At 33.0% G+C, this 115,343-nt stretch carries 94 protein-coding genes, 1 tRNA gene and 1 pseudogene (2 of these 96 cut by a window edge); 61 read left to right on the top strand and 35 right to left on the bottom strand.

The features are described from left to right. Window positions 1–22 carry the 3' portion of a serine hydrolase gene (locus tag JE46_RS00485; protein WP_051872767.1) on the top strand. 1,436 nt of this gene lie to the left of the window's left edge, so the window shows 22 of its 1,458 coding nt (coding positions 1,437–1,458); the start codon falls outside the window, past its left edge; its stop codon occupies window positions 20–22. Between the two features lie 936 nt (window positions 23–958). Here the strand turns inward: JE46_RS00485 and JE46_RS00490 are convergent. Next, window positions 959–1,630, bottom strand: a complete 672-nt coding sequence (locus JE46_RS00490) for a TetR/AcrR family transcriptional regulator (RefSeq protein WP_031453286.1) — start codon at window positions 1,628–1,630, stop codon at window positions 959–961. A gap of 148 nt (window positions 1,631–1,778) precedes the next feature. Here JE46_RS00490 and JE46_RS00495 point away from each other — a divergent pair, with 148 nt between their 5' ends. Both JE46_RS00495 and JE46_RS00500 read left to right on the top strand, forming a co-directional pair. Beyond that, the gene (locus tag JE46_RS00495) at window positions 1,779–2,672 is read left to right on the top strand and encodes a bestrophin family protein (RefSeq protein ID WP_031453287.1); all 894 of its coding nucleotides are present in this window, start codon (window positions 1,779–1,781) and stop codon (window positions 2,670–2,672) included. Window positions 2,673–2,691: 19 nt separating this feature from the next. Next, entirely contained in the window at window positions 2,692–3,336 is a 645-nt protein-coding gene (locus JE46_RS00500; protein WP_031453288.1) for a carbonic anhydrase family protein, read from the top strand. A gap of 730 nt (window positions 3,337–4,066) precedes the next feature. On the opposite strand, the gene JE46_RS00505 is transcribed toward JE46_RS00500, so the two are convergent. Together JE46_RS00505 and JE46_RS00510 are read right to left on the bottom strand one after the other, a co-directional pair. Further along, window positions 4,067–4,795 carry a LytR/AlgR family response regulator transcription factor gene (locus JE46_RS00505; protein ID WP_031453289.1) on the bottom strand — a complete coding sequence of 243 codons (729 nt, stop codon included), beginning with the start codon at window positions 4,793–4,795 and terminating at the stop codon, window positions 4,067–4,069. Window positions 4,796–4,805: 10 nt separating this feature from the next. After that, window positions 4,806–5,135: a hypothetical protein gene (locus JE46_RS00510; protein ID WP_031453290.1), complete on the bottom strand. Its 330-nt coding sequence runs from the start codon at window positions 5,133–5,135 to the stop codon at window positions 4,806–4,808. Window positions 5,136–5,593: 458 nt separating this feature from the next. Between JE46_RS00510 and JE46_RS00515 the strand changes: the two genes are divergently transcribed. After that, window positions 5,594–6,031 (top strand): adenylyltransferase/cytidyltransferase family protein, encoded by a 438-nt coding sequence (locus JE46_RS00515; RefSeq protein ID WP_031453291.1) that lies wholly within the window; start codon window positions 5,594–5,596, stop codon window positions 6,029–6,031. A 249-nt stretch (window positions 6,032–6,280) separates the two neighbouring features. Here JE46_RS00515 and JE46_RS00520 read toward each other — a convergent pair whose 3' ends face one another. Together JE46_RS00520 and JE46_RS00525 are read right to left on the bottom strand one after the other, a co-directional pair. After that, window positions 6,281–7,495 carry a sensor histidine kinase gene (locus tag JE46_RS00520; protein WP_031453292.1) on the bottom strand — a complete coding sequence of 405 codons (1,215 nt, stop codon included), beginning with the start codon at window positions 7,493–7,495 and terminating at the stop codon, window positions 6,281–6,283. A gap of 263 nt (window positions 7,496–7,758) precedes the next feature. Continuing rightward, window positions 7,759–8,151 carry a response regulator transcription factor gene (locus JE46_RS00525; protein WP_031453293.1) on the bottom strand — a complete coding sequence of 131 codons (393 nt, stop codon included), beginning with the start codon at window positions 8,149–8,151 and terminating at the stop codon, window positions 7,759–7,761. A 1,634-nt stretch (window positions 8,152–9,785) separates the two neighbouring features. Here JE46_RS00525 and JE46_RS00530 point away from each other — a divergent pair. The 20 genes from JE46_RS00530 (at window position 9,786) to JE46_RS00625 (ending at window position 35,180) form a co-directional block, all read left to right on the top strand. Continuing rightward, window positions 9,786–10,199 carry a response regulator gene (locus tag JE46_RS00530; protein ID WP_031453294.1) on the top strand — a complete coding sequence of 138 codons (414 nt, stop codon included), beginning with the start codon at window positions 9,786–9,788 and terminating at the stop codon, window positions 10,197–10,199. A gap of 9 nt (window positions 10,200–10,208) precedes the next feature. Next, window positions 10,209–10,748, top strand: a complete 540-nt coding sequence (locus JE46_RS00535) for a heme NO-binding domain-containing protein (RefSeq protein WP_031453295.1) — start codon at window positions 10,209–10,211, stop codon at window positions 10,746–10,748. Window positions 10,749–10,753: 5 nt separating this feature from the next. Then, entirely contained in the window at window positions 10,754–12,670 is a 1,917-nt protein-coding gene (locus JE46_RS00540; protein ID WP_051872768.1) for a PAS domain S-box protein, read from the top strand. 4 nt (window positions 12,671–12,674) lie between these two features. Continuing rightward, the gene (locus JE46_RS00545; RefSeq protein WP_031453297.1) at window positions 12,675–13,808 is read left to right on the top strand and encodes an FIST signal transduction protein; all 1,134 of its coding nucleotides are present in this window, start codon (window positions 12,675–12,677) and stop codon (window positions 13,806–13,808) included. Continuing rightward, a complete protein-coding gene (locus tag JE46_RS00550) occupies window positions 13,808–14,857 on the top strand; it encodes a sensor histidine kinase (protein ID WP_031453298.1) in 1,050 nt (349 codons plus the stop codon). The genes JE46_RS00545 and JE46_RS00550 overlap by 1 nt, the downstream gene beginning before the upstream one ends. 744 nt (window positions 14,858–15,601) lie before the next feature. Then, window positions 15,602–17,686: an LruC domain-containing protein gene (locus JE46_RS00555; RefSeq protein WP_055726137.1), complete on the top strand. Its 2,085-nt coding sequence runs from the start codon at window positions 15,602–15,604 to the stop codon at window positions 17,684–17,686. Window positions 17,687–18,013: 327 nt separating this feature from the next. Further along, complete coding sequence (locus JE46_RS00560) at window positions 18,014–18,331, top strand: hypothetical protein (protein WP_031453300.1); 318 nt, start codon at window positions 18,014–18,016, stop codon at window positions 18,329–18,331. A gap of 902 nt (window positions 18,332–19,233) precedes the next feature. Continuing rightward, a complete protein-coding gene (locus JE46_RS00565) occupies window positions 19,234–20,580 on the top strand; it encodes a UDP-glucose dehydrogenase family protein (protein ID WP_031453301.1) in 1,347 nt (448 codons plus the stop codon). Window positions 20,581–20,583: 3 nt separating this feature from the next. Then, entirely contained in the window at window positions 20,584–21,522 is a 939-nt protein-coding gene (locus JE46_RS00570; RefSeq protein WP_031453302.1) for a UDP-glucuronic acid decarboxylase family protein, read from the top strand. A 48-nt stretch (window positions 21,523–21,570) separates the two neighbouring features. Beyond that, window positions 21,571–21,957: a response regulator gene (locus JE46_RS00575; RefSeq protein ID WP_031453303.1), complete on the top strand. Its 387-nt coding sequence runs from the start codon at window positions 21,571–21,573 to the stop codon at window positions 21,955–21,957. 47 nt (window positions 21,958–22,004) lie between these two features. Further along, on the top strand, window positions 22,005–23,204 hold the full coding sequence (locus tag JE46_RS24655) for a sugar transferase (protein ID WP_035136354.1): 1,200 nt from the start codon (window positions 22,005–22,007) through the stop codon (window positions 23,202–23,204). A 28-nt stretch (window positions 23,205–23,232) separates the two neighbouring features. Next, window positions 23,233–23,982, top strand: a complete 750-nt coding sequence (locus JE46_RS00585) for a TolC family protein (protein ID WP_031453305.1) — start codon at window positions 23,233–23,235, stop codon at window positions 23,980–23,982. A 4-nt stretch (window positions 23,983–23,986) separates the two neighbouring features. Further along, window positions 23,987–26,365 (top strand): exopolysaccharide transport family protein, encoded by a 2,379-nt coding sequence (locus JE46_RS00590; RefSeq protein ID WP_157505836.1) that lies wholly within the window; start codon window positions 23,987–23,989, stop codon window positions 26,363–26,365. Between the two features lie 15 nt (window positions 26,366–26,380). After that, on the top strand, window positions 26,381–27,769 hold the full coding sequence (locus tag JE46_RS00595) for an MATE family efflux transporter (protein WP_031453307.1): 1,389 nt from the start codon (window positions 26,381–26,383) through the stop codon (window positions 27,767–27,769). Beyond that, on the top strand, window positions 27,769–29,250 hold the full coding sequence (locus tag JE46_RS00600) for an O-antigen ligase family protein (protein WP_051872770.1): 1,482 nt from the start codon (window positions 27,769–27,771) through the stop codon (window positions 29,248–29,250). Before JE46_RS00595 ends, JE46_RS00600 begins: the two co-directional genes overlap by 1 nt. Before the next feature lie 67 nt (window positions 29,251–29,317). Continuing rightward, window positions 29,318–30,256, top strand: a complete 939-nt coding sequence (locus JE46_RS00605; protein ID WP_031453309.1) for a phosphoribosyltransferase family protein — start codon at window positions 29,318–29,320, stop codon at window positions 30,254–30,256. A 50-nt stretch (window positions 30,257–30,306) separates the two neighbouring features. Then, the gene (locus tag JE46_RS00610) at window positions 30,307–31,503 is read left to right on the top strand and encodes a glycosyltransferase (protein ID WP_031453310.1); all 1,197 of its coding nucleotides are present in this window, start codon (window positions 30,307–30,309) and stop codon (window positions 31,501–31,503) included. A 109-nt stretch (window positions 31,504–31,612) separates the two neighbouring features. Further along, window positions 31,613–32,776 (top strand): glycosyltransferase family 4 protein, encoded by a 1,164-nt coding sequence (locus JE46_RS00615; protein WP_031453311.1) that lies wholly within the window; start codon window positions 31,613–31,615, stop codon window positions 32,774–32,776. Between the two features lie 3 nt (window positions 32,777–32,779). Then, window positions 32,780–33,979: a glycosyltransferase gene (locus tag JE46_RS00620; RefSeq protein WP_031453312.1), complete on the top strand. Its 1,200-nt coding sequence runs from the start codon at window positions 32,780–32,782 to the stop codon at window positions 33,977–33,979. 10 nt (window positions 33,980–33,989) lie between these two features. Next, entirely contained in the window at window positions 33,990–35,180 is a 1,191-nt protein-coding gene (locus tag JE46_RS00625) for a glycosyltransferase family 2 protein (RefSeq protein WP_031453313.1), read from the top strand. 132 nt (window positions 35,181–35,312) lie between these two features. On the opposite strand, the gene JE46_RS00630 is transcribed toward JE46_RS00625, so the two are convergent. From JE46_RS00630 to JE46_RS00655, 6 genes are all read right to left on the bottom strand, one after another. Continuing rightward, window positions 35,313–35,385, bottom strand: a tRNA-Met gene (locus tag JE46_RS00630). A gap of 136 nt (window positions 35,386–35,521) precedes the next feature. Then, window positions 35,522–36,637, bottom strand: a complete 1,116-nt coding sequence (locus tag JE46_RS00635) for a PepSY-associated TM helix domain-containing protein (protein ID WP_031453314.1) — start codon at window positions 36,635–36,637, stop codon at window positions 35,522–35,524. Between the two features lie 453 nt (window positions 36,638–37,090). Continuing rightward, the gene (locus JE46_RS00640) at window positions 37,091–38,050 is read right to left on the bottom strand and encodes an HTTM domain-containing protein (protein WP_031453315.1); all 960 of its coding nucleotides are present in this window, start codon (window positions 38,048–38,050) and stop codon (window positions 37,091–37,093) included. 8 nt (window positions 38,051–38,058) lie between these two features. Beyond that, window positions 38,059–38,631, bottom strand: a complete 573-nt coding sequence (locus JE46_RS00645) for a hypothetical protein (protein ID WP_031453316.1) — start codon at window positions 38,629–38,631, stop codon at window positions 38,059–38,061. A gap of 75 nt (window positions 38,632–38,706) precedes the next feature. Beyond that, entirely contained in the window at window positions 38,707–39,354 is a 648-nt protein-coding gene (locus JE46_RS00650; protein ID WP_157505838.1) for a hypothetical protein, read from the bottom strand. A gap of 397 nt (window positions 39,355–39,751) precedes the next feature. Then, a complete protein-coding gene (locus JE46_RS00655; protein WP_031453318.1) occupies window positions 39,752–40,807 on the bottom strand; it encodes a glycoside hydrolase family 130 protein in 1,056 nt (351 codons plus the stop codon). A gap of 466 nt (window positions 40,808–41,273) precedes the next feature. On the opposite strand from JE46_RS00655, the gene katG reads away from it, so the two are divergent. From katG to JE46_RS00675, 4 genes are all read left to right on the top strand, one after another. Next, complete coding sequence (gene katG, locus JE46_RS00660) at window positions 41,274–43,547, top strand: catalase/peroxidase HPI (RefSeq protein ID WP_031453319.1); 2,274 nt, start codon at window positions 41,274–41,276, stop codon at window positions 43,545–43,547. Window positions 43,548–43,982: 435 nt separating this feature from the next. Beyond that, window positions 43,983–45,017 (top strand): LacI family DNA-binding transcriptional regulator, encoded by a 1,035-nt coding sequence (locus tag JE46_RS00665; RefSeq protein WP_031453320.1) that lies wholly within the window; start codon window positions 43,983–43,985, stop codon window positions 45,015–45,017. A gap of 307 nt (window positions 45,018–45,324) precedes the next feature. Next, window positions 45,325–47,616 (top strand): GH92 family glycosyl hydrolase, encoded by a 2,292-nt coding sequence (locus JE46_RS00670; RefSeq protein WP_394332074.1) that lies wholly within the window; start codon window positions 45,325–45,327, stop codon window positions 47,614–47,616. 38 nt (window positions 47,617–47,654) lie between these two features. Beyond that, a complete protein-coding gene (locus JE46_RS00675) occupies window positions 47,655–49,085 on the top strand; it encodes a glycoside hydrolase family 125 protein (RefSeq protein ID WP_031453322.1) in 1,431 nt (476 codons plus the stop codon). A 97-nt stretch (window positions 49,086–49,182) separates the two neighbouring features. On the opposite strand, the gene JE46_RS00680 is transcribed toward JE46_RS00675, so the two are convergent. Further along, window positions 49,183–49,563 (bottom strand): hypothetical protein, encoded by a 381-nt coding sequence (locus JE46_RS00680; protein WP_051872772.1) that lies wholly within the window; start codon window positions 49,561–49,563, stop codon window positions 49,183–49,185. A gap of 425 nt (window positions 49,564–49,988) precedes the next feature. Here JE46_RS00680 and JE46_RS00685 point away from each other — a divergent pair, with 425 nt between their 5' ends. From JE46_RS00685 to JE46_RS00720, 8 genes are all read left to right on the top strand, one after another. Then, a complete protein-coding gene (locus JE46_RS00685; protein ID WP_031453324.1) occupies window positions 49,989–50,237 on the top strand; it encodes a hypothetical protein in 249 nt (82 codons plus the stop codon). 530 nt (window positions 50,238–50,767) lie between these two features. Next, window positions 50,768–51,331 carry an RNA polymerase sigma-70 factor gene (locus JE46_RS00690; RefSeq protein ID WP_031453325.1) on the top strand — a complete coding sequence of 188 codons (564 nt, stop codon included), beginning with the start codon at window positions 50,768–50,770 and terminating at the stop codon, window positions 51,329–51,331. Between the two features lie 134 nt (window positions 51,332–51,465). Then, window positions 51,466–52,608, top strand: a complete 1,143-nt coding sequence (locus JE46_RS00695; protein WP_236010704.1) for a FecR family protein — start codon at window positions 51,466–51,468, stop codon at window positions 52,606–52,608. Window positions 52,609–52,740: 132 nt separating this feature from the next. Beyond that, the gene (locus JE46_RS00700; protein ID WP_031453327.1) at window positions 52,741–56,379 is read left to right on the top strand and encodes a SusC/RagA family TonB-linked outer membrane protein; all 3,639 of its coding nucleotides are present in this window, start codon (window positions 52,741–52,743) and stop codon (window positions 56,377–56,379) included. A gap of 4 nt (window positions 56,380–56,383) precedes the next feature. After that, window positions 56,384–57,808, top strand: coding sequence for a RagB/SusD family nutrient uptake outer membrane protein (locus tag JE46_RS00705; RefSeq protein WP_031453328.1), 1,425 nt, complete (start codon window positions 56,384–56,386; stop codon window positions 57,806–57,808). Window positions 57,809–57,813: 5 nt separating this feature from the next. Further along, window positions 57,814–60,255, top strand: a complete 2,442-nt coding sequence (locus JE46_RS00710; RefSeq protein ID WP_031453329.1) for a zinc-dependent metalloprotease — start codon at window positions 57,814–57,816, stop codon at window positions 60,253–60,255. Further along, window positions 60,252–60,773 carry a DUF3347 domain-containing protein gene (locus JE46_RS00715; protein WP_031453330.1) on the top strand — a complete coding sequence of 174 codons (522 nt, stop codon included), beginning with the start codon at window positions 60,252–60,254 and terminating at the stop codon, window positions 60,771–60,773. Before JE46_RS00710 ends, JE46_RS00715 begins: the two co-directional genes overlap by 4 nt. 310 nt (window positions 60,774–61,083) lie before the next feature. Further along, complete coding sequence (locus JE46_RS00720) at window positions 61,084–62,043, top strand: YheT family hydrolase (RefSeq protein ID WP_031453331.1); 960 nt, start codon at window positions 61,084–61,086, stop codon at window positions 62,041–62,043. Window positions 62,044–62,136: 93 nt separating this feature from the next. Here JE46_RS00720 and JE46_RS00725 read toward each other — a convergent pair whose 3' ends face one another. The 6 genes from JE46_RS00725 to JE46_RS00750 all read right to left on the bottom strand — a co-directional run bounded on the left by JE46_RS00725 (window position 62,137) and on the right by JE46_RS00750 (window position 73,786). After that, on the bottom strand, window positions 62,137–63,198 hold the full coding sequence (locus JE46_RS00725) for a glycosyltransferase family 9 protein (protein WP_031453332.1): 1,062 nt from the start codon (window positions 63,196–63,198) through the stop codon (window positions 62,137–62,139). Between the two features lie 147 nt (window positions 63,199–63,345). Continuing rightward, entirely contained in the window at window positions 63,346–70,464 is a 7,119-nt protein-coding gene (gene sov / locus JE46_RS00730) for a T9SS outer membrane translocon Sov/SprA (RefSeq protein WP_031453333.1), read from the bottom strand. 518 nt (window positions 70,465–70,982) lie between these two features. After that, the gene (locus tag JE46_RS00735; protein WP_031453334.1) at window positions 70,983–72,164 is read right to left on the bottom strand and encodes a DUF3570 domain-containing protein; all 1,182 of its coding nucleotides are present in this window, start codon (window positions 72,162–72,164) and stop codon (window positions 70,983–70,985) included. Window positions 72,165–72,181: 17 nt separating this feature from the next. Further along, a complete protein-coding gene (locus JE46_RS00740) occupies window positions 72,182–72,415 on the bottom strand; it encodes a DUF4266 domain-containing protein (protein WP_031453335.1) in 234 nt (77 codons plus the stop codon). Next, window positions 72,412–73,305 carry an FAD:protein FMN transferase gene (locus JE46_RS00745; protein ID WP_236010706.1) on the bottom strand — a complete coding sequence of 298 codons (894 nt, stop codon included), beginning with the start codon at window positions 73,303–73,305 and terminating at the stop codon, window positions 72,412–72,414. Before JE46_RS00745 ends, JE46_RS00740 begins: the two co-directional genes overlap by 4 nt. A 40-nt stretch (window positions 73,306–73,345) precedes the next feature. Next, window positions 73,346–73,786: a thioredoxin family protein gene (locus tag JE46_RS00750; protein WP_031453337.1), complete on the bottom strand. Its 441-nt coding sequence runs from the start codon at window positions 73,784–73,786 to the stop codon at window positions 73,346–73,348. Window positions 73,787–74,189: 403 nt separating this feature from the next. On the opposite strand from JE46_RS00750, the gene JE46_RS00755 reads away from it, so the two are divergent. The 3 genes from JE46_RS00755 to JE46_RS00765 all read left to right on the top strand — a co-directional run bounded on the left by JE46_RS00755 (window position 74,190) and on the right by JE46_RS00765 (window position 76,829). Further along, window positions 74,190–74,939 (top strand): phosphatase PAP2 family protein, encoded by a 750-nt coding sequence (locus JE46_RS00755; protein WP_031453338.1) that lies wholly within the window; start codon window positions 74,190–74,192, stop codon window positions 74,937–74,939. Window positions 74,940–75,268: 329 nt separating this feature from the next. After that, entirely contained in the window at window positions 75,269–76,147 is an 879-nt protein-coding gene (locus tag JE46_RS00760; RefSeq protein WP_031453339.1) for a helix-turn-helix domain-containing protein, read from the top strand. A gap of 85 nt (window positions 76,148–76,232) precedes the next feature. Continuing rightward, window positions 76,233–76,829 (top strand): DapH/DapD/GlmU-related protein, encoded by a 597-nt coding sequence (locus JE46_RS00765; RefSeq protein WP_051872773.1) that lies wholly within the window; start codon window positions 76,233–76,235, stop codon window positions 76,827–76,829. On the opposite strand, the gene JE46_RS24430 is transcribed toward JE46_RS00765, so the two are convergent. Further along, window positions 76,810–77,049 carry a hypothetical protein gene (locus JE46_RS24430; RefSeq protein WP_236010707.1) on the bottom strand — a complete coding sequence of 80 codons (240 nt, stop codon included), beginning with the start codon at window positions 77,047–77,049 and terminating at the stop codon, window positions 76,810–76,812. The genes JE46_RS00765 and JE46_RS24430 overlap by 20 nt on opposite strands. Between JE46_RS24430 and JE46_RS24700 the strand changes: the two are divergent. Together JE46_RS24700 and JE46_RS00775 are read left to right on the top strand one after the other, a co-directional pair. Then, window positions 76,979–77,319, top strand: a pseudogene (locus JE46_RS24700) (cyclophilin-like fold protein). The gene JE46_RS24430 and the pseudogene JE46_RS24700 overlap by 71 nt on opposite strands. A 12-nt stretch (window positions 77,320–77,331) precedes the next feature. Further along, window positions 77,332–78,378, top strand: a complete 1,047-nt coding sequence (locus JE46_RS00775; protein ID WP_031453342.1) for an alpha/beta hydrolase — start codon at window positions 77,332–77,334, stop codon at window positions 78,376–78,378. Between the two features lie 175 nt (window positions 78,379–78,553). On the opposite strand, the gene JE46_RS00780 is transcribed toward JE46_RS00775, so the two are convergent. Further along, complete coding sequence (locus tag JE46_RS00780) at window positions 78,554–79,300, bottom strand: NUDIX hydrolase (RefSeq protein ID WP_031453343.1); 747 nt, start codon at window positions 79,298–79,300, stop codon at window positions 78,554–78,556. 396 nt (window positions 79,301–79,696) lie between these two features. On the opposite strand from JE46_RS00780, the gene JE46_RS00785 reads away from it, so the two are divergent. The 4 genes from JE46_RS00785 (at window position 79,697) to JE46_RS00800 (ending at window position 87,949) form a co-directional block, all read left to right on the top strand. Beyond that, entirely contained in the window at window positions 79,697–81,952 is a 2,256-nt protein-coding gene (locus JE46_RS00785) for a TonB-dependent receptor (protein ID WP_031453344.1), read from the top strand. An 11-nt stretch (window positions 81,953–81,963) separates the two neighbouring features. After that, on the top strand, window positions 81,964–84,276 hold the full coding sequence (locus JE46_RS00790; protein ID WP_031453345.1) for a glycoside hydrolase family 3 protein: 2,313 nt from the start codon (window positions 81,964–81,966) through the stop codon (window positions 84,274–84,276). Between the two features lie 207 nt (window positions 84,277–84,483). Next, a complete protein-coding gene (locus JE46_RS00795) occupies window positions 84,484–85,374 on the top strand; it encodes an alpha/beta hydrolase (RefSeq protein WP_031453346.1) in 891 nt (296 codons plus the stop codon). Window positions 85,375–85,498: 124 nt separating this feature from the next. Continuing rightward, window positions 85,499–87,949, top strand: coding sequence for a beta-glucosidase (locus JE46_RS00800; RefSeq protein WP_031453347.1), 2,451 nt, complete (start codon window positions 85,499–85,501; stop codon window positions 87,947–87,949). Window positions 87,950–88,107: 158 nt separating this feature from the next. On the opposite strand, the gene JE46_RS00805 is transcribed toward JE46_RS00800, so the two are convergent. Then, window positions 88,108–88,317 carry a hypothetical protein gene (locus JE46_RS00805; RefSeq protein ID WP_031453348.1) on the bottom strand — a complete coding sequence of 70 codons (210 nt, stop codon included), beginning with the start codon at window positions 88,315–88,317 and terminating at the stop codon, window positions 88,108–88,110. A 271-nt stretch (window positions 88,318–88,588) separates the two neighbouring features. On the opposite strand from JE46_RS00805, the gene JE46_RS00810 reads away from it, so the two are divergent. From JE46_RS00810 to JE46_RS00840, 6 genes are all read left to right on the top strand, one after another. Next, window positions 88,589–88,966, top strand: coding sequence for a hypothetical protein (locus JE46_RS00810; protein WP_236010708.1), 378 nt, complete (start codon window positions 88,589–88,591; stop codon window positions 88,964–88,966). Window positions 88,967–89,480: 514 nt separating this feature from the next. Beyond that, window positions 89,481–90,095: an SCO family protein gene (locus tag JE46_RS00820; protein WP_031453351.1), complete on the top strand. Its 615-nt coding sequence runs from the start codon at window positions 89,481–89,483 to the stop codon at window positions 90,093–90,095. Window positions 90,096–90,104: 9 nt separating this feature from the next. Then, window positions 90,105–90,476: a hypothetical protein gene (locus JE46_RS00825; protein ID WP_051872774.1), complete on the top strand. Its 372-nt coding sequence runs from the start codon at window positions 90,105–90,107 to the stop codon at window positions 90,474–90,476. A 36-nt stretch (window positions 90,477–90,512) separates the two neighbouring features. Next, window positions 90,513–91,379, top strand: coding sequence for a helix-turn-helix domain-containing protein (locus JE46_RS00830; RefSeq protein ID WP_031453353.1), 867 nt, complete (start codon window positions 90,513–90,515; stop codon window positions 91,377–91,379). Window positions 91,380–91,389: 10 nt separating this feature from the next. Further along, window positions 91,390–92,055: a superoxide dismutase gene (locus tag JE46_RS00835; protein ID WP_031453354.1), complete on the top strand. Its 666-nt coding sequence runs from the start codon at window positions 91,390–91,392 to the stop codon at window positions 92,053–92,055. A 19-nt stretch (window positions 92,056–92,074) separates the two neighbouring features. Then, window positions 92,075–92,383, top strand: coding sequence for a YHS domain-containing protein (locus JE46_RS00840; RefSeq protein ID WP_031453355.1), 309 nt, complete (start codon window positions 92,075–92,077; stop codon window positions 92,381–92,383). A gap of 107 nt (window positions 92,384–92,490) precedes the next feature. Here the strand turns inward: JE46_RS00840 and JE46_RS00845 are convergent, their stop codons facing one another. Then, on the bottom strand, window positions 92,491–93,243 hold the full coding sequence (locus tag JE46_RS00845) for a carbonic anhydrase family protein (RefSeq protein WP_031453356.1): 753 nt from the start codon (window positions 93,241–93,243) through the stop codon (window positions 92,491–92,493). 349 nt (window positions 93,244–93,592) lie between these two features. Between JE46_RS00845 and JE46_RS00850 the strand changes: the two genes are divergently transcribed. From JE46_RS00850 to JE46_RS00870, 5 genes are all read left to right on the top strand, one after another. Then, a complete protein-coding gene (locus tag JE46_RS00850; protein WP_031453357.1) occupies window positions 93,593–95,035 on the top strand; it encodes a c-type cytochrome in 1,443 nt (480 codons plus the stop codon). A 13-nt stretch (window positions 95,036–95,048) separates the two neighbouring features. Beyond that, the gene (locus JE46_RS00855) at window positions 95,049–96,395 is read left to right on the top strand and encodes a c-type cytochrome (protein WP_031453358.1); all 1,347 of its coding nucleotides are present in this window, start codon (window positions 95,049–95,051) and stop codon (window positions 96,393–96,395) included. Between the two features lie 439 nt (window positions 96,396–96,834). Further along, window positions 96,835–97,377: a cysteine hydrolase family protein gene (locus JE46_RS00860; RefSeq protein WP_031453359.1), complete on the top strand. Its 543-nt coding sequence runs from the start codon at window positions 96,835–96,837 to the stop codon at window positions 97,375–97,377. Window positions 97,378–97,552: 175 nt separating this feature from the next. Then, the gene (locus JE46_RS00865; RefSeq protein ID WP_031453360.1) at window positions 97,553–98,425 is read left to right on the top strand and encodes a helix-turn-helix domain-containing protein; all 873 of its coding nucleotides are present in this window, start codon (window positions 97,553–97,555) and stop codon (window positions 98,423–98,425) included. Between the two features lie 125 nt (window positions 98,426–98,550). After that, complete coding sequence (locus JE46_RS00870) at window positions 98,551–99,912, top strand: MATE family efflux transporter (RefSeq protein ID WP_031453361.1); 1,362 nt, start codon at window positions 98,551–98,553, stop codon at window positions 99,910–99,912. Window positions 99,913–100,008: 96 nt separating this feature from the next. On the opposite strand, the gene JE46_RS00875 is transcribed toward JE46_RS00870, so the two are convergent. Next, the gene (locus tag JE46_RS00875) at window positions 100,009–100,905 is read right to left on the bottom strand and encodes an SDR family oxidoreductase (RefSeq protein WP_031453362.1); all 897 of its coding nucleotides are present in this window, start codon (window positions 100,903–100,905) and stop codon (window positions 100,009–100,011) included. A 116-nt stretch (window positions 100,906–101,021) separates the two neighbouring features. Between JE46_RS00875 and JE46_RS00880 the strand changes: the two genes are divergently transcribed. Beyond that, a complete protein-coding gene (locus JE46_RS00880; protein WP_031453363.1) occupies window positions 101,022–101,354 on the top strand; it encodes a winged helix-turn-helix transcriptional regulator in 333 nt (110 codons plus the stop codon). A gap of 137 nt (window positions 101,355–101,491) precedes the next feature. Here the strand turns inward: JE46_RS00880 and JE46_RS00885 are convergent, their stop codons facing one another. The 3 genes from JE46_RS00885 to JE46_RS00900 form a co-directional block, all read right to left on the bottom strand. Further along, entirely contained in the window at window positions 101,492–101,836 is a 345-nt protein-coding gene (locus JE46_RS00885) for a hypothetical protein (protein WP_031453364.1), read from the bottom strand. A gap of 89 nt (window positions 101,837–101,925) precedes the next feature. Beyond that, window positions 101,926–102,591 (bottom strand): hypothetical protein, encoded by a 666-nt coding sequence (locus JE46_RS00890; RefSeq protein ID WP_157505842.1) that lies wholly within the window; start codon window positions 102,589–102,591, stop codon window positions 101,926–101,928. A gap of 154 nt (window positions 102,592–102,745) precedes the next feature. Next, complete coding sequence (locus JE46_RS00900) at window positions 102,746–103,621, bottom strand: helix-turn-helix domain-containing protein (RefSeq protein WP_031453367.1); 876 nt, start codon at window positions 103,619–103,621, stop codon at window positions 102,746–102,748. Between the two features lie 620 nt (window positions 103,622–104,241). On the opposite strand from JE46_RS00900, the gene JE46_RS00905 reads away from it, so the two are divergent. The 3 genes from JE46_RS00905 (at window position 104,242) to nhaA (ending at window position 109,235) form a co-directional block, all read left to right on the top strand. Continuing rightward, complete coding sequence (locus tag JE46_RS00905; protein WP_031453368.1) at window positions 104,242–106,422, top strand: HAD-IIB family hydrolase; 2,181 nt, start codon at window positions 104,242–104,244, stop codon at window positions 106,420–106,422. A gap of 7 nt (window positions 106,423–106,429) precedes the next feature. Further along, complete coding sequence (locus JE46_RS00910; RefSeq protein WP_031453369.1) at window positions 106,430–107,941, top strand: glycoside hydrolase family protein; 1,512 nt, start codon at window positions 106,430–106,432, stop codon at window positions 107,939–107,941. Between the two features lie 100 nt (window positions 107,942–108,041). Next, complete coding sequence (nhaA, locus tag JE46_RS00915; protein WP_031453370.1) at window positions 108,042–109,235, top strand: Na+/H+ antiporter NhaA; 1,194 nt, start codon at window positions 108,042–108,044, stop codon at window positions 109,233–109,235. Here nhaA and JE46_RS00920 read toward each other — a convergent pair. The 3 genes from JE46_RS00920 to JE46_RS24705 all read right to left on the bottom strand — a co-directional run bounded on the left by JE46_RS00920 (window position 109,232) and on the right by JE46_RS24705 (window position 111,101). Beyond that, a complete protein-coding gene (locus JE46_RS00920) occupies window positions 109,232–110,542 on the bottom strand; it encodes a DUF389 domain-containing protein (RefSeq protein ID WP_031453371.1) in 1,311 nt (436 codons plus the stop codon). The two genes, nhaA and JE46_RS00920, sit on opposite strands and share 4 nt — an antisense overlap. Before the next feature lie 135 nt (window positions 110,543–110,677). Further along, complete coding sequence (locus tag JE46_RS24435) at window positions 110,678–110,821, bottom strand: CBS domain-containing protein (RefSeq protein WP_317041399.1); 144 nt, start codon at window positions 110,819–110,821, stop codon at window positions 110,678–110,680. Further along, window positions 110,802–111,101 (bottom strand): CBS domain-containing protein, encoded by a 300-nt coding sequence (locus JE46_RS24705; RefSeq protein WP_394332075.1) that lies wholly within the window; start codon window positions 111,099–111,101, stop codon window positions 110,802–110,804. The genes JE46_RS24435 and JE46_RS24705 overlap by 20 nt, the downstream gene beginning before the upstream one ends. Before the next feature lie 17 nt (window positions 111,102–111,118). On the opposite strand from JE46_RS24705, the gene JE46_RS00925 reads away from it, so the two are divergent. After that, on the top strand, window positions 111,119–111,784 hold the full coding sequence (locus JE46_RS00925; protein ID WP_031453372.1) for an IS6 family transposase: 666 nt from the start codon (window positions 111,119–111,121) through the stop codon (window positions 111,782–111,784). On the opposite strand, the gene JE46_RS00930 is transcribed toward JE46_RS00925, so the two are convergent. The 6 genes from JE46_RS00930 to JE46_RS00950 all read right to left on the bottom strand — a co-directional run. Then, window positions 111,756–112,133, bottom strand: coding sequence for a hypothetical protein (locus JE46_RS00930; protein ID WP_031453373.1), 378 nt, complete (start codon window positions 112,131–112,133; stop codon window positions 111,756–111,758). The two genes, JE46_RS00925 and JE46_RS00930, sit on opposite strands and share 29 nt — an antisense overlap. A gap of 12 nt (window positions 112,134–112,145) precedes the next feature. Beyond that, window positions 112,146–112,700: a helix-turn-helix domain-containing protein gene (locus JE46_RS00935; protein ID WP_236010798.1), complete on the bottom strand. Its 555-nt coding sequence runs from the start codon at window positions 112,698–112,700 to the stop codon at window positions 112,146–112,148. A gap of 521 nt (window positions 112,701–113,221) precedes the next feature. Further along, window positions 113,222–113,545, bottom strand: a complete 324-nt coding sequence (locus JE46_RS24660; RefSeq protein ID WP_083480825.1) for a helix-turn-helix domain-containing protein — start codon at window positions 113,543–113,545, stop codon at window positions 113,222–113,224. After that, complete coding sequence (locus JE46_RS00940; RefSeq protein ID WP_051872777.1) at window positions 113,520–114,218, bottom strand: competence protein CoiA family protein; 699 nt, start codon at window positions 114,216–114,218, stop codon at window positions 113,520–113,522. Before JE46_RS00940 ends, JE46_RS24660 begins: the two co-directional genes overlap by 26 nt. Before the next feature lie 162 nt (window positions 114,219–114,380). Continuing rightward, window positions 114,381–115,025: a hypothetical protein gene (locus tag JE46_RS00945; RefSeq protein WP_157505844.1), complete on the bottom strand. Its 645-nt coding sequence runs from the start codon at window positions 115,023–115,025 to the stop codon at window positions 114,381–114,383. Window positions 115,026–115,116: 91 nt separating this feature from the next. Next, a protein-coding gene (locus JE46_RS00950) for a hypothetical protein (protein ID WP_031453376.1) crosses the window boundary here: on the bottom strand, window positions 115,117–115,343 show its 3' portion. Its footprint extends 64 nt past the window's final position; only the last 227 of its 291 coding nucleotides appear in the window; its start codon lies off the right edge, out of view — the gene reads right to left on this strand; it ends in the stop codon at window positions 115,117–115,119.

Here is a 115,343-nt window from a genome sequence, read left to right on the forward strand (position 1 = left end):
GCTACTAAATAACTACCGCTAACACTTGTTATAATAGATTTGGGCATTAAGTCATATATTTTTCTGCATAATCAGGAATTTCACTTTGAAGTATGTTGTGTTTTCCGATGGACGGATATTGCTCTTAAGTTAGTAATAGCAGTGATTGCCGTCAACAATATTTGAATGTAAATGAAAGAAAACCTGAAAAAATTGCTCAATGGATTAGCAAGTTTGTAGATATAAGGGACACTATGGTAAACAGTGTCGGAATAATGGTAGAGATAATACACAATCACTATCCTGAAAATTGTAACGGATGTAAAAATGCTTGTCAGCGCTATAGGGTTCTTTCTCTTGCATAGGTACAGCATTCCTATCCATAAACCCAGTCCCAAACAGACCACCATTTCCACAATAAAATAGGCAACGTGCACGATGTTGTAAGTCGCACTATAATCAGGCTCTTTGGAATGGAGTAATGCGAGGAAGTCCAGAATTTCAATCAGTAGATAAAAAGAATACAGACCAAATAAGATTGAGCTTGTAAGGACAAGCTTTGAGGATGATTTGGACAGAGAATCAAGACGATTTTCTTGAATTATTTTTTCCATATACTCTATACGTTTATTTATAAAAATGTAATAGTAAGGAACTACAAGTTAGTCAATTTTGTAAATTGATCATGTTTATTAATTGTTAAAGAATTCTCTAGGTATGAGATCCAGATATGGTAATTGTGAATTATACTAAAATCAAAAAATACCGCCTTATATTGCAAATTTGAAATATTGGAAGCAATTGAAATTGAGTTACGTTTCAATAATTTGTGCAAATTCGTATCAAGTAGAAAACCTGATTTGCACGAATGATAAAAAGTGCAATTTTTCTGTTTGACTACTAAAATGTCTGGTAGCAGGGAACGTTTTTTATCATGACCTAATTTAAAATACTAAGGTAAAAGCATTTTAAGGCTTATTTAATCTAAAACTTTAAACAACAAATCTTCAATAAATTGTGCTGTAAATTCTGTGTTTGTTTTTGAAGAAACATCGGTAAGTTTTGGTAAATTAACACTAAAGTACTGCTGGTGATGTGAAGTTTCAATTAGGGTAGTACTGAGTGATCTTGGATATTTATATTTTGAATTATACTCTGAAATGACTTCTGCTATTTTTGAGCACAAATCTTTATAAGGCTTAAAAACCTCATTTTTATTGATTTCCGTAACTTCTTTTACTAAATATACTTTACTGCTTTCTGCAATAACAATTTGATTAAGTAGCTTTTTATTATAATCAAATTGATTTGTACTTTCTGCAAATTCGTGAGTAAGTAAATTCACGATTATTTTTAATCTTTCTTTTTTATCAAATACGTTTTCTAATTTAAAAGTCACTAAAAATTCCATATAGCTCCAATACCAATTAAGAATGTAAAGCAAAAGTCGGTGTTTGTTTTCAAAATATCGGTAAATGGTGGCTTCTGTACTGTGTATTTCTACGGCCAGTTTTTTAAATGTAAATTGTTCAAAACCAAGTTCATAAATAAGGTCAATGGATTTTTTTACCATCAATTTACCTAATTCGCTGCTTTCAGGATTACGCAAGAAGATTTTATCGTTTATATCAAATTTTACTTGAAATTCCATATCAATTACTGTTTAAGCAAATATAGTGAAACATTTAATGTTTAAAAGTAAATATATCTTAAAAAATATTTAACAATTATTTATAATAGTATTACTATCATTTGAAATAGTTTTGTTATTTTTACATAAAAAACCAAATCTAAAGTTTATGCTAACCAATACTAAAATCCCCGTTTCCTATCTTTTCAAAAAGGTCAAGTATGAAATTCTCTTTGTATTAATTATTGGTTTATTGGTTCATTATCTTACGACTCAATTCGAAAATATTATTCCGATAATGCCTATAACGATACCTGCATTTATAGGAACGGCAATTTCTGTGATTCTTTCTTTTAAACTCAATCAGTCTTATGATCGTTGGTGGGAAGCAAGAAAGATATGGGGAAGCATAGTTAACGATAGCCGTAGTTTTGTACTGCAATTACAATCCTTTGTAGCCAAAGAAAATCAAGCCGAAATCAGAGAAATGGCCTTTAGGCATATTGCATGGTGTTATAGTCTGGGGCAGGGCTTACGCGGACTGGATCCTGTTGAAAACATGGAAAACTTTATCACGGGGAAAGATATACAGGAAATAGAAAAACAAAGCAATAAACCTTTAGCACTTTTGCAGTTGAATACACTTCAAATAGCGGCATTGAAAGAAAAAAAATCAATTGATATTTTTTCGCAAGTTCAATTAAATAATACTTTGGTTAATTTTTCAAACTACATGGGAATGGCTGAACGTATAAAAAGCACTGTTTTCCCTATAACCTATCGTATTTTTTTACATTTCTTTATCTACATCTTTATTGTTACACTATCAATTGCGTTAAGGGATATAGAAAGCTATTTTGAAATTCCATTGTTATTAGTTATTTCGACTACATTTTTTCTCTTGGAAAAATCTGCCACACATCTGCAGGACCCCTTTAGAAATCGTCCGACAGATACACCAGTTACAGCAATTGCCAGAACGATTGAAATAAATATTAAGGATTTATTAAAAGAAAAGGATATCCCTAAACCACATCAGCCAGAAAAATTTTATTTATCATAACTTTGTAAAATCAATCAAAATGAAAACGTTAACAAAAGAAATGCAAGCTGCTATTACGCCCTCTTCAGCTTTAGAATTGTTGAAGGAAGGAAACCAAAGGTTTGTAAGCAACTTAAAAATAAATCGTAATCTTTTGCAACAGGCAAATGAAACTTCAGAAGGACAACATCCTTTTGCTGTTATTTTGAGTTGTATAGACAGTAGAACTTCTGCAGAATTAATTTTTGACCAGGGACTTGGAGATGTTTTTAGCGTACGTATTGCCGGAAATATTATCAATGAGGACATTTTAGGCAGTATGGAATTTGGCTGTAAAGTGGCAGGTTCAAAAATTATTGTAGTATTAGGCCATACAAAATGCGGGGCTGTAAAAGGTGCTTGTGATCATGTCGAAATGGGCAATTTAACAGCACTGCTTACAAAGATAAGACCAGCAGTTGATGATGAAACTGAAACAAAAGAAAACCGAAATTCAGGCAATCCTGAATTTGTTGAAAATGTATCGAAAATCAATGTTAAACGAACTGTTAAATCAATCATGGAGCGTAGTCCGATCCTAAAAGAAATGATTGAAAAAGGAGAGATTGGAATTGTTGGCGGATCTCATGATATTGCATCAGGAGAAGTAACCTTTTATCCTGAAACTATGATTTTTGGATCTTAAAAATAGAGCATTATTATTATCTTTTAGTCAGCTTCAAAGATAAGATGAATAATAATTAAAAGCTCTAAAAAAAGTGTATTTGTTTTCTTATCAAAACATAATTAAAAACAAGGGCTGTCTGATAAAGACAGCCCTAATAGTAAGGAATTAATTTATTTTTTAGATTCTTCAATAGAAGCTTTTCTAAACTCTTTTCATAGTTTTTCAATCTCTAAATTACGGCTGCAACTAAAATTAACTGGGCTTGAAGAGGAAAGTAAAGATGTAGAGGAGTTTTTAAATAATGGTGTAGAGAATCTCTTAAAACTTAATGAATGTTACAATATTTGAAACTGGATAGAGTCAAGATACTTAATAGGTTCTGTTTTTTCTGAAAAATTTATAATTTCAAAAAATGAGTTTCGAACCGCTAGGGCTAATGAAGTAGTTCGTCTGATCTACAGTATTAACATGCTGACAGACTAAATAAAAAAGGGACAAAGAAGAAATTTTCCTCTTTGTCCCAAGTAGTAGCGGGAAGCATTCAAATATCTAACCAGTTTTATGAAGATTATTATAGTATTATTGCATGTGCTTCTTAATTTTAATTTTGGGATATTATGATAACTAGTTTGAAGAATAAAAAGTGAACACTCACTTTGAAGTATCAAACTATTAAAAGAATAGATTGACATATAATAAAGATTTGATAATGAATTTACTGTTTAAGTTGTTGTAAATCAATATGTTTTTAAAGCATATTAAGTCGCTTCATAAGCTCTGGTCTATTTGATCTACTCACCGGAATTACATCTTTTGCAATTAAAACACTATTATCTTCGATATCAATTATTTTTTTTATATTAATTATATAAGTTCGATGAACTTTTAAAAAAGAAGATACTGGAAGCTTATCTTCTATTTTTTTTAAAGTAGAATGTACGGTATAATTTTTATTTTCGGTTTTTATCAGAATATAATCTCCTTTAGCTTCAATTAAATTGATAGATGAAATGTTTATTTTTATAAGTCTTCGATGTATGTTTACATAAAAATCAGTAGTAGTATCACTAGGCTGGATTAAATTAGTATCTGACATTCCATTGGAAGAAGGGAGTATTAGTTTTTTGGCTTCTATTTTATTAATTGCTTTTAAAAAGCGTTCTTCAGTAATTGGTTTTACCAAATAATCGACAATACATTTATATTCAAAAGCTTCGATGGCGAAATTTCTATCTGAGGTGATTAAAATAACTAAAGGAGGATTTTTAATGGTCTGGATAAAGTCAAAACCTGTAAATCCAGGCATATGAATATCTAAAAAAATAATGTCTATTGGAATAGTACTTTGATTAAGAAACTTTAAAGCTTCCATTGCATTTTGAAATTCATCTATAAAATTTAAAGCAGGATGTTTTGTAATCATCTGACCTATAATTGCTCTTGCAAATGCTTCATCATCTATTAAAATACAATTCATTTAGGTAAGTTTATAATGAATCGACAAAATCTTGCATTGTACTAAGTATTTCATCAAACTCTACTTTTAATACTTCTTTAAAAGCTACAGATTGTTTTTTTAAGCTAATTTCAAACTCTTCAGCAAGATAATAACTTTTTTCCATTCCCATAATGCTTATTTTATGTTTTATCTTATGAATAATTTCTGCAGTACCTGTAAAACAATTATTTTCAATTTTACTATGATATTCGTTTATTTCTAAAGGTAGCTCTTTTTTTAGGGTACTAATGATTAATTGCTTAAAAGCCATATCATCTCCCGAAAGATTATTTATATAGTTAAGATTTGGCTGTTCCATTAGTATTAAGAATTAAGAAAAATGGGATTATTTTATTTAATTACTATCTATTCAAATTTGATTATAAAAAAAAGAGATTTTTTTATTTATACAAATTCAAATTACATACGTGTCATGTATGGCTCTTAGTAAAAGTAGTAATTTTTTTTCAAAATCGATATTGTATATCTTTAATTTTCCTCTATTTTATGATAAAATACGGGGTAAATTCTCTTTTTAAAAATTATTTAAGCATAGAATTTGATTTCCAAATTGCTATTTGTATTGTACTACATTCTAAACTGTGATAGTAATATATCTATAGAAAACTACCACTGGCCTACATACTAATTCCATTTATCTAAAAACATAATGAGACATTTGTAATAGAAATATATTTGTATCAGAATTAAAACTTAAATCAAAGATTACAAGAGTTTTATGATTATTTTTTTAAAATAACTTAACAAATTTTAACAATGAAATCAGGAAAGAAAAAAATTGGAATTACATTTAGTTCATTCGACTTATTGCATGCGGGGCATGTTCGTATGCTTGAAGAAGCAAAAATGCATTGTGATTACTTGATTGTTGGATTACAGACCGATCCCACTATAGACCGACCAGAAAAAAACAAACCTATACAGACAGTAGTAGAGCGTTATATCCAGTTAAAAGCCTGCAAGTTTGTAGATGAAATTATTCCATATACAACGGAAATGGACCTGGAAGATATTCTTCAGGCACTACCTATTGATGTTCGTATTTTAGGAGATGAATATAAAAATGTTGATTTTACAGGTCGAAAATATTGCGAAAAAATGGAAATTCAGTTGGTTTTTAACAAGCGTAATCATCGATTTTCAAGTAGCGGGCTTAGAAAAGAAGTGTATCTATGCGAAGCTATAAAATTGTAATAAAATTTCGAATTGGTAAATGAATGATTTTAAAAGCTGGGATTAATAGGAAGATTTTTTTTTGATTCTTTAACAGTTCGATTAAGAGTTTGTAAATTCTCGATATGCTAAACTTATAAAGCACTAGCTAGCTAAGTGCATAATCTTAATTTTAAGCCATGAGTGAGAATCATAAAAATATGACTGAATTTTTAAATGGAAAGAAGTTCAATTGTTTTCTATACAGACTAATAAATAAAGATATATGTATTAAATCTTACTTTCTTTTGGCAAAACAAAACAAAAACAAACGCCTTCTTCATTATTTTCTCTGCTTTTAAGAAAAATACTCCCCTTTGTTCGGTCTAATATTGCTCTAATTGTGGCTAAACCAATGCCGGAATTCTTAGTAGATTTTGAATTTACAGTTTCAAACAATTCAAAAACTTTTTCCCAATATTCTTGTGGTATACCTGGACCATCGTCCTCATATATAAAAGAATAGCTGGTTTCGTTTTCTGTAAATGTCAACCAAACCCTGCATTCTTTTTTATTGGTATGTTTTATTGTATTCGATAAAAGATTTTGAATAATTTGTACAAAACCTATTTTGGAATGTCTTATAACTGCATCACAATTAATGCAATTTACATGAATTAGAGTATGTAAAGCACCATTATTCAGTATATATTGAACTATATTTTCTACGTTAAAATCTTCAAAATAAATTTCATCATTACTAACCTTCGTATATTCTAAAATTCCATTAATTAGAAAGTCCATATATTCATTACGAGAATAAATTAAATCAATCCATTCTTCGAGTTCAGTATCCTTAATAAGTGTTTTATAATCTTCTTTTATAAACATGATTAGGGAGTTTATACCACTAATCGGAACTTTTAAATCATGAGTAAGTCGATGAGCAAACTGATTCAACTGTGTATTTTTTCTAAAAATTTCATTGTTTAATTCTTCCAAAAATCTATTTTTTTTTCGGAGTTCAAGTTGTGAAATCACTTGATTTGCGAGTGCCTTTAAGGATTCCTTCTGGCTTTCTGTAAGATCTTCTCTTGGTTTTGTATCAATAACACAAAGAGTTCCTAAAGCATAACCATCCTTAGTATTTAAAGGGGCACCAGCATAAAATATTACATGAGGATCATTAGTACTCAATGGATTGTCAAAAAACCTTTCATCTTTAGTTGCATCCGGAATAATAAACAATTCATTAGGGGTATTAATTGCATGCGCACAAAAAGAAAAATCCCTGGGTGTTTGAGTTGCATCTAAGCCATGGTGCGATTTAAACCATTGCCTGTTGTGATCTATTAAACTCACCAGTGCAATAGGTGTGCCACAAATTGCAGCTGCTATTTTCGTCAGGGCATCATATTCTTCTTCGGATATTGTATCTAATATATTATAATCTTTTAAGGACTTTAAACGAAGGTCTTCATTATCAGGAATTTCAGGTTTGTACATACAACGGAATTTTTATATAATCGATAAAAATAAATCTTAGATATTCACGGAAATAACCAATTTCATAAATCAAAAATACTAAATTTTATTACTAATTTTCATATTTTTATAAAGTTAAATTTATTTCCAAAATAGGACAAAATCAGAAGGAAACATAATTTGAGAGTTTTTTTTCGTTTAAGTTCTGTTTAGGTCTCAAATTAAGATGCAAAAAAAGTAGCTTAATGGTATTGTATTAATAATCAGGGTATTTAAAGAATGGATTAGTTACTCGTTTTTTTGGCAGTAATTAAACGTTTTATTCTAAGTAATAATTCATTTGGATTAAATGGTTTATATACAAAATCATCGGCTCCTAAATTGAAAGCTTTTAATATGATTCTTTCTTCTTCTACACCTAAACAAGAGAGTACGATTATTGGGATGTGTTCAAAATTTTCTTTTGAATAGTCAATTATTTCTAATCCTGAACGGAAAGGCAGCATTGTATCTGTAATAATCAGATTAGGTAAAAACTCCGCAATTTTTTCTATTGCAATTATACCATTTGGGCATGATATTACCTCATATCCATCTTTTTCTAAGATATACTCCAGAATTTTTGTTGTTAATACATCGTCTTCGGCTATTAATATTTTTAAGTTTGAATTTTTCATTTTAATTAAATTATTTAGTAATAGTTAAATAAATTTTTGAGTTATACGCTTAAGTAATTTTATAAATAATTCATTATTAGTTATTTTTATTAATTGTTATTTTAATGTCAATCTTTATAGTTGTTTATAACATTAGATGGGAAAACTAAATTCAATTAGCTGATTATCAAAAAACAAATAAGTGTGTAACTCAATAAATTTTAATGTTTGATTCTCTTTCATTTTTAAATCAGTTCTATTAGACTAAGGTTATGGTATATTCGGCTGGCTTTAGAATCATTAAGTCTTTTTCAGTTTTTATTAATAGATCTATATTAAAAACGAACAACCGTAATTCATTCATCTCTTAATAAATTTTAGTCATTAATTATTTTAAATATCAAGGGTTAAACTTTTATAATTTTAATTTTTTAGTATTGATTTTGGCGTAAATCTGTTTTTATAAATATTATAGAACTGTTTTGTAATAGTATCATTAACAATTGGTAATTTATTTTTTTTATGCAATTAAATTATAATGAACAAGGTTAAGTAAAGAATATTTAATTATTTTTTTTTACAGAATTTAATTACAATTAATAATTTGGTAATAAGAAATATTAAAAGCGCCCTGGGGCGAGGAGCTTTTAAATTAACTAAAATTGTTTTGGATAATAATTTTATCGTTGGGGGACAATGTAATTATTACATCACAAATGTCGATTACTTTTCAGGTTTTTCTTTAACTATTAGATGATTAGCTTTTTGCTGTAGACCAATTGCGTTTGAAAATCGTTAAAAAGCATAATAGCGTATTTGTTTATTTTACAAGTGATCTAGTTTCTCTTAAAATCGAGTATGAGATTTCATTTTGTAAAAACAATAAAAAAGCTCCTTGTGGAGAGGAGCTTTTAAATTAGATTAAAATTGTTTTTGGATGATAATTTTATCGTTGGGGGCAATACAATTATTACATTACAAATGTCGATTACTTTTCAGTTTTTTTTTAAACTATTAGATGATTAGCTTTTTGCTGTAGACCAATTGCGTTTGAAAATCGTTAAAAAGCATAATAGCGTATTTGTTTATTTTACAAGTGATCTAGTTTCTCTTAAAATCGAGTATGAGGTTTCATTTTGTAAAAACAATAAAAAAGCTCCTTGTGGCGAGGAGCTTTTAAATTAGATTAAAATTGTTTTTGGATGATAATTTTATCGTTGGGGGACAATGTAATTATTACATTACAAATGTCGGTTACTTTTTTGTTTTTCATTTTAACTATTAGACGACTAACAGTTTACTGTAGATCAACGAACTTTTTAAATCGTTAGTAAGTACAATCTGGTGTTTGTTTTGCAGGTTAACTATTCCTATTAAAATGGATTAAAAGTGGCAGATTTGGTAAACGGATAAAATAATCTTGGAATACTTGTGTAGTTTGGTATTAGTGTAGTCGTGTCATTTCTTTTTAAGCAGTATTTAGTGCTGTTTTTTTTAAGTATAATCTTATAAATAGAAATGAAAAACACTTTTTTATTTCTATTTAACGATAAATTCATACCATTCGACTACAGTTTTGTACAATTTACCGAAATATATACAAAGTAATATAAAGCTATAATTAAATTTGAATACTAATTTTATACAAAAACTACATGTCAAAGCCATTAAATATATTATTAATAGAAGACGATGCTATTGAGATTATGAAATTTAATAGAGTTTTAGCAAACTTTGAGCAAGTTCATAAAATAATAGAAGCAAATAACGGCGAAGAAGCACTTACGATACTTAAAGATAAGGTAATTATTCCTGATATAATTGTATTGGATCTTAACATGCCCAAAATAAATGGAATAGAATTTTTAGGCATTCTTAAAGCTGATGATGTTTTAAAATACATACCTGCTATAGTATTAACCACTTCTAACAACCATAAAGATGTTTTAGAGTTTTACAGAATAGGTATAGCCGGATATATGCTTAAACCATTAAAATACGAGGAATATGTAGATAAAATAAAAAAAATGATTGAATACTGGAGTATAAACGAGTTAATATCTCAATAAAATAACGTCATGTACGGAATAATTTATAAGGCTTTTGAACAATACGTTATAGATACTTTCGATGTAGAAACATGGAATATTACTATTTCTAAAAGTTTAGTCTCTATGAATACTAAAACCATAGATCAGCCTTATAATGATGCTATTACTTTTGAAATAGCAAAACAATTATCAAAAAGCACCAATTTAGCTATCGATAAAATCCTTTTTCAATTAGGAGAGTACGTTGTAAAGATAACTCGTGAGAAATATCTGTTAATAATGCAGTCTAGGGACAATGATTTTAAAGATTATTTACTAAATTTACCTAGCTTTCATAACCGGATGTTGTTGATATACCCAAAACTAACTCCACCTGAATTTAAAGTAACTGTTGTAAATGATACTATTTTAATGTTACATTATTACACAAATACGTCCGGGATGAAAGAATATATAAAAGGGTATCTTAACGGTTTAGTAAGAGCATTTGAAAGCAATGTAGAAATTGAGCATATTGTATCCAGACAGTTAAACAAATTTGAGGATGTGTTTAAAATAAGCTGGTAATATGTATGGATTCAATTAATTTTACTACCGACAGATTTAATGAAGTCTTTCCTTTCTACATTTTGTTTGATCAGCAAATGCGTATTTCGTCTTATGGAAAAAGCTTAAAAAAAGTTCTTCCTGCAATAAAAGAACAAATCAAATTCACAGATTATTTCGCATCAAAAAGACCTTTCATGGAAAAAATAGATGCAGAAACAATATCAGAAAACTTAAATCAATTAGTAATTCTAGAGTGTATAGAAAATGATTTAGTGATTAGAGGACAGTTTGTTTCTGTACATAATCATTTTCTTTTTATTGGTTCGCCATGGTTAACATCTGTTGAAGAGGTTAAAAAAAATAACCTTACAATATCTGACTTCGCTAATTATGACCCACAGCTTGATTTATTGCAAATATTAAAAAATCAGGAAGTAAAGAATAATGAACTCAATGAATTACTTGAAGTTAATAATCGTCAAAGAGAAGAAATTAATAGGGACAGAGAGGAACTAAACCGACTTTCATTAGTCGCAAGCGCTAACAAAAATGCTATAGTTTTTACCGATTCTGATGCAAAAATATTTTGGTGTAATGAAGCATATCATAAAATCACAGGATTTACAAAGGAGGATATTTTAGGGAAATCTCCTATTGAAGTTGGTAAAACTTTTAATACAGATAAAGAGGCTATAAAAAAAATGGTCAATCTTTTTATGACTGGCGAATCATTTGATGTAGAAATTACCCATGGACGTAAAGATGGATCTTATTTTTGGACTCGGACAAAAGGACAGCCTGTTTATAATGAAAACGGCAAACTTCTACATTATTTTGCTGTAATTGAAGATACTACAGAAGATAAAAAGAAAGACGAGCAATTAATTCTACTGTCATTAATTGCAGAAAAAAATATCAATGCCGTTATAATTTGCGATAAAGAAGGAAAAATAGAATGGGTTAATTCTAGCTTTACTGCTATTTCTGGATATGATGCAGAAGAAATTAAAGGTTTGAAACCAGGTAAATTACTTCAAGGTCCAGAAAGTAATCCTGAAACAGTTGCATATCTAAGTCAACAGATAAAAAAAGGAGAACCATTTAGCGCTGAAATTATTAATTATTCAAAAACAGGAAAAAAATACTGGGTAAAAATCCAGGGACAGGCATTATATAATAAATGGGGAGAAATTTCTCGTTTTTTTGCCATTGAAGAGGATATTACAGAACGTAAAATACTTGAAGAACAAAAGGAACAGCTTTTAGCAAGTTTAGAGAAAAGTAATAATGATCTTGAAGAATACGCTCAAATTGTATCTCACGATCTTAAATCACCTTTAAGAAGCATTAACTCTTTAATTTACTGGATAAAAGAAGACAATGAAGCTAAGTTAGGAGAACAATCGATGCAGTACCTGAAACTGATAGAAGGTAAAATCGAAAAAATGGACCGGCTCATACAGGGAATACTAACATATTCTAAAATAAATAACGAAAATACTCAAATTTTTGAACCTGTTAATATTTTAGAAGTGATAGAAAATATTGTAGATACAATTGATATCCCTCAAAACATAATGATACAAGTGTCTGATCATATGCCAGTCATTAATGCAGATAAGTTCAGAATACATCAACTTTTTCAAAATTTAATAGGAAATGCAATCATTTACAACGATAAACCTGAAGGTATAATTCAGGTAAATGTAGAAGAACATGAATTACATTATATTTTTTCGGTAAAAGATAATGGTCCTGGTATTGCTGAAGAACATTTTGAAAAGATTTTTAAAACATTTCAATCACTCACAAATAGCGAAAGATCTACAGGTCTGGGCTTATCAATAGTAAAAAAAATAGTTAATTATTACAAAGGTAAAATTTGGATAGAAAGTAAGTTAGGTTATGATACCACATTTTATATACAGCTAAAGAAATAAAATTATGAAAATAGTGCAAGCTTTTAAAAGAGATGATATTGGATGGAATTATCTTACAGATAAAATTACCCTGAAGGATCCACTAGTATTGGTATTTGCAAACCGATTGCTGCTTGAAGACGAACTGTTTTTAAAGGATATTAAAAGAGAATTCCCTTATGAACATATAGTTTACGGCTCTACAGCTGGTGAAATTGCTGATATAAATGTCCTTGATGATTCTGCCACAGTAACAGCAATAGAATTTGAAAGAAGTAGTTTCATAATTAAAACCGGTAATATTTTAGACTATAATAAAGATGGTGTTGCTCTGGGGAAAAGTTTGTACTCAAGTGTGCCGAAAGAGAACTTAAAACATCTTTTTGTACTGTCTGAAGGAAGTTTCATTAACGGAAGTTCATTAATAAATGGACTAGAAGAAGCTATTGACTCAAACTTATCAATAACAGGAGGTATGTGCGGTGATGATGCAAAATTTGAAAAAACCCTTGCGTCTTATAATGAAAATCCAAGAGAAGGAGAAGTTGTATTAATTGGTTTTTATGGAGAAACATTAGAAATTAGTTTTGCCAGTTATGGAGGATGGCAGCCATTTGGTCCCGAAAGAATAATTACACGTTCTGAGGGAAATATTTTGTACGAGATAGATGGACAGCCGGCATTAGAGCTATATAAAAAATATTTAGGAGAAAAGGCCAGTGAACTTCCGCAAGCCTCTCTTTTATACCCGCTAAATGTTACACCTCCCGGAAAAGAAGATGCTCTGGTAAGGACAATACTTAATATTGACAATGACAATCAATCCATGATCCTGGCTGGAGATGTACCGCTTAACTCAAAGGTACAGCTCATGATGGCATCTGTAGATGGTATCGCTGAGGGAGCAAGTTTAGCAGCTCAGTACGCTATGAAAAACAGGGTTACAAAACCAAATTTGGCAATTCTTATCAGTTGTGTTGGGCGAAAACTTGTAATGGATCAACGTGTTGAAGAAGAAATTGAAGAAGTAAAATCAATTTTAGATAGTGAAACAGTTTTAACAGGTTTTTATTCTTATGGAGAAATGGCACCGTTTTTTGCAAGTACGAGATGTCAATTACATAATCAGACAATGACTTTAACACTTCTTAGCGAATAATGAACCTAAACTCCTTATTAAAAAGACAAATAGCAAAGCACCTGGGAGCTGCTATTCCTGATGGATTTGAGAGTTTCTTAAATGCAGTAAACAACTCATATATAAATTTTGATGAGCAAATTGCATTGCTTCAAAGAGCGATGAAATTTAGTTCAGACGAGTTGTTTGAAGCCAATGAAAAATTAAGGGAAGAAGCGCGTAATCTGAAAGAAGTCAATAATAATCTTGAATTTATATTGAGTTCAATGAATCTTGATGTAAATAATTATTCGTCTGAAAAGGTTAGTGCAACCGAATATATAAAGCTACAATCTGAGGAAATAATTAAAATTAACGAACAACGTGAAAAACTCCTCAAAAACCTTGAATTACAAAATCAGGAACTAAATGATTATGCACATGCAGTGTCTCATGACTTAAAAGCTCCTTTAAGAAGTATAAACACACTTATTGAATGGTTTATTACTGATAACAAAGGTAAACTTAGCAGTGATAATTTAGATTCATTAAATCTTATTTTGCTTAGTGTCGAAAAAATGGATCTGCTAATAAAAGGAATTTTAGACTACTCATCAATTGATAAACTGCAATCCGAAAATAGAATTGTTGACTTTAATGTACTTTTAGATGAAATTATTAGAACAACTTTACTGCCTGTTAATTATGAAATAAAACTACATAATGAACTCCCTAAAATATATGGTAATTACTATAGATTTAAACAGCTTTTTGAAAATTTAATTAATAATAGCATTAAATATAACGATAAAAAGACTGGAATTATAGAAATCGGATACAACATAAATAAAAATAACTTACCCGAGTTTTACGTAAAAGATAACGGGATAGGAATAGATAAAGCTTATGTCGATAAAATTTTCAACATCTTTACAAAGCTGGATAGTTCAGGTAATTCATCAGGAATAGGACTTTCTATAGTAAAAAAAATCATCCAGTATTATAATGGAGAAATTTGGGTAGAAAGTGTTGTAGGTGATGGGGCTACATTTTTTTTTACACTTAATATTAATGAACCAGCCCAAACTTAACCGTTTGTAATATTTTGAATCTTAAAACAAGAACTAATAAAAATGTTAAACGGCATTTATACAATTAGTTACAACTTTAATGTTTTGCGAATAAAAAGAGTTAAAAAGGATAAGTTAATTTGCCAAAAAAGATACATTTCAGTATGAAAAAGAGGTAATGTTTTAGGCAAAATTAAATTCGATTTGTAACAAAATTTATTTGAAATCAGACTCAGAGGACTTATCAATCTTGTATATCTCATGGTAAAATTAGCACAAGAGATTTCTTAGGACAAGATGTAGGTTGATCGAAAATTTATATTCTAATTAAAGAAGACTTTTCTTTAAAGATGTGGGTGGAGATGTTCGTAATTTACTATTAGTGGGAATTGTATAGAATTTAAAGCTCAGATTTAGCGAAAATTAAAGCGCAAATTGTTTTTGGCTACAATTAGGGTTCAAATTTATTACTAAAAACAGAGTTGCTATTTTAATCGCTATATAAAATAGTAGCTTTTTAAGGATTGATTATTTAATATGAGTTTATAAATCAGGTGTTTATACCTGATTTTTTTTGCTGTTTAAAATGTAATTTTAAATCGGATTGTTGAATTTAATGATTTCATAGTTGTAAATGTATTTTTATTGGTTTTAAAATCGTAATGATTTATATATCAATATTTTAATAGTGATAATTCAGGTGTGTAAAAGTGATATTTTCAATATTTTATTCGCATTATTCGTTATTCTTAAAAAGTAAAATTTATGAAAAATTTCAGCCCCTTCATTAAAAATGTAAGTAAGAATAATTGTTCATTACTAATGAAGTTATTCGTAATAGCTGTTTTTTTGCTAAGTTCATGCAGTAAAGATTCTACTGAACCTCCCACAGATCCAGGTGAAGTTACAATTGATAATTTAAAAGCTTCTCCAACATTTGACTGGAAAAACACTAGAGATGCCAAAGTAACTATCCGAACACAGGATAATGAAGGAAATGCTGTTCCAAATGTTAGGGTTAGTGTCTGGACCAATTTTGAGGAAGAAAATGGTAAAGAAATCATCAATGGTTTAACAAATCTACAAGGGGAATTTGTGGTAGATTATACTTTTGAAGCTGATATGCCAGAAGTTGTTTTAAAAACGGACTTTATCGGTTTTGTTCCAGAAATAAAAGTGCCAATAGAAAATGGCGTGGTTAATTTTACTTTTGGGGGCACAAGGAATACCCAAAAAAAACAAAAAACCAGCAGTAACCCCTATTATTCAAAACAAGAAACAGGACTTTACAGTAAAACGAATGCTAATGTGAAAATTAACTACATAGGCACTTATAACACTAATGGAGTGCCAAATTATTTGGTGGCTAAACCTGATGTAATAAATAAAGATTTTTTGACTGACGTAAACAATGCTTTGCCTGAAAATATGCCAGTTCCCACATATCATCCGGAATATCTTTTAGGAAATAACCAGCATAATTTAGTAATTTTAGACAAAGCTGAGGTTTGGATTACCTTTGTATCTGAAGGTGCTGGATATAAAAATGTATTAGCATACTACACTTATGACAGAGATTTTCCACCTAAAACTCCGGCAGATATTAAAGAATGTTTTGTGATTTTTCCAAATGCATCATTTGCTGGTTCAGGAGGAGGATTGTATTCTGGGGATAAAGTTTCTTTGGGTGTTTTCGAAAAAAATACAGTAATAGGCTGGATGTTGATGCGAAATGGTTGGGATGATAAAACAAGACTATCAACAGAAGGCTTGGGTTTGTTTTACTCTAATTTAGAGTTAAATCCAGAGTCAGATATCAAAAATCGCCAACATACTGTCATGCTTTATGATGATAAAAGGAGTGTATTCTTAATTGCATTTGAAGATTTAATTCGCCCTGGTGGAGACAATGACTTCAATGATGCTGTTTTCTATGCCACTGCAAATCCAATAAAAAACGTTGAAATAACGGACGTTCAAAAATTAAATGCTCAACGAATAGATACCGATAAAGACGGAATAATAGATAGTTCAGATGACTATCCAAATGATCCTAAACTAGCGTTTAATAACTTTTACCCCAGCAGCAGTATATTTGGAACACTTGCTTTTGAAGATTTATGGCCATCAAAAGGAGATTATGATTTTAATGATTTAGTGATTGATTATAATTTTAATAGAATTACAAATGCTCAAAATAAGGTAGTTAGTTTAAAAGGAAAATTTACAGTAAGAGCTATTGGAGCAAGTTTTCAAAATGGTTTTGGTTTCTCAATTCCTGGAGTAACTCCATCGCAAATTGCATCCGTAACAGGAACAAAATATACAGAAGGATACATCAAAACAAACGGTAATGGAACTGAAGCCGGTCAAAAAAATGCTACCATAATTGTTTTCGACAATGCATGGAAACACGGTTCTGGTAACACTAACCCCAGCCAGCCATTTGTTGCCTCTGAGACGATTGAAGTTACCATAAATTTGGTTAATCCTGTTGATGCAAGTATCTTCGGAATGGCTCCTTACAATCCATTTATCATAGTAAACAAAGAAAGGGGTAAAGAAGTACATTTGGCAAATTACGCACCAACTGATTTAGCAGACCGATCTTACTTTGGAACTTCTTTTGATAACTCTCAGTCAGGAATAGGAAAATATTACAAAACAAAAGATAACTTACCTTGGGCTATTGATTTTCCAAATCGTTTTGAATATCCAATTGAAAAAGCAAAGATCGATATATCTCACTTAAAATTTATAAATTGGGTTTTAAGCAATGGCGTAGACTATAAAAACTGGTATAAAAACGAATCTGGATATAGAAATAGTTCCAATATTTATAACAAATAGAAGGGATTAGATACATAATTCTAAGGTTTGCATCTGGTGGAATACTTCCTTTATTGTAGTAAGAAAACAAATTTCTTAAGCAATTAATGAGTTTCTGGAGTGTTCTTACAAACTTGTTTACGAACCATATGTTCAGATAATTTTGATTAGATTCAAAAGAATAACAGGTCAAAAAAGGAATGATCGAAAAATAGCAATAATAAAATTAATTTTCGCTTTTAATTGCTTTTTATATGTCTTTGAGTTTGTCTATAGTACTCCCTTTCATCTGAAAGTAGGTTATAATTATGTAGAACATTTATTTATTTTCCAACAAAAATAGCAAGTATGGAACAACCGAATTTCACTTATATTTCGCAGCTTTCTGGAGGTGATAAAGTTTTTGAAGAAAAGATATTTAAAGTTTTAAAAATGGAGTTTCCAGGCGAGAGAGAAACTTATCTGAATAATATTGTAAAAGCTAACTTTGATTTAGCGTCACATAGCGTCCATAAAATTAAACATAAAATTAGTCTGTTAGGACTTATGAAAAGTTATGAATTGGCATCAGAGCATGAGATAAACTTAAGCGAAGGAAATGCTATGCTACATGATAATTTTAATGAGATATTAAACACCATGACCCATTTTTTTGATAAAATCTAAAGCATAAATTAAATAGAAGGTTATTAAAGTAACTGGGCTATTAATTTTTACAAAGTTTATTTTTTTGATCGAAAGTCTTTTCTGTTATTTTTTTAGAAAAAGATACATCATTGGTTCATCACAGAAAAGATGCTTTAAAAATGTGATTTTTCTTGTTTCCTTTCTTTTTAATTCATTTTCAAGTCTATGAAGTTATTTCTGTTTAAGGTTAAGTCTTGATCTTGAAGTGGTTTCAAAAGAAAAAGCTTTGTATTCCAATTCTTTTACAAGGTATTTATTAAGAAAGAGTCATGCTTTCAAAAGTTTTTTATGCAATTATATATTTAGAATTTAATTAAGCTGCTTAGGTTACAATAAAACTACTTGATTAATAACAATATAGAGAGTTAAGAAAATTGATGAATAGCTTAACAAAATGGAATATAGCTTACAATTTTTTACTAATTAAAATTTACGAGTTATATAATTTGCTTTTTTGGAATTAATCTACTGTAAATCAAAGATTTATTTTTTTTGCTTAAAAATAGTTAGGAAGGATATAACAGTTTAAGTAAGCACTTTTGTAATAATCTTTACATGATTCGAACAATAAAATCAGTACTTCCGGAATGGAAGCTAACTATATAACTTGTTAAAATTTTTATTAATGAAATAAATATAATGTTTTTTTACAATCCATTTGCCTTGGGGAATAATGATTCTAAATTAATCTCTACATAGTTGTTATTGAGAGATTAAATAAAAAAATGTAATATTTTTTTTATTATATTTGAGTTAAGAAAGGTTGAAATTTTATCCTAATTCATTTATCTCAATATAAACCGGAAGTTTCATTTTTCTTAATACAATTCGAATACAAATAGTGGTTTTGAACATTTAAATAAACTATAAAATTAAATATTATGAAAATTGTAATTGTTGGAAGTGGCTATGTCGGGCTTGTAACTGGAGCTTGTTTTTCTGAGGTAGGTATTGATGTTACCTGTGTTGACATAGACCATAACAAAATAGACAACCTTAATAAAGGTATTATACCTATTTATGAACCAGGCTTAGAAGATATGATTGTCAGGAACATGAAAAAGGGGAGATTGGGTTTTACAACTAATATAGCAGAAGCTTTGCAAGACGCAGAAGTTTTATTTATTTCTGTGGGTACACCTCCAGATGAGGATGGTAGTGCAGATTTAAAATATGTTCTTGCTGTTGCCAGAGATTGTGGTAAACATATTAAGGATTACTTATTAGTGGTTACAAAAAGTACTGTACCTGTAGGCACTTCTGCAAAAGTAAAGCAGGCATTACAAGAAGAGTTAGATAAAAGGAATGTTAATATAGAGTTTGATGTTGCATCAAATCCAGAGTTTTTAAAAGAAGGAGCAGCGATTGACGATTTCTTAAAACCTGATAGAATTGTTGTTGGAATAGAAAGTGAAAGGGCTGAGGATTTATTAAAAAGTTTATACAAGCCATTTACACTTAACGGTCATCCAGTAATTTTTATGGATATTGTTTCTGCCGAAATGACAAAATATGCCGCAAATTCAATGCTCGCTACAAAAATTAGTTTTATTAATGAAATAGCAAACCTTTGCGAAATTGTTGGTGCAGATATAAATAAAGTAAGAAAGGGTATTGGATCAGATTCACGCATAGGGCAAAAATTTTTATACGCAGGAATTGGATATGGAGGTTCTTGTTTTCCAAAAGATGTTCAGGCATTGATAAAAACAGCTAGTGAATACAATTATGACTTAAGGGTACTTAAAGCTGTTGAAGAGGTTAATAAAGACCAAAAACTAGTACTTTTTAATAAAATAATGAATTATTTTAAAGGAGATATTGAAGGTAAAATTATTGCATTATGGGGACTTTCTTTTAAACCACAAACTGATGATATGCGTGAGGCACCTTCATTGAGCATAGTGAAAAATCTTTTGGAAGCAGGTGCAATAGTAAAGGCATACGATCCAATTGCAATTAATGAAGCTAAACATCACTTTGGGGGCACTATTTCTTATTGCGAAGATCAATACGAAACATTAATTGATGCGGATTGTTTAGCCATACTTACTGAATGGCCAGAATTTAAGTTTCCTAATCTTAAAATTGTTTACAAACTACTGAATACGCCTGTGATTTTTGATGGTCGTAATATATATGATGCAGATGAAATAAGAGAAAGTGGTTTTGACTATTTCTGTATTGGTATAGATACAGCTAAACATACTTTAAAATTAAAATCCTAAGGTATGTCTCGAAAAAAAATTCTTATAACTGGTGGTGCTGGTTTTGTCGGATCTCATTTATGCGATCGTTTATTAAACGAGGGTAACGAAGTGTATTGTTTAGATAATTTTTTTACTGGACAAAAACAAAACGTAGTACATTTATTAGATAATCCTTATTTTGAATTAATCCGTCATGATGTTACGTCTCCCTTCTTTATAGAAACAGATGAAATTTACAATTTAGCCTGTCCGGCCTCACCGATACATTATCAGTATAACGCTATTAAAACAATGAAAACATCGGTAATGGGTGCTATTAATATGCTTGGGCTTGCCAAGCGTGTTAATGCTAAAATACTACAAGCATCTACCAGCGAAGTGTACGGTGACCCATTAGTTCACCCACAGCCGGAATCCTATTGGGGACATGTAAATCCTATAGGTGAGCGAGCCTGTTATGATGAAGGAAAGCGTTCTGCAGAAACCTTGTTTTTAAACTATCACAAGCAGAATAATGTCAAAATTAAAATCATTAGGATATTCAATACATACGGTCCGAGAATGCATCCAAACGATGGACGTGTAGTTTCGAATTTTATTGTTCAGGCTTTGCAAAATCAAGATATAACAGTGTATGGGCAGGGCAATCAAACCAGAAGTTTTCAATATGTTGATGACTTAGTAGAAGGTATGATAAGGTTAATGAATTCTAAAGATAGTTTCATAGGTCCCGTAAATGTTGGAAACCCTAATGAATTTACAATTCTTGAATTAGCTAAAAAAATAATAGAACTAACAGACTCTAAATCAAAAATTATTTACAAGCCTTTGCCTTCAGATGATCCAATGCAGAGACAGCCGGATATTTCTTTAGCAAAAAAAGAACTCGACTGGTCACCCAAGATAAATTTGGACGAGGGGTTGATAAAAACTATAGATTATTTTAAATCAATTGTTTGAGTCATACAAAACAGGTGAAATAGTTTAAAATACTTCAAAACAAAAAATATGAAAAAGAAAATTTTAGTAGTAGATGATGAAATAAGTATTTGTCTTTTGTTGGATAACTTCCTTTCCAAGAATTATGAGGTAGTTACAATTAATAATGGGCTGGATGCCCTTATATGGTTAGACAGCAGTATCCCGGATTTAATTATTAGCGATATTCAAATGTCAAACATGGATGGCTATGAATTTTTAACAAAACTTCGCCAGCGTGGATTTACAAAACATACTCCCTGTATTATGCTTTCAGGAAAATCAGAAAGCAAGGAACGTATAAAATGCTACAAATTAGGTGCTCAGGATTATCTTACAAAGCCTTTTAACCCGGAAGAACTGGATGAATTGGTTAAAAAAAACCTGTATCCAATTCATTATGCCATTGAATGGTAGGGATTTGACTGCATGAAATTAGAATTTAATCTAAAGACCTAATCAATATGAATCCAAATTTTAATATTTTATATATTGGAAATGTTCCTGCCTATTTTGATATCATAGAAGAAAAACATAAATGGTCAATAATTACTTTAGAAAATAGTGCCAAGGCTACTAATTATCTAAACACTCAAAAGTATCCTGATGCTATTATTTGTGATTATAATTTAGCAGGAAACAATGGAATATATCTTTTTGATTGGATCCGAAAAAAGGACAAATTTGATAGCGTCCCTTTTATTCTTTTATCCAAGGAATTTAATGTTGATATTTATAAATCAGCATTCAAAAAACAAATTGATGATTTTTATGTAACTTCTGTAACTGCGCCAGAAGATATTTTAAACAGAATTGAATTTCTTTGTGTCAATAAAAATCCTTCAAGAGTAAAAATAATACAAAAAGTCTCTGAAGAGAATTACATAATGCCTTTGTCAAAAAGAATTTTTGATGTTTTTGTAGCATCTATGGTACTCTTATTGGCATCACCATTTTTACTGCTTATTATACTTGCTATACGATTAGAATCAAAAGGGAAAGTATATTATATTTCAAAAAGGGTAGGGCGTAAGACATTTGACTTTTACAAACTGAGATCAATGCGTACCGGTTCAGACGAGCTTTTAAAAAAATTAGCTCAGGAAAAAAATCAATATAAAAAGGAACCTGCAACAACAAACAATCCGCTGGATATTCCTTGCCCTAAATGTAGTGAACTGCCCGATGGAGAATCATGTTCGCCTTTGATGTATATAGAAACTCACGTGATTTGTGACTATTGGTTTAATGTTCAAAAGCGGGAAGCTGCAAAGAATAATTCAACTTTTGTCAAAATTGTTGATGATCCCCGAGTTACTAAAGTTGGTAAGTTCATTAGAAATACCAGTATAGACGAATTACCACAGTTAATTAATGTATTGAAAGGGGATATGTCTATTGTAGGGAATAGGCCATTACCTGTATATGAAGCTGAGTTATTAACAGCAGATGATATATCAAAAAGGTTCCTGGCTCCTCCCGGTATTACAGGTTTATGGCAGGTAGAGCTAAGAGGTAAAGGCGGACAAATGTCTGAAGAAGAAAGAATGCGCCTCGATAATGAATATGCAGATCATTTTAAAGGCGATAATTATTCATTTTGGTATGATATAAAACTCATTTTAAGAACGATTCCGGCCTTGCTTCAAAAAGGTTCAGTTTAAAAAAAGGCTTGCTCCCTAAATATTTTATATGAAAAAAAGATTGAAAATAATTACACTTTTTACTTTAATAGTGTTTTCATTGAATTTTGCAGAGGCACAAACAATTGAATATAATGATCTTTCAATAAATGAAAGTGAGTCTGAATTTCCTCCTCTTAAAGCGGTTATCGATTCGGTATTAAAACGAAACTCCATGCTTAAATTCAGAAAGAATCATATTGGGGTAAAAGAATCTACATTAGAATCTGAACGTATCTATTGGACAAGAAATATGGGACTTCAGGCTGATGGCAGGTATGGTACCTTAAATAATTTTTCAAATAGTGAGGATGGTGTTTCTAACACTGCTTTTTCTACACTTTCAAGACAATATAATTATAGTGTAGGTTTTTATGTAAAGTTTCCGGTGTTTGATATGTTAAACAGAAAAAACCAGATTAGATTGGCCAAATTTGAGGTTGATGAGGCAAAAAATATGGCTGAATTTCAGGAAGATGAAATAAGACAAACGGTTATAAAACTATATCAGGATTTAATTCTAAAACAAAAATTGCTTCTAATAAGATCCAAGAGCCTGAGTGATGGTAAAATTAATATGCAGATGGTTGAGAAGGAATTTCGGAATGGTATCGTTCCTGTTTCTGAGTATGTAAGGATAACAGGAATGACTTCAAATTTAGAGGCAGATTATGAAATGGCTAAATCTGAATTTATTATTGCTAAACAATTACTTGAAGATATGGCAGGGTTTGTATTTAATTTAACAAATTCAAAATAAAGAAATGAAAATAATTGATTTCATAAGACTAATATTAAGGCACTTGGTACTTTTAATTATGGTACCATTATCTTTAGCTTTATTAGTATTAGTTCTGACTAGTAAACCAAATTTAGAATATACCTCTCAAACGGTTCTTTATACAGGACTTGCTACTGGTTCTTCTATTGAAATGGATAAAACATTCAATTATTTTGCCACTAACACCGCTTTTGATAATTTAATTAACATTATTAATTCAAGAGAAACCCAAGAAGAAGTAGCTGTACGGTTATTAGCTACACACCTTATGCTGCCTAAGGCCAATCCAAAGTTTATCTCAAAAAAAATATTTGATGAGTTAAAATTAAAAGTGCCAAAAGAAATTTATGATTACATTGAAAAGGGTAATAATAATAGAGATTTAGAAACAGATACTTTATTTGTTAATAGCCCGATTCCTCCAGAAATTAATCGGTACAATTACGAAAAAACAGTCAGAAGACTATTGAAGTTAATGAAAAGCAGTAACGATAATTATATTTATGAGCTGCTTAATTATGAAAATGATAAGCATTATTCCATTAAAGCTTTATCAAGTATACAAGCCATTCGAATCAACAGCAGTGATTTAATAAAAATGACTTATACCGTTGATGACCCGGGTATTTGCCAGCAAACACTAGAAATTTACAATGCAATTTGTATTAAAAATTATAAAAACATAAAAGAGAATAGATCAGATGCTGTAGTTAAATACTTTCAACAGCAGCTTGCTATGGCTAATAATGATTTAAAATTAGCTGAAGATAAACTTCTTGAATTCAATAAGGCTAATAAAATTATAAACTATTATGAGCAGAGTAAGGCGGTTGCAGTAGTAAAAGAAGATATGGAGGTTGATTATAATAATAAAAAAGCTCAACTTGCCGGTACAGAGGCATCAACCAAAAGAATTGAAGAAAAGCTAAATGTACAAGACTATATTCAGAGTGAGAATAACAAGATTCTGGAAAAAAAGAAATTATTAGGGTATATTAACTATCAAATTGCACTCAACGAAGCAAGTTTAGAATCAAATGCGAGTGAAAATATTTTATCTAAAATCAATACTTTAAAAAAGGAAAGAGAATCTTTAAATAATGAAATCAAAAAGAGTGTTGATGAAATATACAGTTATAATAATACTGTTGATGGTGTTCCATTAACGAAAACACTTCCAGATTGGATGAATACTGTTGTTGAGTCTGAAAACCTTAAGGCCAAAATAAAGGTAATGGACAAACAAAATAAGGATTTTCAAGAACAATATGCTACTTATGCGCCAGCAGGTGCTACTATAAAGAGATTAGAACGTGAAATTTCAGTTTCAGAACAAGGGTATTTAGAATTACTTCACGGATTAAATTTGGCTAAACTAAAACTACAAGACAATGAGATGTCTTCTAACATAAAATCTATTGATCCTCCTTTTTATCCCTTATCAGCCAATCCAACTAAAAGAGGACTGCTTATTGTTGCAGCGGCTTTTCTGGGCGGTATTTTAACTCTGGGAATTATTTTGATGATGGAGTATTTTGATGATACTATAAAAAATGCCAGTAGAGCTAGCAAACAATTAGGAATAAAATCATTAGGCATGGTACCTAAAATAATATTGGATCCCGGAAATGTAAATCTGGCTTTCATTCAAAAAAGACTAATCGAGATAATTACTCAAAATATATTGCAATACTTTGGTACACAGTCCTCTGAAAAAAAAGTAAAAACCATAGTCGTGTTCAGCACCAATAAAATGGAAGGGAAAACCATTTTGGCAGGTAATATTGCCAAGACTTTGAAACAAGAAGGAAAGAAAATAGTATTTCTAAATTATGATACTAAACAACAGCCTATTGAACAGCAAAGAAAATTTCCATTTATTACTAAAATTTTAGGTTATCCAGATCCGCGCATAGATCTTAATAATCCTTTTTTGGCTGATGTTTCTGATTACCTTGATGATTCAGAATATCATTCATACGCTATGAATAGTTCGTTTTATAATGCTAAAAACTATACTGACATTTTAGAGCAAAATAATATTACATTAAATTATAGTCCGGACTTTGTAATTATAGAATTACCTTCTCTAATTAATTACAATTATCCGGCTGAATTGATAACGTATGCAGATTTAGGTATTCTTGTATGCCGCTCAAACAGAGTATGGTCTGATGCTGATCAATCAGCTGTAAGTAATTTATTAGCCACATCTGCTTCAAAAATTAATGTAATAGTTAATGGTGTTGATCTAAATGAAATCGAATCGGTTTTAGGAGATCTGCCAAAAACAAGAAGTGTTTTCAGAAAAAAAATAAAAGCAATGTTCAAATTTCAATTTTTTTCTAAAAGCCAAATTTAATTAACTACAGAACAAATGAAAACACTCAAAAAAATAGTAAGCGAAGATAATTTCCTGTCCTTATCAGGAAATATTATCATTGCTATTTTAGGCATTGGTGGTTTCGCGTTACTCGCCAGAAGTTTATCTTTAGAAGTATTTGGTGAATGGGTTTTGTTTATGGCAGCGGGATCATTTGTAGAAATGTTTAGATTTGGTATAACGAATACCGGTTTGATACGTTATCTTTCCGGAGCTGATGATTCATCGAGAGTTAAACTAATCGGCTCTAACGCACTAATAAGCTTAGGTGCCACAATTTTAGTTGCTTTAATTTTGATTATTTGTGAATTATTATTTCCGGAGGCAATTCAAAATTCTGGATATACTATTTTTTTTAAGTGGTATCCGTTGCTGGCATTTTTAAATCTTCCCTGGAATATTGCTTTAGTAGTATTACAGGCTGATAGAAAATACAAGCAAATTTTGGCACTTAAGGCCATAAACAGCGGTTGTTTTTTTTTAATAATCCTAACACATTTTTTAATATTAAATTTAAGTCTAAACCAATTAGTTATAGGCCTAATTATAGTAAATGCAGTCACATCAATTATAAGCTTTATTCTGGGCTGGGATGGAATTATTCTCATTAATAAAGCAAGTGTAGAAACCAATAAAACCTTATTGCATTTTGGTAAATACACTACGTTTACACTGATCGGGACTAATTTATTACGAAGCGTAGATACCTTAATTATTAGTCTAAGTCCATTAGGCAGTGCTGCAGTTGCTCTTTACAGTATTCCTTTAAAACTTACAGAATTACAACAAATACCATTGCGTAGTTTTGTTGCTACGGCCTTTCCAAAGATGTCTAAAGCTAGTTTACACAATCAAATTAATGAAGTTAAAAGTCTATTTTATACGTATTCAGGAGCCTTGACTTATCTTTTTGTGGCAATAAGTTTATTCACATTTGTATTTGCAGAATTCTTTGTTATGCTTATAAGTGGAAATCAATTCTTAAAAACAGATCCCATAACAGGATTTAATGTTGTAGATATTGTTCGGGTATTTTCCATATACGGTTTATTATTGCCTATTGATAGAATGACTGGGGTTGGTTTGGACAGCATCAATAAACCAAAAATTAATGCCGTCAAGGTATTTGTTATGGTAATTGCCAATGTCATAGGGGATTTAGTGGCTATTTTTATATTTAAATCTTTAATTTTTGTAGCTATTGCTTCTATTTTATTTACCATTATTGGCATTTGGATGGGGATGTTCTTTATTAATCAGGAGTTATCCCTTTCATTCAAAGAAATTTTCAGGAGTGGTATAAAGTTTTATATCTCAATTTTTAATAAAGTGACTCATAATCGTTATAAAAAATGTGTGAAAATTGAAAATAATTTTAGATAATGAGTGAATATAATAACATAAATCCATTTGAAAATTATTCAGGATCCCTGAATATTTCTAAGCCAGGGAATTTGATCATGCTATTTAGTATAATGTCAATTTCCGCCCTGATTATAGTAAAATTAGGTATTATTGGAATTGGATTGTTGTTGGCTATCATTTTCGGATCTGTCTTTTTATATTATTTATTTTGTTATCCTGTTATAGGTTATTATACCGCAATTGCATTAAATTTTATCATAATTGGCATCGGAAGATATGTAAAAGGGTTGCCATTAGGGTTTGCAATTGATGGGATACTAGTCCTGACTTATTTAGCATTGTTTATGAATCAGTTCAAAACCCGCATCGATTGGACTCCTGCTAAAAGAGACATTACATTTTTATCACTATTATGGTTGGGATATTCTATTTTTGAATTGGTTAACCCAGAAGCCAGAAGTATTCAGGCTTGGATTTCAGGAAGAGGAATCGCTTTTTATCCATTTTTATTCATACCGCTAACTTTTATATTTATAAAGAATGAAAAGAGACTCAGCTATTTTTTTTACATATGGGCTGCTTTTTCGATACTGGCAACGTTAAAAGGGATCATGCAAATGACTCTTGGAGTAGATGGTGCAGAACAAGAATGGCTAAATGAAGGAAGTTACAAAACACATATTTTATTTGGTAAACTTAGAGTTTTTTCATTTTATAGTGATGCTGGGCAATTTGGTGCAAATCAAGGATATACAGGAGTTGTTTTTTTGATTTACGCAATGTCACAGCAAAAGAAACTGAGAAAAATATTTTTCATCTTTGTGGGCCTTTTAGGAATTTATGGAATGGTCATTTCGGGTACACGAGGTGCTTTGAGTGTACCTATAGTTGGTTTTATGACCTATTTTGTTTTAAGTAAAAATGTAAAAGTTATTATTATTGGCGTTGCATTTTTAGCGATCGTTTTTATCTTCTTCAAATACACAACTATTGCTCAGGGTAATGCTCAGGTACGAAGGATGCGAACAGCCTTTGACCCAAATGATGCCTCTTTGCAGGTAAGGCTTGATAATCAAAAAATACTCAAAAATTATTTAGCGTCAAGACCGTTTGGCGGAGGTATTGGTCATGGAGGCACTAAAGCTCAAAAATACCTGCCAAATGCTTTTTTATCCAACGTAGCTACCGATAGCTGGTATGTATTAATATGGGTCGAACAGGGTATTGTTGGATTAATACTGCATTTAGGCATTCTTTTTTATGTAATGATAAAAGCTTCACTAAAAGTAATGTTTAAAATTCGTGATCCAATGTTGAAATTTAAAATGGCTTCACTTATTGCAGGGATGGCTGGTATTATGATTGCTTCTTATGGAAATGCCGTTTTAGGACAAATGCCAACTGCTTTATTAATCTACGCAACAATGGCAATTGTTTTAAATTCTGATGTTTATGAAAAGGAAATAGAAGAAGATCAGGCCAAATTACTTAAACAATAAACGCTTAACCATTCAAAACAATTTAGAAGATACATATCACAAATAGTAATTCCTTAAACTTAGCACTATGTATTACAGAAATGTAAAAGACCTGAATAACATTATACTTAAAAGATTAAGTGTAATTCCGCGTAATTTTGATTTGATTGTAGGTGTCCCCAGGAGTGGTATGCTTCCTGCAAATTTATTGGCATTGTATCTTAATAGGCCTTATACCGATATCCATTCATTTTTGAATGGGCATATTTATAAAGCAGGTGCCAGAAGCCAGTTTTTTGATATTTCAGAATTTAAAAACGTACTTGTGGTTGATGATAGTATTGCTTCAGGTTCTGCCATGGTTGAGGTTAAAGAAAGTTTAAAACATCTCAATGGTAAATTCAATATAAAATATTGTGCTATTTATGTAATTCCGGGTAAAGAAAAAATGGTTGATTATTTTTTTGAATTTGTACCCTTGCCCAGATATTTTCAGTGGAATATCCTCAATCATACAACTTTAGAAAAAGCTTGCTTTGATATTGATGGGGTGTTATGTGCAGATCCTTTACCAGAACAAAATGATGACGGAGAAAAATATATCGATTTTATTTTAAATGCTCCGCCATTGTTTATTCCGGGAAGCAAGATTGGAACTATTGTAACATCGCGTTTAGAAAAATACCGGAAAGAAACAGAAACTTGGTTAGCTGCAAACAATATCAAATATAATGAACTAGTGATGCTGGATTTACCAAATATGGCGGCAAGACAGCGTGCCAACAATCATGGTGATCATAAGGCAAAAGCTTACCTGTCTAAACCCTACGTGTTGTTTATAGAAAGTGAATACCATCAGGCTCTGGAAATAAATAGATTAACAAAGAAACCTGTTTTGTGCACAGAGAATTTCGAAATGATATTTGAATCGGAATCATTTATGTATAATCTTAAAAGTGGCAAGCATTTGCCTTTCCTTAGAAAATACGCTTTAAAAATGAGAGATATACTAAGAAAATTTAAATAACCGAAATTAATTAATCTTGAGCCCTAACGGTTTTAATTATAAAATTTATTATGCTAGTATTTAATATCATACAAATTGTTTTATTAAGCCTTTTGGGTTTTGCAACTTTATATATTTTAATATTCTCCATAGCAAGCTTATTTTATAAACAAAAAAAATATTATGATAACGGGAATATAAAAAAAATAGCGGTTCTTATTCCGGGATATAAAGAAGATGAAGTAATTATTGAAGTTGCAAGTGCAGCTTTACAGCAAGATTATCCATCAGATTTTTATGATGTTGTAATTATTGCCGATTCTTTTCAAAACGAAACAATTGCAGCATTAAAGACTTTACCTATTATAGTTATTGAGGTAAGTTTTGAAAAGAGCACAAAATCTAAGGCTTTAAACAAAGCGATGGATGCACTAGGAAGTGATTATGATATTGCAGTTGTTCTTGATGCGGATAACGTTATGAATACTGATTTTTTGAAGAAAGTAAATGCAGCTTTTGAATATGGGTTTATTGCGGTTCAAGGGCATCGTACAGCAAAAAACACAAACAATTCCTGGGCTGTTCTAGATGCCATTAGCGAAGAAATAAACAATAACATTTTTAGGAAAGGACACCGGGTTTTAGGATTATCATCTGCAATAATAGGTTCCGGAATGGCTTTTAAGTACCATTATTTTAAAACACTTATGGCAACAGTTACTGCTGTGGGAGGATTTGATAAGGAAATAGAACTCAAAATGCTTAAAGAAGGGCACAAAATTGTCTATCTCAATGATGCTGTAGTTTTTGATGAAAAAATACAAAAAGCAGAAGTATTTGGTAATCAGCGCCGCCGTTGGCTGTCTGCACAATTGCATTACTTCAGGAAAGATATTTTAAGTGCCTCTAAACATTTACTTTTAAAAGGTAATATTGATTATTTTGATAAAGCAATTCAATTTATACAACCACCCAGGATATTACTCTTAGGAGCTGTTATACTATGCAGTATTGCTTTTTTAGCAGCTAATTACTTTTTAGACTATCAAAATCCTTACTCTAATTATTGGATTATCTTAGTAATAGCCTGTATAATGTCTTTTGTTTTCTCGGTGCCAAAATCTTTTTACAATCTAAAAACATTAAAAGCATTAATGAGTTTACCAAAAGGAATGTTTATGATGTTGTTGTCTTTGTTAAAAATTAAAGGTGCTAATAAAACTTTTATTCATACGCAGCATACGTCAAGTTCAAAAAAAACAACTTGAAATTATGCTATAAAAACATATTAATTCAGAAATGTAAAAATGAAATCATAAATAATTGCTTCTCATTTTTATCCAGATGTGGAAACAATCAATCTAAAAAAAGAGCATCATGAAAATAGGTATAGAAGGTCAGCGACTTTTTCGAAAAAAAAAGCACGGTATGGACATGGTAGCTTTAGAACTCATAAAGAACCTCCAGGATCTGGACCACGAAAATGAATATTTTATTTTTGTAAAACCAGATGAAGATCGTTCTGTTCTTAAAGAAACTACAAACTTTAAGATTATTGAATTAAATGGCGGACCATATCCAATATGGGAACAAATAGCATTGCCAAAGGCTGCAAAAAAATATGGCTGCGATGTATTGCATTGTACAAGTAATACGGCACCATTTTTCACTTCTATTCCTTTGATTACGATTCTTCATGACATTATTTACATGGAAAGCAGTTATTTAAAAATACTAAAAAGCAGTGCAAGTACCTATCAAAAGTTTGGAAATATATATAGAAAACTAGTGGTGCCACGTGTTGTGCAAAGGAGTAAAAAAGTGGTTACAGTATCCCATTTTGAAAAAAACAGAATCGGAGAATTCTTTAGAATTAAAGGCGATAAAAAATTGGATGCTATTTATAATGGGGTAAGCGAACATTTTAAACCTGTTATCAATAAAGAAGAACTGCAGCAAGTAAAGGAAAAATACAATTTACCCGATAAATATTTTTTTTTTCTTGGTAATACTGATCCTAAAAAAAACACAAAAGGAACTCTCAAAGCTTTTTCAGATTTTTTGAAGCAAACTGAGGCTAATCATAAACTTGTAATGCTTGATTATGATAAAACTGAACTCAATTTCATTTTAAACGAAATTGACGATACTAATCTTATCAATCATATTGTTTTGACAGGATATGTAACTAATACCGATTTACCGGCTATTTATTCACAATGCGACATCTTCTTATATCCTTCACTTAGAGAAAGTTTCGGCATTCCAATGCTGGAAGCTATGTCGTGTAATGTGCCTGTTATTACATCAAATACGTCATCGATGCCTGAAATTGCAGAAGATGCTGCCCATATTATTAATCCGTTTAATCCGGAAGAAATTACTCAGGGAATTATTGAAATATTAAATAACGAAGCGTACAGAAAATCTCTTTGCGATAAAGGAATGAAGCGTAGTAAACAATTTTCCTGGAAAAATATGGCAAAAGAGTATCTAAAGCTTTATGAATTAATTCATTTAGAGCATTCAAAAAAACAATAGATCATGATTGAAGGTAAAAATATTATTTGCATTTCTCAAACTACCTGGCATGGTGAGTTTACTAAATCTACGGTGCAATTGTTATCACTTTTAGCAGAGAAAAATACCATAGTTTTTGTTGAATACCCATTTACAGTCAAAGATGTTGTAATGTCTTTGTTAGGAAAACAAAGAGCACAAGTATCCAGAATGTTAGGTTTCAAAAAAAGAATCGTAGAAGAAAAAACAGATGACGGTGCAATTGTCAAACATTTAGTTATGCCTCCTGTTTTACCCGTAGATTTTATAAAAAATGAATCAATTTTTCAAAAGTTTTTTAGTATCAATGTATTTATTTATAAAAATCAGCTTCGTAAAATAATAAAGAAATTAAAGTTGAACAATCCAATTATCATCACAGCATACAACCCAATGTACGGTCTGCCAATGATTGGTAAATTGAATGAATATTTAAATGTTTATTACTGCTACGACGGGATGGATACACAAAGACATAAATCAAGGATTTATAGTATTGAACAACAATTTTGCAAGCAAGTGGATGGCATTATAACAACATCGGATTATTTAAATGCTGAAAAACATAAATTAAATGCACAAAGCTATGTAGTTAAAAATGGTGTTGACTTCAAATTATTTGAACCACATGCCAAAAAAAACGTTTCAAGTCCTTCAGCGCAAAAAAAAGTAGGCTATATAGGAACGTTAGATTTTAGGTTTGACATAGATATTATGGAATATGTAATTCAGGAATTACCTCAGGTTCTATTTGAATTTACAGGCTATTTGCTAAACCAGAATATAAAAGAAAGGTTATCGAAATATGACAATGTTGCCTTTTTTAAATCGGTAAAAGCACATGAGGTTCCTGAATTATTATCAAAATATGATTTAGGAATTATACCCTATAAAATGGATGAGGTTAATAAAAACATATATCCATTAAAAATTAATGAATATTTAGCCGTTGGAGTTCCGGTGGTTATGACTGCTTTCGCTAATTTAACCGATTTTAAAGCCATGGTTAAATCAGCAGAAAATAAAATTCTTTTCAAATCATATATTGAACATGAACTAAAACACGATAATGACTTATTAATTAAAGAGAGAATAGAATTTGCCAAGCTTAATTCTTGGGAAAGCAGAGTGGTGGAATTTGGAGATTTTCTCGAAAAAATAATTGAAAATAAATATTCATTTTAAATTAAAAGCGATGACAGTATTAAAAATTACCTTCTGGCTTCTATTGTTTATTATTGTTTACACCTACGTAGGATACGGTATTTTATTATTCTTAATTATAAAAATAAGACGTTTTTTTAAACTTGGAAATAAGGTAAATATTGATCCTAATTATGAACCAGAAGTTACATTGTTCATTGCAGCCTATAATGAAAAAGAGTATGTAGCAGCAAAAATGAAAAATACCTTAGAACTTGAATACCCTAAAGAAAAATTAAACATTATTTGGGTTACAGATGGTTCTAATGACGGAACACCAAATTTATTAAATGGGTATCCTAATACAACGGTTTATCATTTAGACGAAAGAAATGGAAAAATTGGGGCTATGAATCGGGGTATGGAATTTGTAAAAACACCAATTGTAATATTTAGTGATGCCAATACCAATCTGGGAAAGGAATCAGTCAGACGCATCGTGAATCTTTTTAGCAATCCTGCTGTTGGCTGTGTTTCCGGAGAAAAACGAATTGTTGATAAAGAAAGTGATGTAGCTTCCGGAGCAGGCGAAGGAATCTATTGGAAATATGAATCGGCATTAAAAAAATGGGATGCCGAATTATATTCTGTTGTTGGAGCTGCAGGAGAACTTTTTGCAATTAGGACACAATTATATTGTCATGTTGAAAAAGACACGCTGCTTGACGACTTCATCATATCATTAAGAGTCGCTCAAGAAGGATATACCATCCAATATGATCCAGAGGCATATGCAATTGAAACAGCTTCAGCGAGTGTAAGAGAAGAGTTTAAACGTAAAATTAGAATTTCTGCCGGCGGTATTCAGTCTATTGTAAGATTACGTTCCTTATTGAATATTTTTAAATATGGAACACTCTCATTTCAATACATTTCTCATCGCGTTTTACGTTGGAGTCTAACACCTTTGTGTCTTATTCTCCTAATCCCTGTTTTATCTATTTTAGCATTTAATGAAGGTATCATATCCTTTGGATTTTATTCTATATTATTTTGGATGCAGCTTTTTTTCTATGCAGCCGCTTTGTTAGGCTGGTTTTTAGAAAACAGAGAGACAAGGATTAAAATTCTGTTTGTTCCTTATTATTTTTTCATTATGAATTTATGTGTGATATTAGGATTTTTCAGGTATTTAAAAAAATCACAATCGGTAAACTGGGAAAGGGCTAAACGGGCTAGTTAATTCATGTCATTTAATATATTCATTAGTTTAATAAAGTGAACCTAGTTTTTGCCTTAGTTTCAACATTTTCAAGCGTTGAAGGGGGTAATAAAAAACAAAAAACCCATCAAAATTTTGATGGGTTATTCTCTGTAGCGGGAACAGGACTCGAACCTGTGACCTTCGGGTTATGAGCCCGACGAGCTGCCTACTGCTCTATCCCGCGATGTTTCGGGTGCAAAGATAAGCACTAAATACGGTTATCCAAATAAATTTCTGAATTTTTTTAATTTAAAACTGCAATTTTTAATAAATCGCTAATTTATAGTTATTTAAAAAATGAAAAAATTAAGATTATAGGTTTAGTGAGCTGCTTTCTTTTTTCGTTTACCCAGCCAGATCAATAATCCTGTAATAGGTAAGGTTACTGCAATAAGACAAACCATGAAAGCAAGTATTTTAGTAGGATATCCATAAATGCTTCCTGTATGAATGGGATATATCAATCGTTTTAATTTATCTCCTTTCGAAAAAGATTCGTAAGGTCTGATTTCTATGTTTTTGCCTGTGTATTTATCAAAATAAAGCGCACTGGACTGATTTGGTATATTGAATTCTAAGTTTTCTTTTAAAACTAAGATACTGTTAACGGTATCTGCCGGCATCCTGATCTGGATGTTACCTTTATATGGAAAAATACTATCTGTTTTTTGATATATACTTTGATAAAATGAAACTTTGTCAGACTGTGGATCAATTTTAGTTGGGTTTTCTACTTTAACAGAAAGCCTTTCGGACGTACCATTTGCTATAAAATACATTCCATCTTCAAACCATTTAAAAGACCATGTTAAACCCGTAAGTGCAATAATTAATAAAAACAGGAAAGTATAAAATCCAAAAGTCGAATGAAAATCCCAGTTGACTCTTTTGAATGAAGCTTTCCATTTTACGGTAAGTCGCTGTTTTAGGTTTTTAACTTTTTTAGGCCACCATAAAATCAGGCCTGAAATCAGCATGAACACAAAGATTAAACAACTACAACCTGTAATGATTTCACCAATATCATGCATCAATAAGTGTCTGTGTATGTTTAAAATTACAGAGAAAAATCTGTTATCCTGTGCGATAGTTCCAAGCACTTTTCCTGTATAAGGATCTATTGAGAAAATTTGTGTTTCTCCATCGGTGTCTTTTCCTATGATAGTCATAGTACGTTTTGGATCATTATAAACTACAATACGGTTTATTTTTTCAATTCCATATTGTTTCTCTATCGCAGCTGTACAATAATCAATTGTTTTTTTTTCTTTGCCTACATTAGGAACAATATAAAACTCTGGATTTATATACTGATCAATTTCTTTTTCAAATACCAAAAGGCTGCCTGTTAAAGCTACCACAAATAAAACAAGGCCTGAAGCAAGTCCTAACCAAAGGTGTAATTGTCCAATTTTTTTCTTTACTTTTTTCTTCATTATTCTTTAAAGAATTTCAATAAAATGGTTATTAAGTCTGGATTTCTGAATTGATTTTACATGAATGCAAATCTATACTTATTTAGACTAATTTTATAATGTTTTTTATTGTCATTCTAAATAATTTCATCTTATACTATTTATAGCGCTACAGTATTTTACGTGTAGCCAAAATAGAGAGTGTACATCACAAAAGACACAATTTAACTAATGATAAATATTGGAGTAGACGGGGAGTACTTCAGGCATTAACAATTGTTTTGGGAAGTTTGTGATTTAATTTTTAAGCTGTTATAAAAAAGGCTGTCCTTTTTTGGACAGCCTTTACTAATTTCTTTTCGATATATTTTTCTGTGTTAGAAATGTAAATTTTAATCATTAATTAGAGTAATGCATTATTTCAATAATAAATCTAAAAATAAATTTTAAACAGGTTCTAAGAAATAATTTTTTCTATATTCCTACCGGACTCGATTTTTTATAAAAGCGTCGCTCTAAACCTGGAGATTTGATGGTAATTGTTTCTCTTTCAAAATTAAAATTAGTCAGGTTCCAGATAATCATAATGGCCGAAAAATAATAGAGGTTCAAGACTAAAGCAATTCCCAAATGCATGCTGATGGTAAGTATCATCCATGTTTTTTGCGTTTTAGGTATCCAGATAAAAAACGGATACAGCATTTCAATAATGACAGTAGACCAGCCAATAATAATTAAAATATAAGAGTGGTCTGCCATCCAGGAAAAATCAAAATTAAAATCCCTGTTAGCATATGGTAAATTAATGGCTTTCCAGATAGATTCACCATTGCGCCAGTTGTATCCCAGTAACTTATCAAATCCTGAAAAGAAATAAGCTATACTGATATGAATTTGAAACATTCTTTTGACAGGCATAAAATTGACTTCTGTAGCTTTCTTTTTTATAATAAAACGTAGTACTGAGCAATATGCATCAGAAGGGAATAAAATCAAATAAAATAAAGACATACTGGTAAAAAAATCGACTCCATAAATAAAAAACGAACTCCCTTTGAGCAAAGCAACATGCAAAAGCAGTAACAGAAAAGCACTAACCCGGGAGTAAAATCCTATTATGATGTTAATGCAGAATGTTATAAACATTATTTTAGCACCTAAAATTACCATGTTTTCTGCAATTCCAAAAGATTCAAAAAAATGAGTGATTTTTGAAAAAGAAATTAGCCAGTTCGGATGAAAAACAGACATTATATCCTGTGGAACAAGACTATTACTGGAAAAAAACATGTCAAAATCGCTTATGATAGATAAAAAATGTAACAGTGCCAATGCCCCAGTTGAGATCCTAAAGAAAGCCAGAAATTCGGGATTTCCTTTATTTACAAAAAATAGAGACTCAATTTTATTATATAAGATAGTGGCTTTTTTCATGGTTATTTTTATTTAATTTGACTAATTAAAATCAGGTTGTCTTTTTTCTCTCCATTTTTATATCTGTCTAAAGAAGGATAATCGTAGAGATAAAGTTTGGCTGTACATTTTGTCGCACCATAGCTCTCTTTAAGGACGCTTTTTGCAATTTGTTTAAGCACCACATCCAAATATTTGTGATATTGGGATTCGTTTTTCTTTTTAGAAGCAACCACTTTGTCTATGAACATATTAAAAACAGAAGTATATCTCACAATACTTTCTTTACTCTTCAATTCCGGCATAATCCGTTCTTCCAGAATATTTCCGTTAGCGTCCTGCAATTCAAAAAGCAAGACAAAATCGCTTGCAACATTGGGCGCAAAAAAACCATACCCGGTATCAAATCCAGTGTAAGTCGTAAACATACTAACAGGTTCAAATTCTACAATTTTATTTGAAAGTTCATAAACGAATGGTTTTTTATACTCTTCTTTATCATAATAAAAACCGTAATAACCGTCAAAGGTTCCTTTTAATGCAATTGTAAAAACCATAAAGAGTAAAAGGAATATACCAAAAAGCTGCCATTTTCTTTTCATTTTCTTTGTATTTGATTGAAAATCTTTTTTTATAAAAACAAGGACAAACTTTATCGATTGACCTTGTTTTGATAATTATTGGTATTGTTTGATAACATTAATAACCTGTTGATTTAAATTTTTATCAAAAGGTGTTCTGGTAGTTCTCATTAGCAATCTGCTAAAGGCTTTAGTTCCCATGTAATCATTACAGATATTATTTTCATCAATTCCGACTACTGATAATTTGTTAAAAGTACTAATCTCTTGCTCAGATAGTTTGGTAGCTTTGGTTACAATTTTATTGCCCGCAATTCCAATATTACCATCCAATGAAGCATATTCGTATTTTGACAATATATTATCCAGTCTTGCTTTGATATCTCCATAATTGTTCCAATTGATATCAATTACATCAAAACAACCCTTATGGATGACATTCAATTTTGCGATTTTTGATACTCTGGTCAAAGTTTTTATTTGGTTAACGTGCTGAATTATTTGCGTTTGAACGATATAATTTAAGAAGCCGGAACCTCCAAATCTCGTATATTCCTTATCAAGTGCAATAAGTCCGTCAATATCTGCTTTGGACATTTCCTTTGCATCTTTAATCAGGAAATTATTATCGACAAAGTAATTTCCATTTTCATTGTAGACCAACATTTTTTTGGGTTTGCATTGGGAAAATAATATTAACCCAAAGGCAATAACACCAATAATTAATAGTGTTTTTGTTTTCATAATTGTGATTTTTTCTGATGCCTACTCTTTTTTGGCTTTTCGGCTTTCTCCATTTTAAATGTTTGTATTTTATTAGTAACATAAAATTACTTTTATTTAAAATATTGAAAAAGAGTATATTAGCCCCTTTTTAAAGGGTGTTTTTCCCCTTTATTTGATTTAAAGCAGTTGAAGTATATTAATAGAAATGCTAAGTATGATCTCTATCTATTGCTCTCTGCAATTTGACAGAGTTGAAGGAAGAGGAAAACACAAGTAAACAGTTATATATTCGAAATTTCGATTAGTGTTGTCTTATTAATAATTTGACTTATTCATCTACAGGGAAGGTCTTTACTTATGATAAACAGAGACTGAAATGAGTAAGAGTATAAATAAGAATAAAATAAAATGCTTATCAAAACTCAGGAATAAGTTTTGATAAAATTTCGGTAATTGAAAAATAAGCTCCGCAGACAAATTCATCGGCTGCTCCGTAATATATTGTAAGCTTATCTCCTTCTACAATATGACCATTCGTAAAAACTACATATCCAAAAAAACCACTCAGTTCGTAATTTTCTTGTGGCATCATTATAGGTTCTAGCGTTCGGGCAATTACTTTTGAAGGATTTTCTAAGTCCATTAAGAAAGCGCCAAGACAATATTGGTGTTCTGCATTTGCTCCGTGATATATTTCAAGCCACCCTTTATCCGTTTTAATAGGTGCTGCACCAGCGCCAACTCTGGCACTATCCCATAGTCCTTTTCTGGTTCCGACAAGAAATTGATGATTTCCCCAATAGATACCATCAGGAGATTCAGCCAGCCAAATAAAATTGCCGCCAATCTGAGGACTTGATGGGCGGTGCAGTGCATAGAATTTTCCATTAATTTTTTCTTCAAAAATGGCACAATCTTTATTATGGGGAGGGAATATCATTGATTGAGATTCGAAATTTTTCCAGTCTTTAGTCGTGCGCAATCCTACACCCACACCATTAGAAGAAACAGCAGTGTAAGTGATATAATATTTATCATCAAGCTTGCTTACCCGCGCATCCTCTATACCAAATTGTTCTAATATTCCTGAACCAAACAAAGAGCTATAACCCTCAGGATCATAAAAGCGAATTCCATCATCACTGCATAAAAGACGTAAATGCGAAAGTGTTGTCAGGTAGTCAAGACCTTTATATTGAATTATTCTGGCATCTGTAGCAACGAGATCGGGATCATTAAGAGGAATTTCAATAATTTCTACTTTACCCATTTCATTGATAACCGGAAAAAATATAACACCCTCTTTTTGAGCAATAGATTCGGCAACACGTACTAAAAGCCATATTTTTCCCTTAAATGTAAAAACACCCGGATTTAAAAGACTTATAATTTGTAAATCAGCACTACTGGGATGCAGGTCTTTTGGCATCAGTAAGGGGTTTTCAGGAAATCTGTGGGCAATATCACTCATTGAAATTTTTGTTTTTAAGTAATAATGTAAGCTTAATTGTCGAGCAATTATTGATGTGTTTTATGAGATTATAAAGAAAAGTTTTTCGATTTAAACTTCTTTATATAATATTGTTAGAGTATTATAATATTTTCATTAGCGGTATTTATACGATTGCCTTTTAGATGACTATCTAATTTAATAAGCGGAATTCTTAAATTCATATTCGTTAATAAAATGCAAAGAACAATCTGTTTTATTATTCGAATTAACCTGCACTGATAAAAAGAAGTCTATTAATTGATTATTAGATATTTTTTTCATAATTTCAATACCCAATTTTTTAGGCATTATCTACTTTTCATGATATTATCAATAGATTTTATCTATGAAAGTAGGTTGATATAATATGAATCACGTATAAAGTTTCCTTGTTTAGTTCTTAAATTCGTTTTCGGTTAAATAATAAAAATCAAAAAAATAAATTATGGAAGATCAATCAAATGACATTAGCAAATGCCCTTTTCATAATGGCAGCATGGACAAAGCAGCCGCTTCAGGGACAAAGAACCGCGACTGGTGGCCAAATCAGTTAAAAGTAAATATCCTGAGACAGAATTCTCCGGTATCTGACCCAATGGGTAATAATTTTGATTATGCTGAGGCTTTTAAAAGTCTTGATCTTGAAGCTGTAAAAAAAGATTTACATGAACTCATGACAGATTCACAAGATTGGTGGCCTGCAGACTTTGGGCACTATGGAGGTCTTTTTATCAGAATGGCATGGCACAGCGCTGGAACTTACCGTGTGCATGACGGGCGTGGCGGAGCAGGTGCAGGACAACAGCGTTTTGCTCCCCTTAACAGCTGGCCCGATAACGTTAGTCTTGATAAAGCCAGAAGACTTTTATGGCCAATTAAACAAAAATACGGAAAGAAAATTTCCTGGGCAGATTTAATGATATTAACCGGGAATATTGCTTTGGAATCTATGGGATTTAAAACTTTTGGTTTTGCCGGAGGAAGAGCCGATGTTTGGGAACCGGATGAATCTGTTTACTGGGGGTCTGAGATAACGTGGCTGGGTGGAGATGATCGCTATAACGATGGTTCTGATGGTGTACCAAAAGATCACGGGGTAGTATCATCTGATGACAATGCAGATGGGCATGTTCATTCCAGAAATCTTGAAAAACCACTTGCAGCCGTACAAATGGGACTGATCTATGTAAATCCTGAAGGACCAGACGGTAATCCGGATCCTATTCTCGCTGCAAAAGATATACGTGATACTTTTGGCCGAATGGCAATGGATGATGAAGAAACAGTAGCGTTAATTGCCGGAGGACATACATTTGGTAAAACTCACGGTGCTGCCTCTTCTGATCACGTAGATAAAGAACCGGAAGCATCTGGTATTGAATTACAAGGATTTGGATGGCAAAATAGTTTTGGTTCCGGTAAAGGAGCTGACACCATTACAAGCGGATTGGAAGTTACCTGGACAAAAACACCAACACAATGGAGTAATAATTTCTTTGAAAATTTATTTGGCTTCGAATGGGAACTTTCTAAAAGTCCTGCCGGTGCGCACCAATGGGTAGCCAAAAATGCTGAACCCATTATTCCCGATGCTTTTGACAGTTCAAAAAAGCATTTGCCAACCATGCTTACTACTGATTTGTCATTAAGACTGGATCCGGCTTACGAAAAGATATCACGCAGATTCCTGGAAAATCCAGATGATTTTGCTGATGCTTTTGCTCGTGCATGGTTTAAACTGACTCACCGTGACATGGGGCCACGCTCTCGTTATCTGGGATCTGACGTTCCTCAGGAAGAATTGTTATGGCAAGATCCTATTCCAGAGGTTAATCACGCATTAATTGATGAGAACGATATTACACAGTTGAAAGAAAAAATATTGAATTCAGATTTAAGCATTTCACAATTAGTAGGAACCGCATGGGCTTCAGCTTCAACTTTTAGAGGGTCAGATAAACGCGGAGGGGCTAACGGTGCACGTATAAGATTAGCTCCGCAAAAAGACTGGGATGTAAATAATCCCGTACAGCTTAAACAGGTTTTAGATAAACTTGAAAGCATTCAAAGAGAATTTGATGCTGCACAACAAAATGGTAAAAAGGTATCACTTGCCGATTTAATAGTTTTAGCGGGTAGTGCCGGTGTAGAGAAAGCTGCAAAAGAAGCCGGATATTTAGTAAAAGTACCATTTACACCAGGTAGAATGGATGCAAGTTTGGAGCAAACTGATGTTGAATCTTTTGGTTATCTGGAACCTAAAGCAGATGGATTTCGTAATTTTCGAAAAACAAAATCATCAGTTTCTACAGAAGAACTTCTTATCGATAAAGCAAATTTACTGACACTTACGGCACCAGAATTAACAGTGCTTTTAGGAGGACTTCGTGTACTTGATATAAATTCTGACGGTACAAAAAATGGTGTTTTTACACATCGTCCGGGTCATCTTACCAATGACTTTTTTGTCAATTTGCTTGATATGAGCACACAATGGAAAGCATTATCAGATGATAAAGAACTTTATGCAGGAAATGATCGTAACACGGGACAACCGAAATGGATTGGAACACGTGCAGATCTTGTTTTTGGATCCAATTCAGAATTAAGAGCCATTGCGGAAGTTTATGCAAGTAGTGACGCACAGGAAAAATTTATAAGTGATTTTGTTTTCGCATGGAATAAAGTAATGAATCTGGATCGTTTTGATCTAATCTAATACTTTTTACATTGATGATAGCTGTATTGCTTAATATGTTTTCAACTGCATTCTACTTCTTATAGCTGTTATTTAGAAGTTGATAGCAGTATGATTATTTACATTGAGTACATGTTTTCATTAAGTATAAGCTAATCATTTTTGCTTTTTTAAATAAGGGCATCAGAAATAAAAATCTGATGCCCTTTCTTAATTTGTGTAACGCTGAAATTTGGCAGCATACTGATCAAATAATACTTCTAACGAAGAAGATATTGTTCGCCTGCAGGATGATTTTGGACGTAAAAACAGCTTATTTATTAAAGGAGTACGACAAGTAAAGCAATACGATTTTTTATAAATGTTTACATTACACCAAATCAGATTTTAGCAATAGGCTTTAATTTTACTATCTTTGAATCAAATTTGTGTTTAAAATTAAATGAGGATTTTTAAATGAAAAAAAAACCTTTTTCTATTAGAAATATTGCAGATGAACTTAAAATATCTGTTACAACGGTATCTTTTGTGTTGAATGGGAAAGCAAAAGAAAAACACATTTCTAAAGAACTTACTAAAAAGGTTTTAGACTATGCAAAATTAATAAACTACAGGCCGAATCAAATTGCTCAAAGTTTACGGACAGGTAAATCAAAAATTTTGGTTTTTATGGTGGAAGATATTTCAAATAATTTCTTCTCTAAATTAGCTCGTATTTTTGAAGACATTGCTTACGATAAAGGATATAAAGTTATATTTTGCAGTAATGAAAATGATGATGAGAAATCCAAAGAGCTTATCAGCTTATTTAATTTTCGCCAGGTTGACGGGTTTGTTGTTGTACCTTCACCAGGCTTAAAAGATACTATTGAAAATTTAATTAAAGACAATATTCCGGTCATATTATTAGACAGGTTTTTTGAGGGATTAGATTGTAATAGTGTTGTTGTAAATAACGAAAAAGCTTCTTTTGATGCAACACAACATTTGATAGATAATCAATTTAAAAATATTGGTTTTATTACTATTGCTCCAGACCAGTCTCAGATGCAGGAGCGTCTCACGGGATATATAAAAGCAATAAATAAAAATGGTTTAAAACCAATTACTCTTGAGATTCCTTATAATGAGGTTTATATAGTAAAAGGAAAAGAACGGATCAGGAATTTTTTTGATAAAGAGACCAATTTAGATGCTGTATTTTTTGCAACTAACTATTTAACCCAAACGGGACTGGAAATTTTTAAGGAAAATAAACCATCTTTAACAAATGATCTTGGAATTATTTCTTTTGATGATAATGATATGTATAAAATTTACAGTCCTACTATCACGTCGGTTTCTCAACCTCTTAATGACATAAGTACTAAATTAATGGAAATTATGTTACCCCTTTTGAAGAAAAAAGATGTAACAGAAACAGTTCATAAAGTCATGATTAATGCAGAACTTATTATTAGAGAATCTTCCTTAAGTAAAATAACTGATTAAAGAATACTTTTTTTATTTTTAATTAAGGAATCTGATTGTCAATAATAATTTATAGGCAGATTTTTTTGTACATTATTTTACAGCATCTAAATTCACCGGTTTTTAGTGTCTAATGATAATATGTGTTTTTCCTTTCTTATTAAAACGTTTTACTTATGATTTATTAAATTATATTTAAGTTTATTTTTCTGATTTAATACCTGTCTTATAAAATTAACATAAAACCCATATTTAGTAAAAATTTTTTGTTTTCACTAAAACGTTTTAGTAAGTTTGTTATGCTGGACATTTAAATAACTGAGCTTTGATAAAAATTAAATACACTTTTGCATTCGTGTTTTTTGCTTTTGTTTCTGTTAATGCACAAAATACACAAGTAATTACACCAGAACAACCTATTGACTGGGTAAATCCTTTAATAGGAACTGATTCTGATTACGGCATTTCAAACGGTAATACTTATCCGGCAATTGCAATGCCATGGGGTATGAATTTCTGGACGCCACAAACAGCAAATATGGGAGACGGCTGGGCGTATACTTATAAATCAAACAGAATTAAAGGTTTCAAACAGACCCATCAGCCTTCACCATGGATGAATGATTATGGACAGTTTTCGATTATGCCTGTTACAGGTGATCTGAAATTTAAGGAAGAAGACAGGCAAAGCTGGTTTTCACATAAAGCCGAAACTGTTATGCCGTATTATTACAGCGTTTATCTGGCAGATCATAACGTTACTACAGAAATTACGCCAACTGAAAGAGCTGCGAGATTCAGGTTTACTTTTCCGGAAACAGATAAGGCTTACGTGGTTATTGATGCATTTGATAAAGGATCTTACGTGAAAATTATACCGGATCAAAGAAAAATTATTGGTTACACGACAAAAAACAGTGGTGGAGTTCCGGAAAATTTCAAAAATTATTTTGTCATTGTTTTTGATAAGGATTTTGAGGTAAATGCAACTTTTAGCGGAGCTGTTTTAGGAAATGCTTTAGAAATGAAAGCAGATCATGCCGGAGCGGTAATTGGTTTTAAAACAAAAACTGGTGAAAAAGTAAACGCTCAGGTGGCTTCATCTTTTATAAGTTATGATCAGGCAGAGCTAAACTTAAAAGAAATTGGCAACAATAATTTTGATCAGCTTAAAGAAAAAGGAAAAGCAGTCTGGAACAAAGAATTAGGAAGAATAAAAGTAGATGGCGGAACACCGGATCAAATAGGGACTTTTTATTCTTCTCTGTACAGATCGCTTCTTTTTCCGAGAAAATTCTATGAATACGATCAAAACAATAAAGTAGTACATTATAGCCCGTATAACGGAAAAGTTTTGCCGGGCTATATGTTTGTCGATACCGGTTTTTGGGATACTTTCAGGGCTTTATATCCTTTTTTGAATTTCATGTATCCCGAACTGAATACACAAATGCAGGAAGGACTTTCAAACACATTCAATGAAAGTGGCTGGCTTCCTGAATGGTCTAGTCCTGGGTTAAGAGATATCATGGTCGGAAATAATTCGGCATCCATTGTATCCGAAGCATATTTAAAAAGCGGTAAAGTAAAAAATTACGATATTGAAAATCTTTACAAAGCGGTAATTCATGGAGCCAATAATGCAGGTCCGTTGAGAGCTGTGGGACGCGCAGGAGTTGATTCTTACAACTCATTGGGATATGTCCCTCATGATGAAATTCAAGAAAGTGCGGCCAGAACATTAGAATATGCTTATGATGATTTTGCTATTTACCAATTGGCAAAAGCGTTGAATAAACCGCAGTCAGAAATTGATTTGTACAAAAAGAGAAGTTTAAATTACAAGAACCTTTTTGATCCAAAATACAATCTGATGCATCCTAAAAATAAAGATGGAAAATTTATGGAACCTTTTGATCCTTTTCAATGGTTTAACGGATTTACAGAAGGAAACAGCTGGCATTATTCGTGGTCAGTTTTCCATGATGTACAAGGTTTGGTTGATTTGATGGGCGGAAAACAACAGTTTGCTTCGCAATTGGATAAAGTTTTTTCTTTACCTCCCGTTTTTGCTACAAAAGATTTTAAAGAAGGTGTGATTCACGAAATGAGAGAAATGCAGATTGCCAATATGGGGCAGTATGCACACGGAAATCAGCCCATTCAGCATATGATTTATCTTTATAATTATGCAGGAGAGCCCTGGAAAGCACAATATTGGGTAAGAGAAACCATGAACAGGATGTACCATGCAACTCCGGATGGCTATTGTGGTGATGAAGATAACGGACAGACTTCGGCCTGGTATGTTTTTTCTTCATTAGGATTTTATCCTGTTACTCCGGCTTCTGATCAATATGTTATTGGTGCTCCATTGTTTAAAAAAGTAACAATCCAACTTGAAAATGGCAAAACCATCACCATAAACGCGGGTTCAAACAATAATGAAAATCGCTATATCAAAGGAATGAAATTTAATGGAAAAGCCTATTCTAAAAACTGGCTGAGCCATTCCGAATTAATGAAAGGCGCTACGATTGATTTTGATATGTCGGCAACGCCAAATAATAAAAGAGGAATAAATAAAGAAGATTTTCCGTATTCACTATCAAATGAATAACAGTAAGTTCTGTTTTTACAATTTTAAAATATATAAAAATGCAAAGAAGAAAATTTATCCAGAATACTGTTTTATTTAGCAGTTTAGCACTTGTTGATCCTATGGAAATAATTGCCGGTACTAAGGCAGTCAAAGATTTTCCGATTGTAAGAGTTGCAAAAGGCAAAAGAAATTTTGAAAGTGAATTTATTGAAAAAACAATTGTTGAGTTTCAAAAGAATGTAAAGGATAAAGAATTAGGATGGTTATTTAATAACTGTTTTCCAAATACGCTGGATACAACAGTAACTTATTCACAGAAAAACGGAAGACCTGACACTTATGTTATTACAGGAGATATCGATGCGATGTGGTTAAGAGACAGTTCTGCGCAGGTTTGGCCTTACATGGCTTTTGCCGGAAAGGATTCAAAATTAAAAAATCTTATTGCAGGTGTTATAAACAGACAGACAGAATACATTCTGAAAGATCCGTATGCAAATGCATTTTATAATGACCCAAATAAAAGAGGGGAGTGGACCACAGACCATACTGATATGAAACCGGGTGTTCACGAAAGAAAATACGAAATTGATTCGCTTTGCTACCCAATCAGACTGGCTTATAATTACTGGAAAAATACAGGAGACGCTGCCCCATTTGATGAAAATTGGGTAAAAGCTATTAAAACGACACTTAAAGTTTTCAGGGACCAACAGCAAAAAGACGGTAAAAACCCCTATACGTTTCAAAGAACAACACAGTTTGCCACTGATACAAGGCCATTAAAAGGGTATGGATATCCAGTAAAACCAGTTGGCCTTGTTTGTTCTGCTTTCAGACCAAGTGACGATGCAACTGTCTTTTCATTTCTTATTCCATCTAACTTTTTTATTGTAGCCAGTATGAATCAGGCTGCAGAAATGTTGGAAGTGATTACAAAAGATACAGGCACAGCAAAAGAATTAAGGAATTTAGCAAATGAAGTTGATAAGGCTATTAAGGAACATGCAGTGGTTAAACATCCTAAATACGGAGAAATTTATGCATTCGAAGTGGATGGTTTTGGAGGTCATTTATTGATGGACGATTCCAATGTTCCGAGTTTGTTGAGTTTGCCTTATTTGGACGCAATTGATGTTAAAGACCCAATTTATCAAAATACCCGAAAGTTTGTCCTTTCAGAAGACAATCCGTTTTTCTTTAAAGGAAAAGTAGCCGAAGGAATTGGAGGACCACATGTTGGGATGGATATGATCTGGCCAATGTCTCTTGTAATGAGGGCTTACACAACTTCTGATCCAAGCGAAATTAAGGATTGCATCAGAATGTTAAAAGCATCACACGGAGATACCGGATTTATGCATGAATCTTTCCATAAGGATGATGCTAAAAATTTCACAAGATCCTGGTTTGCATGGACAAATACTTTGTTTGGGGAGCTTTTATGGGATACTTATAAAACGAATCCTAGATTACTTGAACTCTAACTAAGACCAAATAAATGTTTATACAAAAAGAGGCATACGATAAATAGTATGCCTCTTTTTTATTAGTACTAACAAACTAACAAACTAACAAATTCAGTTACTCTTCGTCCTTAAAATCACTTTTCTTTTCATGATTGGTATTAACATCATTTTTATTTGTGGTTTTTTCCTCATTCGGAATATTTTCTGAATTGCTATTTTTGTTGATTTCAAAATCGTTTTCAGGATGTTTAAAATCTTCAATAAATTCTTCCTGATATTGATACGGATCTTCATCTCTTGCATAGTTATCATTATCAACAAGTGTATTTTGATCTATAAAATCAGGATCGCTTTCTCCAAATTCAGTTTTGCTTTCTTTGTTCAGATCATGTTGAAAATGATTCTCATTTTGAATATCATTACCATCAACAAGTGTGTTTTGATCAATAAAATCCGGATCTGTTTGACCATATTCGTTGTTGTTTTGCTTTTCCATGATATTGTGTTTTAGAATAGTTTTTTATTAAAAAGGAATTTTTAAACTTATTTTCTTTACTGTTTTAAGTTTAAATTAATTTCTTTTTACAAATTTATTCTAAAGAATAACTGAAGTATTTACAGAAAAATAAATTTTAGTTGCATAATTAATAGATTGCTTTCTAACAATTTTCTGCCATGAGTTCCCTTTGATTCGTACGTAATTTATGATACCAGATGCCAAAGTAAAGTCTCTTGAAGAGTTTTAGAAACAATTTTAAGAGTATTTAATAATAATCATTTTCAGTGAAAACAGTAATGGTTTTTTGTTGTTATTAATGTGTTGATAAATAATGTTTTATAAGTTTTTTTGATGATTGTTTTAAAGTAATTAATAGTTATATTTGAATTAATGAACGACTTATTAATTTAAATATATTTACTATGGATAAATCTATAAAACTAAAAGTTCGTAAAGAGTTAAATGGTCAGCAGCAGTTGAATATAATTAGATTAAAAGGAAGCTTAATTTCTAAAGGTTATACAGAAATAATACATATTCTTGATCAGGACGACGAATTTCATATCAATTCTTTTGAAACTCCCTTAGAGTCTACTAATGAAGTACAGGAATATATTACTGCATTTATTAATAAAGAAAACCTGAATGATACTATAACACTGTATAAGTGATTTTTGATTAGTTTTCAACTTAGAAAATAACTTAAAAAAATCAGCCAACAACTACATACAACAAAAGCGTTTGAATATTCTATGATTATCTATAGATTTTATTCGGTTAAATAGACATAAAGTGTTATTAAATTCATTCCTAATTTTAATTTGTAATTAGTCAAGTTTTCTTAAAAGACTAATTCAATTATGTTTATTTTTTATTTTAAATATTGATTGTTCTTTGTATTGTATAGAGGTTTTTATAATCCTTAGGATTAAATAATCACGTAAATACAAACGAAAGTAATGCATGATTAAGATAAATAGTATTAAAGAACATTTGTTGTTAAAGATATTGGGTAAGATATTTACTAATATTGTTTTTTTATTATAATTTAACGGTTGTATTTTTTTTAATATTCAAAATTCTATGGAGTATAATTGTATTTTTTGTAATTATTCAAGGAAATTCAATACTTATTTGCTGAAAAATTAAAAATACATAGATTTGTTTTTTGTAGCCTATTTGCTTTTTTTTAATACTTACGTTGGAAATAGATATTGTTTTAAAAGAACTTCAAAATCAAAATAAATCCGTTTATAAAAGTGTATTTGATCATTTCTATAAACGATTGGTTATCTATGCCAATAATTTTTTGTTCGATCAGCAAGCCAGTGAAGATCTAGTACAGGAAGTATTTATTTTTTTATGGGAAAACGCCCATAACATTGAAATAAAAACCTCACTGAAAGCCTATTTGTATACAATGGTACGTAATAGATGTTTGAATTACCTTAAATCAGTTAAAATTACAGATGATTTAAATTTGATTGATTTAAACTCAATGCTAATTTTGGATGACGATTTAGATTTGATTTCCGAAGAAGAAAAAACAATTCTTTATAATCAAATTTTAAAACTTATTGAAACTTTTCCTGAAAGTATGCAGCAGGTTTTTAAACTCAAATTTATTGAGAATTATAAATACGATGAAATCGCCAATGAAATGGGGATTTCTGTCAATACTGTAAAAACTCAGCTTAAAAGAGCTAAAATCAAAATCAGCGAATTATTAGTTGTGATATTAGTTTTATTATCCATGAATTCGTAAGAAAGTTACTCTTCTTTCTTTATAATTTAATTTTTTCTTCATTTTTTCTTAAACTTTTGTCACCCATTCTTTAGTTTCGATTGTCTTAGTATTAAATTACATCATGTAATTGTTAATTTAAAGAGATTCTACAAATGGAATTTAAACTGATCATAAAAAAAATAAACGATACTCTTACCCCAGAAGAGAATTCGATTTTTGAGCTATGGTATAATGATTCTCAGGAGAATAAAAAATATTTTGCTAAAGTTCAAAGTAACTATCAAAATGAGATTGAGAATGTAGATCTTGATAAAGCATGGAAAGCTTTAGATGGAAAAAACAATCCGGAGAAAAATAAGAGTCAGTTTTACAAATATGCTGTTGCCGCATCAATAGCTTTATTGTTGGGTACAGGAATATTTTATTTTACAAAACCCAAAGAACAAATTATTCAGGTAGTTGAAAAACCAAAGGAAATTGCCCCAGGTGGAACAAGGGGAATCCTGACACTTTCGAACGGAAAGCAAATTGTACTGTCTGATATTTCGGCAAAAGATACTATCGCACAAGAAGGAGAAGAAGTTACCATTAAGATGGATGCAAACGGAGTTATTACCTATACCATAAATCCGAATGCTGATGTTTTAAAAGCTGATGCAAATTCATTCAACACGCTTTCAACACCAACGGGCGGACAATACAATATCGTTTTGGGAGATGGTACAAAAGTATATCTAAATACAGTTTCATCGATTAAATATCCAACCCAGTTTAATGGAAATCAAAGATTGGTAGAATTAGAAGGGGAAGCTTATTTTGAAGTAGCCAAAAATAAAGACAAACCTTTTATAGTAAAATCAGGTAATCAGTCTATAGAAGTCCTTGGAACCCATTTTAACGTACATGCTTATAATAATGAACTGATTACAAAAACTACCTTATTAGAAGGAAGTGTTGCGATTACTTATAAAAATCAAAAAGCAATTTTAAAACCGGGACAACAGTCTAATGTATCTGATAATTCTAACGGGATTGCAATTCGAAAAGCAGATACCGAAGCTGCTATTGCCTGGAAAAACGGTCGTTTTAAATTTGATAACGCCGATCTGAAATCAGTAATGAAACAGTTGGAGCGCTGGTACGGAATTAAGGTAGAGTACCGTGGAGATGTTTCGGATGTAAGATTCAACGGAGGTACGTTTATGAATAAAAATTTGTCTGAAGTATTAAAAGTGCTTGAGCTTAGCAATATCAAATTTAAGGTCGAAGGAAAAACAATCATTGTGTATCCCTGATTTTAAATTTCCCCGATTATATTGCGACTATATACTAAAAAACCAGAAGCAGTTGCGATGCTTCTGGTTGTTAAAAGGTACTAGCCAATATAAGTTGTTCACCATTGTTTAACTAAAACCAAATGTAAATGTATGAAAATTAATTTGCAACAAAAAAAGCCTTACAAAAAACTAGAAAAAAAGATTACTGTGTTTAATTTATCTACTTATTTATGGATATTTAGTGCATTGTTTACGCTGTTTTGCAATTCTACAGCACAGGCGCAGAGTATTTCCATTAATTTTAAAGAAGCGCCTCTTGAAACAGTTCTGAAAGAAGTGGCAAAGCAGGCCAACTACGAAGTATTTTACACGCAGAAATTGCTGAAAGATTCGAAACCTGTCACGATTAATGTTAAGAATTCCGGCTTAAAAGAAACACTGAATCAAATTTTCAGCTCTCAAAAATTAAAGTACACACTCACTAATCAGACCATAGTGGTAACTGATGTTAAAGAAAAAGAGGAGGGACGGGGAAACGGAAAAATACAAGGAAAAGTATTAAATAGTAAAAATGAACCTTTTCCTGGAGTAAGTGTTACCATTTCCGGGACGAATACACATAGTATAACTGATTTTGACGGCAGTTTTTCTTTTGACAATGCACCTTTAGATGGTATATTGGAGTGTACAGGATTAACAATTGAAAAAAAATCTTTTGCTATTGATGGACGTTCTCAGTTGACACTTGTTGTTGAAGATAAAGTATCTGCCATGAAAGAAGTTGTTGTAACAGGTTTTCAGACACTTACGAGAAGCCATTCTACCGGTGCAATTGCCAAGATAGATGAGAAAGTGTTAAATGAAAATATCAACGCCAATTTAATGACTGCTATTGAGGGTCGTGTGGCAGGTTTAATGTTCCAGAAAAACCCAACCGGAGCTTCTGGTGATACTCCTATATTGAGAGGTATCGGTACCTTTTCTTCTGTAGAAGTAGGTTATAGCCCGCTCGTGGTAATTGATGGTTTGCCTACAGAATTAACTCTGGACGAAATTAACCCTTATGATATTGAAAGTGTAAATGTCCTTAAAGATGCCGCAGCAGGATCTATTTATGGTGCAAGAGCAGCAAACGGTATCATTGTTTTGACTACTAAAAAAGGAAATGGTAAGTTAAAAGTGAGTATAAATTCTGACTTCTTTATTTCTACAAAACCAAGTATAAAGGATATGAATTATGCTTCTACCAGCGATTTAGTTGATTTTGAACAAGCTGTTTATAATAGGGAAAGAGCCAGATTTACCAATACTGCAACAATGTTTAATAGTTATGGAGACATTGGAAGCAGCAGTCCGAAGTATTACAGCCCTCTTTATCAGCTAAACAGAGATTTGGAAGATGGAAAAATTAATAATTCAGATTACGACAGTACTATTGCCCAGTGGAGAAAGAATGACTACATAAAAGATTATCGTGATAATGTGTGGCAAAACGAATTCAGACAACGTTACAATATTGCATTTTCGGGAAGTACAAGTAAGCAAAATACATATGTGTCATTAAATTATGACGATGCAAAAAACAGAATAAAAAACAATACAAGCCGTGAGTTTAATCTTTATGCAAAAAGCAGTTTTCAGGTAAACAACTGGTTAAACGCTACTTTTGGATTAAATGCAAGTTATAGTAATGACGACGTTACTGATTTTGATTTGGGCAATTATAATATCCAAAAAAGATACGAGCGTATTACTGATGATAACGGAGACTTAGTAATGTCACCATTTGTAGGTATTAAGGATGGTTTTACGAGCGGTAGTGTTCTTAACCCTGCCATGGCTGCAAAAATAAATAGTTTAAGTGGTTTTAAATCAGTAAATTTTAACGTGTTAGATGCGCTTCAGGAAGGTATCACACATGAAAATTCGCTAAGCTTAAGAGCTTTTACAAACTTGCGTGCCAAGATATGGAAAGGTCTAAGCCTTAATACACAATTTCAATATGAGCTAAGAAAAAATGATAACGATCAGTATTATGCTGTAGATTCATACAGAATGCGTTATGCAATTAATGCCTTAACAGGTTACAATCCTACTACAAATGCCTACACCTACGTAGATGGTTTTTCTACAGGAGGACGTTATAAGCAATGGAGCAGTCAGGTAAGCAACTATTCTTTTAGAAATCAATTAGATTTTAGTCAGGATTTCAGTGAAGGAAAACACTCGGTTAATGCCATAGCGGGTTTTGAAATGCGCGAAACTTTTGCCCCTCGAGGTATTGAACAAATACGATATGGTTATGATCCCGTTACGCTTACCTCTGCTACATTAAACAACCTTTCGTTAAGTCAGACAGGGGTTGCGAGTTATATCTATGGAAATAACGCCACTTTAGCAGCTTTATCAAGATCGCAGACAGAAGTTTTGCATCATTATTTTTCAGTTTTTAGTACTGCAGGTTACACCTATTTGTCAAAATACAATGTAACAGGAAGCTATAGAGTTGACAGGGCAGATTTATTTGGAGTTGATTCTAAATACAAAAACCGTCCATTATGGTCTGCTGGTTTAGGATGGAATGTTAGCAATGAAGACTTCATGAAAGATATAAAATGGGTCAACATGCTTAAATTAAGAGCAACTTATGGAGTTAGCGGAAACATTGATCAAAGTACAACTCCATACGTAACAGCTACAAGAAGAAACGATAACTTATATCAGTCTTTACAATATATAAACATCACGGCACAGCCAAATCCTATGCTAAGATGGGAAAAAACACAAACCACCAATTTAGGATTAGATTATACTTTGTTTCAAAATAAATTAACAGGTAGTATTGATATGTATCGAAAATACAGCAGTGATTTATTAGCTACAACTGATTTAGATCCAACTGTTGGCGCAACAAGCAGAAGAATTAATGCCGGGGCTTTGCTAAACAAAGGAATAGAATTTAGTGTGGGTTCTCAATGGTATAATAATGGTAACTTCCGTATTAATTCTAATGTAGTTTTTGGGTTTAACAAAACAACGATTGACAAAGTTACCAGAGCAGAATCAAGTGCTTCAGTATACATTAGCGCACCAACAAATTACTTTTTTGAAGGAGAGGTTTTCAATAGTTTGTATGCTTACAAATATGGAGGTACAGTTAACGGATATCCTTATGTTTTGGATGAAAACGGAAATCCGTCAATTACTTTTGATGCCAATGGTAATCCAATATCTACCACTGTAAAAACAATTACTAGTCCTAAGGCGTTGGTAAATATGGGAAGTTTAACCCCAACATACACAGGTTCCTTATCACAGCGATTTTCGTACAGACAATTTGATCTGAATATGCTGTTTGTTTTCTCAGGCGGAAATGTAATGCGCAGAGAAACTATTGACATGAGTACTGATGCAGTAAATCTTTCAGGTATTACGGATCGTTACACAGATGCACAGCCAAATGGCAATACGCGTTTATATGTAGATTTTGCAGAAAACGTTAGAAGTTATGCAGGAACAATCAGCAGTCAATGGAGAAACTCTAATGCCAATGTTGTAGATGGTGATTATATCAAATTAAGAAACATTTCATTAGGCTATAACCTGCCAAAAAATTTCGCAAATAAAATCAAAATGGAATCGGCTAAATTTACTTTTCAGGTAAATAATATCTGGTATTGGAGTGCGGCCGGTAGTCGAATCGATCCGGAAGTCTATTCTGCTAATTCCGGTATACGTAATTTACCATTGCCTGCAACTTACTTATTTGGTTTTAATTTAACCCTTTAAAAAAATGAAACATTTACATACTATAATACTATCGCTAATCCTGCTAACTGCAGCATCCTGCGAAGAATATACAGATCTTACCCCTAAAGGAGCTTTAGTAGTAGAAACTGCAGATCAATTTTACGAAATGGTGTCTTTGCCAAACAGAGGTTATCCCATAAATAACTTTCAGTATCTGGTTGATGATCAATGGATGAAAGAGTCAAATGTAATAGGGCAAACACCAAACATCAATATTATTAATTTTACTTTTGATGAAACTACGGATAGGGTTTCTTTAATAAACAATTCAAGTTTTTATAATCAGGCTTATACCTATATTAACAGATGGAATACCATTATTACATTAGTTGATGATAGTAAGGGAGAAGCGAGTACCAAACAATTAGCAAAAGCAGAAGCCAAAATTAACAGGGCATACGATCACTTTTTATTAGTAAACCACTATGCAAAAGGATATGACCCGCAAACTGCTGCTACTGATGGAGGTATTTGTATTATGGATAAATTCGATTTAGAGGCGCAGCCATCAAAATCTACTGTTGCGCAGGTTTACGATTTTATTCAAAAAGATATTGAAGATGCATTGCCATATCTTCAGGAAAAACCACGTGATGTATACCACCCGTCTCTGGCATTTGCTTATGCATTCAAAGCAAAGGTTCATTTGTTCAAGCGTGAAATTGCTCTTGCAAAAGAGGCTGCCGAAAAATCACTAAGTTATAATAATAAAATATTTGACCTGGTTGCTTATAGTGCACAAGGAGGACCAAATGTACTTTCTGTACCGGCAGCAAATAATATAGAAGTACTAAGCTACCAGTATATGACAGGTTATAATGAGATGAATTTTGCATATCAAAATATCATAAGCCCTGAGCTGAGAACTTTATTTGGTACAAATGATGCACGTTTTAATTTGTTTTTTAATACAACCAGTACAACAAATCTGGATCAGGGATCAAATACAGCGTATTGGGCTACTGTATATACCAGATTCTTTTATCCTACTGTTGGAATGAAAACTACAGAGGTATATTTGATGCTGGCAGAATGTTATGCCAGAGAAGATAAGCTTACAGAAGCGGTTGATATTTTAAATACATTAAGAGCAAAACGTATTTTATCAGGAACGGTAAATTTAACTGTTCCGGCTACCCGAAAAGAAACCATGGAACTTGTTATCAATGAACGCAGAAAAGAATTACTTTTAGGTTTTAATCGTTTTTTTGATCTTAAGAGGTTAAATACTGAAACTGAATATGCAAAAACGATTACAAGAGTATTTCCAATCGTGAATAAGACCGTTCCTCAAAAAACGTATACTTTATTACCTAACTCAAGATTATATATTATTCCGTTTCCTTTATCTGTTCTGATAAAAAATCCAAAACTTACATTAAACACAGACGAAAAAGTTCCATTTTAATTCTGATGAAAAAAATATTTATAATACTAACCATGCTGCTTGCCATACAGCAGCATGGTTTTTCACAAAACCCGACAGAAAAAAAAGCAGACAGTACAAGCACGCAGCCAAAAGGTATGCTGGCTTACAGCAAAGTAATTACTGATAAAGCTAAAAGCAAAACAGGTCTTTTTACGGTTAGTCAGGTTGATACTAAATACTACTTTCAGGTTCCGGACAGTTTGTTTAACAGGTATATTCTGGTCGTAACACGTTATCTTTCTACTCCTGAAGGAATGGGAGTTTTTGGTGGAGAAAAAGCTAATGAGCAGACCATTTATTTTGAAAAAGGGGCAAACAATACCGTTTTTCTAAGATCATTACAATACAGACAGGATGTCCGCAACGCAGATTCGATGCTTGCAAAAGCACTGGCAGGAAGTAATGAAAATCCTATTGTGGCTGCTTTTTCAATAAAAACAACTAATCCGGATAATGGAAACGTTGTTATTGATGTGACAGATGCCTTTAAAAAAGAAAATGCAATGTTCTCTTTGGAGAGCAAAGAAAAAACAGAAAAAAAACTAACAGCTCTTGCAGATGATAAATCTTTTGTTGAAAGTATAGACACCTATCCAATTAACATCGAAGTAAAAACAACAAGAACATATACAAGTTCTACAGCCAGCAGCGGAACGGTAACACTTAGATTGAATACATCAATCGTATTGCTGCCAAAAATGCCAATGCGCAAACGTTTTGCTGATGAAAGAGTGGGGTATTTTGCGAATAAATATATTTTGTTTGATGACGATCAGCAGCGTGCCGAGAAAAAATTCATTATTCAGCGTTATCGTTTAGAACCCAAAGACAAAGACATCAAAAAATATTTAAAAGGCGAACTGGTTGAACCGAAAAAACAGATCGTTTATTATATTGATCCGGCAACACCAAAAAAATGGAGACCTTACTTAATTGCCGGTATTAATGACTGGCAGAAAGCTTTTGAAGCAGCAGGTTTTAAAAATGCTATTGTTGGTAAAGAATGGCCGGAAGATGATAAAACAATGAGCCTGGAGGATGCAAGGTATTCTGTAATACGATATTATGCTTCTGAAACTCCCAATGCTTATGGGCCACGTATAAGCGATCCGCGAAGTGGGGAAATCATAGAGAGCCACGTCGGCTGGTATCATAATGTGATGAAATTAGTACAAAGATGGTACATGATTCAGGCAGGACCTTTAGATCCGAAAGCCCGAAAAATGCACTTGGATGATGAATTGATGGGACAGTTAATCCGTTTTGTTTCTTCGCATGAAATAGGACATACCATTGGTTTACGCCACAATATGGGAGCGAGCAGCGCTACTCCGGTAGAAAAACTTCGTGATAAAAACTGGGTTGAAGCAAATGGTCATACCGTTTCTATCATGGATTATGCCCGTTTTAATTATGTGGCACAACCAGAAGATAATATTGGTCCGGCAGGTATTTACCCACGTATTGGAATGTACGATAAATGGGCTGTTAAATGGGGATATAGCTATCTTCCAAACACTAAAGATGAGTTTGAGGAAGAAAAAATACTGAGCAAGATGGCTACAGACAGCCTGACGGCCAATCCTAAATTATGGTTTGGAGGCGAAGGGAAAGACGAAGATCCACGAAGCCAGTCAGAAGACCTTGGTGATGACGCAGTACTTGCCAGCGATTACGGAATAAAGAATTTAAAGCGTGTAGTGCCTAACCTTGTAGAATGGACTTATGAGCCAAACGATGCCTATAACAATTTAGAAGATATGCATAAAGCGGTTGTAGGACAATATTCAAGGTACTTGTATCATGTGCTGAAATATATCGGTAATAACTACGAAACAAAAAGAACTGTTGAAGAAAAAGGGATCGTAAAACAGCCTGTACCAAAAGCAAAAGTAAAAGCAGCCATCGATTACGTAGGCAGACAATTGTTTGTGGCACCTCTTTGGATGTATCCACAAAACATTGATCAGCTTATTGCTTTAAAAACAGAAGATCAGATTTCAGAGCAGCAGAATCAGGTATTAAACATATTACTAAGTTCAGGGATACTTTACAATATCAGTCTTAAAGCGATGCAGTTTGAAGGAGCTTACACCGTTCCTGAGTTTTTAAACGATGTGCAGCAAACCGTATGGGTAAAATTTACCGGTGACGCAAAACAGGATTTTTACAGACGAGCTTTGCAACGTAGTTATATTGATAAGCTATACGTGCTGTTATTACCTAAAGAAGCAGAAGGGGCCAGAGCTTTAAATACAGCCCAACGTAGTGATGTAAGGTTATATGGAAAACAGCATCTTTTAAAATTAAGAACTGATGTTACAAAATTAATGAGTGCATCAACAGGATTAAACAAAGAACATTTTGAAAGCATTTTGATAGAAATTGACAAAATTATTTCAAAACTAAATAAAACAGATATATGAAAAAAATATTAGTTATAGCATTCATCTGCCTGAGTGCTCTGGGACATGCTCAATTAACTTCAAAAGAAGAAGTAACACCTGAATTAGTTGCTAAACGTGAAACACAAAAAAAAGAAGTCACAAAAAATTACCTGGCTTTAAAAAACAGTCTTATAATTTCTGATAGTCTTGCTGTTGTTAAAAATGCAGAGGCATTAAAGGTATCATTAAATAAGTTCAAATTTAAAAAACTAAGTCTTGAACAAATGAACGAGGCTACTATAAAAAGAAAGGATATTATTGATCTTGTAACTCAGGTAGCTGCTACTAAAAATATCAATAAACAACGAAAAATTGTTCAGGAACTTTCTGTTAAGTTCTGGGAGTTAGCACCAAAGTTCAAAGCTGAAGATGCAACATTATATCTTCAGGTCTGCCCAATGACAGGTGCTGTCTGGACAAGTGACAGTAAGGAAATCAAAAACCCTTATTATCCCAAAAATATGCTGACTTGTGGTGAAGTAAAAGCAACGTTATAAAAATTGAATTAGTTTGATAAATGCGGTATTCTGAAAAGAGCCGTATTTGTCTTTTTTAATAAAATCGTTTTTCTTTTTTAACAAACCAATATTTTTAATTTGTCAGAATAAAATTTGTTCGGCAGTTCAATACTTATGGTTTTAAATTAATCACTTCCCGGATAGGTAGTTGTCCATGCTCTGCGGAACAATTTATCTTCTTTAGTTGTATTAAAAAAGAACCATTTAGAAAGTGAAATAAAAAGACAGTATTAACCGACATATGGATTGATTTCTTAGATTTGTATTAAGGACTCTAAAACTTTTTATTATGCCTATAGTTGAACAATCAGAATATAATTTTCCGGCTATAATTCATCGTAACAGGCATATTTCTACCATTTATGCTGCTGTTTTTAAAAGGTTTGAAATTCCAAAATATACAAGAGAAAAGCTCGAGTTAAGCGACGGAGATTTTATTAATATTGATTTTATTATCAATGATTCTAAAAAGGCAGTCATTTTATGTCATGGTTTAGAAGGAGATTCTCGCAGAACATACAATAATAGTTGTTCGGCTTATTTTCAGCAGAAAGGTTTTTCTGTTTTTGCATGGAATAACCGTACCTGTGGAGGAGAAATGAACCGTCTTCCCAGACTTTATCATCATGGCGCAGTTGATGATCTTGATGAAGTGATTAGATTTGTAATGCAAAAAGGATTCGAAGCAGTTTATTTGATCGGATTTTCTATGGGAGGTGTTCAGCTTCTGAATTATTTAGGATGGACAGAAATTGATGAGCGTATAAAGGCTGCAGTCTCAATTTCAGTACCAACTCACATCGCAACAAGCGCTGCTGTCCTTAAACAAGGATTTAACCGAATCTATTTAAAGAATTTTACAATCGATATTAAAAGAAAGCTGAAATACAAAGCGGCACAATTTCCTGATTTTATAAACCGTGATCAAATTGATAAAATTTCTTCTTTTGATGAAGTAGATCAGTATTTTACTGCACCACTGCATGGTTTTGCAAGTCGTGACGATTATTACCAGCGTGTTTCTCCTGAATTTTCCCTTAAAAACATTACCACTCCCGTTTTAATTATTAATTCTCTTGATGATCCTTTTTTAGGCGAAAGGTGTTATCCCAGAGCTATAGCCCGGGAAAGTGCATACGTATATCTGGAAACCCCTAAATACGGAGGGCACTGTGCTTTTCCTTTGCGTAATTCAATGTATTCCTATGTTGATAAAAGAGCCTATGAGTTTTTTGAATCTTGTAAATAGACTGCATAATATTTCCTGAAAACTTTGAATATCGATATATTTTCAAAACAAAAAACTGAAAGTCTGTGTTTCAGGATTTTTAATTTATAAATTTCAGGTACGTAAACGGTATCGCAGTATAGTTTCTAAAACTTCTATGATATTTTCTATATTGTTATCAGCAGTTTCAATACCAAGACTATTGTGATTATACGGACTATATTTTAACGGGTTTGTAACATTGAACAGTCCTATGACAGGTATTTTTGAAGCGCTGGCCAGATGCATAATTCCGCTATCAGCCCCTATAAAAACAGATGTATTGGCAATAACAGAACCTATTTCACGAATATCCCGACTATAATAAGTTAAAGCTTTAGACCCAATCTGTGAAATATTCTCGACGGGCAAAATTTCAATAATGGTATAATCTAAGAAATGGAGACGAACTTTTTCATAAAATTCCTCCCACCATTCAACAGAATGACATTTACTTCCGGTGGCATAGGTAAACAGACTGATTACTTTTGTATTTTCTGGTACTAATGCTTGTAAAATTTTACGTCCATTTAATATTTCCGAATGATCTAATTTTAAATCCAAATAAGGAACCTTGTCACTCTTGTCGAAGATGTTTTCCTGTAGTCCGGCAAAACGAAAATTATATACCGGAGCTTTGGCGATATGTTTGAAATCAAAATACATTAATCCAATAGACTCATTTAAAGAATCTCCAAAAAGCTTAAATCTAGCCCGTGAAAACCGGACAGATAATCTGCCTGATGAAGATACTTTATCGACGTTAATAGCCAAATCATAACTTGTCGTTCTAATTTTTAACCAGGATTTCAGATAACGAAAAGGTTCTTTGAAAGGCTTTTTAGGCAGTTCAATAATAGTATCTATAGTATCATAATTCCGGAATATTTGAGGGGCTACACCGCCTTTTACAAATAAGTCAATCTTACATTGAGGATAAACTGCTGCAATTTCCTGCAACAAAGGGGTGATTAATAAAAGGTTGCCAAGTCTTTGATTGGGTCTCGAAATCAATATCCTTCTAATGTTGGTATCCTGGAAAATGTTTTCAGACGAGTTGTTTTTACGTCCAACGTTTGCAGTTAAGGATCGCATTAAGGTCCTTCTTATTATATTTATTCTTTTTTTAAATTCCATTTCTGTATGCTTTATTTTAATTAGGATTTATAAAAGTATAGCCACATAGATCCTTGAGCACTTCTAAATCTACTTACCCTGAAATTTCATAGACGAACTATCTGATTTTACGCCATTAAGTAAGAATTAATGTATTGCTTTGCGGGATTAATTTCCAAAAGCATAACGCAAGGTGAATCCGGAACTAATGGTCGTAAGCGGTAATGAGGTTGAAATTGCCGGCTTTGAAAAAGAGTGATTGTAATAAAAGATCATGGTTAAGTTTTTACTTAGCGAATAATCTGCGCTGGTTTTTAAAGTCCAGATATTTTGTCCGGCAACTAACTGATTATTTTCGTAATCAAGATATCTTACAATGGTTTGATTGTTTCTTAAAGTCAAATCGGCTTTTATAATGATGTCACTTTTTATTGTATTGGTAAGATTATCAGCTAGTTTTGAAGTAAAAACAACATCTTTTATTCGATATCCAATTCCTATTACATATTCAATTCCGCTAACTTCTGTCAAATTATTATTGTCAAAACTCATTGATAACGTCCTGTCTTTATTAATTTGGGTCAAAAGTTTAAAAGAGTTTTTTAATTCAAAATCAACTTTTAAGAACGGGTTAAATTGTTCAGTCAAAGTCACATTAGAGGTTATGGTCTGGTTGTAGTAGTTTCCATTATCATCCATTCCGTCTGGATTTTTGGTGTAATTATAATTTGAATTAAAAGCACTTACCGTATAAGTTGCCTGATAACTGTGCTGTAAAGAGAATCGTTTGAAGTTTTTTTTGAAAAATTGGTAACGCATCAGACCATTATATTTCAGCGACCAGTTTGGGATAGGAATATTTTTAAAAATCCCTAAGGCCGAATTATTGGCATCGACACCTGTATAAGCTGCTAAAAAAGAAGCTAATAAAACAGCCTGGTTGGTGCTGCCATACCCCAGCGGAAAACCGTCCGGACCTACATTGGCGGCATTATTTATGTTGATTCCTCTTTCTATAGCGAGTCTCTTTGCTATTATGAGTCTGTTTTTTCTAAAATCATTAAAAGCTTCTGAGCTATTTTCATCGCTGGTTAAAAAGGCAGTTTTGATTAATACTGTCGAAATTGAAAATGCACCGGAAGTATAAGGAGATCTTGAATTGTAGTGACCATTGCTGACATCATATTGTTCAGAAAAATTTTCAGAGTAGGTTCTGTTTGCAAATAAATCAATCTTTAAATCTGTTATAGGTTCTATATTGGCGAGACCTTTAAAAATCTGACTTTTTGAGGTTGTATAATTTTGATTGAAATCCTGATAAGTAGTCAGCCAGCCCTTTCTGGCAGCTTCATCGCGAATATCATGCTGACTTCCAAAAATAAACCCTAAAGTAGGTTTTGAGAATCCCATAAACCCCGATGTTGGAAGATAACCGGGTAAAACTGTTCCTTTGTTTTCGGTAAAATTCAACGTAAGATTTTTTACGCAGGTCAATACATTGTAAAAACTTTTTAAAAATGAGCTTCTGATGCTTTTTTGAGGAATATCTGTACGTGTAATTTTTTCGCCGGGTTTGATAACGGTTGTCTTTTTTACAGGAGTTTTAACATCGGCAGTTTTTGAAATTCCGACATATTTATAAAAAGTCTCCATATTAAATGAGGCACTTAGATTGCTTGTATTAGCATTTTGTACCGTATTGCCTAAATTATAATTGATACCATCGACTTCTATTTCTGTTAATGCTTCAGAAGAACGCTGCCAATTATAATCACCGGTATAAGTCAGATTGGCTTTCACAAAACTAAATACCGGAATTTTATTCAGCGGAATTTCATAAGTTATTACAAGCTTCTGAGCATGTTTGTTGGGTTTTCCGGGATTAAAATAATTATCAGAAATTTTGAAATTGTCAATAAGCAGATTATCACTGTTCAGATAGTTTTTTACAATATTGCTTGATGATGATGTAAAATTTAAGCGTAAAGATTTTGTCAGGTTAAAATTAAAGCCATATTGAACATTAAATTCAAAATTCCTGCTGTACGATGGATCTAAAGTAATTCCTTCAACATCTACTTGCCGGTATTGCTGTTTGTTATACTGCCTGATAATATTTGTGTTGAACGTAATATTTGAAGGCATATAATTAAAATTAAAATCACTCAAAAGCTTCCAGTAATTGCTTTTTTTCATGAATTTGGTATTCTTAAAAGGTTCAATATTTTTAGTCTCTGCACTATAATCATAATTTAATGCGGTATTGGTTTTTTGATCAACATAGCTTTCTCTTTCATAATCATGACTGGATGTTTCGTTGTAAGATTGTGAGAATGAAAAATTTTCAATATCATAAATATGCGCTTTCTGTTCCGGTTTCCTTTCTTTCTTAATTCCAATTAAATTAATACTGGTATTTTTAGTATAATCGACCGCCCGGTTTTTAATATTTGCTTTTTCTTGTTCGGTTTCTGCAGCATCTATGGCTGTCTGCAGTGTAATATCAGGATTTTCAGGATCGTATTTGGGAGTAATAAAAGCTTCGGATGCTGCATAATTTAGTGGTAGGTTTAGGCTCCAGTTTTTTGGTAGTAATTTGCCAAAATTGATATTGGTCATTACACTATATTGCTTTACATCTTCCTGGCTTCTTTCGCCGGAACTCTGTTGTAAAGACCCAAATCCCATGGTACTCATTTTTCCGGTTGCTGAAATAGTAGCAAAATCAGCCAAATTTGAATCAAGATTTACAACGGCCGCCATTCCGCCGCTATTATCCATTTCTGCCAGTCGTAATTCATCAAACCAGACTTCTCCTTTTATATCCTGATGCAAGTCATTATTTTTTATTCCGACCATTAAAGTCCTTACAGATCCTAAGTTGGGATTCCCTTTGACCCCTAATCTTAATTTATTGATTTTATCACCTAATGAAGGATTCATTTGCTCATCATCTTCATTTAAATAATAAATTCCGTCAGCAGGCAGATCAGCAGTTGCAATCTTTTTATAGAGCATTTTTAATTGAGACAATAGAGAGAGTGACAAATCGATTTCATTATCCTCAGGCCAGACAATTTCTGAACTCAAAGGCGAACAACTTGAGGAAAGCGTAACTTTTAAAGGAATTTCAATCTGATAAAAATTTTCTGTGTAATCATTTCCTAACCGTATAAAAGCTGTCATTTGATTGTCTGAAAGTGGTATTTGACCGGTTAGAGATTCGGCATGCAAAAACATTTTCAGTTTTTTATATTGTCGCATATCCATACTAATGCTTTTATAAACTGCTCTTGAATCATTAGGTTCTAATCCTTTACCTGAAACTTTTAGTCCTAAAGACTGTTCATTTTGGTAAGTAACAGTATTTCCGCTATAGGATTGTTCTCTTTCTACGCCCGGAGGCAAAACATAATTTACAGGGCACTTTCCATCATTTTCTTCAATATTTATTGTCAATACATCTATATCTGTATTATCATCGTCCGGACTGCTGTCTGCAATGTCTAAGGTTTCGGTGTATCTTCGCCATTCACCTCGCTGCAAATCCAAAGAACCAAAACGTAATGTTACAGGTTCACTAAATCCGGTCATAAACATTCGCATGAAACGTATAGAGGTAAAATCTGAGATGCTTCCAATGATGTTTTCAGGCTTTGAAATCGGAATTTTAAACTGAATCCATCTGGCTTCTGTTGAATTTCCGTTGAGCAGTGTAACTTGCGTATTTCTAATATCGGTAATATAATTTTGGCCAATTTCCATATTCGGTTTCATATCAATACTATACTCATAATAGGCATTGATGGTATTCATGGTATAATCATTATTAATATCTTCCGTATTGGGCAGCGTAGTAGCCCCTCTGTTGGCATCATCTGCACTTACGGCTGAGTTTCCATCAGTACCATTGTATTTTTTATAGCGTTCTAAAACATCTCCGGTGGTATTCAAATAGTAGCTATAATCATCTGCAGCCGGATCAGTTTCAGCACTATAATTGGTATAAATCTGAGTTTCCTGACTGTTTTTTAAACCATCCAGTCCCACATCCTGATTAGATCGATTGGCAGTATCGGTATCAAAGGCATACGTTAAGGATTGTGAAGCAGGAACATCACCCCAAATTCCTTGCGGAGTTACCATAAGCTGGCCTGTTCCAAGTCCGTTTTCGTATTGTTTTCTTCCGTCTTTCAGAACGTCTTCGGAGATTTCGCCTAAATTAAAATACAATTTGCCGGAATTGTTATCATTCGTTTTGCTGTTTCCAACATAAGGATCTAAAACCCAAAACTGAATATATTCTACATTTCCCTGTTCAAAATTGGTTGAAGTAAGGGCTCTCATGATACCTCCAAAATTATCTTTTGGAGTATTTGAAAAATCTACTCCATTATTGTAAGGGCCTCTTTCTGAAGGGTAATAGCTTAAATCCAGCGTGTTGACAACAAGTGTTTGTCCGGTTTCTGTTTCCAGGTTCGGATATAATTCTTCTTTGTAAATTCTTCTGCTAGTATTCAGGGAAAGATCATTATTTGAAATTCCGGATGGTTTAGAGGTATAAAAAACAGGATCAATTGTATACCAGGCCAATTTGGCTCTTTTGAAACCGTAACTTAAATCATTGGCACTTTCGTTAAAATTGTAGGCACTCGAAGTATTATTTGTGGGAGTTGACGATAAACTCCATGCATAGGCCGAACTCAAATCCGTAGTTGAGGCAGCGCTTTCAAAAGCATCTACATAAATAGTAGATTCTCCTTCAAAATCACTTGCTTTTGCGGTGTTTGGCTTTAGATACGCAACTTCTCCGCGTACTGAAATGTTTGACGGAACATCAGTATCAATATTAGGAAGTTTGTTAACCAGTCTGGTAAAAAAGGGAACTTCACTAGAAAAATTAGTATTGAGCCCAAAAATAGTATTATCTACAGATTCCTGACCATAAACTGATTTTTGAGTTAGCGGTTTTTCGGTATATTTTAAATAAGTCGCCCCAATCGTAAAATTATCTGAGATTTTATGGTCAATATTTAAGCCAATGAAACTTTTAGTCTGTTGCCCAAAAACAGAATTATTTTCTAATGTTACCGTAATACTGGCATTGGAGGCTAAAAGCGCCGCATCAAGAATATGAACTTTTCCTAATTGATAATCAACGCTGTAATCGATTCCTTCGGTCAATGTTCGCCCATCAGCAGTAACAATTACAGAACCATTTGCAACATTGAATGAACCTATCGAGATTCCGTCTGATCCTGATGATTTATATTTTCCTTTTAGTAAATATTTGTTTTTATCACTGTCCTGCAAAGCACCTGTTTGTGTATTGTTGTACAAACTTCTAAAGACATATTTTTTTTGATTGGCGTTGTAGGAAGTAGTATTGTTGTAGTCTTCAGTTGAACTAGTCGATAGTTTTTTAAAAATTAACTCTCCAAAAGGTTCTTTTGTGGTAAAAATGATTCTTCCGTTCGTGGCATCCATTGTGATACCGGAGACGAAATCGAAGAAACCGTCACCACCTTCCTGAGGGTCATTAGTCGAATTTAACCTGTCCAGATTAAAGACTTTCAGCAAAGGAGTTTCTGCTATTTTGTTTTCATCAGACGGGTTGGGAGGGAAGGATGTTACCGGCTTAATATAATTTAACGGTGATGGATCAGAATAAAAAATATTAAATTTAAAATCTTCCTGACTCAACTGATAGCCGCTTGGAATTTGATAAATGTTTTTCATCATCAGATTCCAAACAGGATTTTTTAAATTTACAAGACTGCTTTTTAGCATTTTTAATACTAAACTTTGCGTAGTAACAGTTTCTGAATTTGTAACCACAGTAGCGTCAACACCATCACTGGCAAATTCTCCTACCTGATACACCTGGTCGCCGGAGGTGTATTGGTAAGCAACAGCCAGTACTTCATCATTGGCGAGTTTTTGTACCAGAGAAATGTAGCCCAATTGTTTATTTAAAGTGTATTCAGTTGAACTTAATTTTCGGGCATTTTCGAGTTTTGAATAATCCTGTCCTTCACTTACCGTAACATTAAATCCGGAAGATGCAGTAGCGATTTCACGAATATTACTATTCAGTAAACCGCTTTCGGACTTGATTTGAGCAGGATCGTAATCGTTATTTGAGTTGTCCGAAGGCGAATCAGCACTGTTGTTAAATATTCCTGACGACGGATTCAAAATCACGACCTGATCATCTGTAAGACCAGATAATTGTGATTCTCCCAAATCCTGAATTGCAATAATATTTCTCAAATTATTTGCGGTTGTACTGACCTGGCTTTTTTTATTGGTCACCCACACTTCAATTCTTGAAATCTGGATTCGGCTGTCTATTAGGGGATAATTTTTTAGTGAGGTATCGTATTTATTTCTAAAGTATTGTGATAAGAAAAAGTGTCTGTTGCTATCGTAATCAAGCGCATACATATTAAATTCCTGAACGGCTCCGCTGCCTTGTGCGGTGACACTTTTTGTTTCTGATTTTTGCTGTGAGAAAACGCCGGTAACAGTAGTTTTTCCAAATTGTAATTGTGTTTTTACACCAAATAAATTTTGTGCACCAGTTATCAAAGTACTGTTTAAAGGCATACTGACATTTCCAACTTCAATGTTTTTAACGATATCATCTTCGTCTGGGGTATAGGCCAATTTGAATAAATTTTGAAAAGCAAATGTAGATTGCGTATCGTAATTTAAATTTACACTTAATCTCGTACCCACCTTTCCAACCAAAGACATACTAATTCGCTGGTCAAAATCAAAAGTGAGATTCGATCTGTTACTTGGCGATAATGCAGGATTATCTTGTTTAGAATACAATAATCCCAAGTCCATTTCTACAGACCCTGAAGGTTTTACATCGATAGTATTACTTCCAAAAATGGATTCAAAAAATCCTGAATTAATATAATATCTTGGCAATAAATCTTTTTGTTTTGTTTCTGAACCTGCTTTTTTAGCTTCAATAGCATCCGCTTTTTTTCTGAAATAATTTCGTCTGGATTCTTTCAATACCAAATTTTCATATTCAGCTGGTGTTAGAAACAAAGGATAATTGATTGAGAAGCCACTCTCAGAATCGCTATAAACGTAAGTATTGGTAAAAGAATCATAAACATAGTCGGATAATAGGCTTGCAGGATTTGTTATTTGAATTTTTCCAATAGCAAATCCGCTTTTTACAGTATCCTGAACAGTAACAGCAACTTGAGCCTGTGATACAAAAGCGCAAAGAAACATCAAAATAAAAAATAATTTTTTATGCATTTAAAGGCTTTCCGGTAACCTTTATTGTTTTTTAAAAGGATTAAGATGTTCTTTAATTCAATTTGTTTTCAAAACTAAAACGAGTTCATGTTATCATTAAAATGATAGTATAAATTGCTTATTGAAACAAAAAATTATGTGATGTTACCAGAAAGTAATTTTGCTGAATAGGCAAATGAATTTTAAATGTGTAGAGGTTTATTCCTCCCAATTCCTATTCAAAGAAATTACTTAAGGCTGGTATAAAATAATAAAGTAGAAGTATGAAGCTATTTGCTATACAAGGTTGTAAATTCGATCGATGAAAATATTTGAAAAGAACAAATAGGATATAAAAATCAAGAAAATTTAGGGTTTTTATAAAAAATCCCTGGTTTCAAATTTTATGAAACCAGGGAATTATATAAAACAACATTTTTAAAACCAACAATTAAGTTGTTTGTATGGAGTTTTTACCGATAAAATTTTGAAATTTACCCTTGTATTGTTCCGTAACCCTAACTTTTTAAGCTATAGGTTTATTTGTATTTAATATTAAGACTTATAATATCAGAAGTCAAATTGTTGGATCTATCGTAATGTCCGTATCGGATTTCAAGCGTATTCCAATGTTTAAGACCAAAAATACCATCTGGAGGTGTGAATTTCATCCCCATTCCAAAAAAGCTGCTGTCAAATTTCGATAAGTCATAGTTGCTGGTGTAAAATTCATCAGCACCAGTATGAACTCCATAAGGCTTGAAATACTTTGCGGCACTCTGGGTGTAATATCTGTAAAAAGGACTTAACGAAAATGCCTGAGTCAGCTTTACCGGTATTTCAAGATCAGCAGTATGGGCTTTTAAATTCCAGTCATCGGTATAATACCTGTAGTAAGCTCTGATGATAATATTATCGCCTAAAAAATAACTGGCTCTTATTCCCAATGGAATTTTAAGCCTGGTATCAGGCATTTTTTCCTGATGAACGGAATTATCAGCAAAATAAACCCTGTGAAAAGGAAGGCTTAAGTAACCGTTCTGACTGATAATATCTCCTACAAGCATAACCTGAAGCCTTTGGTTGATGATTTGAGAATAACTTAGTGTTCCGGCAAAAGTATTTCGGTTTGCGCTTCCATAATTTTCACCTGAAGTACGCAGTTCAAGAGGATCAATAAGTTTTAACTGGTCAATAAACGTTTGGAATTTAGCTGTAAATTCACCATTCTTATTTTTTGTTTTTTGTGAGAAGCTGATGTTTCCTCCAAAAGACTGATAATCAAATTCTGTAGAGGATGAAACGCCTATTCCAAAAGTTCTTCCTTTTTCTTCATTCTCCCTGAGATAGCTTAAAGAAGGGTAGAAGCGATTATCTGAAGAAGAAGCAGAAGAATTAGCACTCAGGTCAATCATATCTGAAGAGGCTGATGTATAGTGATCTATACCTGCTTCAATATCAAAAGTATGTTTAATTCCTGTTTCGCCGTATTTAACGAGTTTAACATCAATAGTATTCGCTATATCGGTTAGGTGCTGTGATCCGATTCCTCCTCCGACAGCTGAATTATTACCATCCTGTTTATAATAACTCGATACTAAATTAACCTCTTCAAGTTTTAATTTTTTGCTTTTGTAAGCTGTCGAATCAGAAGGTATATTTTGCGCTTTTAATTGGAATAAAGCCAACAATGCAAATCCTGTAATGAATATTCTTTTCATGTGTCTATGATATCAAATTAGTTACAGCCACAGCCTCCGCCGCTTTTGCCTGCATTTGCTCCCGAAGCTCCCTCGCGGTAGGATTGAAAACTAAGTTCTGTTTTTTCAATTTTCCTGTTGGCAAGTACCATTTCAGAATCGTTGATTTTTCCCTTCTGATATTCTTTAACAGAAGTACAGGATGATGTGAGAATGCCTGCTAAAGCAATACTGCACAAGAGTACGAGATTTTGCTGCTTTTGATTTTTCATTTTAGGCGAATGTTTTTTGAAGTGTAAATTTTATTGTTGTCATCTATTATTATGCAATGCAAATCAGGAATCTGATCGATTAAAAACAAACCAGCTTTGATTCCCATAACGGCTATTGGAGTAGCCATTGCATCTGCAAATTCAGCATTTGATGCGATAATCGTAACGCTTTTTATTCCCGTTATCGGAAGGCCTGTTTTTGGATCTATGGTATGTGAATATTTCCTGCCGTTAATGGTTACAAATTTTTCATAATTTCCGGATGTGGCTACTGCTTTATTGGATATTTCCATGTAAGAGAAAGCGGCATTTGGAGCATCAGGATCAGCTACTCCAATAGTCCATCTGCTGCCATCGGGCTGTAATCCCCATGCACACAAATCCCCGCTGGCATTAATGATGCCGCTCTTTACATCGCGTTTCAGCAGGACTTGTTTTGCCATTTCGGCTGCATAACCTTTACCAATTCCTCCAAAGCCAATGCGCATTCCTTTTTCTTTTAAAAACACACTTGTATTTTCTTTATCCAGAATTATATTTCTGTAATCAATAAGATGTACCATTTTCAAAGCTGTTTCGCTATCTGGAAGTGAGGTCATGGAACGATCAAAATTCCAAAGTGTTTTGTCAATGCTTCCGTATGAAATATCAAAGGCACCCTGAGTAATACCAGAAATACCAACGGATCTTTCAATAAGATTGAAAACTTCCGGATCAACCTTTACAGGATTGATGCCGGCAGCACTATTAATCTGATTGGTCTGGCTGTCATCTTTATAGGTCGTAAGCAGATTTTCAATACGCTTAATCTCTTCAATTGCAGCATTAATATGTTCGTCAGCAGTAACCTGTTCCCCGGCTGTAACAGTAATAGTGAACATATTTCCCATAAGTTTCAGGGACTGGGAATATTTTTGATGACCGGACATATTATTTTCTATTATCACATAAAGCTTTTATCTCAGCTGTCCACTGTTCTGGAGTGCCCTGTGGTTTTCCGTGCCATGTTTTGAGGACTTTTCCTTCTGAGTCAAGCAGCAGTGTTAAAGGAAAACTTCCTTCTTTATTGTATATTTCAGCAAGCTCTTCATTTTGTTTTACCTGTTCAGGAGTACCAATATTTTTCTTTTTTCTTGGGAAATCAGCATTTACCAATACTAAATTTTTGTCTGCCAATTCAGTAAAGGAAGGATTCTGAAAATAATCTCTATGCATTACAATACAAGGCCCACACCAGTCCGAACCCGAAAAATTAAGAAGGATGAGTTCGTTTTTTTCCTTTGCCGTTTTTTTTGCCTTATCAAAATCAGCCTCCCAGTTTATAGTTCCCGGAAGAATACCCAATAAAAGGAACATAGTTATTAGTTTCATATTGATATGTGTTTATATATCTAATTAACGAAATATATGCATTATTGGTTTTTCAGAAGTCTTAAGATTTGATTAAGTTTTCAAATTTTACTTTAGAATAAAATGCATCTGTAATTTTTAAGCTTCATAAATATTATACGTATTTATTTTAACTCTTATAAATATACTTATTTTTTTATTTTTTTATTTTTTTTGTAGGATAAATATATTAAAAATATCTGTATTTTTGAAATGTTTATTCTAGCTATTATTTATTGTCTTTCATTAAATTAGAATTAAATTATTTATCTCTAGAATGTTGTTGATTTTGTACTCTAACAATTGAATACTTAATGCTACTGATGTTAAAAAAAACTTTCGTTTAACCTAAAGTCTGTAGCCCGGACTGTATTTTTATAAAAAAATGATGAAGAAAATATACTCGTTAATTATAAGTAGTCTTTTGACTTTAAGCAGCTTTGGGCAGTCTCAAGGTTCCGATAGCCTGAATATCAATAAAGACTTAAAATTTAAATATGAAGCATTAATTATTCCAGGTGTTTTAATTGGATATGGAGTTATTGGGCTCGAAAGTCACACCCTTAAAGACATCAATACAGATACTAAAAATGAAATAAAAGAGCATATTGACAAGAAGTTTACTATTGATGATTTTTCACAATATTCTGCTTTTCTGTCTGTTTATGCTCTAAATGCAGCAGGCATTAAAGGGAAAAATAATTTCAAAGACCGCACAATTATTCTGACCTCAGCTTATTTAATTATGGGAACAACGGTAAATGTAATTAAAATGACAGGAAACGAAATGAGACCTGATGGGACTTCAAACAACTCATTTCCTTCGGGGCATACAGCAACTGCTTTCATGGGAGCAGAATTTTTGTATCAGGAATATAAAGATGTATCTATATGGTACGGTGTTTCAGGATATTTGGTCGCTGCAGGAACGGGATTTTTCAGGATGTATAACGACAGACATTGGTTTAGTGATGTTGCAGCCGGAGCCGGTATCGGAATTTTGAGTACTAAAATAGCCTACTGGCTTCACCCTGTTACTAAAAAAATATTCAAAAAAAAGGAAAATCTAAACGGAGTGATTCTGCCAGTATATAATGGCAGAGAATATGGACTTGCAATGGCGGTATCATTTTAGAGGGGATTTAATTCACCCGTTGGTTGAAATTAAAAATAATTGTCAGGCTGAGCGGAGTCGAAGCCCTTTTGTGTTCAAAAGCCTTCGACTTAGTTTATCCTGAGCGAAATCTAATGGACTCAGGATGACATCAATTCCTTAAGTTGTAAATAATGTTTTTACTCCCGATTTTATACCTTTTATAATCAAATCAATTTCACCCAATGGGTTTAATTCTTAAAATTAATTAGCGTTAGTGTTTTCTTTAGTTCTCCATTTCCTGATCCCTTATTTATTGTTCTCAGTTAGTTTAAAGTTATGTGTAAGTTTGAATTTCTTAACTTTGCAAAATGAAAGAGAAAATAATAAGAGAAGTTTCGAAGTTTAACAATGAACTTAAGCTCCAGGGATTTAAAGCATTCCAGATAGAAGATGATGGTGCTGAAACCAGAACTTACAGCAGAAAAGAATTTTATAAAATCTGCCTTACGACTGGGAAAAGTAAGATTCATTATTCGGATAAAACCTATGAGCAGGAAGGTACAATTCTATTTTTCGGCAATCCGCACATTCCATATTCCTGGGAAACCATTTCCACTACTTATGTTGGCTACACTATTTTATTTTCAGAAGAGTTTTTTAAAAACTCCGAACGTTCGGAAAGCTTACAGCAATCGTCGTTTTTTAAAATTGGGGGAACACCTGTTTTGAAAATTACTGAAGAGCAAAGAACTTTTCTTAATACTATTTTTCAGAAAATGATTTCGGAGCAGGAAAGTGATTATGTGTTTAAGGATGAGTTGATTCGAAATTATATCAGTCTTATCATTCACGAATCTTTAAAGATGGAACCTTCTGAAAATTTCGAACAAAATAAAAATGCATCTTCCAGATTGTCATCTGTTTTTTTGGAATTATTAGAAAGACAGTTTCCTATTGAAACGACTTCGAATCCACTACAATTAAGAACGGCACAACATTACGCAAAACATTTAAATGTGCATATCAATTACCTGAATCGTGCAGTAAAAGAAGTTACCGGAAAATCTACGACTACTCACATTACAGAACGAATCATTACAGAAGCCAAAGCACTTTTGCAGCACACTGACTGGAGTATTTCTGAAATCGCTTATGCACTTGGATTTGATTATCCAACCTACTTCAATAATTTCTTCAAAAAAGTTACCGGAACTAATCCAACCGCATTTCGTTCAGCTCAAGTTTGAATTTCTTAATCTTTGGTTTGATAATCGTTACTGTCTTGCTTAAAGGCACTCATACCTTTGTATCTGATTATTTAATTCAAATACAATGTCAGATTCAAACCCTGTTTTTAATACTGCGCCATTTCAAAAAGATATTTTTGAGCGGCTTTTAACTGGTGAAACCATACTGCCTAATGATTCGCAGATAACCAGATTAAGAGAGGAAGCATTTGCTTTGAAAGCATTACTTACTCAGATCAATAATTCATCGAATCCTGAAGAAATCACGCAAATATTGAGCAGGATTTTAGATAAAGATGTTCGGGATACTGTCGTATTTACACCTGTCTACATCAATTACGGAAAACACATTACAATAGGCAAAAACGTATTCATCAATTTTGACTGTACCTTTTTGGCATTGGGCGGAATTACGATTGAAGACGACGTTTTAATTGGTCCGAAAGTCAGCCTCATTACCGAAAACCATCCATTAAATCCTCTGGAAAGAAAAGGACTGATTTGCAAACCCATCCTCATCAAAAAAAATGCCTGGATTGGTGCCAATGCGATCATTTTGCCTGGCGTAACAATTGGCGAAAATGCCGTTGTAGCAGCAGGAGCGGTTGTCTCGAAAGATGTTCCGGATAATACCTTCTTTGGCGGCATTCCAGCGAAATTCATTAAAAATCTTCAATTTTAAAAGACATAATTATGAAACGGAAATTCTTAGTAGCATTTATAACTATTCTTTTCACTTTTTCTTTTTCTACCGCAAGTTGCAGCAAAGATAATGAAACAGCACCGTCTCCAAATACTGGTACTGGAAATAATACCCCTTCAACATCCAAAATGAAAATTACAATTGGTACATCAGTTTTTACAGCAATATTATATGACAACCCAAGTGCGGCTGTATTCAAGTCAATGCTGCCGCTTAGCATAAATATGACTGAGCTGAATGGAAATGAAAAGTACTACGTTTTCAAGGTACGCTTCCAACAAATGCTTCGGTTGGTGGAGCTATAAAAGCTTGTGATTTAACGCTTTACGGAAATAATGTACTGGTGCTTTTTTATAAAAGTTTCAATACCTTATACCGCTATACCAAACTCGGATATATTGATAATCCTTCTGGGCTTGCTGATGCATTGGGTAACGGAAATCTAATCGTAAAATTTGAGAATAATTAAAAATAGTATAAAATGAAAAAAGCATTGGCAATCGCAATATTGTTTCTGGCAACAGGACAATTATTTGCACAAAAAGTAAAATTAAATTCAGAAAAAATGAATACATCAAAAGAACATTATACATTTCAATTAAGCGATAAAGTAACCCGTAAAAAAGTATCCTTCAAAAACCGTTACGGCATTACATTAAGTGGAGATTTATACTTTCCAAAAAATGCAGGAACTGAAAAATTATCTGCATTGGCAATCAGCGGACCTTTTGGAGCGGTAAAACAGCAATCATCAGGATTATATGCTAACCAAATGGCAGAACGCGGTTTTATAGCTTTGGCATTTGACCCATCTTATACAGGAGAGAGCAGTGGCGAACCAAGAAATGTTGCTTCTCCGGAAATCAATACTGAAGATTTTAGTGCAGCTGTTGACTTTTTAGGATTACAGAAAAGTGTAGACAGAAACAAAATAGGTATTATCGGAATTTGTGGTTTTGGCGGTTTTGCGTTGAATGCAACTGCTATAGACAAACGAGTGAAAGCCGTTGCCGCTACAAGTTTGTATGATATGACCAGAGTAATATCAAAAGGCTATAATGATTCAGTAACACTGGAACAAAGAACCCAAACACTCGAAGCTTTGGGTCAGCAGCGCTGGAAAGATGCCGAAGCAGGAAAACCGGCAGATGGTCCAAGAAATTTACCTGAAAAACTGAAAGGAGACGAGCCTCAATTTGTAAAAGAATATTTTGACTATTACAGAACGCCGCGAGGTTTTCAGGTTAATTCTGTCAACTCAAACGGCGCCTGGTTAGTAACCAATCCACTATCCTTTATGAATATGCCAATTTTGACTTATGTAAAAGAAATTTCGCCAAGACCTATGCTATTAATTGCCGGTGAGAATGCACATTCAAGATATTTTAGTGAAGACATTTTTAAAGTAGCAAATGAACCAAAAGAATTGATAATTATTCCAAATACTGTTCACGTAGATTTGTATGATAAAGTAGATGTGATTCCATTTGATAAATTAGATACTTTCTTTAAAGAATATTTGAAATAAAACCAAAATCATAAAAACCGTTGACATTCATCAACGGTTTTTGTATTTAAAACAGATCACCTTTCTCTAAAAAGTGTTTGTTTTGGAAAACAAAATCACAGAAAAAACAATTTAACCTAACCAAAAAGGGTCATTTATGAAGCAAGGGGTTATCTTTCCTTTTTTTATTAATTTTTTACCATCCTCCTTTAAGCCCTTCTTTCAAAGCATTATTATATTTTTCTAAATCAAAACTGTACAAATCCGGTGCTTTATGTGCTCCGCCTTTTCTGGATTCGTCTAATTTTGTTAGAATATCATAACGAAGAATTTTTCTGTAAAAGTTTCCTCTGTTTAATTTCTTTCCTAAAATACCTTCGTATAATTTTTGAAGTTCCGGCATTGTAAATTTCTCAGAAAGAAGGTTATAACCAATTGGATGGTTGTTTAATTGTTCACGAAGTGTCACTAAAGCTTTGTTAAAAATAGTTTGATGATCCATCATGAATGCGGGAAGATTTTCGATAGAATGCCATTTAACAACGCTCGAGAATTCATCAATATCCATTTTTACCTGCCCATGCTCTGCTAAAGCATAATACCCAATAGAAACAAATCGTTGTTTGTGCCACATGCTGTCATCATATTCTTCAAAAGCAAATTCAGAACGATTTAAATTTCCAAAAGTGTAAAACTGCTGCAGGTAAATATTTTCAGTTCCTGTTCTGTCTTTTAAGATGCGAATTGCAGCATTGTCAACATTTTCGGTCTTTTCGACATAACCTCCAGGAAGTCCCCATTCTTCACGGTCTCTCAATTTTAAAAGTAGAACCTGAAGTTCATTTTCGTGAAAACTGAAGATAACACAGTCAATAGAAAGTGTTGGAATATACTTTTTCCAGGACTCTTCAGAACGTATTTCGAGTAGTTTTTTAAATTCCATGAGGATACAATTAGATTCAAATTTAAACTTTTTAATAGGTATAAGTCAAATAAATTAAGTTTTTACTTACGATTTATTGAGCTGCACAAAAAAAACAAAAAGAGATATTTTCTTTTTTTAGAAACTTCATTCGAATTTTAGGGAATCAATTTTTAAAGATGTCTTTTTTTCAATAATTACTGGACTTTACGCAAACGAGGTAGTAATAAGTAAGTTTGAATTTGACAATAAGAGGATATCTCTTTGTTTGTTGTTTTTATGGTATTTATAGTTTGTTTTTTATGCGATATTGAAAATTATAACATCAATTATTTGCTGATATGAGAAATAAAATTTAATATTGCTTCATTATGAAGCAATGAAAATTTCATTTTGAAAACCTAACTAAAACTACTCATGAAAAAATTAATTATTGCCACAATCTGTTTGGCGTTTTATCCAGCTTCTGAAGTTTTTTCGCAAGAAAAAAAACAACAAAAAGCTACAGATTCGATTAAAAAAAATATCAAAATTGTAGAATCAGACACCAAAGAAGAAAAAAATAGAAATGTAATGCTAAATGCGGCCAATAATACCGGACCGCGTGATGTAAATATTGGTCTTCCCTCAACTGTGGGTGGAATAACCATTCAGGAAAATGATCTGCCGGTGGTATATTATTTCTGGCCAGAATTGCCAAACAGAACCTGGAGACAAAGTAAGAGCTTAGAAAAAACCGGATTATTGAAAATTGGAGAAGCGGCAATTACCACAGGAGATTTAGGTTTTGCAGTTAACTCCTATACTAAACTCGGAACAGATAAATTAGAAATTGTCGGAAACCTTTCCGGTTCTAGTTTCGGATGGATGAAAGGAGACTTAAACGTTTCTGGTCCATTGGCAAAAGGCTGGTCATACACCATGGGAGTTTACGCCAATTTTGATCCGAATTCTTTCGATCTGAAATTTGCTAATTATTCAGACCGAACTCAAATTTACAGAGCAGGTTTGACAAAGAAATTCAATAACGGAAAAGGACAAATCAGTTTCTTATACAAGTATGCAAATTCTGCATCTTTAACAAATTATGCTGTTTTTAGATATAAAGAAGGTGGAAAAGTTGAAGAATATAATGATTTTAAAATTGGACGTGATTCGTATATTGTAAACGACGGAACTATGAAGTTTAAAGATATCATGACCGGCGAAACTAAATTTGCAGACATGGGCGGAAGTGATGCTGCATCGACTTCTCACACCTTTGATATTTTAGGAAATTATGACTTAGCCAACGATTGGAAATTCAATTTCTCAACTCGTTTTCGCTATGCTGAAGCTTCTCAGCTAATTGCTATTCCACTTGGAATTTTCCAGGCAAGTGCAGCAGATAATTTCAGTTATAAATCAACTGGAAACGCATATGCTGGAAATGTAAATTCGATGTTGGGATTATACACAGACGGAATTCCTACAAAAACAGCGCTTTCCAGATTTGAAATTAAAAAGAATGTAGAAAAACACAAATGGAGATTTGGTCTTTTAGAATACTATTACCAGGTTGATGATTTTACTTCAAGCCGTTCTTTTTTTAACCAGACAGTAAGTGCAAATCCGGATAAATTGGTCCGTAATACACCAGGCGGAACTTCAAATACTGATGCTGACGGATTTTACAACTATAATGTAGGAGGTGAATACCACAATGGTTTCGAAAACAAATTATCGGGTTATTTCTCAGATAATTGGACAATCAGCGATCGTTTCAGCTTAGCTTACGGAGTGAATCTGCGATATCACAAATTAAAAGGTGATTATTACCTGACGCCAAGAACACCGGATTTAATTTTTGATCCAAGTCAGAAAACCTATTTTGATAACAATTGGTTTCACTTAGGAGGTTCTATTAATGCGGTTTATAAAGTAACAAAAAGCGCCGGAATCCTTGCCGACTTTACCTATACAGAAAAAAATGGTCAGTTAGAAAGCTACTCAGGAGCTGTGGCGCCAAATATGGCTAAAACAAAAAGCCCATTAGCGGCTTTCGGATTGTATTTCAATCAGGAGAAATTTAGTTTGGTTTCTCAGGCGACATACCTAACGAGAAATAATTATCAGGCAAGATTAAATTTAGTAAACCCGTCAAATGCCAGTCAGTCAGAAGTGGCAACAGTTTTCTACGATATTCAGACTTTGGGCTGGACTACAGATATCGTAGCAACTCCGTTCAAAGGATTTAATCTGCATTATTTAATTACGTTTCAGGATCCGGTTTACAAGAATTATGATTTTTCAGCTTTTGGAAATAATTATTCTTACAATGATAAAAATGTATTGGAAGTTTCTAAAGTATTAATGGAAATCGATCCAAGTTATACCTACGGAGATTTCAAGGTTTGGGCGAGCTTCCGTTATTTCAGCAAGCAATATGCGAACTTAACAAATGCCTTATATTTTGCGCCAAGATGGGAAACTTTTGGAGGAGTAAATTACAAAATCAACAATCATTTTGATATTGGTTTAACGGCAGTAAACTTCTTAAATCAGACTGGGGCAAAAGGAACCATCAACGGAGCAGAGTTAATTACAGATGCTTCAGGGTATTACGATCAGCTTTTGGTGGGATCTTACATCCGTCCATTTACATTGGAAGCTTCTCTTAATTTCAGATTCTAAATTTTATTTCGATGAAAAAAATAATTATAACTGTCGGTTTTGCTTTTTTTCTGAGCGTTACATTGCAGGCACAACAAGCCAATTTTACGATTGTTAAAAATAATAAAGGTGTAGATTTGGGATATTCTCCCGAATCGGGCATCAAAATTTTGACAGTCAATGGTAAAAAGTTCAAAGATTTAAACAAAAACGGAAAGCTCGATAAATATGAAGACTGGCGCCTTTCAGCAGATGAACGTGCGAAAGATTTAGCTTCAAAAATGTCGGTTGAACAAATGGCAGGATTGATGCTTTACAGCCGCCATCAGGCGTTGCCGGCTCCGGTTGAAGGTTATAGAGCAGGTCATTATAACGGAAAATTATATCCTGAAAGCGTTGCAAAACCCTGGCAATTGACAGATGAACAGCAAGCATTTCTAAAAGAAGATAATCTGCGCCATGTTTTGATTACAAGTGTAGAAAATCCCGAAGTTGCTGCTTTGTGGAACAATCAAATGCAGGCTTTTGTAGAAGGAATTGGATTGGGAATTCCGAGCAACACAAGTACAGACCCGCGTCATACGGCAAATGTAACTTCAGAATTTAACGCAGGAGCGGGAGGAACAATTTCAATGTGGCCTGACGGTTTAGGAATGGCTTCTACTTTTGATCCTAAAATTTTAGAACAGTTTGGACAGATTGCAGCAAAAGAATATCGTGCTTTAGGAATTGCAACCGCTTTATCTCCCCAAATCGATTTAGGGTCTGAGCCAAGATGGTACCGAATTTCGATGACTTTCGGCGAAAGCCCGGCTTTAACCAGAGATATGGGAAGAGCCTATATTGATGGTTTCCAGACTTCATATGGAAAAGACGAAATCAAAAACGGCTGGGGTTACAAAAGTGTCAACGCCATGGTAAAACACTGGCCAAGCGGTGGTGCCGAAGAAGGAGGACGTGATGGCCACTGGGCGTACGGGAAATTTGCCGTTTATCCGGGAAACAATTTACAGCAACATATTGATCCATTCATCAATGGCGCTTTCAAATTGAAAGGAAAAACCAGTAAAGCTTCGGCGGTAATGCCTTACTACACCATCACTTTTGATCAGGATAAAAAGTATAATGAAAATGTAGCCAATGGTTTCAGTAAATATATTATTACCGATTTATTAAGAGATAAATACGGTTACGATGGCGTTGTCTGTACAGATTGGTTAGTAACCGGAGAAGAAGGTAAAACACCAAATCTTTTTGCAGGAAAACCGTGGGGAGTTGAGAATCTTTCTATTGATGAAAGACATTACAAAGCCATTGTTGCCGGAGTAGATCAGTTTGGTGGGAATAATGATAAAAAACCAGTTTTGGCTGCTTATGAAATGGGGGTTAAAGAATTTGGCGAATCTTTTATGAGAGCCAGATTCGAAAGATCGGCAGTGCGTTTATTGAAGAATATTTTCAGAGTCGGGCTTTTTGAAAATCCGTATTTAAATGTTGAAGAAACGAAAGCAATTGTTGGAAATTCTGAATTTATGAAAGCTGGTTATGACGCTCAGTTAAAATCGGTTGTATTATTAAAAAACAAAGCTTCTGTTTTACCTTTAAAAGAAAAGAAAACGGTTTTTATTCCGAAGATTTATACCGCTTCAACCAAAGACTGGTGGGGAGTTGCGAGTCAGCCGAAATTGGAATATCCGGTAAATTTAGAATTGGTTAAGAAATATTATAATGTTACTGAAGATCCGTCAAAAGCAGATTTTGCGATTGTTTTTGTAAGAAGTCCACAGAGTTTAGAAGGGGGGTACGATTTAAAAGACAGACAAAACGGTAGTAATGGTTATGTACCGATTTCACTTCAATACGGAACTTACACTGCAACTGAAGCGAGAACAAAAAGTATCGCTGCCGGAGATCAGGTTATTGATCCGACAATTAAAGACAGAACATACAAAAACAAAACGGTTACCGCTGCAAACACTATGGATTTGAGAACGATTCTCGATACCAAAGATATGATGAAAGGAAAACTGGTTATTGTTTCTGTTACAGCAAATAAACCAATGATTTTTAATGAATTTGAAAGAGAAGTGGACGGAATTGTTCTGAATTTCGGCGTTTCTTCTCAGGCTGTTTTGGATATCATTTCAGGAAAAACAGAACCTTCAGGATTGCTTCCGGTGCAAATGCCAGCAAATATGGAAACGGTTGAAAAACAATTTGAAGACGTTCCTTATGATATGGTTCCGCATAAAGACAGTGAAGGAAATCTTTATGATTTTGCTTATGGACTGAACTGGAAAGGTGTTATAAAAGATGCCAGAACGGAAACTTATAAGAAAGAATAGTTTAATCGCGCAAAGTTTTTTTGTCATTTCGACGAAGGAGAAATCTTAATAAGTAGCTCCGATCCTAAAAGTAGCCAATCTTTGTCGAGTTTCTCGCGGAGATTTCTCCTTCGTCGAAATGACAAACTTAATGTGATAAAAAAAATGTTAAATAAGACTTGCAAGAACCATAAAAATATAAATCTACGTGAAACAATAAACAACACTATGAAAAATAAAATCACAATACTATTCGCTTTTCTAATGCTTGCAGGAATCACAGCAAAAGCACAAGAAACCGTAAAACTATATGCCGGAAAAGCACCAGGATCTGAAAACTGGACGCAGAAAGAAGCCCAAATGTATTCGGATCTTTTTAAAACCGAAGTGGTTTACAATGTAACCGATCCAAGTGTGTTGGTGTATCAGGTTCCAAAAGGAGTTAAAAATACAGGAACAGCAATTGTTATTGCGCCAGGCGGTGGATTTCAAAGCTTATCCATTAACAGAGAAGGAAAAGAACTGGCAGAAATTTTAAGTAAAAAAGGAATCACAGCTTTTGTTTTAAAATACCGTTTGAATAAAACCGAAACCAACGATCCGGCAAGGGAAATGATGGACAAATTAAAAGACAGAGCCGCTTTTGAAAAAAAATCTCTGGCAACAATTCAACTGGCCGCAAAAGACGGAAAAACAGCTTTGAACTACGTTCGCAGCAATGCTTCAAAATACGGTATCGATACTAATAAAGTAGGGATTATTGGTTTCTCTGCCGGAAGTACTGTCGCAATGGAAACGGTTTTGGATAATAAAGCAGAAGAGCTTCCAGATTTTGTAGCCAATATTTATGGTGGACCAAGACCAGAACTTTTAAACGTTCCGGCACCGGAAAAAAAGATTCCAATGTTTGTCTGTGCTGCAAGCGACGATCAGTTGAAATTGGCTCCAAGAAGTATTCAAATGTATACTAAATGGCTTGATGCAGGTCAAAGTGTAGAATTACACATGTACTCTAAAGGCGGACACGGTTTTGGAACAGGAAAACAAAATTTACCGGTCGATTCATGGGAAACCCGTTTTGAAGAATGGCTTTTACTGCAAGGCTTTTTAGCTAAATAAAGATGGAAGGTTTCACGCAGATTTAAAGGATTTAAGCTGATAAAGGCAGATTTTTTTAATTAAATCTGCTCAAAGCTGTCTAAATCTGCGTCAAAATTAAGTAAGACTTTAAAAACTATATATTATGAAACATACAATTATAAAAACAGCCAGAGTTACGCTTTTAACGGCGTTAGTACTTTCTAATTTATCATGGAAAACCATTCCGAATGATGAAACGAATCCGCCTCTTGTTACTGTTAAAGGATTTACGTTTGCTGATTTCAACAGAAACGGAAAATTAGATGTTTGGGAAGATACGCGTCTTTCTGTAAATCAAAGAATTGACGCGATCATCAAAGAAATGACGAATGCAGAAAAAGTAGAATTGTTAATCGGAACCGGAATGCCTGGAATCGAAGTTTTAACCGGCCCGGTTGGAGATTCAAAACAAGGCTTAGTGCCGGGAGCGGCAGGAGGAACAGCTGCTTTTGAAAGATTCGGAATTCCGGCAACCGTTGTAGCCGATGGTCCTGCAGGTTTACGAATTGCGCCAACCAGAGAAAATGATTCTAAAACGTATTATGCAACAGCATTTCCGGTAGGAACGGCCTTGGCTTCGACCTGGAATAAAGCACTTTTGGAGGAAGTGGGTAAAGCAATGGGGAATGAAGTAAAAGAATATGGTGTTGACGTTTTATTGGCACCAGCTTTGAACATTCACAGAAATCCATTAAACGGAAGAAATTTCGAATATTATTCTGAAGATCCGCTGATTTCAGGAAAAACGGCCGCAGCCATTGTTAATGGAATTCAGTCGCAAGGCGTGGGAACTTCAATCAAACACTTTGCAGTGAATAACGAAGAAAGTAACCGTTTGACTATCAATGCACATGTTTCAGAGAGAGCGATTAGAGAATTGTATTTAAAAGGTTTTGAAATTACAGTTAAAGAATCAGATCCTTGGACCATCATGTCTTCCTACAATAAACTCAATGGGGAATATACTTCAGCCAGAAAAGATTTGTTGACGGAAGTTTTAAGAAACGAATGGGGTTACAAAGGAATTGTAATGACAGACTGGTTTGGTGGTTTCCCCGGCTTTGAATCGATTAAAGACGGTTCAAACTCTGATGTTGTAAAACAAATGATTGCAGGAAACGATCTTTTGATGCCAGGAATTCCTGTTCAGAAAAAAGCGTTGTTAGAAGCTTTAAATTCGGGGAAATTATCTCAGGAAGTGGCGAATACCAATGTAAAAAGAGTTTTAGAATATATTTTCCGTACGCCAACTTTTGCAAAATACAAATACAGTGACAAACCAAACTTAGCTCAAAATGCTGCAGTAACAAGAAAAGCCGCTGCAGAAGGAATGGTTTTGCTTAAAAATGAGAAAAACGCTTTGCCTTTCGCTGACAAGCAAAAAGAAGTTTCATTATTCGGAGTGACTTCGTACGCGTGGATTACAGGTGGAACAGGATCTGGAAGTGTGAATAATAAACATACAGTTTCTCTTTTAGAAGGATTAAATGCTGCAGGTTATAAGTTAGACAAAGAATTAGTTGATTTGTACACACCTCACGCAGAAAAAGAAGTAGTTGCAGAGAAAGAAAGAAGAAAAGCAAGAGGAATTTTGGCTTTGCCGGAAAGACTTCCGGAACTAAAAATGGACGATGCTTTCCTGGCTAAAAAAGCAGCAAGTTCTGAAATTGCTTTTGTGACTTTAGGAAGAAATTCCGGAGAAGGCGGAGACAGAGTGGTCGATAACGATTTTAATATGGCAACTGAAGAAATCGAAATGCTGGATAAAATCTCCAAAGCTTTCCACGCAAAAGGTAAAAAAGTAGTAGTGATTTTAAATATTGGCGGTGTAATCGAAACTGCTTCCTGGAAAGATAAAGTTGATGCTGTTTTATTAGCGTGGCAGCCAGGTCAGGAGGGAGGACATTCTGTTGCTGATGTAGTTTCAGGAAAAATCAATCCATCCGGAAAATTGACGATGACTTTCCCCGCGAAATATTCAGATACACCTTCAGCTAAAAACTTCCCCGGATTCCCAATTGACAATCCAAAAGAAGTTATTTATGAAGAAGGCGTTTATGTTGGATACCGTTATTTCAATACGTTCAACATTAAACCTTCTTACGAATTTGGTTTTGGAATGTCTTATACCACATTTGAATATTCTGGTATAAAATTGAGTTCACCAACTTTCAAAGATAAATTGACGGTTTCTGTTACGGTTAAAAACACCGGAAAAGTGGCAGGAAAAGAAGTGGTTCAATTGTATCTTTCGGCACCTTCAAAATCAATTGACAAACCGAAAGAAGAATTAAAAGCTTTCGCTAAAACAAAAGAATTGAAACCAGGAGAGAGTCAAACATTGACATTAACGTTAGCTCCAAAAGACTTGGCATCTTTCTTAGAAAACAGAAGTGCGTGGATTGCTGAAGCAGGAGAATATAAAGTACTTGCAGGAGCATCATCATTAAATATTAAACAAACGACATCATTTTCTGTTGAAAAGGAAATTACTGTTGAAAAAGTGAAGAAAGCTTTTGAATTAGATTCAAAGTTTACTGAACTTAAACCTTAAATTTAGTTAGTTATTGTTGTTAAAAGACCGTTTCAAGTTTTTGAGACGGTTTTTTTTATCGCTTTTACTGAGCTAGAATTCAGTAATAAAGGATTTTTTTTTGCTGCTTCTGCTGACAAAGTTTCAAATTAGAAATAGAGAAGAATGAAGTTGCTTTATTATACGTTTTTCATGAAGCTGGAACCGGATTTTGCACTCCCTGACAGGATGATCATAATGTTGTAGCTATCTGTATCGAACGGATAAGGAAAGGGATTTTCGCTTATATTTTCATTGCTGATGCAGATATATAGTTCGTCAGCCTGTGGCTTTTCACCCAATGCTTCAAGGATATCCGTAATAGAGTTTTTCTTAATAATTTCTTTCACTCAAAGTCTTTTGTAAATATAAAGTTTTTATTAAATTATGCTGGCTACATAATCGTGAGAAAAGCGGAAAGACCTGATTTACTAAAATACCGCACTAGGATATTTCCTTTGTTTATCTTACACTCAAAATCTATAATTGAAATTGATTCTGCTTTTGTTTAAGTTGGTTGAAAGAGAGTTTATGATGTTTTTTTGTTTAATAAAACAAGAAGTTTCTTCAAAATAAAAACAAAATTAGTTTATTTTTGCATTTCTAAGCAAACAAACATTCTTGAAAAAGTATATTATCATATTACTTTGTGGTCTGATTTTTCTTCCTTCTATGGGGAGTATGTTTGTATATGCTAATTTTAAAATAAATCAGCAGGAAATTGCCAGAACTATCTGTATCCAGCGTAAACAGATTTTTAACACCTGTAATGGGCGATGCGAACTGCAGAAAAGCCTTAAAAAATATTCAGATAACGAAAAACAAATGCAGGACAGCCTGAAAGAAAATTTTGAGCTTGTTTATATCTGTGTTTCTTCTGACATTGACTTTACTTTTAATCCTGCAATAGAACCACAACAAAAAAACTTTGCTTTTTTTAAAAGTAAACCTGTTGGAGTTTCGTCAATTACTTTTCGCCCGCCTGCCGGTATTTTATAATTTTAAATCCTTTTCCCAATTTTCATTGGGACTAATTTCTCATTGCGTTAACGCATTAATTGGAGCATTCCTGCTCTGAAATAATTTAATTTTATAAAATACAAATGAAAAAGATACTATACAAAACAGTACTGGTAGCTTTGGACGTATTTATTGCTTCATACTCAAGTGATGATGCAGCTGAAACAGGCAAACTCGGTTTGAAGTTTGACAATTCCTGTAATAATGATCTCATCTTAGATTATGGGGCGAAGCTCTGCCTAAAATCACAGTCAAGATTTCAAAAATGTTCAGGATAGACCATGTACACAACGACTAATTATTCTCTTTGGTAAATTCGGTTTTGAAGCCGGGAAAGATAAGTTTTCTATCGGTTTGAAGGCTATGATTCTAATTAGCCAGAACTTATCATCAGGTAAAATGGAAGCCAACTACAGATGGAGTGTCAATCTGAATTATACTTTATAAAAAATGAAAATAAGTTTAGCTAGTCTATTCTTGCAAAAAATAAAATATGAAAAAAATAATTTTAGTACTGTTATGCTGTGTGCTGGCAGTATCGTGTGAAAAAGCACAAGAGAAACTTCCTATTTTAGGAAATCCGATAGTAAAAGGAAGTGAAACCCAATATCCCCGCATCAAAGATTTTTCCTTTACCAATCAGGACAGTCTTGAGGTAACAAACAATACTTTTTCCGGCAAAATATACATTGCCGATTTTATTTTCCTTTCCTGTCCCTCAATCTGCCCGAAAATGAATGTACAGCTCAAAAAAGTGTATGATGCATACAAAACAAATGACGAAGTGTTGTTTCTTTCTCATACAATAGATCCGGATAATGATACTATACCGCGCCTTAAGGCTTACACGGTAGATAACGGTATAAAAAAGAACTGGCATTTCGTTACCGGAAACAGAGACAGCATCTATAAAATTGCAACAGAAAGCTACTTTGCAACGGCTTATCCTGATAAAAATGAGCCGGGTGGTTTTGTGCACAGCGGCGGTTTTTTGCTCATTGATAAAAACAGACATGTCCGTGGGGTTTATGATGGGACTAATCCAAAAGAAACTAAAAGACTGATTGCCGATGTCAAAAATCTTTTAGCAGAAGACGAAGCCAAATAATAGACGCTGATGAAAAAATGCATCACTTTAATTGTTTTGATGCTGCTTGCGTTTCAAAATGCCGGCAGTCTATGGATTATTGGTGACTTTTACATCAATCAGGATTATATTGCCCAAAATGTTTGTATGAACAGGTTTGATACCGTGCCGATCTGTAACGGAAAATGCTATCTGGAGCAGAAATTAAAAGCGAATGACAGGGAGGAACAAAAATTCCCGACAGTGACCTACAGAGAGGTGCAGCTGTTTCTGCAAAACCAGATTCAGTTTTCATTTACAGTTGTGTTCTTTTCATTGAAAAAGGAATACCCCACGCTGCGGGCATACAATCAGAGATTCAGTTATATTTTTTCTATTTATCATCCTCCCAGATGGGGTTAGTACTCTTGTTTTAGTATTAATCATAAAATAAAAAAAATGCAAATATCAGAAATACCAGATCGGAGCCTGCAATTATTTACAGGTGATGACAGTCATTTCTGGATGGATAATACGGTTAATCTGCTGCAGCGTTTTCCTGTTTTGGAATATCCGCACAGGCAGGATTTCTTCATGCTTCTCTTTATTGAGAATGCAGAGGGCGAAATCAGTATAGATAATCATAAAATCCGTCTGGATAATGCTAAGGTGATTGTTATAAAGCCCCGCTGCATAAGCAGTATAGACATTAACAGAAAAGCAAAGGGAAAAATAATTTGTTTTACGGAAGATTTTTTTTCGCTGCGCTACAACAACAATATTTTAGATCAATTTTCATTTCTTCATGATACTGCCAAATTATTTGTCAGGCTTAGTGACGAAGAAAAGAATAAGTGGGACTATCTGCTTGAAATATTTTTCAAGGAGTTCAGTCTGCATAGGAAAGAATCAGTAAAAGTACTTCGGTCTTATCTTAATATCCTGCTTTTTGATTTAGAACGCCTTTATGATCCTATGGGATTTCTTATTAACAATACGCCTAAACAGCAGAAAATAAAAGAATTTGAAAAACTCATTGACAAAGATTTTAAAATAAAAAAAATGCCGGCAGCCTATGCGGACTTGCTCAACGTAACGCCTAATTATCTCAATAAGATATGCAAGGAAGTTACCAGTTACACAGCAGGCGATCTGATACGCAGACGTATTGTTATAGAAGCGCAGCGCCTTATACATTTCACTAATTATTCTATAAATGAAATTGCCGACCAGCTTGGTTTTGAAAATGCATCTTACTTTGTCACTTTTTTTAAGAGGCAGACAAACAAGACCCCGGAGCAGTTCCGGAGATTATCCAACCAGTAAAAAAATAGAAATGAGAAACAATAAAATTTTAATAATCTTGCTGCTGCTGGGCTTATCAGCAGTGGCACAATTTGTCCAAAAACCACTACTTTATAATTATAATGCTCTTGAGCCTTACATTGATGCCAGGACAATGGAAATTCATTACAGCAGGCATCATACCGGATATGTCAGGAATTTAAATGATGCTGTAAAAGGCACCGTATTGGAAAAAATGACACTCGAGCAGTTATTCTTGCGAGCATCAATATTGCCGGCTTCGGTTAGAAATAATGCCGGGGGACACTATAATCACGAGATGTTCTGGTCGATACTAACACCTGATAAAAACACAAAACCATCGGCTGAACTCCTAAAAGCGATAACAGACAAATTTGGAACCTTTGAAAATTTAAAACAAAAACTAAATCAGGCTGCACTATCGCGTTTCGGTTCCGGATGGGTATGGCTTTATCTCTCCGGTGAAGAACTTCAGGTTAGTTCTACAGCCAATCAGGATAATCCCCTGATGGATGATGTTCAGGACAAAGGAATTCCTATACTGGGTATTGACCTTTGGGAGCATGCCTATTATTTAAAATACCAAAATAAACGTGCTGATTACCTTACTGAGATCTGGAACGTAATAAACTGGAGCGAAGTAAGCAGACGTTATAATAGTGCACGAATCAAATAACCATTTAAACTTTAATACAATGAGAAAAATTATTTTAATAGCCGGTGTTGCTTTTGTTTTTAGCTGTAATAAAAAAGATGCAAAAAAGCATCCGCATGATCATCCGCATACTATGGATTCTGAAGCCACATACAAAGATCCTAATAATCCGCTCAATAAATTAACTTATGCAAGTAATATGGATTTTGCTTGTAACATGGATGTCAGCAAATATGGCGTTAGTGATACTCTTACCTATAAAGGAAAATTATATGGTTTTTGCTCAACGGTCTGTAAAAATGACTTTATGAAAAAGCCGGATGAGTTTCTTGAAAAGAATCAGAAATAATTGTGATGCTTGCTTATGGTAAGCAAAAGGCTGGAAAGTTTGACTTTTCAGCCTTTTGTTAATTTTAAGGCCAGATTAGAAACTGCTTTGAAGTAATTTTAAGTTTCTTATTTTAAAAACTCAAGGGTACCATCTGTCAAATTATAAAACACCCCTACAATTTTTATCTCTCCTTTATCTTCCATTTCTTTAAGAATTGGACTCTTTTTACGAATTTGATCTATGGTGTAAAGTACATTGTTTTCAGAAACATGTTTTACAAATTCATCATTTTTAGAGGTCTTTTTGCCTTTAAAGTCCTGGCTCATTGCTACTGCAGGTTTTATTTTGGAAAGCATTGCTGTAATATTTCCGAGTTTTACATCATCGATGGCTCCTTTTATAGCTCCGCAATGCTGGTGTCCCATTACCAAAACCAATTTTGCTCCTGAAACTTTACAGGCAAATTCCATACTGCCCAATAAATCTTCATTTACAAAATTTCCGGCTACTCTTCCCACAAAAATATCTCCAAGCCCCTGATCGAATACATCCTCGACTGGTACACGGCTGTCAACACAACTTAATACAACTGCTTTTGGGAATTGTCCTGGTGCCGACTTTCTGGCTTGCTTGCTGTGGTCGCGAACAGTGGTTGTTCCGCTTTGAAAACGTTTATTTCCTTCAATAAACTCTTCTAAAATAGCATCAGGCGTAAGTCTGGTTTGTTCTTCCTTCGTCATTACATGAGAAACTACAGGTTTTAAATCTTCAGTCGGAGTCGAAATTGAATTTGATTTTTCTGTTTTTGTTCCATTGTTACAGGAAATCAAAATTGTAGAAAAGGAAAGCATTAATGCTAATTTAAAATGGTTGTTCATTTTTTATTTTATTAAGTCTGCCTACTTTGTAAGACGGTGTTCAGCATGTCCGTTTATTATTTTATATAAAACCGGAAAAGAGGTTGTTTCCCTACCTGGAAACAGCATCTTAAATTTAAATTTTTCTCTTAACGGTATTATTTGCTCAAAATTAGTATTCTTTAATAACGATCATAGTGTATTTAGTAAATTAAAAGGATTGAAAAACTAAACTGATCGGAATAAAATCCACTATAAAAAGTACTGTTAACGAATCTGGAAGGAACGTTTTTTTAAACTTTCTGCTTTTTTGTTTTTAGCAATTTCTGCATTACTCACCGAAATTTGCAGAACAAAAAACAGAATATTTATGGACTTTCCAATTTTTCATTTAGACTGGCTCAACAACAGAATGCTTATTGCCATTATTGCTATTATTCACGTAATGATTAATCATGGTTTAGCTGTGGGATTTATGCCTCTTATTACATGGCTGGAACAGAAAGGAGTAAAGAACAGCGGGAGGGAAGAAATTACCAATTTAGACTGGGATAACAGGGTTTATAATATGATGAAAGTTGCTTTTATCATCACCACAACATTAGGGGCAATGACGGGAGTTGGAATATGGTTTTCTGTGGCTCTTGTAAGTCCCGCGTCAATTGGAAGTCTGATTCGGGTTTTTTACTGGGCATGGTTTGTAGAATGGCTTGTTTTTGTTACCGAAGTAATTTTGATTATGATTTACTTTTTGACATGGAAGAGCAGTAACACATCGCTAAGAGCTAAGTTACTACACATTCGGTTTGGATGGTTTTTAAGTTTGTTCTCCTGGATTACTATGGCAATTATTGTTTCTATTTTGAGTTTTATGATGGATCCGGGTAACTGGAATACTCATAAAAGTCTTCTAAACGGATTTACCAATCCAATTTATCTTCCACAGTTATTGTTCAGAACTCCTACAGCTATGCTTGTAGCAGGTAGTTTTGGAATGCTGCTCGTTACCCTGTTCTTTAAAAAAGGAACAGACTTGAGGCTCAAAGCAGTTAAGTATGTTTCAAAATGGATCATTCTCTGGGCTCCGATTTCGCTTTTAGGAGCTGTGATTTATTACAATTCGATTCCCGGGGCTATGACCGCTAATATGAGTACTGCAGTGGGTACAATGGATTTCAATAAGTACTACGATTTAATGAAATATTTTATACTATTTGGAATATCATCGTCTTTAATTATGGCAGTGCTTGGCCTTTACAAAGCCAAATGGGTAAAAAGTTATATTGTTCTTTTTCCGGTGCTGATGGCTTTTGCTTATCTGGGATTTTTTGAAAGAGTGCGTGAATTCATCAGAAAGCCTTATGTGATAGGAGGGTATATGTACTCTAACTTATTACTCGAAGAAGATTATCCTGTTTATCAACAGTTTGGACTTTTGAAAAATGCCACATACACTACAGTTACAGAAATAACTCCCGAAAATAAAATTGAAGCCGGCAGAAACGTTTTTGCAATTGCCTGCAGCCGCTGTCATACTGCTCAGGGCGTTAATAGTGTTGTGTATGTTTTTGAGCGAATGTACGGCATAGGAAAACCACTTGATATTAATTCGATGGCTTCTTATATACCCAATATGCACAATGGCCGTACCTATATGCCTCCATTTCCGGGGACACAGGAAGAAAGCGAAGCATTAGCTGCATACATACGCAACATTCAGGACTCAGGCGATGTTCTGGAAGGAGCACAATCTGAAGGTGTAGAGGTGAGTGAACTGCAAAACACACAGGCCGTTTTAGCAAATAAAAAATAATAAAATTTAAAAAATGATCAATTTATATATTTCGTTACAAAATAACGTCCCGGTTCCAAAAGATATTCCACTGCCTCTTCCACTGCCCGAATGGTTCTTTATAGTTGTTCTGGTGCTGTCATTTCTGCTCCACATTCTTTTTGTCAACCTGATGCTCGGAGGCTCAATCTTAGCCTTGATAGCTCAGATCAAGGGACTTAAAAATAAGGAATATGATATCCTTGCCCACGAAATAGCCAAAACGATAACAGTGAACAAAAGCATAGCCGTTGTGCTGGGTATAGCGCCGCTTTTAAGTATTAATGTTTTGTATACGATCTATTTTTACTCCGCTAATGCCCTTACCGGATTGATGTGGATAGCGGTAATACCATTGGTAACTTTAGCATTTCTTCTTACTTATTTGCATAAATACACATGGGAGACACTGGAGAACCACAAAGCGGTTCACATTTCGATTCTGGCTCTGGCAACCCTTATCTTTCTGTTTATTCCCTTTATATTTTTAACTAATATCAATTTAATGCTCTTTCCCGAGAAATGGGCGGTAGTGAAAGGTTTTGTAGATGCACTTTTTCTGCCGAATGTTTTTCCCAGATATCTGCACTTTATATTGTCTTCACTTGCAGTTACAGGATTATTTATTTTTTGGTACAACAGCCGAAAAAGCTACAATTTTGAAGAGATCTATCAAAACTTTACACGCTATGATATTCAGAAAAAAGGATATTCTCTTGCCTTCACAGCTTCTATCTGCCAGTTTATGATTGGTCCGCTAGTTTTGCTGACCCTGCCGTCCAAAGGGATGGGATGGAATCTTATTCTGATTATTTTCTCTGGGGTGATTTTTGCCCTCCCGGCTATGTGGCTCATATGGAAAAGGCTTACAGGCGAAAAGGAAAATATTGAAAAAGACTTTTACAAAATAGCAATGCTGCTGGGTATTACCGTTTTGTGCATGGGATCTGGCAGGCAGATATACAGGGCTAATGCTCTGCAAAAACATCAGGAGCTCGTAAAAATTAAAACGACAGAATTTCAAATTCTGAAAAAAGAGGCTTTGGCTAAAGTTAAAGCCCAGCAAGCAGGAGAAGCATTAGCAGATATGTCTGAAGCAGAGAAAGGCCAAAAAGTATTTAGTCAGTATTGCACTTCCTGTCATAAAATAGATGAAAAATTGGTAGGGCCACCTGTTTTGGAAATGGCCAAAATCTATAAAGACAATACTGCAGATTTACAAAAATGGATAAAGAATCCGGGTAAAAAACGTCCGGATTATCCCCAGATGCCCGGTTTTGAATCTCAGCTGGATAAAAAGCAGCTGGATCAGCTTGCAGAATATATCCTTACTATTAAATAAAGAATAAAAATCAGTACTCAATTTCTAACTTAAAATAAAATACTATGACTCAGGTTTTTTCCATTATGATTTTAATTTTTGTTCTTCTTGCCATTGTTTTTCTTATAAAAATAAAATCTGTTGCACTTCAGCTTGTAAAGTCTAAAGAAGTCAACAATCAGGAAAATCAACTTGAAAAGAATTATCAATTTATAAAAGGACTGTATTAGCCAAAGTTGTCCACCAAAAGAAGTTTCTTTTAAATTTTGATAGTTTGGAGCCCTGTTGATGCTGACACACACAGGGCTTCTTTTTTATTTAAAGCAGGACTTAAATTTTAAGAGGTTTACAGACAAAAAGTTGCTTATCAAAATGGTATGTATTGGTAATGCTTTGGTATCTCGTTCCGGTCGCTTAAGTTTTAATTTTGTCAGATAGAAATTTTTAAATTTAAAGTAAAATGAATACCGCATTATTGTTAATTGATATACAGAAAGAATATTTTGAAAATGGGGCGCTAGAACTTGTAAATCCTATTGCTGCAAGTGAAAATGCCAAAAAACTATTGGAGCATTTTAGGAAAGAAAATGGAACCATAATTCATATTCAGCATATATCGCCAGAAGGTGTTCCCTTTTTTGTTCCGGGTACAAAAGGTGTAGAAATTCATGAAAATGTAAAACCACTGGCAGGAGAGAAGGTGATCACCAAACAGTTTCCTAATAGTTTTAGAGGAACCGATTTACTGGAATATCTCCAGTCAAACGATATAACGCATTTAGTAATCGCGGGAATGATGACGCACATGTGCATTGATGCAGGGACCAGGGCTGCTTTTGACTTTGGATTTGAATGTACAGTAATTGGTGATGCCTGCGCTACAATGAATCTTCAAATAAATGCTCAAAATGTCAAGGCAGCAGATGTTCATAATGCATTTTTGGCTGCATTGGAATTCTTTTACGCAAAAATTACAACAACAGAAGCGTATTTGCTATCATAAGATAAAGAACAGTTAGAGAATCTTTTTCATAAATGAGCTGTAAATTATTACTGCTCATTTTTTTGGTTTGAAGTAATTTGTAAATGAAGTTGTAAATTTGCTGTAATTATAACATTCCATCACATCTTAAAGAAGTAAATGAAACGGATTTCAATACGCTAATGAATTAAAAAAAATGAAAACAGTTAAATTTCATAAAACAGAATGCGGTGTTGAAGTGCTTCTCAATGTATTACACTGTGATATGCTGACTGAGAAATATTTGGAACGTGATACATACAATACTGATTTTTTTGAAATATTGCTTTTTAAGACTGCTAAAGGAACACTAATTTTAAATCAGCAGAAAATTAATATTACTGACAATACAATTATTTTTATTTCTCCTTTTCAAAAAAGGCAATGGGCTTTAGAGAAAGACGGATTGGATTTTACGGTTCTGGTTTTTCAGGAAAATTTTCTTAATGACTTTTTCTCAGACAAGTTCTTTACGTACCGCCTTCTTTATTTTTATCAGTTGAATTATCCTTTGCATATTGCTATTGAAAGGGAAGAACTTCAAAAAGCACTTGACCAGCTTACGGAGATCAAATACGAACTTGTCAATAGCAGAACAGATAGTATTCATATCATACGATCGCTCACTTATTACCTGCTTTTAAAGTTTAACAGAATATATGCTGATGCAAATAATCTTTCAATTGAAAGGGCAGAAAACAACTTTGCCTACCAGTTTAAACAGTTACTGGAAATACATATCAGGCAGAAGAAGCGGATTGACTACTATGCAGATCTGTTAAATGTGAGCAGGATTACAATTAACACTTGTGTGAAAAAGCAGTTTAATGTTACCGCGACAGAACTATTAAAACAGAGACTGCTTTTTGAGATAAAGAATGACCTGATACATTCAGGAAAGACCATTGCTGAGATTGCCTATGATCTTGATTTTTCAGAACCCGGACATTTGATGCGATTTTTTAAAACCCAGACAGGAATAACCAGCGGACAGTTCCTTTCAGACTACCAGAATGGTATATTTTCATAACATTTTAAAGGCTGTTACTTAATAAGATAAATTTACAAACAAAGGAATTGCTATCCTTTAATTGAAAGTTTATGGAATTGCAGTTTCAAATCACTTAAATTTGCCTTACAGCAAACAATTTTTATATGATCAAAAAATACAAATCCAATAAGATATATTACCAAAGTACAGTAGCACTTGCAGGGCCTGTTGTAATCTCTCAGCTTGGTCATACAATGGTTCAGACTCTTGATACAGTTATCATAGGGCATTATGCAGGAACTATATCATTGGCAGCAGTCTCGCTTGTTCATTCTGTTTTCATGGTAGTTTTGGTCGTTGGATTAGGGATTGCCTATGGATTAACACCTTTGATAGCACAAGAAAACGGAAAATCAAATTTTAAGGAATGCGCCGAGCTACTGTCAAATAGCTTATGGCTTAATGTTGTAGCAGCAATTTTTCTTTTTTTAGTAGTATATTATGGTTCTATGTTTGCCATACAGCATGCAGATCAGGATCCTCTGGTAGTAGAAACAGCAAAACCTTATTTACTTATTTTAAGCTTATCTATTTTGCCTTTAATGATATTTCAAACTTTTAAACAGTTTGCAGAAGGACTGGGTTTCACAAAACAAGCAATGTCTATAACAATATGGGGAAATGTGCTCAACGTAATTATAGCAGTGATTCTCGTAAAAGGAATGTTTGGAATTGAGCCAATGGGAGTTCGTGGAGTAGGAATTGCAACATTGATAGATCGGATTTTAATGATGCTGGTTATGATAGGGTATGTACTTCGATCAAATAGTTTTGGATCTTACATGAAGCATTTCTCTGTTAAATTTATTGATTTTTCAAAAATTATAAAAGTGATAAAGATTGGATTGCCTGTGGCTATGCAGTATGTATTTGAAATTGGGGCGTTTGCAGCAGCTGCTTTAATGGCCGGTCATATTGGTGCAATGGAACAGGCAGCTCATCAGACAGCAATAACCCTTGCTGCAATGACTTACATGATGGCAGGAGGAATTGCATCAGCGGCAACTATTAAGGTTGGAAATAGTTTTGGAAATCAGAACTACAAAAGACTTAAGAGTTTTGCTTATGCATCCTATCATTTAGTTATCATTTTCATGCTTTTCTTTGCAGCAATTTTTACACTCTTTAATCAATATTTACCTTATTTAATAACAAATGATACAAGTGTTGTAGCGCTGGCTGCACAACTATTGATTATTGCAGCGCTTTTCCAGCTCTTTGATGGTACACAGGTGGTTGGACTAGGAACACTAAGAGGAATGGGTGATGTAAACATTCCCACTTTTATAACCTTTGTTGCTTATTGGCTTATTGGTCTTCCGGTAGCCTATGTTTTAGGAATTTATTTCAATGCAGGAGTACAGGGAATCTGGTATGGTCTGACCCTTGGGTTGTTAACATCTTCTGTCTTACTGTATTTAAGATTTCGATATGTAATGAATAAAGCCTTCAAAAATAATTCATAAGGAAATATTTCTTATAAATACAGCTAATAATTTAGAGTTTAAGGAATTAAAAAAGCAGTAAAAAAGGTAAATTATTTTTACTGCTTTTTTTACAACTTAATTAATGAAAAATTCTTTATGTATTTTAACCCATTCTTCGATAGGTGTCATCTTTACAGGCAATTTTTCAAGAACCTCTTGCAAGTTAGGATTAAATTTTGTTGGATAAACCGGAAGACTGGCCAGCATTTCATAATACCCTTGTACACCTCTGGCGCTTTCTTCTCCAACAAGGATGCTTAATTTATCTCCAAATTCTTGTGGAGGCATCGCGTAGAAATCAATTTTTTCTCCCAAACCAGTAGAGAATTTTTGGGCAAGACCATTTCCTTTAAGATCATCCGGACCGCTCACAAGAAATGATTGTCCGGACAATTCTGGTTTATATAATGCTTCTACAACAAAGGCACTAACATCTCTTGATGCAATATAGCCAATAGGCATATTTTCCGGAGTTGGATACGCTACTTTTCTTTCGCTTTTTACATAATCAGTTGTGTAAGGAGCCAACAGATTTTCGGCATAAATAGACGGTTCAATAATTACATAAGGCACTCCGGAGCTTTTAAGATATTCCTTTGTGTCCAGCTTTACGTCTTCCATAGGAATTCCTAATTTTTGTGGTGCCAAAAATCCGCTGGTATTCCAAACGATCATTTTTACACTATTTTCCTTAGCTGCATCTATTACATTCCTGGCAAGTTGAAATCCATCTGCCGGATTAGGAAGTGAAACAGGAATCAATAATGAGATAGTATCTATTCCTTTAGTGATTTCTTTCATTTTTGCTGCATCATACATATCACCTAATACAGGAATTGCACCGGCGTCTTCCAGTTTTGAAAAGTTTTTTTCAGAACTTGTTACAGCATAAACTTCTGCACCTTTATTTTTTGCTTCTCCAATTACGTAAAATTGCTGTGAACCTGTGGCTCCAAATACTAATACTTTCATTTTATTTTTTATTTAGTTAATCAAAATTTCTGTAAAACTAAATAATAACTTACTTTTGTACAAGTACTTACTTTTTAGTTGGGTACTTACTAAATAGTTAGAAATATTGAAAATCAATGGAAAAAAATATAAAAATAATTAATGCCTGTGATGAAAACTGCCCGGTAAAAAAATCATTAGGCTTATTGGGAGGAAAGTGGACAATGATGATTCTGTATCAGATCAATACAAGGACCATTAGGTATGGGGAACTTAAAAGAGCTGTTGTGGGTATTAGTGAAAAAATGCTGATTCAGGAATTGAATGCTCTGGTAGAAAACAAACTGGTCAATAAAAAAGCTTATCCCGAAATCCCGCCAAGAGTCGAATATTCTTTGACAGAACTGGGTTTAAAGACTTTGCCAATTATTGATCAAATAGCTGCTTTTGGATTAGAAAACTTAGTTTAGTTTAGTTTTGTTGAATTAAATATTATTATTATTTATTCATAAAATTAAGCATTTTAAGTGTAATTTATTCTTTGAATCTTCTTAGTCGTATTACAGACTCTCTTTTCTCATTTAATAATTGGTTAAAATACTCATTATTACCAAGTATTTTGTAAAACGATTTCTCCAACTGATTCGTTTTTATTTACAACTGTTTTTATGATGCTGTACCTCGTATAATTTACAACTGTAACTTCAATAAGATAAGTTTCTGAGTTAAGGTTTTTTATTAAAAATTCTCCATTATTATCTCTGACTTTAAAATTTTGGATTATTTTTTTTTGATTTGTAAAAGTATTAAGCTCAAAAATCTTAATCGAAAATGATTCAATAGGACTAAATTCATTATCTACAATCCTTCCCCAGATGGTAAAAGTTCCCTTCAGTGATTGAGCAGCAAAAAGGAGAATAGAAAGCAACATAATTACAAGTATTCTTTTCATAATAATAGTATACTTTGTTTATTATTAATTCAATATTTATTTCAGTTTTTTGTAGATGAAACTTTATCGACAACGATTTAGCAGTGTTTTTATTTTTTATAATTTATCTTAATGATTTTAAAATCTCCTCCACTGCTATCTCCTGTAAATAACCCTATTTTTCCAGATGTTCGATTGTTGAGTTTTTCGACTATCAGTGAAGGCTGAATTGCATTGTTTATGTACACTTTAATATTTGTGCTTTCAATTACTAATTTCATTGTGAACCAATCATTAGGGTTTGGTGGATTGATGATTTCTTTCTCGAAAACCGCATTCCTTTCATTTCTCAATTTTTCCCACGTAAAATCAGGATGTGAAATGTATTGCACAGCATGAATTCTTCTAACAGAATCTTTAGCGAAAAAATTGAAAGGACGACAATAAACAGCATCATAATTAATATCATCAACACCGTGAAAGGCGATCCCGATAAAACTTCGTTGAAAAACGTCCTTTCCCCGCATTTCAATTTCTATTGTACCGTTTTTAAAGTCATTAACAGGCAGCCATATGATGCCTTCTTTTTTGTTTTCCAATATTTTCAGGTAACCTCCACTATCACCCGAAACGATTTTGATCTCTCTATTTACTGATTTAAGCTTTCCTTTTTTGTACAAATTAGCGAGATCAATAGCTTGTTGTCGTTGTCCGAATATAAAGCATGGGAGCAATATCAAAGTAAATATATATGTAAATTTGGTTTGCTTTTTCATTTAAATTCTGTTTTAATTGTATGATATTTGATTGATTGCTGCTTAGAATAGATTGCTTTTCTCTAGTGATTTCAATAAGGAATGCCTCTGTTGTTCGAAGAAAAATATTCTCAAGTACAAAAATAGCATACATGTAAAAAAGAATAATTACCAGTTAGATAACAGAACTACCATTTTGATAAGCGTTTCTGAATTCTTTTGGAGAAATTCCTGTTTGCGCCTTGAAGAAACGCGTTAAATGATTTGCCTGAGAGAATTGTAATAGGTCCGAAATTTCATTTACATTAAGCTTAGTATAAGATAGCAGAGACTTTATTTCAAAGAGTATAAATTCATTTACCATTTCAGAAACGGTAACCCCAAACTGCTTTTTAATGCATTTATTTAATGTTACTCTACTGATACCTAACTGTTGGGCGTAATAGTCGATGTTTCTTATTTTACAGACCTCATTTTGTAAAATCTCTTTAAACATATAGGCTATGTTATTATTTTCAGTTTCTGAAGACAGAAGGTAATGTTGCGCATAGGCTCGATTGAGTTTAATCAATATAAAGTACAACAGTGCTCTTATAATATGTTCGCTATCTGATTTGAATGTTTTTATTTCACTGAGCAGCTCCTGAATTATATTCACCAACTGTAAAAAGAAGTCGTCATCCGCCTTTAGATAGAGCGGTTTGGTTTTGTTGTAAAAAAACTGTAGTCTGAAGGAGAATAATTTATCTGAGAAGAAATTAGACAGAAAGCTGTCCTGGAAAAACAAGAAATAACATTCAACTTTAGTATTGTCCAAAAACCATCTTCGTTTTTGAAATGGAGAAATAAAAATGACTGTATTATCTGAAACTTCAATTCTTTGCTGATCAAGTTCTAAATAGCCATTTCCTTTAGAGAAAAATATAAGTTCGTAAAAATCTGTATGATGAAGTTCACTTTCAAAAAAATAATATGGAATGTCTTTATAAGTGCCTATATCAATTAGGAGCTCAACATCATACTTGTTTTTTAAGAATTTAAATGTCTTCATTGTTAACTGATTTTCCGCATTATTTACATGCGGATATATAAAATCGAAGAAGGTTAACCAAATCATTTTTGTAGGCGAACCATCAATACAAATCCAATATAAGTTGGTAAAAATAGTTATTTAAAGCCAGATTATGCGTAAGAAATTGACATTAAGAAATTAATCAATAGATGATTGGATATGCAAACAAAAACGCGAGAAAAAGTTAAGATAGTATTCTCTTTTACTACAATAAGAATAGGTTAATTTTTATTTCCTAAACCTTTTCAAAAAGTTTTTGCCCTCATCTTTCTTAAAAAAGATGAGGGCCTTTTTATGTCTTCTATTTTTAGTTTAATTTCAAAACGATTATTTACATTTTAGAACGAATTCATGTTGTTAAACCAAGTAATTCTTATTTAAAGCAGTCTCTTGAAACTTTATTAGGTTTGATATGATCATTAAGAATCAAGTTGTCGAAATCAAAAAGTAAATCATTTAATACTCTTTTTTCTGAAAGAGAATTCTATCTTTTTCTTTCTTATAGTTTAATAATAAAATGTTAATAAACGCCTTATTTCATGAGTATTTGGCCTAAAACATTTTCTTTTTTTGTATCTTAAAAATCTAACAAATAAAAGATGATGACAAAATTACGAATTTCACTAATCAATGTTCACGGACTTTTAAAAGGTTCTGGTCTGGAGATTGGTAGAGATGCCGATAATGGTGGACAAACAAAGTATGTGTATGAACTTGCAGAATTTTTATCAAAACATAAAGATGTAGAACATGTTCATTTATTTACAAGACTAATTGATGACTCAAATATTTCGCCTGAATATGCAGTGCCTATTGAAATTATCAATGATAAATTAGATATTAGGCGAATTCCTTTTTTAGGAAAAAAATACAAGGCAAAAGAACAATTGTGGGAAGGTTTAGACACTTTTGTAAACGGAATTGTACAGCATATTAAACTTCACAATATATTCCCAAACTGGATTCATTCCCATTATGGCGATGCAGGATATGTAGCAAGTGAATTATCGACAATACTAAATGTTCCTTTTGCTCACACAGGACATTCATTAGGTTTTTACAAAAGGAAAAAGTTGCTCGAAAGTGGTTTGAGTGAAGAAGAAATTGAAAAAAAATTTAAGTTTAAACAAAGAATTAGTGCTGAAGAAAGAACTTTAGAATTGTCTGAATTTATTGTTACTTCTACAGAACAGGAGATTGAAACCTATAAACCTTATAAAAATTTTGATTTAGCAAAATACCACGCCATTTCTCCGGGAATTGACACTCGTAAATTTGTTCCTTACTATCATCGGGAACAAGATTCTGATAAGCAAATGGAAGAGGAACAAAGAAAATACTGGGTAGCAGAAACTATTTCCAAGTTTTTAATAAATCCTCATAAACCTTTTATTTTGGCACTTTCCAGACCTGATCGTCATAAAAATTTACACACTCTTATTGAAGTTTACGGCAAAGATAAGGAACTGCAAAGTATAGCCAATCTGGTCATTTTTGCCGGAATCAGAAAAGATATTTTGCAAATGCCGGAATCAGAAAAAGACGTTTTGACCGATCTTTTGCTTTTAATGGATAAATACGATTTGTACGGAAAAATGGCAATCCCTAAAAAGCATGATGTAGAAAATGAAGTTTCGATTATTTACCGATATGCAGCCGAAAAAAGAGGTGTTTTTATAAATTTAGCTTTGCATGAAAATTTCGGCTTAACCGTTATTGAATCTGCAAGTTCTGGTCTTCCAGTTGTGGTTACAAAAAATGGTGGTCCTTCTGAAATCATTCCGACTTGCCAAAACGGAGAATTGGTAAATCCATTAGATGAAAATGAAATCAAAAAGGCATTGCGAAAGATTTTAACAAATGAAAGTCAATGGAAATATTATTCAAATAATGGAGCAATTAATATTCAAAAACATTATAGCTGGCTGAGTCACGTTAATCAATATATTGATTATGTAAACGAAAATCTTTCCTTATCGTCTGGTTCAGGAATCAAAAAACAGCATTACCCAAATATAAACATAGACCGATTAAAAAGGAAGGTAGAAAATTTACTGGTAACTGATATTGACGGAACTCTCATTGAGCCAAAGTTAAATAATCCCGGACTGAAAGAATTAAAAGAGCATTTGATTAATCGCAATGAAAAAATGGCATTTGCCCTGGCATCAGGAAGAAATTTAGACTTAGTGAAAAAAGTTATTGTTGAGGAAAACTTTCCGCAGCCAGATTTTATTATTTGCTCGGTGGGAACTGAAATTTATTACACCAATGGTAAAGATTATATTTTAGACAAAGGCTGGGCTACATTTTTGGCAGGACGATGGAAGAGGGAAGATATTGCCAATCGTTTAAAAAATATTCCCTGGATGCGATTGCAGGAAGCCGAAGCACAAAACCCCTTTAAAATTTCTTATTATTATGATCAGGAAAAATACAATCATGACGAGTTGATCACAGTTTTAGGAAGTGGATGGTACAAAGTAAATATTATTCCAAGCCATAATGAGTTTCTTGACTTTATCCCTAAAAGAGCGTCAAAAGGAAACGCAATTAAATTTTTATGCCGTAAATGGAATATTCCTTTATCGAGTGTAATTGCGGCGGGCGATTCTGGAAATGATGTCGATATGTTCAGAGGCGCCATCAAAGGAATCATAGTAGGAAATCGCAGTGTAGAACTTGCCAATTATGAAACGACAAAAACTATTTATGTAGCCAAAGACTCTGCTTCTTCCGGTATTTTAGAAGGATTAAAATATTATAAAATAATTAAATAGGTTAAATATGTATTCAGGTTCAGGTTTTAGTAATTGGGAAATTGGCGATGTTGATGTCTTTATAGACGAAAATGGAGTCCATCATTTATTTCATTTGATTATTCCCAATCACGATTACATTGCACATGCCGTATCAAAAGACGGTCTTTCATGGAAAAGAGTAAAAAATGCTTTGTTTGTAGGGGATCCTGGGGAGTGGGATGATGACATGTTGTGGACGATGCATGTTAGTAAAAACTCTGATGGGCGAGGATATGAAATGTACTACACAGGTTTAAAACGGAAGGACAAAGGAATCATGCAAAAAATTGGTAGGGCAGTTTCTCCTGACTTAATTCAGTGGACAAAAGATAATCAATATGGTTTACCATTAAAAAGTAATGCTCCCTATTATGAAAGCAGAGATAACAACCCGCGAGAATGGCTTAGTTTTAGGGATCCTTTTAAATATCAGTTTGAAGGGAATGATTATTTACTGATATGTGCCCGCAGTGCAGTTGGACCTACGTATAGAAGAGGCTGTATTGGTGTGGCAAAAAGGGAAGAGAAGGGTTTTGTACTTCAAAAGCCATTGCATGTAGCTTATGTTTATGATGATATTGAATGTCCTTGCGTTGTAGAAATAAAAGGTATGCATTATTTATTGGGGTCCATTCGCGAAGATATAAAGGTTCGCTATTGGTTCTCACCCGATTTTAAAGGAGAATATCATGCTTTTCATAATAATGTGCTGCTTCCACAAGGTAATTATGCAGCAAGAATTGTAAAGGATGGAGACAATTATTTAATCTACAATTTTTATTTTGTGGGTGGAAATGTCAACACCCTTCGTGTAATTCCACCTCCAAAACGACTCGATGTTGATAGTAACGGAAGATTATTATTAAAAACGTATCATCATTGGAAAACGCTGTACCAAAGAACAATTCTTCAAAAAAACTTACATGTTCCGATTCCTGTTTTAGGAAATCCCTCGGCAAATTTTGAATTAGAAAATGAAAGTAAATGGCGATTTGGCTGCAGAAGTGGATACGAAGTTTTTTGTTTTGAAAAACCTTCTGAGAATTTTGTTTGGGAAGGAAAATTAGCTGTTGAAGGAATGGGGAAAACTGGTTTTGTTATTGAATGTGATGAAGAGGGGACAGCCTATTACATATCAATTGATTTTGTAAATGGTTTTGTTCAATTCAGGGCTTGGGGATTTAATGAAAAGGATGTAAAGAACAATTTTGTTTTTGAAAATATTCAAACCAATCAATTTGAAATAGTAGAAAGCAAAGAAATTTATTTTAAGATTATCCGTTACGGAAATTATTATGAGCTTTCTATAAATGAAGTTGTGAAATTAACGTTGTTGGACTTTAAATATAATGATGGCAAGATTGGGGTATATGTTTGTTCAGCTATAGTATCGCTGAGTGATTCAAAAATTCATGTAATTCCTGAGCCGGAAAATGAATATGCTACAGCAGATCCTAACAAAGCACTTGATGAATATAATAAAATAACGCAAGCATAACAATTAATTTTTTTTAAATATCTGATTTTTTGAATTCCAATGCAATTTTTCCTGAATGTAATAGTTGCAGGGACAATTTTGAAAAGCTAAATTTGTATTTATGACAAAACTTATAAATCTTAAAGTATTCTCTCATTTTTTTCGTTCATCTTCTTCAGGTGGAATCATATTATTAATCTTTGTAATAATATCACTCTTTATTGCTAATTCTGGGTGGTCAGATAGCTTTAAGGAAATTCTTAATTTGAACCTGGGCTTTAATACTGATAGTGTTCACCTTTGTTACCCTGTTTTATTATGGATAAACGATGGATTGATGGCTATTTTCTTTCTCCTTGTAGGATTGGAAATAAAAAGGGAAATAATTGAAGGTGAGTTGTCGTCATTTTCTCAGGCGGCTTTACCTGTACTTGCAGCAGTTGGAGGAGTAATCGTTCCTGCGCTGATTTATGCATTTTTTAACGGCGGGAATTCGATGACTGCAAAAGGCTGGGGAATTCCTATGGCCACTGATATTGCTTTTGCACTCGGAATTTTATCACTTTTGGGCAGTAAAGTTCCTTCAGGGCTTAAAATATTTCTGGCTGCGCTGGCTATAGTAGATGATCTTATTGCGATTTTAGTGATTGCGATATTTTATTCTTCAGAATTGAATTTTCTCTATTTAGGATATGCCGGAGCGTTATTTATAATGTTGATTATCTTTAATCGATTTGGTATTAAAAACCTGTTTTTTTATCTGATACCGGGTTTTGTTATCTGGTATTTTATCCATCACTCAGGGATCCATGCCACAATAGCCGGTGTACTGGTAGCCATGACAATTCCGACAAACGAAGATGATACAGAATCAACGCTTGAAAAATTGGAACATGCCCTGACTCGTCCGGTTAATTTTATAATCATGCCTATTTTTGCGCTTGTCAATACGAATATAACTTTTGAATCTACTATGATAGAAGGACTTTTCAGTAATCTGGGATTAGGTATAGTTCTGGGATTATTTCTAGGGAAACCCATTGGAATCTTGGTGATGTCATGGTTATCGGTTAAATTAAAAATTGCCACACTTCCGGAATCGACTACATGGATGCATGTCTTAGGACTTGGATTATTGGGAGGAATTGGTTTTACAATGTCCATCTTTATTGCTTTATTATCCTTTGGTGATGTACTGCATCAGAATGAAGCCAAATTTGCGATACTAATCGCCTCTACAATAGCCGGTATTTCAGGATTTTGTATTTTGAGTTTGTACAATAAAAAGGAAAAAAAGACTTTTCAGGATCACTAAGGTTTCCTGAAAAGTTCTACATCTTTAACGGATAATCTTTCATTAAGCCATTTTTGTAATTTTTCATTTTCAGCTTTATTAAGATTTTTGGATGCATCATAGATAACAGCCGTTATGGTAGTGGTACTGTCGTTTTGATTGATAAAAGTACTCTTAGTGATGGAAAGTGAGCTAATTATTGGAAATAAAACTCTTGTCTCTTTTAAAATCTGACGGTTGTCAAATTTATTTTTAGTCAGTTCCTTCTCCAGTTGCATGATCTTAATATCTTTAACATTCATTTCGTTTTCACTACTTTTAATCTGATTAAGGATATCTCCTTTTAGTGCATTGTAACGATCAGTACTGTCTTGTCGAATCTGCAGTTGTGTGCCGTTCAGGTATTTATTATGGTTTAACCTGTTGGTAAGATCTTTTATTTCTAATGAAGAAAAACGCCTTGATAGGAAAGCGAGTTCTAGTTTTTTGGTTTTAGCATTAAAGTTGGTCTTTTTGTAGACAATGGTGTATCCTTTATCTACGAATTCATTTTCAATGAAAAGATCTATGTTTTTTTTAAACTGCTGTTCCCTGTAGAGCGAGTAAGCAAGATAACTGCTGGGTACAAGCATTACGGTAATTAAAAAAGCTATGGTATACTTTACTCGTTTTTGATGTTTTTCATCAACCTGTTTAACTGCTGGATAATTAAGGTATTTAATAATTAAAAATGTTGCAATTCCTATAAATACGCAATTGATGCAATAGAGATAAAAGGCTCCTACGAAGAACGTCCATTGCGCTGTAGCCAAGCCATACCCTGCAGTACATAATGGTGGCATAAGTGCAGTTGCAATAGCAACTCCTGGAATAGGATTTCCTTTTTCTGATCTTGTCACTGCAATAACCCCGACAACACCTCCAAAAAAAGCAATCAGAATATCATAAATATTAGGGGATGTTCTGGCTAGCAATTCAGACTGGACATCCTTGAAGGGACTGAGGTAAAAATATAAGGTTGACACTGCCAGACTTACCACAGTGGCGATAAGCAGGTTGTTAAGTGATTTTTTAAGTAATGAAAAATCATAAATGCCAAGTGCAAAACCAGCTCCTACAATTGGTCCCATAAGTGGGGATATCAGCATTGCTCCAATAATAACTGCAGTTGAGTTTACATTTAGCCCAACGGAGGCAACAATTATGGCGCAGGCCAAGATCCAAAGATTTGCACCTTTGAAGGTTATGTTCTTCTTTATGGCCTCTAATGTTTTAGCCCTGTCATCTTCTCCATCCCGAAGGTTTAGTAAATCTGTAACTTTTCTCATAATTTATAAAATTAGTTGCTATTTTTTGATGCCTTATTATAGCCTTGTATTGCTAAGATAAGACTAATTTTATTGAGTGTTAAGTGAAACCAGGTAAATGAAAATTTGAATTTAATTATTTGCTGGAAAAATATTTTATTCAAAAATCATCGATTTCAGCCTATTCCTATAAGACTCCAACACATCTGACTTGGTGATAAAACCGTAATATTTCCCGTTTTTCAGCACTGGCAGGAAAACTTTATTACTTTTTTCAAACTTATTCATCACGGTTTCCATGCTCAAAAATCACTTCCCGAATATCATTGAAATATACCAGTCCTTCCAATTCATTATCATCACTGACAACACCAAAAATCACTTGGTCTGAGTGGGCTAAAAGTTCGGCTACATTCTCGAGATCCTGATTGGCTCCTACATTGAGGTAATCTTTTTTTACAAGATCCTCAATTTCAAGTTTGCAGAGAATATTAGTGTCCTTGTTACTGGTAAAAACATTTCCTTTACGGGCCAGATTCTTGGTTCTGTCGCATCTGGGAATAACTTTTATCTTTAGAATTTTAAACCGATCAAAAGATGAATACTAAAGGTTATTGTTATCCAAAATACATAATTCTTCAGGCAGTATATTTCAAGCTAAGATTTACACTTAGTTATCGGGATGTTGAAGAACTAATGAAGATTAGAGGAGTCATTGTGGATCATGCCACGATTCAGCGTTGGGTTTATAAGTTTGCACTTTTGCTTGAGGCAGAGATTAGGAAGAGAAAAGGCAGAGTGGGGGCGAGTTGGAGATTGGATGAGACCTACATCAAAGTAAAAGGCATTTGGTGTTATTTATATCGAGCAGTAGATAAATTAGGCAATACGGTTGACTTTCTTTTGACCAGAAAAAGACAAAGAATGAGTGCTCAGTCATTTCTAATTAAAGCAATTGCTAATAATTACCGGCCAAGAGTAATGAACATTGATAAAAGCGGTTCTAATAACGCAGCGATCAAAGTATATAATAAACGTTCATTCTCAAAGATTAAAATCCGGCAGTGTAAATATCTCAACAATATTGTAGAACAGGATCATCGTTTTATAAAGTGGCGTATACAAAACGGATTAGGTTTTAAAAGTTTTGAATCGGCCAGACGAACATTGAGCGGAATTGAAGTTGTGCATATGCTGAGAAAGAATCAAATGGTTAGACCAGGGATAACTATGTTTAAATCATTTTGTAAATTGGCAGTTTAACTTTTAAATCATTTAAAAACTTATATTTTATTCTGACAGATGCGACAGAACCTTCTTCTCCTATTTTTTTTAACTCTAATTGTTCTTTTTCAAAAGTGGAGTAAATATCATACTTGCTAAGTTCATTTTGCCTTCTGATAAGAATGAGATTTGCCGTATTTATATTTTCAGCATTGGATATTTTTTGTATTTGATTACTGGGTCTTTCAAATAAATACAATTTTAAAAACTCGCGCCTTGATGGTTTATCGGATGTTAAACTTTTTATAGGAGGATAAAAATCAAGATAAAGTGAAATTTTCCCATTGCTAATTTTCTTTTTTCTTAGTGTTATATTGGTCCTTCTCATAAATCTCTCACATTAAATATAATATCTATATCTTTTTTCGCTACGCGCTACGTAGTTAAATTTGCCGACGGCATATTTAACGATTCCATTTCTTTGTATGAGCATGTATAAGGCTCCGGGGGAAATGGAAAATTTCTGCTGTATTTGCGTTATGGTATAGCATTGTTCTAATCCCGGAAATTCCTGAACAGGACGTAGCATAGATTCCTGTAAAGGAATCGTAAAAAATCCGTCCATATCAGATCTTCTGATTACTGTCCTTGTTCCAAATTTTGCTATATCAAGCTCTCCTCTGGAAATTATCCTGTAGATAGTCCTTCTGCTGATTCCGTATAGGAGGCCAGCCTGTTTGATACTGATGAAATCTTTAGTTTTTGCAATTTCAAGATCCGGTTTTTTGGCAATTTCGGTCTGCCTGTTGCTCTCTTCAATTTTGGACTTCCTTGTTCTTGCTTTGTAGGCTCTGCTACTGCATTTAAGAGAGCAATAAAGCGTTTTTGTGGTGCGGGCTGTAAATTCATTTTTACAGAATTCGCAGATTCTGTTAATCTTAATGTTTGAACTCATAGAATGTGACTTTAAGTGTCCCACTGTGACTATGTGTGTCTCTGCGTGCCATTATCTGGCAAAAAAAAATATTTTTTGTACCTCGTGTTTTCGAGGTACAAAAACGGTACAAATTTAATCAAAACATCAACTAATATAAAAAATAAAACGCTAATAAAAAACGAGTTAAAATATTGATAAACAATATTTTAACTCGTTTAATTGTTTTTGTTTTGTGATGTTTTGTCTCTCTATTTTCCGATGCAGAAATTAGAGTCCAGTGTTTACAGGTGTTTCCAGATTATATGGTACAAAAATGGTACAAATCTGGCCGAAATATCACAAAATAAAACAAAGATATCCTTATTAAGATAACATAACTCATGGGAGTTGTTTAGTGCAAAAATAATATAAATTTTGATATATTTATCGGTATTATTTTCACATAGATATACTAATAAATAATAAAGCAAAATGTCACATCTTAGAAATTTAAATGTGAAAGTGTTTAAAACTAAAAAGGCAAAAGCTTGAAGTTGATATTAGATTTCTGAACTTTTTTCAATATCATTTTGGGTTTCTAAAGAAGTTTTTATTCGACCGGACTTAATCCATTTCATCAATTCATGTCTGTAAAAATAAATGCGTTTACCTTGTTTATTAACTGGGATTTCTCTTCTACATACTTTACTATAGATTGTTGATACCGATAGATTTAAAAGTTTTGATGTTTCTTGAATGTTTAATAATTCATCTTGGCTTTCTTCAGTAGGGGATATTTTTCCAATTGATCTATCCTTAAAACAAAAGTTCGATTTATTGTAAACCCGAGTAATTGGTTTACAGACCGTTCGTAGAGTTAGTATTTACTAATTTCCACCATCTATCGAAGATAATTTTATTTTCGACTACCGCTGAAATGAAATTTGGAATAGAATAATCAAATTTGCCAACTCCTTTTATTTGAAAGTCTAATTCATCAATATAAAAAATCGGTAGGCTTTTTAGAGATGGCATTATACCGCAGGAAGGGAATTTATTATCATATTCTTTTTTTAGGATATAATAACCAATTGCTTTAGTAACAGTTTTATACCTAGGGTGCTTTAATAGCCAAATTGTCTCAACATTGGAATTATTATATCTTTTCTGCCTTTCAAGATAGGTTTCTAAAGTTTGAGGAGATCTTTGAATTTCAATAGCATATTTTTTTCCATTGAACTCAAAGTATATATCTGCAATCCATTTAAATCCAATCTTTTCTTCAACTGCCATGATTCCTTTTTTTGACAATTGATTGATTATGAGTTTTTTTGCAGTCTTATGCCAAATTGTTTCTGGCGCCGTTGCGCACTCTCCGTTTTGGTGTGAAAAAAATCTTTTGAATTTTATGCTCGTTTTAGGAATTGCATTAGCATCGCAACAGATCATTTTTATATTTCCGATTCCATAATTCTTTTTAAAATCATGCCAGGAATCGTCGTCATAAAGATTTGAATCCAAAATTTCCCCATCAATTGTTACTGCAAAATCTGACATAGTTTAATGTTTATTGTATCTAATTTTTCCCTGTAAGCGAATTCATTATAGCTTCCAACTGTGTTTTGTAGCTAAGTTAAAGCTTTCTCTATAAAAATAAAAGCGCAAATTTATGCTCAACGAGAGAGTGTATTTAAGAGCTATCTGTAGCTGATTATTTTCTTAGGAACCATTTGGCATTATGGTATATTTTATTTGCACTTCTTTTGGATTGCAATTCATTCTTTCGGTTTCTATAGGTAGAAAAGCTTTTCCAAATTTATTGTCATTGAATGTTTGCACCGCTTTGTCTATAATGGCTGAATATGAGTTTTGTGAATGGTTTGGGTCATTGATTTTAATATGAAGAACTGTACTGCTAAACAGGTTCATTATGTCTCGAGAGTTTTCGTCGAAAAGAGTTCTTGAGTTTCCTCCAAAAGGCGACTGGATAGACTCTTCACAATCTTTAAATGAATCTAGTGTTGCCATCGATAAAGTAACTTCTTGATTGTTTTCTGTTTGAACAGTCTCTGTAATTGTGCTACCGCTCAAACTCAGATCGGCAATTTCGAACAGCGCATGGTATTCCGTATCGTTTTCGATACTGGCTGTTTTTACTACCATGTATTTCTTCATTTCGGAGTAGATATGATAATACAAAATCCGCTTTAACACTAATGACGGATTCTCTAATTTTCTAAAGCTGTCTTCGTAATTTAACAATTGGATATAACCTTTTATATGCTTTTGATCTGACTCGGTCGAAATGTGGAATGAATACTCTATTCCATTAATGTTTTCAGTTTTTTTTGTAATGGGATTCATAATAGGTTTAATTTAGGTTGAAGCTGTTCATATGTTCCTGTTTAAATTTGAGTTTACAAATTTATGGGTATTAATTTGCTCTTGTAATTCACTAGTCAAAGCTTAACAATGCTTCTGAGGTTGAACTCAAATACTTTCTTAGTTCATTTTCAATTTTTTTGCAGGATACTAAAGCTGGTTTGTCAATTATTTCAAACACAATGGAATTTTCTTTGACCAAATAATTACCTGTAACTTTTCCGGCTTGTGTAGGGATCGAGTAAATTCCTTTTTTCATATTTCCTTCAAAGGTGCCTCCAATTGAAGTAATGCCATTTT

This window comes from Flavobacterium chungangense LMG 26729 (assembly GCF_000735715.2).
Classification (GTDB): Bacteria; Bacteroidota; Bacteroidia; order Flavobacteriales; family Flavobacteriaceae; genus Flavobacterium; species Flavobacterium chungangense.

Coding starts and splice junctions, on each gene's coding strand:
- JE46_RS00490 (WP_031453286.1), bottom strand. CDS start 1,630: ATGGAATTTCAAGTAAAATTTGATATAAACGATAAAATCTTCTTGCGT.
- JE46_RS00495 (WP_031453287.1), top strand. CDS start 1,779: ATGCTAACCAATACTAAAATCCCCGTTTCCTATCTTTTCAAAAAGGTC.
- JE46_RS00500 (WP_031453288.1), top strand. CDS start 2,692: ATGAAAACGTTAACAAAAGAAATGCAAGCTGCTATTACGCCCTCTTCA.
- JE46_RS00505 (WP_031453289.1), bottom strand. CDS start 4,795: ATGAATTGTATTTTAATAGATGATGAAGCATTTGCAAGAGCAATTATA.
- JE46_RS00510 (WP_031453290.1), bottom strand. CDS start 5,135: ATGGAACAGCCAAATCTTAACTATATAAATAATCTTTCGGGAGATGAT.
- JE46_RS00515 (WP_031453291.1), top strand. CDS start 5,594: ATGAAATCAGGAAAGAAAAAAATTGGAATTACATTTAGTTCATTCGAC.
- JE46_RS00520 (WP_031453292.1), bottom strand. CDS start 7,495: ATGTACAAACCTGAAATTCCTGATAATGAAGACCTTCGTTTAAAGTCC.
- JE46_RS00525 (WP_031453293.1), bottom strand. CDS start 8,151: ATGAAAAATTCAAACTTAAAAATATTAATAGCCGAAGACGATGTATTA.
- JE46_RS00530 (WP_031453294.1), top strand. CDS start 9,786: ATGTCAAAGCCATTAAATATATTATTAATAGAAGACGATGCTATTGAG.
- JE46_RS00535 (WP_031453295.1), top strand. CDS start 10,209: ATGTACGGAATAATTTATAAGGCTTTTGAACAATACGTTATAGATACT.
- JE46_RS00540 (WP_051872768.1), top strand. CDS start 10,754: ATGGATTCAATTAATTTTACTACCGACAGATTTAATGAAGTCTTTCCT.
- JE46_RS00545 (WP_031453297.1), top strand. CDS start 12,675: ATGAAAATAGTGCAAGCTTTTAAAAGAGATGATATTGGATGGAATTAT.
- JE46_RS00550 (WP_031453298.1), top strand. CDS start 13,808: ATGAACCTAAACTCCTTATTAAAAAGACAAATAGCAAAGCACCTGGGA.
- JE46_RS00555 (WP_055726137.1), top strand. CDS start 15,602: ATGAAAAATTTCAGCCCCTTCATTAAAAATGTAAGTAAGAATAATTGT.
- JE46_RS00560 (WP_031453300.1), top strand. CDS start 18,014: ATGGAACAACCGAATTTCACTTATATTTCGCAGCTTTCTGGAGGTGAT.
- JE46_RS00565 (WP_031453301.1), top strand. CDS start 19,234: ATGAAAATTGTAATTGTTGGAAGTGGCTATGTCGGGCTTGTAACTGGA.
- JE46_RS00570 (WP_031453302.1), top strand. CDS start 20,584: ATGTCTCGAAAAAAAATTCTTATAACTGGTGGTGCTGGTTTTGTCGGA.
- JE46_RS00575 (WP_031453303.1), top strand. CDS start 21,571: ATGAAAAAGAAAATTTTAGTAGTAGATGATGAAATAAGTATTTGTCTT.
- JE46_RS24655 (WP_035136354.1), top strand. CDS start 22,005: ATGAATCCAAATTTTAATATTTTATATATTGGAAATGTTCCTGCCTAT.
- JE46_RS00585 (WP_031453305.1), top strand. CDS start 23,233: ATGAAAAAAAGATTGAAAATAATTACACTTTTTACTTTAATAGTGTTT.
- JE46_RS00590 (WP_157505836.1), top strand. CDS start 23,987: ATGAAAATAATTGATTTCATAAGACTAATATTAAGGCACTTGGTACTT.
- JE46_RS00595 (WP_031453307.1), top strand. CDS start 26,381: ATGAAAACACTCAAAAAAATAGTAAGCGAAGATAATTTCCTGTCCTTA.
- JE46_RS00600 (WP_051872770.1), top strand. CDS start 27,769: ATGAGTGAATATAATAACATAAATCCATTTGAAAATTATTCAGGATCC.
- JE46_RS00605 (WP_031453309.1), top strand. CDS start 29,318: ATGTATTACAGAAATGTAAAAGACCTGAATAACATTATACTTAAAAGA.
- JE46_RS00610 (WP_031453310.1), top strand. CDS start 30,307: ATGCTAGTATTTAATATCATACAAATTGTTTTATTAAGCCTTTTGGGT.
- JE46_RS00615 (WP_031453311.1), top strand. CDS start 31,613: ATGAAAATAGGTATAGAAGGTCAGCGACTTTTTCGAAAAAAAAAGCAC.
- JE46_RS00620 (WP_031453312.1), top strand. CDS start 32,780: ATGATTGAAGGTAAAAATATTATTTGCATTTCTCAAACTACCTGGCAT.
- JE46_RS00625 (WP_031453313.1), top strand. CDS start 33,990: ATGACAGTATTAAAAATTACCTTCTGGCTTCTATTGTTTATTATTGTT.
- JE46_RS00635 (WP_031453314.1), bottom strand. CDS start 36,637: ATGAAGAAAAAAGTAAAGAAAAAAATTGGACAATTACACCTTTGGTTA.
- JE46_RS00640 (WP_031453315.1), bottom strand. CDS start 38,050: ATGAAAAAAGCCACTATCTTATATAATAAAATTGAGTCTCTATTTTTT.
- JE46_RS00645 (WP_031453316.1), bottom strand. CDS start 38,631: ATGAAAAGAAAATGGCAGCTTTTTGGTATATTCCTTTTACTCTTTATG.
- JE46_RS00650 (WP_157505838.1), bottom strand. CDS start 39,354: ATGAAAACAAAAACACTATTAATTATTGGTGTTATTGCCTTTGGGTTA.
- JE46_RS00655 (WP_031453318.1), bottom strand. CDS start 40,807: ATGAGTGATATTGCCCACAGATTTCCTGAAAACCCCTTACTGATGCCA.
- katG (WP_031453319.1), top strand. CDS start 41,274: ATGGAAGATCAATCAAATGACATTAGCAAATGCCCTTTTCATAATGGC.
- JE46_RS00665 (WP_031453320.1), top strand. CDS start 43,983: ATGAAAAAAAAACCTTTTTCTATTAGAAATATTGCAGATGAACTTAAA.
- JE46_RS00675 (WP_031453322.1), top strand. CDS start 47,655: ATGCAAAGAAGAAAATTTATCCAGAATACTGTTTTATTTAGCAGTTTA.
- JE46_RS00680 (WP_051872772.1), bottom strand. CDS start 49,563: ATGGAAAAGCAAAACAACAACGAATATGGTCAAACAGATCCGGATTTT.
- JE46_RS00685 (WP_031453324.1), top strand. CDS start 49,989: ATGGATAAATCTATAAAACTAAAAGTTCGTAAAGAGTTAAATGGTCAG.
- JE46_RS00695 (WP_236010704.1), top strand. CDS start 51,466: ATGGAATTTAAACTGATCATAAAAAAAATAAACGATACTCTTACCCCA.
- JE46_RS00700 (WP_031453327.1), top strand. CDS start 52,741: ATGAAAATTAATTTGCAACAAAAAAAGCCTTACAAAAAACTAGAAAAA.
- JE46_RS00705 (WP_031453328.1), top strand. CDS start 56,384: ATGAAACATTTACATACTATAATACTATCGCTAATCCTGCTAACTGCA.
- JE46_RS00710 (WP_031453329.1), top strand. CDS start 57,814: ATGAAAAAAATATTTATAATACTAACCATGCTGCTTGCCATACAGCAG.
- JE46_RS00715 (WP_031453330.1), top strand. CDS start 60,252: ATGAAAAAAATATTAGTTATAGCATTCATCTGCCTGAGTGCTCTGGGA.
- JE46_RS00720 (WP_031453331.1), top strand. CDS start 61,084: ATGCCTATAGTTGAACAATCAGAATATAATTTTCCGGCTATAATTCAT.
- JE46_RS00725 (WP_031453332.1), bottom strand. CDS start 63,198: ATGGAATTTAAAAAAAGAATAAATATAATAAGAAGGACCTTAATGCGA.
- sov (WP_031453333.1), bottom strand. CDS start 70,464: ATGCATAAAAAATTATTTTTTATTTTGATGTTTCTTTGCGCTTTTGTA.
- JE46_RS00735 (WP_031453334.1), bottom strand. CDS start 72,164: ATGAAAAGAATATTCATTACAGGATTTGCATTGTTGGCTTTATTCCAA.
- JE46_RS00740 (WP_031453335.1), bottom strand. CDS start 72,415: ATGAAAAATCAAAAGCAGCAAAATCTCGTACTCTTGTGCAGTATTGCT.
- JE46_RS00745 (WP_236010706.1), bottom strand. CDS start 73,305: ATGGGAAATATGTTCACTATTACTGTTACAGCCGGGGAACAGGTTACT.
- JE46_RS00750 (WP_031453337.1), bottom strand. CDS start 73,786: ATGAAACTAATAACTATGTTCCTTTTATTGGGTATTCTTCCGGGAACT.
- JE46_RS00755 (WP_031453338.1), top strand. CDS start 74,190: ATGATGAAGAAAATATACTCGTTAATTATAAGTAGTCTTTTGACTTTA.
- JE46_RS00760 (WP_031453339.1), top strand. CDS start 75,269: ATGAAAGAGAAAATAATAAGAGAAGTTTCGAAGTTTAACAATGAACTT.
- JE46_RS00765 (WP_051872773.1), top strand. CDS start 76,233: ATGTCAGATTCAAACCCTGTTTTTAATACTGCGCCATTTCAAAAAGAT.
- JE46_RS00775 (WP_031453342.1), top strand. CDS start 77,332: ATGAAAAAAGCATTGGCAATCGCAATATTGTTTCTGGCAACAGGACAA.
- JE46_RS00780 (WP_031453343.1), bottom strand. CDS start 79,300: ATGGAATTTAAAAAACTACTCGAAATACGTTCTGAAGAGTCCTGGAAA.
- JE46_RS00785 (WP_031453344.1), top strand. CDS start 79,697: ATGAAAAAATTAATTATTGCCACAATCTGTTTGGCGTTTTATCCAGCT.
- JE46_RS00790 (WP_031453345.1), top strand. CDS start 81,964: ATGAAAAAAATAATTATAACTGTCGGTTTTGCTTTTTTTCTGAGCGTT.
- JE46_RS00795 (WP_031453346.1), top strand. CDS start 84,484: ATGAAAAATAAAATCACAATACTATTCGCTTTTCTAATGCTTGCAGGA.
- JE46_RS00800 (WP_031453347.1), top strand. CDS start 85,499: ATGAAACATACAATTATAAAAACAGCCAGAGTTACGCTTTTAACGGCG.
- JE46_RS00820 (WP_031453351.1), top strand. CDS start 89,481: ATGAAAAAAATAATTTTAGTACTGTTATGCTGTGTGCTGGCAGTATCG.
- JE46_RS00825 (WP_051872774.1), top strand. CDS start 90,105: ATGAAAAAATGCATCACTTTAATTGTTTTGATGCTGCTTGCGTTTCAA.
- JE46_RS00830 (WP_031453353.1), top strand. CDS start 90,513: ATGCAAATATCAGAAATACCAGATCGGAGCCTGCAATTATTTACAGGT.
- JE46_RS00835 (WP_031453354.1), top strand. CDS start 91,390: ATGAGAAACAATAAAATTTTAATAATCTTGCTGCTGCTGGGCTTATCA.
- JE46_RS00840 (WP_031453355.1), top strand. CDS start 92,075: ATGAGAAAAATTATTTTAATAGCCGGTGTTGCTTTTGTTTTTAGCTGT.
- JE46_RS00845 (WP_031453356.1), bottom strand. CDS start 93,243: ATGAACAACCATTTTAAATTAGCATTAATGCTTTCCTTTTCTACAATT.
- JE46_RS00850 (WP_031453357.1), top strand. CDS start 93,593: ATGGACTTTCCAATTTTTCATTTAGACTGGCTCAACAACAGAATGCTT.
- JE46_RS00855 (WP_031453358.1), top strand. CDS start 95,049: ATGATCAATTTATATATTTCGTTACAAAATAACGTCCCGGTTCCAAAA.
- JE46_RS00860 (WP_031453359.1), top strand. CDS start 96,835: ATGAATACCGCATTATTGTTAATTGATATACAGAAAGAATATTTTGAA.
- JE46_RS00865 (WP_031453360.1), top strand. CDS start 97,553: ATGAAAACAGTTAAATTTCATAAAACAGAATGCGGTGTTGAAGTGCTT.
- JE46_RS00870 (WP_031453361.1), top strand. CDS start 98,551: ATGATCAAAAAATACAAATCCAATAAGATATATTACCAAAGTACAGTA.
- JE46_RS00875 (WP_031453362.1), bottom strand. CDS start 100,905: ATGAAAGTATTAGTATTTGGAGCCACAGGTTCACAGCAATTTTACGTA.
- JE46_RS00880 (WP_031453363.1), top strand. CDS start 101,022: ATGGAAAAAAATATAAAAATAATTAATGCCTGTGATGAAAACTGCCCG.
- JE46_RS00885 (WP_031453364.1), bottom strand. CDS start 101,836: ATGAAAAGAATACTTGTAATTATGTTGCTTTCTATTCTCCTTTTTGCT.
- JE46_RS00890 (WP_157505842.1), bottom strand. CDS start 102,591: ATGAAAAAGCAAACCAAATTTACATATATATTTACTTTGATATTGCTC.
- JE46_RS00900 (WP_031453367.1), bottom strand. CDS start 103,621: ATGAAGACATTTAAATTCTTAAAAAACAAGTATGATGTTGAGCTCCTA.
- JE46_RS00905 (WP_031453368.1), top strand. CDS start 104,242: ATGATGACAAAATTACGAATTTCACTAATCAATGTTCACGGACTTTTA.
- JE46_RS00910 (WP_031453369.1), top strand. CDS start 106,430: ATGTATTCAGGTTCAGGTTTTAGTAATTGGGAAATTGGCGATGTTGAT.
- nhaA (WP_031453370.1), top strand. CDS start 108,042: ATGACAAAACTTATAAATCTTAAAGTATTCTCTCATTTTTTTCGTTCA.
- JE46_RS00920 (WP_031453371.1), bottom strand. CDS start 110,542: ATGAGAAAAGTTACAGATTTACTAAACCTTCGGGATGGAGAAGATGAC.
- JE46_RS24435 (WP_317041399.1), bottom strand. CDS start 110,821: ATGGAAACCGTGATGAATAAGTTTGAAAAAAGTAATAAAGTTTTCCTG.
- JE46_RS00925 (WP_031453372.1), top strand. CDS start 111,119: ATGAATACTAAAGGTTATTGTTATCCAAAATACATAATTCTTCAGGCA.
- JE46_RS00930 (WP_031453373.1), bottom strand. CDS start 112,133: ATGAGAAGGACCAATATAACACTAAGAAAAAAGAAAATTAGCAATGGG.
- JE46_RS00935 (WP_236010798.1), bottom strand. CDS start 112,700: ATGAGTTCAAACATTAAGATTAACAGAATCTGCGAATTCTGTAAAAAT.
- JE46_RS00940 (WP_051872777.1), bottom strand. CDS start 114,218: ATGTCAGATTTTGCAGTAACAATTGATGGGGAAATTTTGGATTCAAAT.
- JE46_RS00945 (WP_157505844.1), bottom strand. CDS start 115,025: ATGAATCCCATTACAAAAAAAACTGAAAACATTAATGGAATAGAGTAT.